This window comes from Actinomadura sp. NTSP31 (assembly GCF_041951385.1).
Classification (GTDB): domain Bacteria; phylum Actinomycetota; class Actinomycetes; order Streptosporangiales; family Streptosporangiaceae; genus Spirillospora; species Spirillospora napierensis.
The window spans coordinates 1-115,343 of sequence record NZ_JBGNUT010000007.1; the positions used below are offsets into that span (position 1 = coordinate 1).

Sequence of the window (115,343 nt, forward strand, 5' to 3'; positions counted from 1 at the left end):
GACCCCCGGGAACGCGGCGGCGGCCGGGGCTCGCGCCCCGGCCGCCGTCCCTGCCCTGACGGGGGTCAGCCTTCGGTGATGGTGTTGAGCCGCTCGATGGACTCGACGTACTCCTCGATCAGGTCGTAGACGACCTGCGCGGCCGGCTTCACCTGGTTCATCGAGCCGACGATCTGGCCGACCGGGAAGGTCACCAGCTCGCCGTCGCCGGACCGGGCGATGCGCGGCAGCGCGTCGGCGATCAGCATGAACTGCATCGGCATCGGCAGGTAGCCGGGCGACTTCTCGCTCTCCCACGCCTCGGTCCACGCGGTCTTGAGGAAGCGCGCGGGCTTGCCGGTCCAGGCCCGGGACCGGACGGTGTCGCGGGAGGTGGCCGCGAGCAGCTTCGGCAGCGCCCGCTCGGGGGTGTCGGCCTCGTCCACGGTCAGCCAGATGGACCCGGTCCAGACGCCGTCGGCGCCGAGCGCGAGGCCGGCGGCCATCTGCCGGCCGCGGCCGATGCCGCCCGCCGCGAGGACGATGGTGTCCTCGCCGACCGCGTCCACGACCTCGGGGATGAGGACCATCGTGGAGACGTCCCCGGTGTGCCCGCCCGCCTCGGTGCCCTGCGCGATGATGATGTCGACGCCGGCCTCGACCTGCTTGCGGGCGTGCCGCGCGTTGGAGGCCAGGCCGCCGACCTTGACGCCGTGCTGGTGGGCCAGCTCGGCGACGTCGGCGGGCGGCGGGCCGAGGGCGCTGGCCAGCAGCGCGATCGGGTGCTTGAGCGCGATCTCGACCTGCGGCCGGGCCGTCTGGTCGGTCCAGCCGAGCAGCACCTTGCTCGCGCTCTCGGTGGACGGCTCGACGCCGTGCTCGGTGAGCAGTTCCTCCAGGAACTTGCGGTGCTCGGCCGGGATCATGCCCTGCAGCTTGCCGACGAGCTCGTCGGCGTCGCCGAGGTCGGCGCCCTCGTACTTGGCGGGCATCACCACGTCCACGCCGTAGGGCTTGCCGCCGACGTGCTCGTCGATCCACTTCAGCTCGAGCTCGAGCTCCTCGGGGGTGAAGTACAGGGCGCCGAGGACGCCCATGCCGCCGGCGCGGCTCACCGCCGCGACCACGTCGCGGCAGTGACTGAACGCAAAGATCGGGTACTCGATGCCGAATTGTTCGGTGACTCGTGTCCGCACGGTCTCGACCCTAGGCGGGTCCGAGCAAAACTGCAACAGGTTCTAGTTGTCGAAATCGCCGGACGGGTGCCGAACAGGAGGTCCGGGAGCCTGGGCCGCTTCTAGAACACGTATCAGCGTGCGAGGCCGTCGGGCATGGTGAAGGCCCCGCGGCACGGGCCGCGGGGCCTCGGCGAGGAGGAGGCGGGTTCAGCGCCGCCGGGACGGCAGGCGCCGCTGGCGGCCGTCGGACGGCGTCCGGCGGGCCTGCGGCTCGGCGCCCTTCTGGGGCGCCGCGGCGCCGGACGCGGCCGCGGGCTTGGCGGCGGCGGCGTCCGCGAACGAGCCGGGCGGCGCCGCGGCGGCGGACGCCGGAGCGTCGGGCTTGCCCGGCGCGGCCGGGTCGGCCTGGCTAGCGGGACCCGCAGGACCGGCGGGACCGGCCGGGCCGGCGTCGCCGAACTTGCCGTCGGCGCGGCGCGGCGCCTCGACCGGCGGCGGCGTGCGGTCGCGGCCCAGTCCGAGGACGCCGCCGGTGAGCAGCAGCGCCAGGCCGAGGAGCACCGCGCCCGCCGGAACGTAGCTGCGCACCATGTCGATCTTCAGCGCCTCGCCGTCGGCCATCTCGACCAGGCTCTTCTGGTCCTTGTCGACGGTGACCAGGTCGGCCTGCGCGACGATCATCTTGCCCTTGCCGTCCCGCGTCTGCACCCAGCTGCGGATGTTCTCGCGGTGCTTGACCGGGACGCCGGTGCGCGGATCCACCCAGGCGGTGTTGTAGGCCTCGGTGTAGCGGTCCACCTTCTGGCTCTTGCTGCCCTTACCGAGCCCCAGGAGCTCGCCGGGCATCTCGGTGTCGACCGAGGCGGTCTTGGTGAGCGGGATCTGCTGGGTGAAGCGGTAGGTCGCCAGCCCGTGGATCCGCTCGACCGCGCCGAAGCGCATCGGCACCTGCTGCTTGGTGGTCATGTCGTAGAACGGGTAATCGCGCTTCTCCACGTCCCCGATCGGGAACAGCAGCCCGTATCCCGACATGCGCACGGTGCTGTCGCCGTCCACGTTGACGCCGCAGCAGTTGACGAGAACGCCCGTCCGGCGGTCGAAGGCGATCCGGTAGTTCTGGATCTGCACGGGGTCGTCCGGCTTGGACTCGTCGAAGATATTGGTGCTGGAGTCCCAGACGGCGATCTTGTTGTTGCCGTTGTTGGCCCGCACGTCGCCGCGCACGGTGTTGTCGGCGCGCAGGGTGACACCGGTCTTGGTCTTCAGCGTCGCGGCGTCGAAATAGGTGCTGTTCGGCGATTCCAGATGGGTCAGCTGGTAGCGGTTCAGCGGCGCGAGGACGACGCGGTCGGCGACATAGAAGCGCACGAGCGGCGCGAGGGAGAGAAAGAAGGCGCCCAGACCGATGAGGATCAGCGCGGATCGCCTCATCTTCACCTCCAGGAAGCTGCCGTTACACTCGACGACCCCGGCAACGGGAACGCGGCCATCCGGCGCGACGCAACACTACACGAAGCACTTATATCGGCCCGATGACGTCAGGGGCTCCCCCGAATGGTGACCCGTCCGCCCACCCGGCACTGGCCGGCGCTCGCGGCGGTGCTCCCGGCGGCGTTCATGGACACCGTCGACGTCTCCATCGTGAACACGGCGCTGGTCCGGATCCAGCGCGATCTCGGCGCCTCCGGGGACATCGGCCAGTGGGTCGTCGCGGCCTACGCGCTGTGCTTCGCGATCACGCTCGTCGCGGGCGGGCGGCTCGGCGACCTGGTCGGACGGCGCCGGATGCTGCTGGCGGGCGTCGGCGGCTTCGTGGCCGCCTCGGCGCTCGCCGGGGCCGCGGCGACGCCGGCGATGCTGATCGCGGCCCGCGGCGCCCAGGGCCTGTTCGGCGGGATCATGGTGCCGCAGGCCATGTCGGTGATCACGACCCGGTTCCCGGCGGGGCGGCGGCGCGCCACCGCGCTCAGCCTGACCGGGCTCGTCCTCGGGGTGGCGACGGTCAGCGGGCCGCTGATCGGCGGGCTGCTGGTCTCGGCCGACGTCGGCGGGCTCGGCTGGCGCGCGATCTTCTACGTCAACGTCCCGGTGGGGCTGGCCGCGATGGTCGCGGGGTGGCGGTGGATCCCGCCGGACGGGCGGGCCGGCGACCGCCGCCCGGGCCGCCGCGACGCGCTCGGCGTGGTGCTGCTGGCCGCGGCGTCGCTGCTGCTGATCGGGCCGCTGGTGGAGGGGCGCGCGCTCGGCTGGCCGCCCTGGCTGGTCGGCGCGCTGCTGCTGAGCGCGCCCGCGCTGGCGGTGTTCGCCCGGCACGAGCGGCGCCGCGAGCGCCGCGGCGAGGTGGTCCTCGTCCCGGCGCACCTGCTGCGGCGCCGCTGCTTCTCGACCGGGACCGCGCTCACCGCCGTCGTGATGTCCGGCACCACCTGCCTGCTGCTGACGCTGACCTGGGGCCTGCAGGGCGGGCTCGGGTGGACCCCGATGCACACGGCGCTGACGACGCTGGCGCTGCCGCTCGGCATCGGCTGCACGTCCCAGCTCACCAACTGGCACGGGCACGCGGCGGGCCGCCGGTTCGTCGGGCTGGGCGCCGCGGTCATGGCCGCCGGGCTCCTCGCCCTGATGGCGGCGGTGAGCACCGCCGAGGACGCGACGCGCAGCCGGGACGTGATGCCGTGGCTGTTCGTCACCGGCGTCGGCATGGGCATGATCATCCCGCTGCTGCCGCACATCAGCATGCGGGAGGTGCCGAACGGCGACGCCGGGGCCGCGTCGGGGGTGTTCAACTCGGCCGGGCAGCTCGGCGCCGCGCTCGGCGCCGCCGTCGCCGGCCTGATCTTCTTCGCCGGGGGGCCGCACGGCCCGTCGGCCGCCATGCACGCGGTGGCGCATACCCTCGGTTACAACATCGCGGCCCTGGTGCTCGTCGCCGGGCTCGCGCGCCTGCTCCCCCCGGACGACGCGGCGCCGCGGCCGCCGGCGGGGCCCGTCCCGACGTCCCATCCCGGAGGCCGAACTGAAGCCGGAGGTCACTCTGCGGAAGGCGGATCGAGCCGGCCGGCGCGCTGACCCGGGCGGCCGTCCGCCCGGGCGGGCGGCGCGGCTGCGCGCGCGCCTGCCCGGCCCGGCCGCGCTCGCGCCCGGGCTGGTGGCGCTCGTGCTCGGGTGCCTGGCCGTCGGCCCCGGGCTCGCCCCCGGCTACGTGCTCTCCTACGACATGGTGTTCGTGCCGCACCCGGCCGCGAACGACGCCATGTTCGGCCTCGCCGGCGGGTTCCCCAGGCAGGTCCCGAGCGACGCGGTGGTCGCGGGCCTGGCCGCCGTGCTCCCGGCAGATCTCGTGCAGAAGCTCGTCCTGCTGGCGGTCTTCGCGGTGGCGGGGGCGGGCGCGGCGCGGCTCGTCCGCGAGCGGGGCACGGTGGTCCGGATCGCCGCGGCCGTCGCCTACGTGTGGAACCCGTACGTCGCCGAGCGCCTGCTGCTCGGGCATTGGGCGCTGCTGCTCGGCTACGCGGGGCTGCCGTGGGTGCTGCACGCCTCCACCGGCGTGACGGCGCGCCGGGGCTTCGCCGGGCTCGTCCGCGCGCTGGTCCCGGCGGCGGTCGGCGGGTTCGCGGCCTGGGACGTCTCGGCGCTCGTCGCGGCGGGCGGCGCCGTCGCCGTCGCCGGGCACAGTCGGCGGCATCGGGCCCGCGCCGCCCTGCTCACCGCGCTCGCCCTGGCGGGTGTGGCGCTGCCCTGGCTGGTGCCCGCCCTGCTGAGCAGCGGGCGGGCGAGCAGCGACCCGGCCGGCGTCGACCTGTTCGCCGCCCGCGCCGACACCCCGTTCGGCGCGTTCGGCAGCCTGCTGTCGCTCGGCGGCATCTGGAACGCCGAGGTCGTGCCGGCCGGGTTCGGCAGCCTGCCGACGGCCGGGGGCAGGCTCGTGCTCTCGGTGCTCGCGATCATCGGGTTCGGCGTCCTGCTGCGGCGCTCGGCCGACCCGCGGCTGCGCGGCCTCGCGGTGTCGGCCGCGGCCGGGTTCGTGATCGCGTGCGCGGGGATCACCGGGCCGGGCCGGGCCGCGCTGCGCGGGCTGGTGGGGCTGTGGCCCGGGTTCGGGGTTCTTCGGGACGCGCAGGTCTACATCGCGCCGCTCGCTCTACTGGAGGCGGTCGGGCTCGCCTTCCTCGTCGCCGAGCTGCTCCGCCGGGCGTACCCGGCGCTGGCCGCGCTGCTGGCGGTCGCGCCGGTGGCGCTGCTGCCGACGCTGGCCTGGGGCGCCGCCGGGAACCTGCGCGCCGTGCACTATCCGGCCGACTGGGCCGCCGCCCGCGCGATCATCAATGCCGACCCCGCGCCCGGACGGGTCCTGGACCTGCCCTGGGGCGGGTACCGCCGCTACGCCTGGAACCACGGCCGCACCGTGCTGGACCCGCTGCCGCGCGTCCTGGACCGGCAGGTGGTGTGGGACGACGGGCTCCGCGTCGGGAACCGGGCCCTCGCCGCGGAGGCCCCTGCGGCGCGGCGGGCGCAAGCCCTGCTGCGCGGCCGGGGAGCGCTGGCCCCGGCGCTCGCCGGATCCGGGTACCGTTACGTCGTCCTGGAACGGGTCGGCGACCCGGAGGAGAACGCGCTCGCCGGGCGGCTGGGCGGCGCCCGGATCGTGCTGTCCGGCCGGCACCTCACCGTGTTCCAGCTGGGATCATCCGCGCCGCCCCCGGGGCCCGCGAGCACGGACGTGGCACCGGTCGCCGGCGCGGATATTCTGACGCTGCTGCTCATATTGTGGTCAATGTCTATTTATGCCACTAGTCTGGGCGGCACCCCCCGCGTACCAGCCAGTAGGGAGCCCCCCGCATGCGCATCCTGATCGCTGCCGTCATCGGCGTACTGCTCGCCGGCGGGACGTCCATCGCCGTCGTGCACGTGGCCACCAAGACCCCGAACCCGCAGGTCAAGCCGCTGTACAACTACGGCACCCGCTGACCGGCGGGTTACCCGGGTGCGACCGCCGCCGGACTGCCTCTGCCGTACCGGGCAGGCGGCCGCGCACGCCCGGTGCTCGCTGCACCCGCGCCCGGCCCCGGAAAAGCCCGCGCCGAGCCTGGACCGGCTGCGGGTGGCGATGGTCAACTGGCGCGACCCCTGGCAGCGCGCCGCCGGCGGCGCCGAGGAGTACGCCTGGCAGATGAGCCGGCAGCTGCGCGACCGCGGCGCCCGCGTGCACTTCGTCACCAGCCGTGAGGCCGGCCAGGCCCGCCGCGAGGAGCGCGACGGCATCACGATCAGCCGGATGGGCGGGAAGTACTCCCGGTACCCGCTGACGATGGCGTGGCTGCTGCGGCACCGCCGCGACTTCGACGTGGTCGTCGACTGCATGAACGGCATCCCGTACCTGTCGCCGCTCGTCCTCCACCGCCGGACGCGCGTGCTCCTGCTCGTCCACCACGTCCACGGCCGCCAGTTCTTCGTCTACTTCCCCGCGCCGCTGGCCTGGCTCGGCAAGGCGCTGGAGGGGCCGGTCGCCCGGCTCGTCTACCGGCGGCACCCCGCCGTGGCCGTCTCCGTCTCGACCGCCACCGCGATGCGGGAGCGGCTCGGCTGGCGGGGCCCGATCTTCATCGTGCCGAACGGCGCCCACCCGGCGTCCCCCGGCCCGGCGCGCGGCCGCCGCACCCCGCCGGACACCGCCCCGGGGCCCGTGCTCGCCTGCGTCGGCCGGCTCGTCACCACCAAGCGGGTGGACGAGGTGATCGACGTGGCCGCACGGCTGCGCGACCGGTGGCCGGGGCTGCGGCTGCACGTCATCGGCCGCGGCCACGAGGAGCCCGCGCTGGCCGCGCAGATCGCCGCGGCCGGCCTCCAGGACACCGTGCGGCTGCACGGCTACCTGCCCGCCGCCGGCAAGGACGCGCTGCTCGCCGGCGCCGACCTGCACATCACCGCCTCCCGCTTCGAGGGCTGGGGCCTGTCGGTGCTCGAGGCGGCCTCCCTGGGCGTGCCGACGGTCGCCCACGACGTCGACGGGCTGCGCGAGGCGGTCCGGCACGGCGTCACCGGCTGGCTCGCCGGCCCGGACGAGGACCTCGCGCCGGTCGTCGAGCGCGCGTTGAAGGAGGTCTCCGACCCGGTCCGCCGCGCGGAGATCCGCGAGTCCTGCGTGCACTGGGCCGGGCTGTTCTCCTGGACGGCCACCGGGGACCGGATGGCCCGGCTGATCCTGGCCCAGCGGAGGGTGCCGGCGCGCCGCCGCCCCGGCGGCCCGGCCTACGTGGCCACATTCGGACGCCCCGGACCGGCCGGCGCCGCCGAGCGCACCGTCCTGGTGGAGAACACCGGCCCCGCCGCGCTCGCCCGCGCCGCGGCGGCGCGCGGCGAGACCGTCCTCGGGATCCGCGCCGCCACCCCGACCGAGCTGCTCACCGGCGTCCCCGGAAGAGAGCTGTGACGGCCACCGCACCGCTCCGCTGGACCGGCCCCGCAGCACCTTCCGCCGACGGCACCGGGCGGGACCCGGACGCCCGGATGCGCGACCGCATGCGCCTCCTCGTGTCGTCGCTGCTACTGCTCACCGTGGCGTTCACCATCGCGCCGAAGCGGATCCTGCCCGACACCAAGCTCGACATGGCCCTCAACCCCGGCGGGTTCCTCGCCCGGGCGCTGAACATGTGGGACGCCACGTCCTACTTCGGGCAGGTGCAGAACCAGGCGTACGGCTACCTGTTCCCGATGGGCCCGTTCTACCTGCTCGGCAAGGGGATCGGGCTGCCCCCGTGGGTCACGCAGCGGCTCTGGCTCGGGCTGGTGCTCGTCGTCGCGTTCACCGGCCTGGTGAAACTGGCCGAGGAGATGCGCATCGGGAGCCCCGGCGGGCGGCTGCTCGCCGGGTTCGCCTACGCGCTCGCGCCCCGCGCCGAACTGCTCCTCGGCGTCAACTCCTCGGAGTTCCTGCCGACCGCGATGCTGCCGTGGATCCTGATCCCGCTGGTGCGCGGCGCCCGCACGGGCGGCACCCGCCGCGCCGCCGCCCTGTCCGCCCTCGCCGTCGTGTGCTGCGGCGGCATCAACGCGGCCGCCGAGGCGGCGGTGCTGGTCGTCCCGCTCCTCTACCTGCTGACCAGGGCGCGCGGGCCGCGCAAGTGGCGGCTGCTCGGATGGTGGCTGCCCTGCACGGCGGCGGCGTCGGTCTGGTGGCTCGTCCCGGCGTACCTGATGGGCCGGCACATCTTCCCGTTCATCGACTACACCGAGAGCGCCACCACCACCACGCAGACGACGTCGCTGGCGAACACCCTGCGCGGGACGTCCTCGTGGACGGCGTTCCTGCCCGTCGACACGAACCCGTGGTGGCCGGCCGGGCACGCGGCGTCCACCGTCCCGTGGCTCGTCGCGGTCACCGGCGCGGTCGCCGCGTTCGGGCTGCTGGGGCTGGGCCGCCGGGGGCTGCCCGACCGCGGTTTCCTGGTGCTGTCGCTGCTCCTCGGCGTCGTCCTCATCGCGACCGGGCACCACGGGCCGCTCGCCCCGCCGTTCGCCGACACCCTGCGCGACCTGCTCGACACCGCGCTCGCGCCGCTCCGCAACATCCACAAGTTCGACGCCCTGGTCCGGCTGCCGCTCGTCCTCGGGCTGGCCCGGCTGGTGAGCGCTGTTCCGGCCGGTGCGCCCTGGTGGAAGCGGCCGAACGCGGGCTTCGCGGCGATCGCGGCCGTCGCGCTGGCGGCGGTGCCGATGCTGAACCCCGGCCCCACCGCGAACGCCAACATGCCCGACCCGGTCCCGGCCTACTGGCGGCAGGCCGCCGACTGGATCAACGAGCGCGGCGGCCTCAACACGACCATGGCGGTGCCCGGCGTGCCGTTCGCGGACTTCCAGTGGGGACGCGCCATGGACGACCCGCTCCAGGCCCTGCTGTCGGTGAGCTGGGCCGACCGCTCGGCCGTCCCGTACGGGTCGGCCGGCGCCGCCCGGCTCACCCGGGCGATCGACCAGCGGCTGGCGACCGGCCAGGGCTCGGACGGGCTCACCAAGGTGCTGGCGCGCATGGGGGTGCGCTTCCTGCTGGTGCGCAACGACCTGAACCGCGCCGAGCTGGAGGGGGCGTGGCCGGCCCGCGTGCACGAGGCCCTCGAACGCTCGCCCGGCATCGTGCAGCGCGCCGCGTTCGGCGGGCCGGTCGGCGACCCCGGCCCGGCCGACGCCGTCGGGTCCTTCGACCAGCCCTACCGGGCGCTGGAGGTCTACGAGGTCGCCGACGCGTTCCCCGCCGCGAGCACGGTGCCGGCCGACCGGCCGCTGCGGGTGATCGGCGGGCCCGAGGCGCTGCTGCCGCTCGCCGACGCCGGGCTGCTCGACGGCGACCGGCCGGTCGTCTTCAACGACGACCCGGGCGCGGACGCGATCCCGGCCGCCGACACCGTCGTCACCGACACGCTGCGCCGCCGCGAGGTCAACTTCTCCGACCTGCGCGACGGCGAGTCCCCCACGCTCGCCGCCGGCGAGCCCTACAAGGGGACGTCGCGGGTCAAGGACGTCCTCGCGCCGGGCTGGGACGACTACCAGGCGGTCGCCCGGTACGAGGGGATCGCGTCGGTCACCGCCTCGTCGTCCGCGTCCGACGTCACGGCGCCGTCCAACCACGACTCGCAGAGCAACCAGCCGTTCTCGGCGCTGGACGGCGACCCGGCCACCCAGTGGACGTCCTCCGGCTGGAAGGGCGCGCTCGGCGAGTGGCTCGAGGTCCGGTTCAGCCGGCCGATCCCGGTCGACCACGTCACCGCGACGTTCGGCGACGCGGACTTCCTCGGCCCCGCCGTGACGCAGGTGGCGGTCGAGACCGAGGCCGGGAGCGTCCGCGACCGCGTCGCCGTGGCGGGGCGGCCGCAGTCCCTGCCCGCGCGGGGCGGCACCACGAGCTGGGTCCGGATCCGCGTCACCGGGCTCGCCGGGCCGTCCCGGACCGGCGGGCGGGTCGCCATCGCGGACCTGGACGTGCCGGGCGTGACCGCCCGCCGCGCGATCGCCGCCCCGGCGGCCACCGGCGGCACCACCGTGCTGACCGGCACCGACGGCCACGCCGACGCCTGCATGCGCGGCCCGGCCACCTGGACGTGCAACCCGCAGCTGGCGCGGCGCGGGGAGAGCGGCTCCTTCGAGCGGATCTTCACCGCCGCCGCGTCGGGGTCGCGGACCCTCACCGGCTCCGCGGTGCTCACCGACCCGAAGATCATCGCGGCGGCGACCACCTCCGGCCGCGTCCGGGTCGCGGCGTCCTCCACCTACGTCCAGCATCCGGCGGACATGGCGCGCTCGGCGTTCGACGGCGACCCCCGCACGACCTGGATCGCCGGCCGCGACGACGCCGCCCCGCGGCTGACGATCCGCTTCGGCAGGAAGATCGACCTGTCGAAGATCACCGTCCGGCTGCCCTACGGGCAGCCGCAGAAGGTCGTCCTGACCGGGGACGACACCACCCGCGACGGGATCGTCGACCGCGCCGGCGTGTTCCGGTTCGCGCCGATGCGCACCAGCACGCTGGCCATCACCTTCCCCAACGCCCCGGGGGTCCAGGTCACCGACGTCACCGTCCCGGGCGTCCGGCCGCTCGGCGCGCCGTCGCGGCTGCCGCTCCGGACCAAGTGCGGCACGGGCCCGTCCTTCGACCTCGGCGGGCGGACGGTCCGGACCCGCCTGGTCGGGGGGACGGCCGCCGACCTCCTCGACGGCGCCCCCGTCCGCTACGCGGCGTGCGGCCGCGTCCCCGTCGGGCAGGGCGAGAACCGGCTGAGCATCTCCCCGGTGTCGCCGTACCGGATCGTCTCGGCCGTGCTGGCGTCCGGGTCCCAGGGGACCGCCGCGTCCGCCGCCGCCCCGCGGATCGAGCAGTGGAACGCCCACAGCCGGTCCATCGCCGTCGACGCCGCTGACCAGCCCGCCTACCTCGAACTCGACGAGAACCACAACGACGGCTGGGTCGCCGCGCTCGGCGGGAAGCAGCTCCGGTCCGTCCGGCTGGACGGATGGCGGCAGGCGTGGCTGGTGCCGGCCGGCGAGTCCGGCACGGTGAAGCTGACCTACGCGCCGGACCGGGGCTACCGGCTGACGCTCGTCGCGGGACTGCTGCTGGTGCTGCTGATCGCGGTGCTGGCGATCGTCCCGGGGCGGCCGTCCCCCGCGCCGCCCCTCGATGCGGGGCGGGTCGCGCGCGCCGCGGGCTGGGCGATCGCCGCGCTCGCCGGCTTCTGGGTGGGCGGCCCCGCCGGGATGGTCGCGGTCCCGGCGGCGTGCGCGCTCGGGGTGCTGCTGCGGCGGCGCCGCGACCTGCGTCCCGCCGCGATCGTCTCGGCGGTGCTGGCCGCCGCCGTGCTCCAGGGCGCGGGCACCTACCTGGACCTGCACGGCCGGACGCTGCCCTGGCGGCTGCTCACCGAGACCGCGCCCGAGGTCCTCTGCCTGGTCGCCCTCGGCCTGCTGATCTCGGTGCTGGGACCGCGCCCGGCCCCGCCGGACGAGCCGGACGCGCCCGCCGCGCCGGCCCCGCCGCCGCCCGACCGGCTGCCGGACCCGGCCGGCGGCGGCGGACTTCAGATCACCTGGCAGGCGGCGGGTCCGCCTTCCGGGCCGGGCCGGCGCGGCGCCGCCCCGGGCCCCGGTCGCGGAGCAGTTGGAAGGGCTTCTCCACCGCGAAGTAGCTGACCGTCGCCACGACGAGCGAGCCGGCCATCGTGACGGGGAACAGCACCCAGAAGTCCCGGTGCCACAGCGGCCGGCCGGTGATGTCGTACCAGGCCTGGATGATCGGCTGGTGCCAGAGGTAGATCCCGTAGGAGATCAGCCCGACCGAGCGCACGAGCCGGTTGCCGAGGACCGCGACGGTGACCCGGTTGCGGGGGGCCAGCGCGGCCGGCAGCACCACCCCGAGGGCGATCAGCGGGTAGAGCGCGCCGCTGACCATGTACTGCGGGGCGTTCTGCGGGACGTCCTGGAACGGCAGCGAGATCGGCGTCGAGGCCAGCACCAGGCAGCACAGCGCCATCAGCCACCAGGCCCCCGGCATCGACCCGAGGATGGCGGCGCGGCGCGCGACCTGCGTGCCGGGGCGCGCCTTGGCCCAGACGGACACGACCGACAGCGCCATCCCCAGGGTGAAGTAGAGCAGCGACCTCGGCAGCAGATGCTCGTAGTAGAACATCGTCTCGTACTCGACCGTGGCGCGGAGCACCATCGTGGTCAGGTAGGACAGCGCGGTCAGCGTGAGAAGGGCGATCAGCAGGCGGCGCGCCCGCTCGTCGACGCCGGCCCGCCCGCCCCGGACGGCGAACCACCGCAGCCCCACCGCCAGCAGCGGCAGCAGCAGGTAGAAGCTGACCTCCACCGACAGGCTCCACACCGGCCCGAGGCCGGGCGGCCCCACCCCGTCCCACCACGGGTTCGGGTCGTAGTGCTCGGTCAGCGTCGCCCATTCCAGCCACGCGCGCGGCGAGGCGGCGTGCCCGGGGCTGAAGGCGATCAGCCCGACCGCGAGGACGATCCAGTACGTCGGCAGGATCCGCAGCCCGCGGCGCCACAGGTAGGCGCGGGCGTCCGGGCGGGTGCCGCCCTCGATCGCGTTCCGCGCCCACGGCCGGTAGAGCAGCAGCCCGGACAGCGCGAAGAAGATCGGCACCCCGACGCCGCCGTTGTAGATCACCCGCCAGACCATCGTGTTGTCGGCGGCCATGGCCGTGGCGAAGGCGGTGTGCAGCAGGACGACGATCAGGCTCGCGACGGCGCGGATCCCGTCCAGCGCGACCAGGTGCGACGTCCCGCCGGGGCTCGACGGCGCGTCCTGGAGGGCGGGCGGGTCCGGCAGGGTCCGCAGCGTCGCCTGCGACGGCGCGGCCCCGTAGGCCGCGGCGGGCCGGTCCCCCGCGGGCGTCCGGCCGTCGATCACTGACATCTGCGCTCTCCATGGACGGCGATGCCACCCCAGTGTGCCCTGTGCCCCCTGGTGCTGGGGAGCCCGCGGCCCGGAGAAGCTTCGCCGGCGGGGCCGGTCAGCCGGAGCCGTCCCGGCGTGCGGCCGCGGGTTCGGGGTCGCGGGGCAGGCCGAGGATGCGCTCGCCGATCACGTTGAGGTTGACCTCGGTGGTGCCGCCGCCGATCGTCATCGCGCGGGACGCCAGCAGGTAGCGGGTCCAGCGCGGGCGCAGGCCGTCCTTCCAGCCGCCGGTCAGCGCGCCCTCCTCGCCGAGGAGGGTGAACCCGAACTCGGTGACCTGCTGGCCGTGCTCCATCGCGACCAGCTTCCGCACGTTCGCGGTCGCGCCCGGGTCGGTGCCCGAGAGCTGCTTGAGGGTGGCGCGCAGGCCGAGGAGGTTGAAGGCGTGCTCGTCGCAGGCGAGCCGCCCGATGCCGTCGCGGACGAGCGGGTCGCCGTCCAGGCCGAGCTCGGCGGCGAGGCCCAGCAGCTTCGGCACGTCGCCGCCGAGCTGGAACGAGCTGGTCAGCCCGACGCGCTCGTTGGCGAGGGTGTTGCGGGCGACGCGCCAGCCTTCGTTGACCGGGCCGACGACCCGGTCGTCCGGGACGAACACGCCGTCCAGGAACACCTCGTTGAACACCGCGTCGCCGGTGCACTCGCGCAGCGGCCGGACGTCGATGCCCTCGGACGCCATGTCCACGATGAAGTAGGTGATGCCGTCGTGCTTGGGCCTGTCCGGGTCGGTGCGGGCGACGCAGACGCCCCACTGCGCCTCGCGGGCCAGGGACGTCCAGATCTTCTGGCCGCTGATCCGCCAGCCGCCCTCGACCCGCTCCGCGCGGGTGCGCAGCCCGGCGAGGTCGGATCCCGCGCCCGGCTCGGAGAACAGCTGGCACCAGATGATCTCGCCGCGCAGCGTCGGCGGCAGGAACCGCTCCTGCTGCTCCGGCGTGCCGTACTGGACCAGCGACGGGACGACCCACGCCGCGATCATCAGCGGGACCGGCTTGACCTTCGCCGCTTTCAGCTCCTGCTGGACGACGATCTGCTCCAGCGGCCCGGCGTCGCGTCCCCACGGCTTCGGCAGGTGCGGCGTCACCCAGCCGCCCTCCGCCATCGCCGCGCGCTGCTCCAGCGGCTCCATCGCGGCCATCTCGGCGACGCGGGCGCGGATCTCCTCGCGGAGCGGCGCGGCCTCCTCGCCCAGCTCGATGCTCATCGGGCGGCGCACGCCGCCGATCGCGAGCTCCGCCACGTCGGCGCGGTACCCGCTCGCCCGGCCGAGCAGGGCGCGCAGGGTGAGGGCGCGCCGGTAGTAGAGGTGGGCGGCGTGCTCGTAGGTGTAGCCGATGCCGCCGTGGACCTGGATGTTGCCCTCCGCGCACATGACGGCCGCGTCGGCGGCGAGCGCGCCCGCCACCCCGACGGCGTAGGCGCGCTGCTCGGGGCCGTCGGCGAACGTGCGCGCCGCGTCCCAGACGGCGGCCCTCGCGCGCTCGACCGCGATGAGCATCCGGGCGCACTTGTGCTTGACGCCCTGGAACTGGCCGATCGGGCGCCCGAACTGCTCGCGGAGCTTGGCGTAGGAGACGGCGTCGTCGAGGGCGCGGCCCGCCACGCCGCACGCCTCGGCGCCCAGCAGGACGACCGCGAGGGCACGGGCGTCGGGCGCGTCGAGGAAGCGGCCGTCCGGGACGTCCAGGCCGTCCACCGTCACCGAGCCGACCGGGCGGGTGATGTCGAGCGACTCCAGCTCCCCGACCGTGACCTCGTCCCGTTCGGCGACCACCCAGCGGTCTCCGGCCGGGAGCAGGAACACGTCGGCGAGCGGCGCGCCCAGGACGGGCCGCACCGTGCCGGACACCGTGGTGCCGTCGGCGTCCAGGCCGCCCGACAGGGCGACGGCCGCCTTGCGGGAGCCGTCCGCGAGCCCGGCGAGCAGGCCCTCGCCGCCGGCTCCGGCTCCGGCCCCGGCGGCGTGCAGGATCGCCGAGGCCAGGACCGTCGGCGTGTACGCGCCGGGCGCGAGGGCCCGGCCGAGCTCCTCCAGCACGACGGCCTGCTCCAGCAGCCCGAACCCCTGGCCGCCGGCGTCCTCGGGCAGGTGCAGCCCGAGCAGCCCCTGCCCGGCGAGCGCCGGCCAGAACCCGGCGCCGGCCTCGCGCGCGTCGTCCGCGCGCACGTCGCCGGCGGCGCGCACGTCGCCGGCGGGCAGGGCCTGCGGCGGGACGTTCCGCTCGGCGAACCCGCGCACCGACGCCGCCAGCGCCTCGTGCTCCTCCGTCAACCCGATCGCCATGACCGCACCTCTCCGTCGGGGATCGGAGCCAGCCTATTAGAACGGCATTCGGTACTTAAGGGGGGTCAGGCCGCGACCTTCAGCCGCCCGAGGAACTCGTTGAGGTCCGGCCACAGCTTCTTGTGCGTGTTCGGCATCGACGCGAACACCGTCGCGGGCGTCTTCCGCCCCGTGTCGATCACCGCGGTCGCCACGATCTCCCCGCTCGCCCGCACCCCGGCGCGCTTGTAGGTCAGGTACGACGCGATGAGCCAGCCCTTGTGGCCGCCGACGTCGAGCGGCTGCGACGCCAGCGGCGCCGACTTGTGCGGGAACGAGTAGTACTGCTCCTCGTAGCCCTGCGCCGCGAGCGCGGTGGTCTTCTTGACGCTCTTCGGCCCCTGGTAGGCGCCGAGCAGCGTCGGCGCCAGCGTCCCGGTGAGGAGCTGGCCGTACCACATCTGCTGCCCGTGCCGCTCGGTCACCACGATCTGCTGCCCCGACCAGCCCGGCGTGCTCAGCTTGTTCTTCTTGGTCGGCAGCTGCCACGGCGCGGCGAGCCGCGGGTACGACAGCCCGGACGCCGCGTCCGTCAGCACCCCGAGGATCCGGCTCGGCTTGCCGGCGAACCGCTTGAGCCGCTTGTCCGCCGGAACCGTGACCCGCGGCTCCTCGGGCCGCTGCGCGGCGCCCGCCGGCCCCGGCTTCGCGCCGGTGTCCGCCGCGGCGTCGTCGCTCCGGTGCGTCATGTAGTAGACGCCGCCGGCCGCGAGGAGCGCCACCACCAGCAGGCCCACGCCGCCGATCAGCACCAGCCGGGACCGGCCGCCGCCCTCGTCCAGCGGGTCCCGGGACGCGCGGGGCGAGCCGCCGAGCTTGGCGTCCGCCGCGGCCTCGTCGGCCATCCAGTCCGGCATCTGCCAGTTGCCGCTGCTCGGCTTGCCGGCCTTCGCCGGGCCCGCCAGCCCGACCTGGACCGCGGGCGTCTCGTCCGCGCCGCCGCCGGGGCCGTCCTCGAACAGCGACCCCTCCCAGCCGGGCGCCTCCTGCCCGCGCTCGGGCCGCTCCTCCTGCTCCTGCGCGGGGACGGGCGCGACGCGCACGTCCTCCGCGTCCGGCAGCGAACCGCCCGCCGCGGCTTCGGGCTCGCGCCCGGACTCCGCTTCGGCCGCCCGGTCGTCACGTGCCTCGTACGCGGGCCCCGCCTCGTATCCGGACCCCGCCGGATATCCGGGCTCGGCCTGGTACGCGGGTTCGGCCTCGTATGCGGGCGCGGGCTGTTCCGCCTCGTATGCGGGCGCGGGTTCCGCCTCGTACGCGGGCCGGGACGCCTCCGCCGCGGCGCCGGACTCCGGCTCGGCCTCGTACGCCGGATCGGACTCGGGCTCCGGGGCGCCGCTCTCGACCTTGCCCCAGACGTCGTGCGGCGACTCCCCGCCGGCCTCGGAGAACTCCGTCCGGCCCTGCGGTGCGGGCATGAAAACCTCGGGCATCTTCGGCTCGGAGGAGACCACCTGCGGACCGGTCGCGCGTCGCGCGTCCGGCGCCGCCGGCCGCTCCGCCGCGTCGCTCTCGCTCATGTCGGTCCAGCGCGCACCGCGCTCCCCCTGATCGGACATGCGGAACACGGTACGCGAAGATCATTCATTTCGTTCCACAGACCGTCACGCTGAGGACACATCTTCCTATCGCCTCAGCCCTGGCCGGCGACCCCGGCGTGACCGGCTGTGACCATGGGGTCATCCGCGAGCCGCTCCCTCGCCAGCAGCGTCGCGCCCGCCACCGCCCCCGGCATCGCCAGCACCGCGCCGAGCGGGATGAGAAAGACCACAAAGGTCGCGGCGCCGAACCCGACCACGAGCGGCCGGTCGGCCTTCAGCCGCGCGAACCGCTCCCGGCGCCGCAGCCCGCGCCGCTCCAGCGCGATCGACGTCAGTTCGCCCGCCAGGAAGTAGCCCGACACCATGGCCGCGATCACCGGGACCACCGTCTGCCCGACCAGGGGCAGGAACCCGGCGGCGAAGAACACCACCGCGAACAGCACCGCGACGATCCCGAGCAGCGCCGCGTCCTTGATCGCACGGCCGATCTGCACCAGGAGCGGGACGTCCGGATCCGGCGGGGCGCCGCCCTGCGCCTCCTCCACCCGCACCGCGATCGCCTCGTAGAACGGGTCGCCGACCAGCAGCGTCACCGCGGTGAAGGTGAGCACCGCGAGGAACGCCGACGCCCCGTAGATCGCGATTCCCGCGATCACGCGGGCCGACGTCCGCACCGCCTCCGACCAGCCGTCCGCGAACGGCGTCACCCAGCCGGCCAGATCGTCCAGGTAGAACGCCAGCGTGACGAGCGCCGCGGCATAGGCGGCCAGCACGATCAGCGCCGGGATCAGCCCGAACGCCCACTGCGCCGGGTGCCGCGCGGTCCAGCCGATGCCGCGCAGCAGGTAGCCGACGCCGTTGAACAGGTCCTTGATCGCCGACGGCCTGGGCTCGGCCCGCCGCCGCGCCGGCGGCCCCGACGGCTGACCGGGCGAGTTCGGCATCGGCTGCTGCGGCCCGGGAGGCCGGTTCCACGGTGCGGGCTGGTTCGGGGGGACGGGGTTCACACGCCCACAGCCTAGCGAGAGGGCAGGCCCACGAGGCGGGCCGACTGGTCCCAGACCGCCCGGCGCAGCACCTCGTCCTTCAGCGGTCCCGCCGCCGGCACCAGCCCGGCGCCCGGCGTCGAGCTGTAGAAGCCGCCGGTGCGCCCCTCGAACTCCTCGTCCAGCGCGAGCTTCAGCGCCATCCGCGCGCCCTGCGCCGGCGTCCGCATCACCGGCGTGTGCGACAGCAGCCCGCCGATCCGCGCGTTGCCCGGCATCTCCCTGGTCAGCCCGGTCGCGACGAATCCCGGGCACATCGCGTTCACCGTGACCCCGTCGCCCTCCAGCCGCCGCGCCAGCTCTTGCGCGAACAGGATGTTCATCAGCTTCGACCGCCCGTACACCCGCAGCGACCCGGGCGCCCGGTAGCCGCCCGGCTCCGCCATCCGCCGCGGGTCCAGCCGCCCGGCGAACCGGTGCGCCTCGGACGCCACCACCACGATCCGCGACGGCGCGCCCTTCTTCAGGGGCCCGAGCAGCAGGTTCGTCAGCAGGAACGGCCCCAGATGGTTCGTCGCGACCATCCGGTCGAAGCCGTCCGCACTTTCCTTCGCCCGCATCATGTGCACGCCCGCGTTGTTGACCAGCACGTCCAGCCGGTCGAACCGCTCCACCAGCGAGGCCGCCACCCGCCGCACGTCCTGCAGCGCCGACAGGTCGGCGAAGAACGTCTCGATCCGCGCGCCCGGCACGTCGGCGGTCAGCTCGGCCACCGTCTCCCGGGCGCGCATCTCGCTGCGGCACACGATCCCGACGAGGAACCCGGCCCGCGCCAGCCCGCGCGCGATCTCCTTACCGATCCCGGACGTCCCGCCGGTCACGATCGCGATCTTGTTCCTCATCCCCCCACCGAACCACCGCCCGGAAGGGACGAGCAAGGGGGGCATGTGATTTCTTGCACAAGCCGTGATGCGGGCACCGGCCCGCCCGTTCCGCGGGATCGTCCCTGGCCTAGAACTGAAACCGGTTCTACTATCGGTCGCCATGAGGTTCACCTACGCCGAGGCGATGACCGACCCGTCGTTCTACCTGCCGCTCGCCCGCGCCGCCGAGGCGGCCGGCTACACGAGCATGTCGGTGGCCGACTCGCTCGTCTACCCGCGCGAGTCCGACTCGACCTACCCCTACACCGCCGACGGGAACCGGGAGTTCCTCGAGGACAAGGCCTTCATCGAGACGTTCACGCTGATCGCGGCCATGGGCGCGGTGACGAGCACCCTCCGGTTCACCCCGTTCGTCCTCAAGCTGGCCGTCCGGCCGCCGGTGCTGGTCGCCAAGCAGGCCACCTCGATCGCCTGCCTCACCGGCGGGCGGCTCGGCCTCGGCGTCGGCCTCAGCCCGTGGCGGGAGGACTTCCAGGTGATGGGCGTGCCGTGGGAGCGGCGCGGGAAGCGGATGGACGAGGCCGTCGACATCGTCCGCGGGCTCTCCGCCGGCGGCTACTTCGAGTACCACGGGGAGTTCTTCGACATCCCGGCGATCAAGATGACGCCGGCGCCGGCCGAGCCGATCCCGATCCTGGTCGGCGGGCACAGCGAGGGCGCGCTGCGGCGCGCCGCCGTGCGCGGCGACGGCTGGATGCACGGCGGCGGGCAGGACGACCTCGACGACCTGCTGGCCCGGCTGAACCGGATCCGCGAGGCCGAGGGCAAGGCCGGCGAGCCCTTCGAGGTGCACGTCATCTCCCCCGACGCCTACACCGCCGACGGCGTGAAGCGGCTGGAGGACAAGGGCGTCACCGACGTGATCGTCGGCTTCCGCCTGCCCTACATCAAGGGCCCCGACACCGAGCCGCTGGACAAGAAGATCGCGAGCCTGGAGCGGTTCGCCGAGTCGGTCATCGCGACGGTGAACGGCTGACCGGAAAACGAGAACACGTTACAGTTCGACCATGGACGCCCTCAGCTGGCACGCCCCCGACGCCGACCACCCCGCCCGCCGCGCCGCCCGCGCCTCCATGACCGCCGTCGGCTCCGGACGCCGGGACGCGTGGCTGGCCCTGTTCGCCCCCGACGCCCTCGTCGAGGACCCCGTCGGCCCGTCCTTCCTCGACCCCGCCGGCGCCGGCCACCGCGGCCACGACGGCATCGGCGCCTTCTGGGACTCCTTCATCGCCACCATCAGCGGCTTCCGCTTCGAGATCACCGACTCGTTCGCCAACGGCCCGTGCTGCGCCAACGTGGCCACCATCACCACCACCATGGGCGACGGCTCCACCATGACCATCGACTGCATCCTCGTCTACACCGTCGACGACGCCGGCCTCATCACCTCGCTGCGCGCCCACTGGGAACCGGACCGCGCCATGGCCACCCTCACCAAGGGCTGACCTCAGGGACCGCCCGGCGGCAGCAGCAGCCGGGCGGTCGTCCGCTCCAGCCGCCGCACCGCCATCGACTCCCCCACGAACCCCCGGACGGCCTGCAGGAACTGCTGCAGGCCCCCCGGATAGTCCAGGCACGTCCGCAGGATGGCGAACAGGTCCCCCCGGGCCTCCGGCGCCCGCGGGATCACCCCCGCGATCACCGCCGGCAGCGCCCCGACCAGCTGCTCGCGGCCCCGCTCGTTCCGCATCTGCGGGATGTCCATCAGGTCGTCCACCATCCGGAACAGCATCGGCACGGGCACCTCCACCGGCGGCGGAGGCTCGCCGGGCGGCTCCCCGCCGCCCTCCCACACCGCCGGCGCCGCCGGCCGCTCCGGCCGCGTCCCCGGCACCATGATCCACGCGTCGCCGGCGGTCTCCTTCACCCGGACGCCGACCCGGTAGTACTCGCCGGGATCGACCAGCCCCCGGCCGTGGCTCACCACGTCCTCGTACACCCGCTCGGAGACGATCACCGCGATCCCCGCCGCGGCGGCGGCCACCGCCTCCTTCAGCGGCGCCGCGTCCAGCAGCCGGAACGCGTGCGTCAGCGCCGTGCTGACGACGCCGTGCTCGTCCGACTCGGCCTGCCCCACGTTCACGGCCACCCGCAGCCGCATCAGCGCGGCCTCGCTGGCCGCCCGGTTGTGCTGCCGCACCTCGGCGCGCAGCCGCTCGACCACCGTCGTCAGCAGCAGCTCGATCCGCACGTCGGGCGGAAGGACCACCATCACCCCGTCGCCGCGGTCCTCGTGGTAGCAGTCGTCGAGCCGCACCCCGGCACCGTCCGCCAGGCTCCGGTCGAGCCCCTCGTACATCGCCCGCCGCACCCGCACCCGCACCGGATCCACCCGCGACGCCGCGCTGAACCCGGCGATGTCGCACACCAGGAACCCGCACAGACCCCCCGGCCGCCAGCCCCGCCCGGCCCCCCGCGCCACCTCCCCCATGGACCGCTCCCCCTTCCCGGGACGCCGACTCCCCACAGCGTCCTCGACCCCCGCCGCCACCGGCAACCCCACCCCGAAAAAACCCCGGCGCGTCTTCCCCCGATCACCGCCTCGCGGGGGTGCCCCGTCCCTATGATCGTCTCGTCGCCGGACTAGGCTGGTGCCCTTGAGCCCGCAGAGGAGCGCGACACCTTTTTGATTTCGCGTGACAAGAGGGGGAGACGGCCGTGCCGGGTACTCATGGCAGCACATCGAAGTCGGGCGTTCTCGCGGTCTCCCTTCCCGGTTCCCAGCCCTCGCCCACGAACCTGGAGCGCCCGCGCCCCGCGGAAGGCACCGTCCTGGAAGCGGCCGTCCGCCGTGCCCGCGACGAACTCCGCGCCGGCGAAGTGATCGTGGCCGGCTTCGACAACAAGCTGTCCGCGGACCCGCAGCCCGGCGAAGAGCCGGAAGCCGCAGCCCACGACGGGCTCGGCGCCTGAGGGGCGCCGAGCCGGCGAGCGACCCGCCGACAACGCCAGAGTCGGCTTCCACCCCTGGTTCCGGTCAAGTGGCCGCACCTCGCGGCGTCGCGCGGCCGGCCGGTCCCACCTAGGCTCGTGCCACGCCGTCCCCCGGCACCGCCCCCCTATTCGAAACGACACGAGTTCCGTGCAGTTCGCCATAGCGCGTCTTTTTCCGCTGCGTCATTCAAGGGCCGATCTCTGAGATAGTCGCACGCAGCCGGCCTCACGGCCCGAGCCAATAGAGGTGCAGTACTTCTCGGCTGAGAGAGGAGGCCCGTCATGCAGGTCGCCCAAGGAGGCACGGCGGAATCCGGCGAGTGGCCGTTGGTCGGGCTCGACGTCCGGGCTCTGGTGGCCGGCGGTTGGCGTCCCGTTCCCTTCTCCGAGGTCGTGGTCAAGATCCATGGCCGCTGCAACCTCGCCTGCGACTACTGCTACGTCTACGAGGGCGCCGACCAGACGTGGCGGACGCGGCCGGCCGCGATGCCGGCGGAGGTCGTCGCCGCCACCGCCGCGAGGCTGGGCGAGCACGCCCGCGACCATGCGCTCGCCAAGGTGTCGGTCGTCCTGCATGGAGGGGAGCCGCTGCTCGCGGGCCGCACGGCGATCGCCGAGGCCGTCGGCCGGTTCCGCGCCGCCGTGCCCGCCTCCTGCGCCGTCGAGGTGACGACCCAGACCAACGGCGTGCTCCTCACCGACGCGATGCTCTCGACGCTCGAGGCGCACGACGTGGGCGTGGCCGTCAGCCTGGACGGCGACCGCGAGGGGCACGACCGCCACCGGCTCCGCGCCAACGGACGGGGAAGCCACGCCGACGTCATGCGCGGGCTGAAGCGGCTCGCCGGCTCGCATCGGCGGCTCTACCGGGGGCTGCTCTGCACGGTGGACCTCGACAACGACCCGGTCGGGACGTACGAGGCCCTCCTGGAGACAGAGCCGCCGCGCATCGACTTCCTGCTCCCGCACGGGACCTGGACCGCCCCGCCGCCCCGCCGCCCCGCCGGCGGTTCCGACGCGCCCTACGCCGAGTGGCTCATCAGGGTGTTCGACCGCTGGTACCACGCGCCCCGCAAGGAGACCGGCGTCCGGCTGTTCGAGGAGATCCTCAATCTGCTGCTCGGGGCGCAGAGCCGCAGCGAGAACATCGGCCTGTCCCCGGTCGCGATGGTCGTTGTCGACACCGACGGGACGCTCCAGCAGGTCGACACGCTGAAGACCTCCTACGCGGGGGCGCCCGAGACCGGCCTCACGGTCTTCGGCGGCAGCCTCGACGACGCGCTGCGGCATCCCGGCGTGGTCGCCCGCCAGATCGGCGCGGACGCGTTGTCGGACACGTGCAAGGCCTGCGCGATACGCGACATCTGCGGCGGTGGAGCCTACGCGCACCGCTACCGGGAAGGGCGCGGCTACCTCAACCCGTCGGTGTACTGCCCCGACCTGATGGCGCTGATCAGCCACATCGGCCGGACCGTCCAGCACGATCTGGCGCTCGCGGAGGCCGCGCCGGAGGGCTGACCCGGGACGGTTCACAGGGCGGGCGGCTCGATGTCGCATTCGAGCAGCTCGCCCCGCCGGGCCGCCAGCACGTCCGGGTGCTCCCCGCCGAGCACCTGCGCCAACGCCGCCGGAGCCGGGGCCGGTCCGCCGCCCTGCCCGCCGCCCAGCGCGGCACGGGCCCGGTCCAGGTTCAGCTCCACGGCCAGCGAGTAGGGGTGCCGCTCGCCCAGCGACTCGGTCATCTTCCCCCGCGCCTCGGACAGCAGCCGGACCGCGGACTCCAGCTCGCCTAGCAGGTAGTAGTCGTTGGCCAGCCCCACCGTCGCGCACAGCGTGTAGTAGTGGTTGCGGCCGAGCGTCCCGCCCTCCAGATCCGCCAGGGCGGCCTGGTCGGTCTCCTGCGCCGCGTAGGCCTCCGCCAGCCGCCGCAGGACGACCGCCCTGTCGACGGCGCAGACGTGCACGAACGGATGCCCCTCCCCCATCACCCGGCGGTAGCCCTCCATCGCCCGGTCGATCAGCGGCAGCGCCTCGTCGGGCCGTCCGATCGCGCTGGTCGCGAGCGCCAGGCAGACCCTGCTCGCCAGAGTGTTCGGATGCTCCTCGCCGAACCGGCGGACATGGGCGGCGAACGTCTCGGTCGCCAGGCGGTGCGCCTCCTCGAAGCGCCCGAGCTTGCGCAGCGTCCCCGCGTGGCTCATCTTCGCCTGGAGGACCAGCGCGTGGCCGGGGCCGAGCACCGGCCGCAGATTGGCCAGGCTCTCCACCTGCATCACGCACGCCTCCTCGTACCTCCCCAGGAAGTGCAGGTCCCGGGCGAGGTTGTGGGTGGCGCGGAAACGCTGGCGGTAGGACTGCCCCTCCCTGTGCCACACCTCGAGGTCGATCTCGTGCGCCTCCCGGAAGTTCCCCAGGATGCGCAGGTCGACGGCGAGGTTGCCGGCGGCGAGATGGGTGTCGGGCTCGTCCCCGTGCACCTGGCGGATACGCCGCCAGGCATCGAGATCGACCGCGTGGGCTTCGCGGAACTCGCCGCGGAAACGCAGGTCGGCGCCGTACCCGTTGGCGGCGAAGAGGGTCTGGAGATGGTCGGCGCCGTACTTGCGGCGCGTCCGCTCGAGGTTGTCCTTGCTGAGGTCGGCCGCCGCCCGGTTGTCGCCGAGCCCGCGCAGGGCGTTCGCGAGCACGCGGGAGACGGCGAGGACCGCGTCGTCGTCCGGGCCGTAGCGCTCCAGCCATCCGTCCAGCGCGATCTCCGCCAGCCGCCGGCTGCCCTCGTACTCTCCCGACTGGTACAGGAACTGGGCCTGGTCGATGCCGACCCGGCGGATGTCCGGCTCGTCGGCCTCGAACACGCCGGACGGGACCACATGGGGCGTGATCTCCGAGCGCCGTTCCCAGGTGGACTCCACCTCCGGCTCCTCCTGCGGCGTCGCCGCGGCGAGGATCGCGTGGACGTGCGCCCGGACGCGCCGCCGCCCCCGCGCGCCGAGCCGGTCGTCGAGGATCGCCCGGACCAGCCGGTGGACCTGCAGGCTGCCCGGCTCCTCGTCGAAGCGGGCGAGAGAGAACCGGGAGATGTCGCGCATCGCCGCGAGCAGCCGGTCCCGGTCGGCCAGGAGCGCCGTCAGTTCGGCGGGCAGCGGCGCCGACCGGCCCGCGGACAGCAGCCCGCACGACACCGGTTCGGGGTCGAACACCGCCCACAGCTCCAGCAGGAGGCCCGCGACCGGGTCCTCCTCGCGGAGCAGGTCGAGGTTGAGGCTCACCCCGGCCGCCAGCGGCCCCGGCAGCTCCTCGGCACCGGCACCGGCACCGGCACCGGAGGCGAACTCGGTGAGGCGCCGGTCGAACAGCCGCAGGTACTCCTCGGCGGTGCCTCCGGTGACGACCTGCCATGCGGCCGCCTGGCCGACCGCCAGCGGGAGGTCGCCCATCCGCTCCGACAGCAGGTCGGCCTCCGCCTCCGACAGGCGCGGCACCAGCCGCCGGAGCAGCGCGATGCTCTCCGGCCGCTCGAAGACGTCGACGTCCACCACGGCCGCGTGCCGTTCCCAGCCGCGGTCGCGGGACGTCACGAGGACGTGGCGCCCGGGGCCGGGGCCCGGGCCGGCCCCGTCGACCGACAGCGGCGTCAGCGGGACGACCTGGTCCGGGTCCTGCGCGTTGTCGTAGATGAGCAGCCAGCGGCGGTAGGGCCGCCCGTCGCGCAACGTCCGCAGGACGCCGTCCACGGTGTCCTTGATGTCGTCGCTCAGCGGCAGGCCGAGCCGCCGTGCCAGCAGGGCCAGCGCGGCCCGCGCCGAGGTCGTCTGCTCGGCCGGGATCCACCACACCAGGTCGTAGTCGCCGGCATGGCGGTAGGCGTACTCCACCGCGAGGTTCGACTTGCCTTCTCCCCCGATGCCGAACTCCGACCGCGGCAGGAGCGCCGCCATGCCGCCGCCCAGCGCCTCCCGGACCGCCGCGAGGAGCCGGTCGCGTCCGGTGAAGTCGGGGTTGCGGGCCGGCAGCCCGCTGACCGGCACGGGCTCCTGCTCGGCGCCCTGGACCGCGGCGGGCGCCCGCACCGCGTCCAGCGTGGCCGTGCCGGCGTCCTCGGACGCCCCGGGCGCCGGAACGTCCCTGGTCAGCCGGCGCGCCATCTCGCGGTACGGGCCGCCGAGGCCGACCAGCGCCTGCGCCGCCACCTGCGCGAACGGCAGGTCCGGCGGAAGCCGCACCTCGCCCCGGCTCACCGCCGCGAGCAGCGCCGGGAAGTCCAGCGACGAGCCGATGCGGTCGCGGACGACGTCCCACACCGCGCGCAGCACCTGGTACACCTCGCGTCTGCGCAGCCCCTGCAGCAGGATCTCCCGGACGCCGTCGTGGAACTCGTAGGCGACCTCCTCGTGGCCGCCGCCGGCCGGCCGGCCGACCATCCGCAGCAGGCCGCTGAGGAAGACCTCGGCGAGGTCGGCGGACGTGGAGGCCGGGAGCATCGCCCGCTGGACCAGGCGCATGACGGGCAGCCGCAACGGCGCCGCCGCGAGGTAGGTGGCGAGCTTGAACGCCGCCGGCGACGAGGACGCCCGGAACTGCTTGACCCGCATCTCCGCGGACACCGCGTCGGCGGCGGGATCGGCGGGCGGGTGCGCCACCGGCCGTCCGGTGAACAGGGCGGCCCCGTTGACGTCCCTGCCGCCGTGGGCGACCATGCGGGCCCATGCGCGCATCCAGCGCTCGTTCAGCTCGACGACCGGTATCGGGATGCCGGGCGGGCCGCCCTCGCGGGACCCGAGCGGTGCGCGCGCCACGACGAGCCGCTCGTTGGCGACCGCCGGCCCGGGCGCCGTGAACCGCACCGGCTCGACGGCCGCGGCGGTCCGCCACCACAACCGCTGCGGGAGCGGCTGCGCGATCGCGACCGTCCCGGCCCGGCCCCACCTGTCGAGCAGCGCCGCGGCCCGGCCGTCCTGCCACGCCGCGCCGATGCAGTCGCTGACGACCAGGATGACGCGCCGCCCGGTCGGGTCGACGAGCTCGTCGGGGTCGCGGTCCGCGCCGACCCCGAACGCCGACCCGGTGCGCAACGACAACCGCTCGCCGCCGGTGTCCAGGTACCAGTTCCGCAGGTCGCGGAAGGCGCCGAGCTGCTGCAGCAGTGCCTGCAGCTCCTCGATGGTCTGCCGCCACACCACCATGGACGGGCTGACGTCCGCGATCAGGGCCAGGTCGTGCCGGCGTTCCCGCGCCGGGACCATGACGGGCTCGCAGACGCCCGTCTCGGCGATGCGCTGGGCGGTCGCCGCCTCGTCGAGGAGCTTGCGGGTCAGCGAGGGAACGGTCGCGCGCAGCGGGCGCAGCGCGCGGGCCAGCGGCAGCGTCCGGGAGATGGCCGGCATCGCGGGCATGCGGACCGGGAACGAGGTGGCCGGCACCTCCTGCCCGGCCGTGTAGAGCCCCGCCTCGACCGGCGGCGGTGGCGCGGGGTCGCGCTCGGGCGCCGCGGGCGGCTCGGCCGGACGGGGCGCGGGCGGCGGCTCGGCGGACCCGCCGCCGACGGACCCGGCGGCGTCGCTCGCGGCGCGGTGGGCCGGGCCCTCGTGCGTGCGGAACCAGTCGGCGAGCCAGAGCGCGTCGGCGATCTCGTCCGCCGTCGGCTGCGGGTCGAGCGCCTGCAGGGCCTCGACGAGCCGGGCGATCATCCCGCGCCGGGCATCTCGATCGGGCGGAGCACCGTGTCGAGGATCTCGCTCAGCTTGGCCTCCGGGGGCCGGCTCCCCGACGTCGCCAGGTACACGGCGTTGAGGAGCTGGTCGGTGGCGAGCGCGCCGTCGGCCCGGCGGGCGAGGAACTCCTGGATGAGCCCTTCGCTCGCGGCCCGGGCGTCCGCGCCGAGATGCGCCTCGATGATCTCCGCGAGCCGTTCCCGGCCGGGCGGCTCGATCACCAGCCGCACGCACCGGCGCAGGAACGCGGGCGGGAACTCCCGCTCGCCGTTGCTGGTGATGATCACGGTGGGGAAGTTCGCGCACCGCACCTCGCCGTGCTCGACCGGCACCCGCGGCCCGCCGTCCTCGGTCATCACGTGGATCCGCGCCTGCTCCTCGGGCAGCCGCTGCAGCTCCGGGATGGTGAACCGGCCCTCCTCGAACACGTAGAGCAGGTCGTTCGGCAGGTCGATGTTGCTCTTGTCCAGCTCATCGATGAGCAGGACGCGGGGCCGGTCGCCGGGCAGCAGCGCGGTGCCGAGCGGACCGAGCCGGATGTAGCGCCCGATGTCCGGCGGATCGGCCGTGTCCGCGCGGCCGCCCACGCCGCGCAGGCTCGTCTCGTGGAGCCGGCCGATCGCGTCGTAGTGGTACAGCCCGGACTCAAGCGTGGTGTTGCTGGTGATCGACCAGTACAGCACCGCGCCGAGCCCGAGTTCGTAGGCGACGTTGTAGGCGAGGGTGGACTTGCCCGATCCGGGCTTGCCCGTGACCAGCAGCGGGCGCCGCAGCAGGATCGCCGCGTTCACCTTGTCGACCACCGATTCGTCGGGACGGTAGGAGATCGCCTGCTGGTCCCGCCGCCCGCGTCCCTGGGCGGCGTCCTCCGGGCTGAACCGGCGCCACGGCGGGGGCGGCGGCAGGTGCCGCACGCGGTCGTGCGGCAGGCCGTCGCCCCGGTAGATGCGCCAGTCGCCGGCCGGGCCACTGGATTGCGGTTCAGTCGTCATGGAGGGAGGGCCTTCCGGTGCTATGCGGGGGGTCGGAGCCGGACGTACGGCTCGGGGATGCGGTCCGCGTCGTCGAACAGCAGCGTCAGATGCCGGCCGAGGTGGCCGGCCCCGGCGCCCTCCCCGGACAGCGCCCGCCGGCGCAGTTCCATGGTCCGCCGGGGCAGCTTCATCAGGTCGGCGGTCAGCAGGTCCTCGACCTCTCTGGCGAACATCGCCGGGTCGCGGCCGTCCCGGCACCAGGCGATCACGGGGGTCCCGGCGACGAGCCCGACCCAGTGCTCGTCCGATTCCCCGCTCCCGGCGCCCCACGGCGGGAACGCCAGCGCGAGCACCCCCGGGGAGGTCTCCGACAGCTTGGCGAACAGCACTTCCATGTCGTATTCGCCGCGCTGCGTCACCAGGCAGAAGGGGGCGCCGACGGAGTTGCCGCGCAGCCGGGTCCACTTGTGCCGCCAGTCGAGGTGGATGGCGGCGTCGCGCATCCGGTCCAGGCTCCGCACGACCACCGGATACTTGATGCCGATGCGGTGCTCCAGCCCGGCGAACCTGATCTTGACCTCCTCGACGGGACGGCCGAGCAGCGCGCGGGGCAGGATGAACTCGATGGTGAGGTCGGGAGTGCGGCGGCCGACCACCGAGCTCTCCGCGGTGAGCAGCCGCTCCAGCAGTTCGGGGATCCGGCCGAACGGCACCGCCTCGTCGCTGCACTGCAGGGTGCTGCCCGGTTCCTGGTCCACCTGGAGCCACGCGGTCACCAGGTACCGGTCCGGTTCCAGCGCGTCGGGCGTGCACGCGATGATCAGGTAGGTCTCGGACGGCTCGGCGGGGGCTCCGGCCTCCATCCGCGCCGGTGCCCGCCGGACGGGCGCCCTGGGCAGCCCCTGCGCCGCCGCCTGCCGGGCCACCCAGTCCCGCAGCGGCGGCGCCGTCGTCCGGTCGACGTACTCGGCCATGTCGCCGACGAAGACCAGCAGCGGCGGCAGGCCGTCCGGACCGTCGGGCATCTCCTCCAGGAGCGCGACGACGTCGTGCAGGCTGCGGATCTCCCGGTCCACGAGCGGCCAGGCCGGTCCGACCGCCCGCCGGTAGAGCATCGGGAACCGGCTGAGATGCGACAGGTCCGGATCCAGCCGCTCCAGCGCGGTGATCAGCTGGTGCAGCTCCCGCCGCGCGGCCTGCCCGAGCCACGGTTCGGGGAGCAGCTCCCGTACGAGGTCCCGGAGGGCCGCCACGGAAAGGCTGTTCTTGTAGAACCGCTCAAGGTTCCGCACCAGCGCCTGCGCGGCCCCCGGATAGTTGAGCAGGACGTCGACCAGGGCCCACACATCGAGCTTGTCCTGGTCGTGGTGCTCCAGGGGCAGCCGATGCCCCAGGTCGCGCTCCAGGGCCGCCAGATGCACCTCACGCCCGCGCCGAACGCTCATCCCCTCGATCCGCAGGATCGCCTCGACGAGCCGATGCTGGTCGTCGACATCCAGCGACGTCATCACTGCGCCGTGCCTCCACCCCGGCCCACGCACGCGGCGGTCGTCCCGCCTGCCGCGGCCAATCCCTGTGCGCCCGAGAATCAACCGACACACTATGACGTAACGGAGCCGCCGGAAACCGCGTCACCTGACACACTTCGGACAAGATCTGCAATCGGCACCGATCGTCTCGGATCCTCGGCGGTCACCTTGGGGTCGCGCGCGCCGACGAGGCCGACCGTGCGCCGCTCGTGGTCTCCCAGTTCGACGCGGAGACGGGATTGGACGGCGGCCTCGATTTGGCCGGGCGTCGGCCGCGGCCAGTCCTCGACGGCCCTCGGCGGTTCGGGGGACTTCCTGGCATCTACATACTGAGGCGATTCACCCAGATCCCCCCTTTCAGGGGAATCCTCCGGTTCGGAATTTCGGGATGGATCGCATTGATCAGCGGTCGGGCTCGAATCATCTGGTGCGACCTCGCGTGGCCGGGGCCCCGGGATCGCGCCACGAAGGACGAAGGACCCGGCGGCATGCACGGCCCTCTTGATCGATGCCAGAACGAGGAGGGCCTCGTCGTGGAGCATCTGCAGGACCACCAGCGCGATGACGACGAAGACGGCGTCGGCGACGATCGCGGTCAAGCCCGGCCCCAGCAGATGGATGATCCATCCGCCGCTGAGCGCGCCCAGCGCCACCGCCCCCACGCTGAGAAGGCGAGTGATACCGGTGATGAGGCCCAGCGACTCGGCCGGGACCTCATTCGCTTGATGGGTCTTCAACGCTATGGTTATGGGCGTTCCCACGGCACTGCACAATCCCCATCCGAGCAATCCGATGGCGGGGTTCACCAGAGCGGTGGACATCCAGACCAGAGGAACCCAAGCCAGGACGGAGAGCAGCACCGACACCGACGGGGAAAGGCGACGGAGAATGAACGGCGATATGATCGCTCCGACAAACCCACCTATCCCGGAAAAAGACAGGAGCAACCCGACGACATAACTGGGCATACCCGCACGCTCGGCCAGCAGGATCTGCAGGAGCACGATCACCTGGAAAAAGAAGTTCGCCAGGAAGCAGGCGGCGAGCACCGCACAGGAGAACGCGTCATTGACGACCAGGCCGAACGCATGGCGGAGCGCCCCGCGGTCACCCGCCCCCCCTTGGCCTTCTCCGTCCTCCCTCTCTGCCACTTCGACTCGCGGTGGCCCCGGCTCGCCCCGTCCGCGCCGCCGCGGACCGGCGGGGCGCCTTTCCGACTCGCCCGGACGCCGCAATACGGCAAGGGTGACAACCGGGAAAAGCGAGGTACAGGCCCCGATGAAGTAGGGCATCACCGGATTCACCGCCAGCAGCGCACCTCCCATCGGGCGCCCCAGGAGCATCGACGCATTCAGTTTCGCCTCGTTGCTGCCGATCGCCATGGACAACGACTCTTTCGAGACCAGTTCCGGCACGGCGGCGCTCTCCGCGACCTCGTAGAGGATGGCGCACGAGCCGTCCACCACCGCGGCCGCGGCCAGGAGAGGCACGGAGAAGGACATCGACAGCAGGCAGAAGCATGTGACCAGTGCGGAGACGATGCGTACCAACTGGCTGGCCCACATCACCGTGCGGCGGTCGAACCGGTCGGCCAGCGCGCCCGCCGGCACATGCAGGATGAAGCTCGGCAGGACGCTCGCGGCGGTGACATAGCCCGCCGAGACGGGGGATCCGGTCTCGGAGAGCACGAGCAGCGGGCCGGCCGCGGCCACGCTCATGGAGCCGAATTGCGATACCGCCGAACCGGCGGACAGGGCGGCGAAATAGCGGCGACTATATGACAAGCTCAGAAAAGAGCGATAAGCTTCCAGGGTAAAATGGCGCAGCAAGCCAGGGAACTTACGAGAACGCGGAACATCGGACAACCAATTGCCTTTCCTAGCGTTCACGGCAATCGGTCACCGGACGACGCTACACAGACACCAGGCCGTTATCCTGGATAAACGGTATCAAACTGGACAAACGATTACATAGGCGCATAAGAGAGAAGGTAACGCTTTCCAAGTGTGCTGGCGTCGCATGAAAATACATGCTAGCAAGGACTTTTCCCGGGCCAAGTAGAGGTAGCCACATCGTTTACCCGAAGCGCCCCAAGGGCGGCGGCATTGGCCGGTAAAACAAGGAGCGCGGGCGTCAGGCCGCCACCATGACACGATAAGTGATCGCCCAGCACTCCAACGTAGCCGCGCTCATCGAACGCCTGTTCCCTTTTCCCATGGAAGAGTGCTCGGCTCGAGCCGCCGCGCCATGCCATTCCGCTCTCGACCGGCCGCACCGCTGAACGCTTCGTATGTCGCGGAAGGCCACTGCCCGGCGCAGCGCCGGGTCAGGCGATTCCGGACAAGGCGCGCTTGGCGATGAGCGCCTCACGGTTCCGGCTGTCGTGGCCGAGGACGTCATCGAAGACGGCGCGGGCGGCGCGGGTCCGGCCGGACCGCCACAGCGCCTGGCCGAGCGCGGTCTGGATCGACAGCTCGTGCGGCAGCCGGCTCGCCGCCCCCTGGAGCTGCCGTACGGCCTCGCCGGGATCGCCGACGCCCCCCGACAGCAGGATCCGGCCGATTCCGGCGAGCAGCCAACCGACCGCGGCGTTGTCCGGAACCGCCTCACAGATCCGCGCCGCCTCCCGGTAGCGCAGCACGGCCGTCGGGGTGTCCCCCTGCTCGTAGGCGACGTCGCCGAGGAAGGTGGTCGCGTCGGCGAGGACCTTGAGGTCGCCTTCGCCGCAGGCGCGGACGGCCGCTTCCGCATGGCGCCGCGCGAGTTCCGGATCACCGCCCGCCATGGCGCGGTGCGCCTGGCCGAGGCGGGTCGAGGGACCGGGCCGGCTGGGAACCGCCCCGCCGTCGAGCTGCCCGATCGGTTCGATCAGCCGGGGGTGTTGCAGCTCGAAGTGCCGTTCCTTGCCGTTGAGCCGCGCCCTGATGAGGTGCCGGTCCTGGATCGCGTCGACCACGGCCCTCGGCACGTCGTCGTGCAACCGCGACTCGGGGATCCCGGCGCGTCCCTGCGGCCCGCCGAACATGCCGCGGAACCAGGACACGAGCTTGCCCGCGGGGAGGCTCTGGTCCGCCGCGACGGTGGCGAGGTTGCGGGCGCACGACTCCCTCAGCGCGCGGTTCACCTCGTCGCGCAGCCGCTCACCGGAAATGTCAGACTCGCTGGGCAAGTCCTCCCAGAGGCGTTCGCACACGAGCTGCAACAGAGCGGGTTCGACACGGGACGTCGTCTGGACGGCCCCCGCCGCCCGGACCGTCCGGAGTTCCCGCACCACCGCCTCGGCGACCGCTTCGTCCGGACTGCCGACATGGCGCAGCGGTTCCGCGACCGCCTCGTACGCCGCCTCGGGCGTCAGCGGATCGAGCGAGCACGTCGCAGGTGCCGCCTGACCGAGCCGGTCGGCGAGGTACATCGCGTCCTCGAGCGCGTCGTCCCGCACGACCAGGAGAAGATGCAGGTCCGGTGCCTCGTCCATCGCGCTCGCCAGGTCGTCGACGAACTCCCGGCGGTGCCGCTCAAGGCGGGCCGACGTCCGCAACAGCGCTTCGGCGCCGTCGATGGCCGCGAGCGTGGGCAGCTGGCGGCCGAACCGGTCCATGCGGCGGTGCTTGCGCAGGAACGTCCGGAGGGGCAGTTCGCAGATCCGGGCCGGGGAGGCGCGGGTGTACCAGGAGGTCAGCACGGCGAGCCGGAAGTGGTTGTGCTCGGGCAGCGCGGCGACCGGGAACGGAGGGCGGTGGGCCAGCCGGGCGGCCGGCAGCACGTCGGCGTCCTCACCACGCAGAAACGGGATGACACCGGCGCACAGCAGGGACGTCTTCCCGACGCCCGCCCGACCGTGCAGCAGGGTGAGCCGCCGCGCCTTCCACGTCTCGGCGACGTGTCGCTTCTCCTGCCCTCTGCCGTGGAACAACGGCGCGTCCCCGTCATCGAAGGCGCGCACGCCCACGTAAGGATGCGGTGCGTCCGGAGGAGCTAGCGCGGTCATCATCCGTCCCCATGAGCGGCTATCCGCTGGAGAGCTTTCAGCGACATCGAATTCAGGATGCCCAGGGTTCCCTGAGAATAACGTACCGCCGACCCCCGCGGCGCCGAATCCGGCGGACACCCGGCACCGGTCCGCCGGCTCGATCACCCAGAGGCGTTCCTCCGCCGGATTTAACGGCTGCCGGAGCGGCGCAGAGACGAATGCTCATCGACGAGCGCCGCCCTGTTGTCGAATCCGCGGCCGCTGGGGTTCAGTCGCGACACTTCCGCCCTGGCCCGCCGCAGCCCAGGGCCGGCAAGGGTGTCGGTCGCGTCGTTGAGAAGGTCGCTCGAAAGGCGGAAGGAACGTTCCTGCATCTGTGTCTCCTCCAACGTCGACGCCGCAGAGCCACATCCACGCCGCTCTTGCACGCTGCGGCAAGGCGATCGTGACCATGTTCTCAGAAAGCCGCGTCCAATGCCATAGGCCGGGAGAGGCGGCAGCGCAATTCGGATGACACGTGCAGGAAGATAAGGACGTCCAAAAATCGGTTCGCGATCAATGTGTCACGTGACACAGGCTGGAACGCGCAGGCTCAATACACTATCTTCATTGACGGAATTACTTGACCACGACGTGATGCGGCCTGTCCGGTGGGGGCGCCGGCATGGCGCAGGGGGATCGAGTGACCAACGCAACGCCGGAATCATCGTTCGCCACAGGGCGGGTACCCCAGATCTGGGGCAAGGTCCCTCCGCGGAACAAGAATTTCACCGGCCGACTGGAACTGCTCGAGCGGCTGCGCGGCGGGCTCGCCAACCAGGTCACGGCGGTCGTCCCGCACGCGCTGCACGGACTCGGCGGGGTGGGCAAGACCCAGATGGCGGTCGAGTACGCCTACCGCTACAGATCCGACTACGACCTCGTGTGGTGGATCCCCGCGGACCAGCCGGTGCTCGTGCGCTCCTCGCTGGCGAGCCTGGCGCAGCCCCTCGGCCTCCCCTCCGCCTCGGTCAGCGGCGTCGAAGACGCCGCCAACGCCGTGCTGGACGCGCTGCGGCGAGGCGAGCCCTACACCAACTGGCTGCTGATCTTCGACAACGCCGACGAGCCCGAGGAGCTGACCGAAACCCTCCCGCAGGGGCCCGGGCACGTGCTGATCACCTCGCGGAACCACCGCTGGGCGGGCGTCGTCGACGCGGTGCCCATCGATGTCTTCACCCGCAGGGAGAGCATCGAGTTCCTCAGCCGGCGGGTTCCGCGCGGCATCGACGCGAAGGACGCCGACCGGCTCGCGGAGGAACTGGGCGACCTCCCGCTCGCCTTGGAGCAGGCCGGCGCCCTCCATGCGGAGACCGGTATCGCGGTGGCGGACTACCTGCGCCTTCTGGAAGAGCGCGCCAGCCAATTGCTCTCCCAGGGCAAGCCGACCGAGTACCCGGTGTCGATGACGGCCGCCTGGGCGCTTTCGGTCGCCAGCCTCGAGGAGAAGATGCCCGAGGCCCTGGATCTCCTGCGCTACTGCGCGTTCTTCGGCCCCGAGCCGATTCCGCGGGACTCTTTCAGCAAGGGCGTGCCCGGCCTCAGCAGGCAACTCTCGGACCTGATCAGGGACCCGATCCGGCTGAGCCGGGCCATCGGCGAGCTGGGCCGGTTCGCACTCGCCCGGCTCGACATTCCCGCCCGGACCATTCAGGTCCACCGGCTGATCCAGGCCCTCGTCCGCGACGAACTGCCGGAGAAGGAGCAGCAGCGACTCCGCCATGAGGTCCATCTGCTGCTGGCCGGCTACGCGCCCCGGGACCCGAACGACTCGGCGAACTGGACCAAGTTCGTGAACGTCCTCGGGCATTTCGAACCGGCCGGGGTCGCCCAGTGCCCGGAGCCGGCGGTGCGCCACCTGTCGCTCAATATGATCACCTATCTGTACTCCTCGGGCGACTATCCCTCCGCCCAGTTGTTCGCGGAGTCGTTCCGCGAGGAGTGGACGGCTTCGTCCGGCGTCGACCACGAGGACGTCCTCAGGCTGCGCGTGGAAATGTGCAACCTCTTCCGCGAACTGGGCCAGTACACCGAGGCCGCCGCGCTGGGTGCGCAGACGCTCGCCGCGGCCGAGAAGGCGCTCGGTCCCGACCACGACACGACGCTGCGCGCGCTGCGGGGTCGGGCGGCCGATCTGAGGGCCAGTGGCGACTTCGAGCAGGCGCACGAGATCGACGAGGACGTGCTCCGCCGGTTCGGAACCCAGTTCCCGGAGACCGACTGGAGCATCTGGCGCGCCAAGAACAGCGTGGCGCTCGACCACGGCCTCAAGAGCGACTACTCGAGCGCGCGGTCTCTTCTCGAGCAGGTCTTCCGCCAAGTGCTCACGGAAGGCGGCCAGGCGGGCGACCCGAGCGGATACATCAACATCTACACCGGCCTCGCACGGGCGGTGCGGCTCGGCGGAGACTTCTCGGAGGCCTGCGATCTCGGCGAGGACGCCTACGCGTTCGGAATCGAGGAGCTGGGCCCCGACCATCCCTGGACGTTGCGCACGGGCAAGGACCTGTCCATCGCCCGGCGCCGGGCGGGTGACTACGACCGCTCGCTGGAGATCGCCGAGGACATCCACCAGCGTTACGTGCGCGCCTTCGGCATCGACCACCCCGACACGCTGGCCGCCGCGACGTGCCTGGCGAACATCCGCCGCACCGTCGGCGAGTTCCAGGACGCCCTGCTCCTGGCGGAGGACACCGTCCGCCGCTATCCGCGCCTGTACGGTGCCGAGCACCCGTACAACCACGCCTGCGCGGGGAACCTCGCGATCCTGCGGCGGGTCACCGGTGACCCGCAGGTGGCCCGGAAGGTCAACGAGGACGCGCTGGCCGGCCTGGAGGCCAAGCTGGGCCGCGACCACCACTATCCCCTCACCGTCGCGCTCAACCTGGCCAGCGACCTGGCCGCGCTCGGCGACAGCGAGTCGGCGTACCGGCTCTGCTCCGGCACGCTGCGCCGGCTGCGCACGCTGGTTGGCGAGAACCACCCGGTGACGCTGTCGGCGGCCGCGAACGCCATCGCCGACCTGCGCGCCCTCGGCCGGGACGAGGAGGCCGAGGCGCTGTTCGCCGACACGGAGGAGCGCTACCGCCGCACCCTCACGCTCGATCACCCCGACGCCCAGGTGTTCCTGGACGGGCGCCGGCTGGACGCCGACTTCGACCCGCCGCCGATCTAAGCGACGGTGGCGGCCGGCCGCGCGGCCAGGTCGGCGCTGAGGACGTCGCGGATGTGGGCGATGAGTTTGAACAGGTCGCGGCAGTAGACCGACGGGTTCCGGAAGCCGGTGCCCGAGCGGTACCGGTGCGGGTACAGGCCGCCGCCGCAGACCTCGTGCGCCTCGCAGGCCAGGCACTGCTCCGACAGCGCCCGGCGGCCGATCTGCCGCGCGACGACGGACGGCAGCGACAGCACGGTGTCGAACGGGTCGCGGGACACGTGCAGCCGGGTGCCGGCCGCCCCGTCGTAGGCCGACTTCAGCGAGTCGACCTGCTCGATCTCGCCGTTGGTCTCCACCACGGCCACGGCCACCGGGGACAGCCCGACGGCCTCGCTGCCGGACATGCGGCCGAACAGCAGCCGGATGATCTCGCTGAACAGCCGGACGCGGACGTCGCCGGCCTCCGCCGCGTACCAGCGGTCGAAGATGGCGATGAGCCAGTCCCCGTAGGGCGCCGACTCGTCGGCCGGACGGCCGGGCGGCGGCGCGTCCCAGTTCCCGTGCGGGAGCAGGAAGTCCATTTCGGGCGGCCGGAACTCGAGCAGCGCCTCGTACGTCGCGATCGGGTCGCTGCGCAGCTCGATGGCGCTCAGCAGCCCGCCGAACAGGTGCCGGTACCGCGGTCCCGTGAGCCGCTCCAGGCCCGTCCGGACGTCCTGGTAGCTGCCGCGCCCGTTCGCGCGCCGCCGGTGCAGGTCGTGCCCCTCCTCGTCGCCGTCGAGGCTCACGCCCACGCTGACGCCGTGCTCGGCGAACAGGTCGAGGAACAGCTCGTCGAGCAGGACGCCGTTGGTCTGCACGCTGAAGCCCACGTGCACGTCGGGTTCGGCGGCGGCGCGGATGGCCTCGATCGCGTACCGCAGGTGATCGGCGCCCGCCAGCAGGGGCTCGCCGCCGTGCAGGACGACCTCCACCTCGGGGAGCAGGTTCGCCCGGGCGTGCTCGGCGATCCGCTGCGCCGCCCATGCGACGACCTGCCGCGACATCCGCCGCGGCTGCCGCCGCCAGCCCTGGTCGGCCATCTCGTACATGTAGCAGTAGTCGCACGCGAGGTTGCACCTGCTGTGGACCTTGAGGATGAAGTCGCGGATCGGGGTCGGCCGCCAGCCGCCCTCCAGCAGGGCGCGCACGTCCAGAGCGCCCGGCCACTCCGTCTCGTGACCGGGTTCGTCTCTGCGGACGCCCACGCTTGCGACCTCCTAGGTGAGACCGAGACGCGGCGCTGCGCTGAATTTTTACTGGTATATCGGTCTTACATGATCAATAAACGCGATCAGACCTCGTTCGTCAAGGCCCACCGCTCATGATCCCGCCACGTTCCGTCGATCTTGATGTACGCGGGCGAGAACCCCTCCCGGCGGAACCCGAGCCGCTCCACCAGCCGCACGGACGCGGTGTTCCCCGGCTGGATGTCGGCCTCGACCCGGTGCAGCCCGAGCCGGTCGAAGGCGTACCGGACCGCGAGCGCGACCCCCTCGGACATGTAGCCCCGCCCCGCGTGCGGCAGGAACGCCGCGTACCCGAGCACGCCGCGCTGGTACGACCCGCGGACGATCTCGTTGATGTTGACCATCCCCGCCATGTCCCCGCCCTCGCGCAGGCAGACGACCATTCCCACGGCGCCGACCTGGTCGAACCGTGCCAGATACGCCGCGAACTCCGCGGCCGACCGGGGCAGCGCGACCCACGGCCGGTGCAGCTCCGAACTCGCCTCCGCCAGTTCGAGGAACCGGCCCTCGTCCTCGGCCCGGACCCGCCGCAACAGAACCCGCGTCCCCACCGTCAGATCCACGCTCACCCGCGAAATCTACGCCAGCCCGCCCCCGGACGGGCCAGGCGTCCAACTGTTCGCAGGTGTCCCCACCAAAGTCAGTGGGTCAACGCGCGTGTGTGGAGGGCGGTGACGGCCTGGCGGGCGGAGAGGATGGCGCCGTGCTGCCAGGCGTCCATGTAGGAGAGCCAGTCACCCGCGTAGAGAACGCGTCCGGTGGGCGCGGTCAGCGGTTTGAGGACGGGGGCGTCGGGGGTCCAGTCGGGAAGGTTGTGCCAGGCGCCTTCGAGGTGCGGGATGTAGCGCCAGGACTGGGAGAAGGACGAGGCGAGTTCGGTCCGGTACTTGGGGCCGTAGATGCGTTCGCCGAGGGCGACGGCGCGCTCCTCGCGCTGCCGCGGGGTCATCTTGCCGTACTTGTCGGCGGTCTCGCCGTAGTTGTAGTAGCCGACGATGACGCCCCGCCTGCCGTGGAAGCCGTGCGACGGGTGCCATACGTGGGCGAGGTCGAGGTCGGTCTCGGTGATGCCGCCGTAGATGCGGTGGTCGGTCTCCCACCAGCGGCTGCGGTACTCGAGTCCGATCTTGCTGGCGGAGGCGGGGGTGATGGCCCGCAGGGCCGCCTGGGCGTCGCCGCCGAGGTTGTGCGGGAGCCCGGCCAGCAGGTGCGGGGGCATCGCGGCGATGCAGTAGTCGGCGTCCAGGGCCTTCTGGCGGCCCGCGGCGTCGGTGTAGTGGACGGTCACGCCGTCCGGCCGTTGCGTGAGCCGGGTGGCGACGCAGCCCAGCTTGACCTTGCCGGGGCCGATGGCGCGCGTCAGGGCCCTCGGGATCTGGTCCATGCCGCCGACCGGCTGGAACATCAGCATCGCCTGGTCGTACTCGAACTCGAAGGAGAAGTAGCGGCCGACCGCGGAGGCGAACACGTCGGAGACGTCGGGGACGGCTCCGAGCGGTGTGCCGGGCTGCCCCGCCGCGCCGGGGTAGGCGGCGTAGCCGCGGTTGGCGCCGCCCTTGTAGGCGAAGCCGTCGGACTTGCCGCCGATCTGGCCCCAGTCCTCCAGGAAGGACAGGAGCGCGGCGCGGTCGTCGCCGGTCAGGTCGGCGTCCAGGGCGCCGCGGCCGGCGGCCTTGGCGAGCAGTTCGCTCACGTACCCGTAGACGTCGGCCTTGGCCGTCCGGTACCGCATGGGGTGCCCGGGTTTCATGCCGGCGGACTCGTTGTAGATGTAGGCGTCGGCGTTGGTGTTGGTGAACACCTCGATCGGGACGCCGAGTTCCCTGCAGTAGTCGAGCGTGACCATCCATTGGGCGAGCCGCGCGGGGCCGGCATTGAGGTACTGGCCTTCGCCGAAGCGGGCGACCTGCTTGTTGCCGAACAGGTCGGTCTGCTCGGTGCCGCCGCGCACCGTGAAGTTGCGGCCGCCCGTCCGGTCGCGCGGTTCGAGGATCGTGCAGCGGTACCCGGCCTTGCCGAGTTCGTAGGCCGAGACGAGGCCGGCGATGCCGCCGCCGAGGATGACGACGCTGGCGGCGCTGCGGCCGGTGAGGTGGAAGTCGGCGGGGCTGGGGGGCTGGAAGGCGGGTGCGGCCGCGGTGGCCTCGGCCGGTGCGAGCCCGAGCGCTCCCATGGCCGCGAACATCGTGCCCGCGCCGCCCGTCACCCCCACCGCCCGCAGGAAGCTCCTGCGCGACTGCCCGCTCTGCGTCCGCTGGATCGGTGCCAAGGCGCGTCTCCCCACAAGAAGATCGTTCTGTAGATGCGCCGACGATCTTCATTTTGGGATGTTTCGGGCAGAGTGCTCCGCTGTGAACTTCGCGTGTCCGGCGGCCCGCGGACGCGGACGGCCCGCGGCCCGGGCCCGCGAGCCCGGCGACCGCACGCATACCTGCGCATACGACAGAACGGCCCGACCGGGGTACCGGTCGGGCCGTTCCGTCATCACGGGTGGAGGTGGCGGGAATCGAACCCGCGTCCTTCGGTGAAGGGCCAGGGCTTCTCCGGGTGCAGCCTGCTTGGCGTTTTCTCAGTCCCGGCGCTCGCGCAGGCGCGTCGCCGACGGACTCAGTCGCTGTTTGTTTTCCCTACCAGCCCCGCGACCGGGTCGGTAGGTGGAGTCTCCTTACGATGCCAGACCCCGGTTCGGAGACGCTACCGGGCTGACAGAGTTCGCTCCTCGCTCAGGCGGCGAGGGCGAACTCGGACTGCTTCTTGTTGGCAGTTATTGGTTTGCTGTCACAGGATTTACGAGGTCACGACAGCAACCCTCGACCCGCTTCCCCTGGCTCGAACGACCGAAGTCGAAGCCGGTCACCCCCATGTTGAGTTGTCAAAGCGGTAGTCCGGGGACGTCCCGCACCATGACGTTACAAGGATAACGCCCGCGGGGGCAACGTCATTCCCGGACGGGACGGGGCCCGTACACGCAGGAACCCCGGTGGCGCGAGTGTGTCGCGCCACCGGGGTCGACCGGCAGGGTCAGGCCGGTCCGGACGGCAGAGCCTCCCCCGAGACGAGGCTCTGGTCTCATCACTGCGACCGAGAGCCGCAACCCCCCAAGCGGTTTCTCAGTCACCCTGGAAGACGCAGTCCGGTGCCGGGTTGGTTGCGTCCCTCCGGTAAAGGCCTCTCAAAGTCCCTGCGGGGGCGGTCAGCCTGCGGTAGAGGCTCACGTCTTGCCGCTCGTGGGCGTGCTCCTCAGGAACCTGGCGGCCACCTTGGACGCGGAGACGGGCCCCTCGATGGCGATGGCGAACGCCAGGTCGCCGCGGGCGCCGACGAACCAGGAGACCGTCTTGTTGCGGCCGCCCTCGGTGTACTGGGCGTAGGCGGCGGTGCCGTTGACCTCGCTGGTGACGTGGGCGTCCTGGGCGACGCCCTTGGAGACGGTGCGGGTCAGCACGTTCCTCAGGTCGGCGATGGCCTCCGACTGCGGGTTCTGCGGCGGGATGTCGGCGGGCTTGGCCGGGTCCTTCAGCACGTACGGGGAGCGCCAGGTGCCGGTCTGGGCGGTCCCCGCCACCAGGGCCATGGCGAGGGGGCTCACCTGGACGCCGTCGCCGACCATCGCGGCGGCCTTGGCCCCCTCGCTGTTCATCGGCGGCAGGGAACCGGTGAACGCGGGGGCGGAGGCGCCCCAGCCGCGGCCGATCCCGAGCTGCGCCGCCTCGGCCTGGAGGGCGCGCGCGTCGAGCCTGGTGCTCAGCTGGGCGAGCGCGGTCTTGCAGCCGAGGGCGAAGTGGCTGGCGAAGGACGCGTCCGCGTGCGGCTTGCTGGTGAAGGTCTTCCCGCCGACGGTCACGCTGGCGGGGCACTTGGTCTTGGTGGCGCTGTTCATGCCCGCACGGGCGAACAGCGCCTCGGCGCTCACGATCCCGAACGTCATGCCGGCCGGGTAGTGCGCCTCGAAGGCGCGGTTCTCGCCGCCGGTGCCGTGGTTGGAGACCGCGGCGACCTGCCCGGAGCTCGGGTGCAGCGCCACCAGCGACGCGGGGTAGGGCAGCCCCTTGAGCGCGCCGTCGGCCTTGCGCTGGACGCCGGGGTCCAGCGTGGTGGAGACCTCCTGCGGCGGCAGCCCGTCCCACGTCTTCAGCACCTGCGTGGACTTGCCGGCGGAGTCCTGGGCGACCACCTTCACGGTCGGCGTCCCGGCGAGCCGGCGCTGCTGCAGGAGCTGCAGGCCGCTGACGCCGATGGTGTCGCCCGGCTGGTAGGGGGCGCCGACCTGCTGCAGCAGGTCCGCGGTGGCCGGGCCGAGGCCGCCGACCAGTTCCGGCGCGTAGTTCGGCGCGCTCGAGGTCTCGATCGGATGGTTCAGCACGCCCGGGATCTGGATGAGCCGGTTGGCCAGCTGCCTCTGCTGCGGGTACCGCAGGGTCAGCAGCGACACGAACTTCTGCGGCGGGGCGGAGTGCACCCGGCCGAGCAGCCGCTCGGAGTCCAGCCGCCGGCCGCCGTCGAACTTGGCGGCCTTGGTGAGCTGCTCGACGGTGCGCTGCGGGTCGGCGAGGCGGCCGGGGACGACGCCGATGTTGTAGGTGGGCACCTCGTGCAGCATGCTGCGGCCCGTGGTGTCCTTGATCATGGCGCGCTGCGGAACCTCGGACACCACCGCGAGGCGCTGCCCGGGGCCGAGCTCCGGATTGATGATCGAGGGGTTCCAGACGACCTTCCACTTGCCGCCGATCCGGCGCAGGTGCATGTGGCCGAGGTACTCCCAGGGCTGCCCGTTCTCCCCGAGGTCGATCTTGACCGAGAAGCGCGCGTCGGCGTCGTCGCCCCTCTTGGCGATCGACTTGACCCGGGCGTCGTCCACCCGGCCCCGCCCGTCGGAGACGCCGAGCGACAGCCGCAGCGACGCCGCGTCCAGCTGGGCGCGGACGGCGCCGAGCGCGGAGGCGACCGCCTTCCGGTCGGTGCCGGTGGTCTTCTTCGCGGCGGCCGGGTAGTTGCCGACCTGCCAGGCGATCAGGAAGTCGCGGACGGCGGGCATCGCGGACGGCTCCGCCCAGCAGCCCGTCGTCATCGTCCCGACGAGGGCGCCGCAGACCGCCAGCGAGACGGCGCGGCGCCGGACCGTGCGGCTCCCGCGCGGGAGCCGCCGCGGCGCGCGGGCGGATCGGCCTCGGTTGCTCTTCGACACCCTCACCGTCTCCTGAACCGGGCGGCCGCCGCCTTCTGCATCTCCCGGTCGGCTTCCCGCTTGGCGATGGCCTGGCGCTTGTCGTAGGCCTTCTTACCACGGGCCAGGCCGATCTCGACCTTGGCCTTGCCGTCCTTGAAGTACAGCGACAGCGGGATGAGCGTCCAGCCGGGCTCGGACGACTTGGCGATGATCTTCTGGATCTCGCGCCGGTTCAGCAGCAGCTTGCGGCGGCGGCGCGGCGCGTGGTTGGTCCAGGTGCCCTGCGTGTACTCGGGGATGTGCACGTTCTCCAGCCACACCTCGCCGTCCATCACGTGGGCGTAGCCGTCGGCGAGGGAGGCGCGGCCGGCGCGCAGCGCCTTGACCTCGGTGCCCATCAGCACCATGCCCGCCTCCCACGTGTCGTCGATGTGGTAGTCGTAGCGGGCACGCTTGTTCTGGGCGATGAGCTTGCGCCCTGTGTCGCGTGGCACTGTGATCAGTCCTTGTCCGGCGTCGTCGCGAGCAGGCCGCGCAGCACGCTCCGGCCGCGCTGCTCGGCCACTGAGGGAGGGCGGTCGGCGGAGACCGCCACGTCGGGCTCGATCCCGACCCCGTCGAGGTTACGGCCGCCCGGGGTGCGGTAGCGACCCACGGTCAGCTCGATCGCCGACCCGTCGGAGAGCCGGACGGACTCCTGCACCGAGCCCTTCCCGTACGTACGCGATCCTATGATCACCGCGCGGTCCCGGTCGCGCAGGGACCCGGCGACCACCTCGGCGGCGCTGGCGGTCCCGGCGTCGACCAGCACGACGAGCGGGGTCCGCGCGTCGCCCGGCGCGGTCACCGTGCGCCGCTGGGCGGGCCGGCCGCGCGGTTCGTAGGTCACGACGAGCCCGCCGGGCAGGAACGCCGACGCCGTCTCGACCGCCTCGTCGAGCAGGCCGCCGGGGTCGCCGCGCAGGTCGAGCATGATCCCGCCGGACGGGGCGCCGGACGGCGACCGCCCGGCCACCGCGTCGCGGACCTGCCGCCCGGTGCCGCGGGTGAACGCGCCGACCCGGATCAGCCGGACGTGCCCTGGCAGATCGGTCACGGTGACGTCGCCTCCGGAGACGGGGGTGCGAACGAGATGGAACTCCTCTGTCCGACGCCCGCGCAGCACGGTGAGTTCGACCGCCGCGCCAGGACGCCCGCGCAGCGCCCGGCCGACGCGGGTCACGTCCCAGCCGGCCGCGGGGCTCCCGCCGACGCGGGCGACCACGTCGCCGGCCAGGACCCCGGCGCGGGCGGCGGGGGTGCCCGGCTGGACGCTCGCGACCCGCACCCGGGGGTCGCCGTCGGCGCTGCCGAGCCACAGCCCGACGCCGCTGTAGCGGCCGTTCAGCCGGCCCTCCATGTCGTCGTAGCCGGCGGCCGGGTAGTAGCGGGCCCACCGGTCGCCGAGGCCGCGGAGCATACCCTCGATGGCGGCGCGGTCGAGGTCGCCGCGGCCGACCGGATGCGCGGCCCGGCCGCCGATCTTCGCGGCGGCCTCGTCCAGCACCGACCCGCCCGCGGCGGCCCGGCGGTCCGGGCGGCCCTCGCCGCTCAGCACCCCGAGCCCGTAGGCGCACAGGATCGCGGCGGCGACGGCGGCGCCGCGCAGCAGGCGGCCTGGGGCGGACATGTCGGCCAGTGTAAAACCGCGGACGCCCGGTCCCGCCGGACTTGCGGCGGTCCGCTAGATCTTCAGGTATCTGCGCAGCGTCAGGAACGAGGACGCGGCACAGAGCAGCACGCCGAAGCAGATCGACACGATGATCACCATGATCACCTGGAACCAGCCGAGCTGGCTGACGAGCTGCACCGTCCCGGCCAGCCGGTCGATCAGCAGTTTCTTGCTGACCACCAGCAGCACCGAGGCGAACAGCCCGCCGATCAGGCCCGCGATCGCGCCCTCCAGGATGAAGGGCAGCTGGATATAGGTGTTCGACGCGCCGACCAGCCGCATGATCCCGGTCTCCCGGCGCCGGTTGAACGCCGACAGCCGGACCGTGTTCCCGACCAGCAGCACCGAGGCGATCACCTGGATCAGCGCGATGCCCAGCGCCGCCGCCTGCAGGCCGTTCAGGATCTTGAAGAACTTCTTCAGGATCTGCTGCTCGTTGATCACCGTGTCGACGCCGGGTCTCGCCAGCATCGCCTGCGCGACCGGTTTGTACTCCTCGGGGTTCTTCAGCTTCACCCGGAACGAGTCCGGGATGTCGCCCTCACGGGTGCTCTGCACGAACCCGGGCGAGCCGGAGAAGCGGTCCTTGAACCGGGAGTACGCCTGCTGCTTGGTCTCGTACTGGACGTCGGAGACGTTCGCCATCTTCTGCAGCTGCTGCTTGATCGACGCGCGCTGCGCGTCGGTGACGTCCTGCTTCTGGCAGTTGGCGTTGGAACTGGTCTTCGCGCACAGGAAGATCGAGACCTCGATCTTGTCGTACCAGTAGTCCTTGGACGCGGCCACCTGCTGGCGCAGCAGCAGTCCGGTGCCGAAGAGCGCCATGGCGATGGCGACGGTGATGACCAGTGAGATCGTCATCGTCAGGTTCCGGCGGAGACCGATCCAGATCTCCTGCATAACGAACTGTACGCGCATGCCTCGCTGTCCTTGATCGCCTGTGACCCGCCGCCGGCACGGGCGCCGCGGTGCGGACCCGGACGGGCGTTTCCCTGCCTCTGCCCGAGTCGTACGCCCGGTGGGCTTCGTCGGTTCAAATGGCCGCCGCTGGAGGGGCCCGCGGCGGTGGCCCTTCGGGCCGTGGTCGGTGGGGGCTCGTGCCGGCCGGTCCGTCCGGACCGGGTCAGTACAGCCGGGGAGGAGCGGCCTCCCTCACCCCCGGGGCCGGCTTCGCCGGAATCAATACGCCTGCCCGTACACGCCGCGGGACTGGTCGCGGACGACCCGCCCGTCCTCCAGTTCGACGACGCGCTTGCGGAACGCGTCGACGATGGCGGCGTCGTGCGTGGCCATGACGACGGTGGTGCCGGTCCGGTTGATCCGGTCCAGCACCTTCATGATGCCGATCGAGGTCGCGGGGTCGATGTTCCCCGTCGGCTCGTCGGCCAGCAGGATCATCGGCCGGTTGACGAACGCCCGCGCGATCGCGACGCGCTGCTGCTCGCCGCCGGACAGCTCGTCCGGCATCCGGTGGGCCTTGCCCTCCAGGCCGACCAGGTCGATGACCTCGGGGACGACCTTGCCGATGAACCGCCGCGGCTTGCCGATCACCTCGAGGGCGAACGCGACGTTCTCGAAGACGTTCTTGTTGGGGAGCAGCCGGAAGTCCTGGAAGACGCAGCCGATCCTGCGGCGCAGGTGCGGCACCTTCCAGTTGCTCAGCCTGCTCAGGTCCTTGCCCGCCACGTGCACGTGACCCTGGGACGGGCGCTCCTCCTTGAGGATGAGGCGCAGGAAGGTCGACTTCCCGGACCCGGACGGGCCCACCAGGAACAGGAACTCGCCCTTCTCGATGCCGACGTTCACATGCTGAAGGGCGGGCCTGTTCTGGCTCGGGTAGACCTTGGTGACGTTGTCGAAATTGATCACGGCTGCATCACGGCGGTTCAGTCTAGGGGTTGGGGAGCGGCCCGGCCGGTGACCGCGGACCGGCCGTCCGCGCTCGGTGGCTCGTGCCGCCCGGCTCCGCGACCAGGGGGGCCGTGGAACCTTCGAGCAGTGTAGAGGGGACAGTCAACTACCTCGTCCCGCTCCGTGGGGTGGGAACGCCCGGGGCCCGCCGCGTTCAACGGCGTGTCGCGCGCGGACGGGACGACGGCGCGGGCGGTGCCGCGCGGGGCCCCGACCTGTCCGTGCTGTGTCATGTACCGTCTCCCGACGTCCGGCCGTTTCATGCCGTCAAGCTCCCGGACTTGCCGGAACGACCATACAGTCCGGCTACGCTGGATGATGGCGAAAGATACCTAATAGGTCGACGATCGACGTTATCCCCGCACGGAGCCGCGTACCGTTCGCGGGGACGTGCCGTTCACGGAGATTGGGGCCCACGACATGAGCTGCGAACATCTCATCTGCGCTCAGTGCTCGAATCCGGTGGTCGAGGGACGCTGCCCCACCTGCCGCGCCGCGCGCGCCGAACTTCACGAGCACGGCCCCTCGGTGCCGCCCGCGGTCGTGCTGGCCGTCCTCGTGGGCCTGCTGTTCGCGGCCCTGGTCCTGCAGCGCGTCTACGGCTGACAGAGGAATTCGCCCGAGCGAGGCGCGTCAGGGCTTCTTGATCGGCGGGGTGGCGGCCTTGGAGATCGCGCCGTCGTCCGCCACGAGCCCGGCCTTCGGCTGCGGCTTGCCCTTCTTGGCGCGCGGCGGGTCGTAGGCCGCGAACTGGAGCGTCGCCGTGGTGTCGATCTCCTGGCCCTCGACGGTGCCGTCCAGCAGGTGCTCGGCCTCCTTGGGGATCTCCGGCTTCACCGACGGCGCCTGGCCCACGAGGGCCTCGTTGCGGAACAGCGAGTACAGGACCAGCCCGCCGCCGTTCTTCGTCCGCAGCCCGAAGTAGGGATAAGGCGTGGCGGTGTAGACGACGGTGAGGGTGAGGTCGTCGTCCTTGGCCTTCTTCTTGGCGCGCTTGGTCTGCTGGTAGTAGCCGGACGTGAGCGGACCGGTCTCCATCACCTTGGCGGCCACGCTGCCGGCGCCCTCGGCGGCCATGGTCGCCTGGATCCCGCCGACGTCGCGCGGGCGGATCAGCACCTTCGAGTCGTCCGAACTCAGCGCCTCGGCGTAGCCGTCCGGATCCAGCTGGATCTTCGGCAACTCGGCCTTGGGCGCGAGCATCGTCGCCAGCGTCAGATGCCAGCCGTCGGCCGGGCCGCGCAGGATGAACCCCATGAGCGCGGTCTCCTTGCTCTTCTTCTCGCCCGGCACCGACCGGTCCACCGACGCGACGAACCACTGCGGGTACGCGTCGGCCTTCAGCTTCGGCACGTACAGCTTCGGCTTGCCGTAGGAGAAGCGGCGGACCGGGTCGCCGTCGAAGGCCGCCTTGCGGAACTCGGCGGCGGTGAGCAGGGACTGCCCGTCGGACGTCCAGGTCAGCGCCAGCCGCTCGTCGGCGGCGGCGCGCGCCACGTCCTCGTCGGTGATGTAGGTCTGGAACGCCTTGCGCGCGACGTCCGGGGTCAGCGCCACCGGCTGCGGCGGGGTCGTCGTGGGCACCGTCGGGGTGGGGCGGGCTTCGGGTTTGCCCTTGCCGTCGGCGCAGCCCGCGGCCGTGAGCGGCGGCACCAGCAGCATGGCGGCCGCCACCACCCGCGCGATCTTCCGCAACGACCCGCTCCCCCGGCACCGATGTCCGCCGGTCGTGCGCGACCGGCCTTCCGGCCCGTGATTCTGCCATCCGCGGCCCGGCGCCGGGCGTCCGGGCACTGCCTGCGCGGCGATAAGCTCGGTACGTGGCAGGCATCGAACCGGAAGAGCAGCTCAAGGAGCTCGGCTCGACCCTCGCGGGCATCGAGCAGGTCCTGGACCTCGACGGCATGCGGCGTGACATCGCCGAGCTGCGCGAGCAGTCGGCCGACCCCGGTCTGTGGGACGACCAGGAGCGCGCCCAGTCGGTGACGCGCCGCCTGTCGTACCTGGAGAGCGAGCTCGGCCGGGTCGAGGGGCTGCGGCAGCGGCTGGACGACGCCGCCACCCTGTACGAGATGGCGCAGGAGATGGACGACGCCGACACCCGTACGGAGGCCGACGACGAGCTGGCGGCGCTGCACAAGGCGATCCAGCAGCTCGAGGTCCGCACCCTGATGTCGGGCGAGTACGACGCCCGGGAGGCGCTGGTCACCATCAACGCCCAGGCCGGCGGCGTGGACGCGGCCGACTGGGCGCAGCAGCTCCAGCGGATGTACCTGCGCTGGGCGGAGCGGCACGGCTACCCCACGGAGATCTACGAGACGTCCTTCGCCGAAGAGGCGGGGATCAAGTCGACGACGTTCACCGTGAAGGCGCCCTACGCCTACGGGACGCTGCGCGGCGAGCACGGCACGCACCGGCTGGTGCGGATCTCCCCGTTCGACAACGCGGCCCGCCGGCAGACCTCGTTCGCGGGCCTGGACGTCGTGCCGGTGGTGGAGCAGAGCGACCACGTCGACATCGACGAGAGCGAACTGCGGGTGGACGTGTACCGCTCGTCCGGCCCCGGCGGCCAGGGCGTCAACACCACCGACTCGGCGGTGCGGATCACCCACATCCCGACCGGGATCGTGGTGTCCTGCCAGAACGAGCGCAGCCAGCTGCAGAACAAGGCCACGGCGATGAACGTGCTGCAGGCCAAGCTGCTGGAGCGCAAGCGGCAGGAGGAGGCGGACAAGATGTCCGCGCTGCGCGGTGAGGGCACCAGCAGCTGGGGCACGCAGATCCGCAACTACGTGCTGCACCCGTACCAGATCGTCAAGGACCTGCGCACCGGCGTGGAGGTCGGCAACCCGACCGCGGTGCTGGACGGCGACATCGACGAGTTCATCGAGGCCGAGATCCGCTGGATGCGCCAGCAGGAGACCTCCGCCTCCTGACCGGTCTCCCGGGGCGCACCTGGCCTCGGGGTGAGGTCGCCGTGCGACTTTCCGCATTCGGGGAGTGACTGCTCGGTCACTCTGCGAGTATCTCCCGTGGACCGGATCACCGACTCCACCACGGGGGGCTGCATGCCCGCACGCATCGTCACGTCCACGGCCCTGTCGGCCGCCCTGTCGGCCTGCCTGCTGGCCGGCGCCGCGCTGGCCGCGGCCGGGTGCGACGACAACACCTCGTCGGCCGGCGTGGGCCCGCCGGCGCTGACCAAGCAGCAGGCCGGGCAGGTGCTGGCCGCCTACGCCACCGCGGTGAACCGCGCGGGGAGGCGGCTGGACGGCAAGGCGCTGCCCGGCATCGAGGGCGATCCGCAGCTGTCCATGGACGATGCCGCCCTGAAGCTGCGGCGCGTCATCCGGCAGCGGCCGCCGGCGATGAAGTTCACGCACACGACGTTCTACGTCCCGCGGCTGCACGGGTACCCGCACTGGTTCGCCGCCGACTCGATCACCGGCAAGGGGAAGCAGACGCTGCGGCACGCGCTGCTGTTCACGCAGGCCAAGGCGGGGGCGCCGTGGCTGCTGGCCGCCGACCCCTACCCGACGGACGCGGCGCTGAGCAGGGTGGCGCTCGACCCGGACGGGTACGCGACGCCGGTGGACGCCGGCGACAAGGGCCTGCCCGTCGCGCCCGGCAAGCTGCCCGCCGCGCACGCCGCGCTGCTGACCGGCGGCCCGTCCGCGCCGGGGGCGTCCGCGCTCGCGAAGGGGCCGAAGACCACCGAGACCTACGCCGCGCTGAAGCAGGGCGAGCAGGCGCTGGCGAAGCGGGGCGTCACGCTGACCTCGAAGTTCTCGGCGGCACCGTACGCGGTGTACGCGCTGCGCACCAAGGACCGCGGCGCGCTGGTCTGGTACGTCGTGAAGCAGAACGAGGCGTATTCCGCCGCGAAACGGGGCACGCTGGCAGTGAGCGGTGATCTCACCGGGCTCGCCCCGGCGGCGTCCGCCAGGACGCACATGGACACGACCGTCCTGGTGCAGTACCTGGCCACCGTTCCGCCCAAGGGCCGCGCGGCGGTCACCGGCATGTACCGCAAGGCGATCTCCGCCCACGGTTCCTGATCTCCGTCGGGTGCCGGGCCGTCCCGCTCTTCTCGACCGCTGCAGTGGGACGGACCCGGCATCCGACGGGCCTTCTCCGGTCTCGGCGGGCACCCTCGCCGGAGCACCGCGTTCTTCTACACTGGCGCGACATATTCGCCATTTCGTCCGCCGAGGTGGGAAGTGCGCCGAGCGCCCCGCATGGCCCTGGCCGTGGTCCTGGCCGGCTCCGCCGTCCTCGCCTCGGCCTGCTCCGGCGGCGACGCGGCCGGCGGGACGGCCCCGAGAACGCCGGCCGGGTCACCGGCGGTCGGCGCCGACGAGTCGCTGACGGTGCTGCGCGACTGGACGGACCGGCACAACAAGGCCATCACGTCCGGCGACGAGAAGCTCTGGCGCGACACCGTGACCGGCGCCCTCGCCGCGCCGGTGACGGCCCGCGTCCACACCTACGGCCGGCTGCCGGAGTCCGCGACGATCTCCCTGGCGAACCCGGTGCTGTACGTGCCGCGCCGGCCGGACTACCCGAAATGGTTCGGGATGGCCGCGCTGGAACGCTCGGACGGCAAGGACCAGCAGGTCCTCGGCGTGTTCGTGAAGACCGGCGCGAAGGACGGCTGGCGCGCCGCGCACTGGCTCACCTTCCAGGGCGGCGCCCCCGACCTCGCCCACGACGCCGAGGGCTACGCGATCCCCGCCCCCGACCGGGGCCTGCCCGCCGCGCACGCGAACTATCTGGCCAAGGGCGACACCGGCGGGCTGGTCCCGGACACCTTCTCGGCGAACGCCCGCACGGGCGAGCAGGGCGACTGGAAGGTGGAGCCGGGCGGGTTCAGGCCCGGTCCCGGCCCGTCCTACGCCCTGCGCACCAGCGACGGCGGCTCCCTCGTCTGGTACGGGCTGACGCAGGACGCGACGCTCACCGGCGGCACGGAGCGGGGCCTGCCCGCCGAGGTCCGCGATTTCCTCGCCAAGGACGACCGGAAGCCCGGCGGGACCGTCCACGTGTCATGGCAGTGGCTCGCCATCGGCTACGCCCCGCCGTCCGGCAAGGGCCGCGTCCTCGGCGAGTCCGTCTCCCTGACCACCGCCCGCTGACCACGGCCCGCTGACCACCGCCCGCTGACCTGCGGCGTGTCGCCTGAGGACGGCACGCCGCAAGGCGAACACCCTTCGGTCAGGCCTCGGTGGAGGGGAGGGAGCTGGCGGTGACCAGGGTGCGGATCGAGCCGAGGGCCACCGACAGCGTCGCGAGGTCGAAGCTGTCGCTCTCCCAGATCTCGCTGAGCGTCTGCTGGGCGCGCTGCACCGCGGTCTTGTTCTTCTCCGCCCAGTGCGCCATCCGCGCCTCGGGCTGCCCGCCGGGCTCGCTCGTCACCAGGACGTCGCGGGTGAGGGCGGCGTGCGCGGCGTACAGGTCGTCGCGGAGCGCGGAGCGGGCCATGGACCGCCACCGGTCGTCGCGCGGCAGCGCCACGACCCGGTCGCGCAGCCGGGCCAGCTGCAGCCGGTCGGCGAGGTCGAAGTACACCTCGGCGACCTCCTCCACCGGACGTCCCGACTCGTGCGCGATGCCGACCAGGTCGAACGTCGAGTACGCGGTGACCAGCATCGCGCACTGCTCGGCCAGCTCGTCGGGCACGCCGCGCTCGGCGAAGCCGTCCCGGCGCTGCTCGAACGCCTGCAGGTCCAGGCCGACCAGCAGCTTCGGCAGCTGCGCGGTGAGCGTGGCGGCGCCGGCGGCGAAGAAGTCGATCGTCTCGCGGATGTCGAACGGGGGCCGCCGGTTGTGCAGCAGCCAGCGGGCGCCGCGCTCGGTCAGCTTGCGCGCCTCCAGCAGCATCGCGACCTGCGTGGACTCCGCCACCTGGTGCGACAGCCGCTCCACCGACCGCCAGAACCGCGGCATCGCGAACACCTCGCGGGCCACCAGGTAGGCGCGGGCGATGTCCGACGACGACGCCCCGGTCTCCTCGTTCAGCCGGAACACGAACGTGGTGCCGCTGTTGTTGACCAGGTCGTTCACCACCCCGGTGGTGATGATCTCGCGGCGCAGCGGGTGCCGGTCCATGTAGGTCCGGAACCGCTCGCGCAGCGGCGTCGGGAAGTAGTCGACCAGCCAGGACGCCAGGTAGGGGTCGTCGGGCAGGTCGGAGGCGACGATCTCGTGGTCCAGGGTGAGCTTGGAGTAGGCGAGCAGCACCGAGAACTCGGGGCTGGTGAGCCCGAGCCCGGACTGCCGCCGCTCGGCGATGGCCTTGTCGTCCGGCAGGAACTCCAGGCGCCGCTTCAGCCGCCCGTCGCGCTCCAGCTTGCGCATGTACCGGGCGTGGACGTGCAGCATCGCGGGCGCCTGCGCGCGGGACGCGGCGAGCACCACGTTCTGCGCGTAGTTGTCGGGCAGCACCAGCCGCGCGACCTCGTCGGTCATCTCGTAGAGCAGGGTGTCGCGCTGCTTGCGGGTCAGCTCGCCGTCCCGCACGACCTGGTCGAGCAGGATCTTGATGTTGACCTCGTGGTCGGAGGTGTCGACGCCGGCGGAGTTGTCGATGAAGTCGGTGTTCACCAGCCCGCCGGTGCGCGCGTACTCGATCCGGCCGAGCTGGGTCATGCCGAGGTTGCCGCCCTCGCCGATGACCTTGCAGCGCAGCTCCTCGCCGTTCACCCGCACCAGGTCGTTGGCCTTGTCGCCGACGTCGGCGTTGTTCTCCGCCGACGCCTTGACGTAGGTGCCGATGCCGCCGTTCCACAGCAGGTCGACCGGCGCCTTCAGCGCCGCGTTGATCAGCTCGTACGGCGCCATGGCCTTCACCGAGGCGTCGAGGCCGAGCGCCGCCCGCACCTGCGGGGTGATCCGGATCGACTTGGCGGTGCGCGGGTGCACGCCGCCGCCCCTGGAGATCAGCGAGGTGTCGTAGTCGGCCCAGGTGCTGCGCGGCAGCTCGAACATCCGGCGCCGCTCGGCGAACGAGGCCGCCGGGTCGGGGTCGGGGTCGAGGAAGATGTGCCGGTGGTCGAACGCGCAGACCAGCTTGATGTGCTCCGACAGCAGCATCCCGTTGCCGAACACGTCGCCGGACATGTCGCCGACGCCGACGACGGTGAAGTCCTCCCGCTGGACGTCCTTGCCGAGGGAGCGGAAGTGGTATTTCACCGACTCCCACGCACCGCGCGCGGTGATGCCCATCGCCTTGTGGTCGTAGCCGACGGACCCGCCGGACGCGAACGCGTCGCCGAGCCAGAACCCGTACTCGGCGGCGACGCCGTTGGCGATGTCGGAGAACGTCGCGGTGCCCTTGTCGGCCGCGACGACCAGGTAGGTGTCGTCGCCGTCGTGGCGGACCACGTTCGGCGGCGGGACGACCTTGCCGTCCACCAGGTTGTCGGTGACGTCGAGGAGCCCGGAGATGAAGTCCTTGTAGCAGGCGATGCCGGCCTGCAGCCACGCCTCGCGGTCGACGGCCGGGTCGGGCAGCTGCTTGCCGACGAACCCGCCCTTCGCGCCCGCCGGGACGATCACGGTGTTCTTCACCGCCTGCGCCTTGACCAGGCCGAGGATCTCGGTGCGGAAGTCCTCGCGCCGGTCCGACCAGCGCAGCCCGCCGCGCGCGACGGACCCGAACCGCAGGTGCACGCCCTCGACCTTCGGCGAGTACACGAAGATCTCGTAGGTGGGGCGCGGCTGCGGCAGGTCCGGGATGCCCTCCGGGTCGAACTTCATCGACAGGTACGGCTTGTGCTGGTAGTGGTTCGTCCGCAGCGTCGCCTGGACGAGCGCGAGGTAGGCGCGCAGGATGCGGTCCTCGTCGAGGCTGGCGACCTCGTCGAGCATCCCGTGCAGTTCCTCGATGATGGCGAGGCTGCGCTCCTCCTCGCCGCCCGCCAGCGCCGGGTCGAGGCGGCTCTCCCACAGCCGCACCAGCAGCCGGGTGATGGCGGAGTTGCGCAGCAGCACCTGCTCGATGTACCGCTTGGAGAACGTCGTGCCCGTCTGCCGCAGGTACAGGGCGTAGGCGCGCAGGATCATCGCCTGCCACCAGTTCAGCCCCACGTGCAGGACGAGCGCGTTGAACCCGTCGTTCTCGATCCGGCCCTCCCACAGCGCGGTGAAGGCGTCCTGGAACAGGCCCTTGATGGCCTCCTCGGGGACGTCTCCCGGCGGCGCGTACCGCAGCCCCAGGTCGTAGACCCAGTACCGCTGCCCGTCGGAGGTGTTGACCTCGTACGGGCGCTCGTCGACGACCTCGACGCCCATGTTCGTCATCAGCGGCAGCACCCGCGACAGCGAGATCGGCTCGCCGAGCCGGTAGATCTTCAGCCGCCGCTCGCCGGGCCCGGCGCTGAACGGCTCGTACAGGTTGATCGAGGTGTCGTTGTCATCGGTGAGGTCGTCGAGGAAGCGCAGGTCGGCGACCGCGGTGCGGGCGGGGAAGTCGGCCTTGTAGCCGTCGGGGAAGGCGTCGCCGTAGCGGCGGGCGAGCGTCCCGGACCGCTCCTCGCCGCACTGCTCCACGATCGCGTCGGCCAGGTCGTCCTCCCAGGAGCGGGTCGCCGCGGCGAGCCGTCCCTCCAGGCCGTCCACGTCCACGTCGGGCAGCGGGCGGCCCCGCTCGCCGCGCACCACCACGTGCAGGCGCGCCAGCAGCGACTCCGTCACGTTCGCGCTGTAGTCGACGCTGACGCCCTCGAACGCCCGGCGCAGGATCTCCTGGATGCGCAGCCGGATCTTGGTGGTGTAGCGGTCGCGGGGCAGGTACACCATGCACGACATGAACCGGCCGTACAGGTCCTTGCGCAGGAACAGCTTCAGCTGGCGGCGCTCGCGCAGCCGCAGCACGCCGAGCGAGATCCTCAGCAGGTCGTCGACGGAGATCTGGAACAGCTCGTCGCGCGGGTAGCTCTCCAGGATCTCGATGAGGTCCTGGCCGTCGTAGCTGTCCGGGGTGAATCCGGCGCGCTCCAGCACCTCGTCGAGCTTGCGCTTCAGGACGGGCACGTGCGAGATGGACTCGCTGTAGGCGACGTGCGTGAACAGGCCGAGGAAGCGGCGCTCGCCGACGACCTCCCCGCGCTCGTCGAACTTCTTGACGCCGATGTAGTCCAGGTACAGGCCGCGGTGGACGGTGGAACGCGAGTTCGCCTTCGTCAGGATCAGCAGCCGCCTCTCGGTGGCCTTCTCGCGCACCTCCGGCGGCAGCGCCGCGAAGCTGTCGGACTCGCGCTTGTCGTTGCGCAGGATGCCGAGGCCGGTGCCGGGTTCGGGGCGCAGGCCGAGGTTGCTCCGGTCCTCCACGTCGTCGGCGGCGGTCGGGCCGTCCTCCACCAGCGTGTAGTCGCGGTAGCCGAGGAAGGTGAAGTGGCCGTCGGCCAGCCACTCGAGCAGCTCGACGCCCTCGGCGAGCTCCTTTTCCGGCAGCGGCGGCGCCGCGTCCCGGATGGCCGCGGCGATCTCCACCGCCCGCGCCCGCATCTTCGGCTCGTCCTCGACCGCGACCCGCACGTCGTGCAGCACGCGGATCAGGTCCTTCTCCAGCCGCTCCAGCATCGCCCGGTCGCTGGTACGGTCCACCTCGATGTGGATCCACGACTCGTCGATGTCGGACGGGCTGTCGTGCTTGCCGCGGAACGCCCGCAGATGTCCAGCGACGTCGCGGTCGACCCCGAGCAGCGGGTGCACGATCAGGTGGGTGGCGAGCTGGTGCCGGGTCAGCTCCATCGTGACCGAGTCGACCAGGAACGGCATGTCGTCGGTGACGACCTGCACGACCGTGTGGCCGGGGTCCCAGCCGTACTCCTCGAGCGTCGGGGTGAACACCCGGACCTTCGCGCGCCCCTGCGGCCGCTCCTCGCCGAGCGCCCGGTGCGCCATGGCGGGGCCGCAGATGTCGGCGGGATCGCGGGCGAGCAGGTCCTCCGGCGCGACGTGGCGGTAGTAGAGCCGGAGGTAGGCGGCGGACTCCTCGACGTCCCCCGCCGAACGCGCCCCCGGCCGCTGGGCGCATGTCTCCGCCGCCCTCCGGAGCAGATCGTCCTTCGCCTGATCGAGCTTGCCGCCCATCACCAACAACTCTCCCCTAGAGACACTTCGCCACCTCGTTGTGGCGCCGCTCACTTGCGCCAGCGTAGACCAGGAAATCCCCCAAAGCCGACCTGCCAGTCCGCCAGGTCAGCGTGGCTTTGCCCACCTTGCCAGGCGGTGCGAGGCCTTCGCCCGGTGATCGCCGAAGTCCGCGCGGGACCGGTCGCCCCGGACGCGCGACGGTGGCCGGCGCGCCCGGCGGACGCCGGTTCCGGCGCCGGTGCGGGCGGTCCGTCGGCGATTCCGGCGGTGCGTCCGGGGTTCCGGCGGCGCGGGTCGCGGATCACCGGCGCGGCGGCGGTTCCGGCGGTGTGCCCGCGGGTCAGCCGCTCGGCGTCGCCGACGGGGTCGGGGGCGGTTCCTCGGTGGGGGTGGGCGGGGTCGGGTCGGGGCTCTCGGTGGTGTGGGTGGGCTCCGGGCCGTCCGGGGTCGACGGCGTCACCGACGGCGTGTCGGTCGGGGCCGGGCTGTCGGTCGCCGTCTCGCCCGTCGTGGGCGACGGGCTGTAGGACGGCTCGGTCGCCTGCCGGGTCGGCTCCTGCGAGGTCGGCACCGACAAGCTGGGCACCGTGTCGGACGGCTGCGGCGCCCGGCTCGGGTCGCCGACCTTCTCCCCCGCCTTGCCCTTGTGGCCGGAGCCCAGCGCGAGCACCGCGGACATCACGACGATCGCCACGAACAGCGCGGCGGCGCCCGCCAGCACGGCCGACCGGCTCGACCCGGTGAGCGAGCGGCGCAGCGCGGCGATGCCTCCTCCGCCCGCGCCCGCGCCGACGCCCGGGGCGCGGTCGGGCGGCAGGGTGTCGGCCGCGTTCTCCGCGGCCCACTCGGCGGGCGTCGGCAGCAGCCGGGGCTCGGTACCGGACGGGTCGGCCGCGTGACGGCCTCCGGGCGCCGCCCCCGCGTCCGACTCGTAGGCGGCGGGCTCGTAGGCGGCGGGCTCGTAGACGTCGTCGGCCTGCGCGGGCGCGAAGTCCTCGTCGCCGATCTCGGCGGCCAGCACCGAGCCGGCCTCGAGCATGGCGGTCTCGTCGGTGTTGCCGATCGGAGCCGCCTCGACGGGCGCCTCCTCGTGTCCCAGCAGGCGCATCAGCACCTGGCGGGCCGGCGGGCGGCGCGCCGCGTCCTTCTCCAGGCAGTCGGCCACCAGGGCGCGCAGCGGGCCGCTCAGGTCGCCGAGGTCGGGTTCCTCGTGCAGGATCCGGTTGATGACGGCGGGGATGGTGTCCTGGCCGAACGGCGGCTCGCCGGTCGCCGCGAACACCAGCGTGGCGGCCCAGCAGAACACGTCCGCCGCGGTGCCCACGTCGTCGCCGCTGATCTGCTCGGGCGCCATGTACGAGGGCGTGCCGATCACGCGGCTGGTCAGCGTGGTGCCGCCGCTGATCGCCCGGGCCACGCCGAAGTCGATCACGCGCGGGCCGTCCGGGCCGATCAGCACGTTGTGCGGCTTGAAGTCGCGGTGGATGATCTTGGCCTGGTGGATCGCGGACAGCGCGGTCGCGGTGCCCACCGCGAGCCGGTCCAGCGCGGCGCCGCGCACCGGCCCGTCCTGCGTGACGAGCTGGTTCAGCGACGGGCCCGGCACGTACTCGCTGACGATGTAGGGCAGGTCGCCGTCGACGTCGGCGTCCAGCACCTGCGCCGTGCAGAACGGCGCGACCCGCTTGGCCACCTCCAGCTCGCGCAGGAAGCGCGCGCGGGCCTTGTCGTCGGAGGTCAGCTCGGCGTGCAGCAGCTTGACGGCGACCTGCCGGCCGTCCTCGTCGGCACCGAGGAACACCGCGCCCTGCCCGCCCTCGCCCACCCGGCCGACCAGGGCGTAGCGGCCAAGCCGCTCCGGGTCCCCGGACCGCAGCGCCCCAACCTCCATGCGTGGAACCGTCCCTCTCTCGTCGACGGGCCGAACGGACCACGGGCCGAATTCTCGCAGACCAGCGCTCCGATAGTGGGACGCGCGAGGCCGTTGGGAAGTTCACCCGGCCATGCGACCTTACGGCGCGATCTGACCCGCTGCTTCCGATCAGACGCATTTGGGCCGAGCGACCACCCTAATGCTCACGCGCCCCGGGCGACACCGGGTCGGCACGGTCGGCGCGGAACGTTCCGGACGCGCCCCCGTCAGGGCGTGAAGTGCGTGAGCACTTCGGGGTTGGCCATGGCGCCGCGGTTGGCCGCCTGGTCCACCGGAGTGCCCTGAAGGATCTTGCGGACGGGGACCTCCAGCTTCTTGCCCGACAGCGTGCGGGGGATGCCGGGGACGGCGGTGATCTCGTCCGGGACGTGCCGCGGCGACAGCGCCGAGCGGATCTCGCGCTTGAGCCGGCCCGCGAGGTCGTCGGTCAGCGACGCGCCCTCGGCGAGCTGCACGTACAGCAGCAGGCGGCCCTCCTGGCCGAGCCGTCCGGTGTCGATGACGAGGCTGTCGGTGATCTCGTCGAACGCCTCGACGACGCGGTAGAAGTCGGACGTTCCCATCCGGACCCCGCCGCGGTTGAGGGTGGAGTCGGAACGGCCGTAGATGACGCAGCCGCCGTCCGACTGGATTTTGATCCAGTCGCCGTGCCGCCACACGCCCGGATACATGTCGAAGTACGACTCGCGGTAGCGCTCGCCGTCCTCGTCGTGCCAGAAGAACACCGGCATGGACGGCATCGGCTCGGTGATGACCAGCTCGCCGACCTCGTCCACGACCGGCTTGCCGTCGTCCCCGAAGGCCTCGACCTTGGCGCCGAGCCCGCGGCATTGGATGACGCCCGCGCGCAGCGGCAGCAGCGGCGACGGCCCGACGAACCCGGTGCACAGGTCGGTGCCGCCGGAGAAGGACCCCAGCAGGAGGTCCTTGCCGACCTCCTCGTAGACCCACGCGAACCCTTCGGGCGGCAGCGGGGAACCGGTGGAACCGATGCCGCGCAGTGCCGACAGGTCGAATTCGCGTCCGGGGTGGCGTCCGTCCTTCGCGGACGCGGTGATGTAAGGCGCGCCCACACCCATGTAGGTGACGCCGCTTTCGGCGGCGAGCTTCCACAGGTCGAGCGGTGCGCCGTCGTACATGACGATGGTGGCGCCCACCTGAAGGCCGCCGATGAGGTAGTTCCACATCATCCAGCCGGTGGTGGTGAACCAGAAGAAGACGTCCCCCGGGCCGACGTCCTGATGGAACGACAGGGCCTTGAGATGCTCCAGCACCACTCCGCCGTGCCCGTGCACGATCGGCTTGGGCAGCCCGGTGGTGCCCGACGAGTAGACCACCCACAGCGGATGGTCGAACGGGACGTCCTCGAACTCGATGGTGTCGTGGTCGGTGCGCGGGAGGTCGCCGTAGTGCATGCCGACGCGCAGACCTTCCGGCGTGGCCGCCGGGTCGAGGTACGGGATCAGCACCGTGGCCGCCAGCGTCGGCAGCGCCGCCTCGATCTCGCCGACGATCTCCCGCCGGTCGAACGTCCTGCCGTTGTAGGCGTAGCCGTCCACCGCGATCAGGACCTTCGGTTCGATCTGCGCGAACCGGTCGATCACCGAGGAGGATCCGAAGTCCGGCGAGCACGACGACCAGATGGCGCCCAGCGACGCCGTGGCCAGGAAGCAGATCAGCGCCTCGGGAATGTTCGGGATGTACGCCACGACCCGGTCGCCCTTGCCGACGCCCAGGTCGGCCAGGCCCGCCCGCACCTCCGCGACGTGCAGGAAGAGCTCGCGGTAGGACAGCACCCGGTGCCCGCCGGCCTCCGACCGGAACACCACCGCGGTCTCGTCCGGCGTCTCCTCGGCGCGGCGCAGCGCGTTCGCGGCGTAGTTCAGGGTCGCGCCGGGGAACCAGCGCAGGCCGTCGACCGGCGTGGGCCCGCCCTCGCGGACCGGGCCGTCCCCGCGCTCCCCCACCACGTCGAAGTACGACCAGATCGCGTCCCAGAAGGCGTCCACCTCGGTGACGGACCAGCGCCAAAGGTCGTCATAGGACTCGACGCGCACGCCCCTGTCCCACAGCCAGTGGATGAAGCGGGTCACCCGCGCGTTCGCGACGACCTCCTCCGACGGCTCCCACAGCGCCGCTCCCTCGGAGACCTCGTGATCACGCGACATCGCTCTCCCTCCCCGCCGCGCTGGTGCGCGACCCTCCCAATATTCGGCCTCACCGACCGGCCCGCGCAACTTCCGCCGACCCTGCGCGCGCTGCCCCGGCACCGGCGTCCCATCGCAGGTCACAGGCGTTAGGACGCGGCAATCCGCGACCACCACACATCAGGACGCCCGGCCATCCCCATGCCCCACACACCGGCGTGTCCCGGGCCGTGCGTGGGCTCCGGGTACCTCCGCCGGCGCGCCCGCCGGGGGCAGCGTCATGTCGGCAGGAAGATGGCGGTGGCCTCGTCGGCGAGTACGGCGGAGTGCGGGGCGTCCGGGTCGGTCTGCGCCAGGTGCAGCAGCCCGAGGATGGCCGCGTAGGCGACCCGTGCCCGGGACTGCGCCCGGTCCGGCGGCAGGCCGAGTTCGCGGTAGGTGCGGGCGAGGAGGTCCAGCCGGGCCCGGTTCACCTGGCCGACCGCGTCCCTGACGCGGGGGTCGTTGCGGTCGCCGAGCAGGCTCAGGTGCACCGACGGCGCCAGCGGCTGGACGGCCTGCACGACGACGGTCAGCAGCTCGCGCAGCCGCCGGGCCGGATCGGCGATCGCGGCGAATTCGGCGAGCCCCTCGTCGCCGTGGCTTCGCGCCCACTCCTCGAGCGCCGCCGTGATCAGCTCGTCCCGGTTGCGGTAGTGCGCGTAGAAGCTGCCCTTGGTCACGCCGAGTGTCCGCGCCAGCGGTTCGACCGCCACCGCGGCCAGCCCGCCGTTAGCGATCGCCTTCAGGGCGGCCTGCGCCCAGTCCCGGGCGGACAGCCGGGTCGACTCGTTCACCACGCGGCACAGGATACGCCGGCGTATTGACGGCGGCCCGAGACGGAACATACGGTGGCGTATCAATACGCCACCGTATCAAGGAGGGGTCGGATGGAGCGTACGAAGATCCGCCGGGTGGTCACCGGCCATGACGCCGACGGCAGATCCCGCGTGGTCGACGACCGCGACGTCGAGCCCATCACTTCCGAGCTGATGCCCGGCTGCGCGTTCTTCCGCCTGTGGGGCCGGGACGAGCGCCCCGCGTTCCCCGACGACGGCTCGCCGCGCCGCGCCGAGGACTGGTATCCGCCGCGGGACGGAACACGCTTCATGATCAACACGGTTCCGCCGGGTGAGCCGCTCCCGCCTCCGGCGCTGGACACGGCCGCCGCCCTGGAAGAGCTGGAGCGGCGGATGCCGGGCGCGATGGCCGCGAACGAGCCCGGCGCCCCCGGCATGCACACCACCGACACCCTCGACTACGTCCTGGTCGTCGCGGGCGAGGCCACGCTGGAGCTCGACGACGGCGAGCAGACGGTCCTGCGGGCGGGAGACGTGGTCGTCCAGAACGGCACCCGGCACGCCTGGCACAACCACGGCACCGAACCCTGCACGATCGTCGGCGTCGCCATCGGCGCCGACCGCATCCCACCCGCCTAGGAACTGGGGCGAGGTCAGATGCGGGTCAGCTCGGCGACGGCGTCCACCACGGTGTCGGTGTCGGCGAGGGTCGCGAGGACGCGGTCAGCGCCGGCCGACCGCAGCTCGGCCTCGGTCGCGCTGCCGGTGGCGACGGCGATGATCGGTGAGCCCGCGATGTGAGCGGCCTGCACGTCGCGGGGCGAGTCGGCGATGTAGACGGTGGCCGACTCGGGGTAACGGGCGCCGTGCCGTTCGCCCGCACGGGCGCGGGCGACCTCCAGCAGCGCGGCCTTGCTGTAGACGCCGTTCTCGTAGCCGCCGGCGCCGAGGTCGAGACGGTCGGCGAGGCCCAGCTCGGTCACCTTGAGCACGGCGTTCGGCTGGATCGACCCGGTGAGCACCGACTGCACCACCCCGGGCACATGGGCCAAGGCCTCGACGGCCTCCCGGGCCCCGGCCAGCACCCGGCCGTGCGCCCGCAGGTCGGCACGGCGGCTCGCGAACGCCTCGGTGAGCGCGGAAACGAAGGAGGGCAGATGGTCGTCGGTGGTGACGACGTCGTTGAACGCCAGCGTCTCGAAGATGATCTCCGACTCGGTGCGCCCGGGGGTGGGGGCGAGCCGCAGGAGCGGCCGCCCGACCGTCCGCTGGAACGCCTCCGCGTAGGCGTCCCGGGTGACCCGCCCGACGTCGACCAGGGTGTGATCGATGTTCCACAGCACCAGACGGTTCAACGTCGACATCCCGTTCCCATGCACGGCTCGTAAGGGGTCGGCGGGCGCCCTCCCGGCGCCGGCCGCCCCGCCGTCCGGCGGGGCGGACCAATCGTCGGCCCTCCCGGCCACCGTCCGCAACCGCGCCCGCCCTCCCCTTCCGCCACGCGGCCGCCGGTGCCGAGAACCACTTGCCGGGGATCGGCGCGGCAGCGGGTGGCGGGCCGGCCGTCAGGGGCCCATGTGGGGGTAGCGGTGGTCGGTAGGCGGGACGAAGGTCTCCTTGATGGCGCGGACGTTCGTCCAGCGGATGAGGTTGAACACCGAGCCGGCCTTGTCGTTGGTGCCGGACGCGCGGGCGCCGCCGAAGGGCTGCTGGCCGACCACGGCGCCGGTCGGCTTGTCGTTGACGTAGAAGTTGCCCGCGGCGAAGCGGAGCTTCTCGGTCGCGGCGGCGATGGCGGCGCGGTCGCGCGCGACGATCGCGCCGGTCAGCCCGTACTCGGAGACGCTCTCCATCTGGGTGAGGACGGAGTCGTAGTCATGGTCGTCGTAGACGTGGACGCCGAGGATCGGCCCGAAGTACTCGGTGGTGAAGATCTCGTCGGTCGGGTCCGACGACTCCAGCACCGTGGGCCGGACGAAGTAGCCCACCGAGTCGTCCAGCTCGCCGCCCACGAGCAGCCGCATGCCGTCGATGCCGCGCGCGCGTTCGATCGCGCGGCGGTGCTTGGCGAAGGCGCGGTCGTCGATCACGGCGCCCATGAAGGCCGACAGGTCGTCCGCCACGTTGCCCATGGTGAGGCCCTCGACTTCGGCGCAGAAGTCGTCGCGCATGCCGTCCCAGATGGAACGCGGGATGTAGGCGCGCGACGCCGCCGAGCACTTCTGTCCCTGGTACTCGAACGCGCCGCGCACGAGCACGGTCTTCAGCACCGCCGGGTCCGCGGACGGGTGCGCCACCACGAAGTCCTTGCCGCCGGTCTCGCCGACGATCCGCGGGTAGCCGTGGTAACGGGCGATGTTCTCCCCGATCGTCCGCCACAGCGCCTGGAACGTGGGCGGCGAACCGGTGAAGTGCAGCCCCGCCAGCTCCGGACTGGCCAGCGCGACGTTCGACACGGCCTGCCCGTCTCCGGTGACCAGGTTGATCACGCCGGGCGGCAGCCCGGCGGCCTCCAGGAGACGCATGGTGTGGTGCGCGGCGAGCTGCTGGGTCGGGGACGGCTTCCAGACCACGACGTTGCCCATCAGCGCGGGCGAGGTCGGTAGGTTCCCGGCGATCGCGCTGAAGTTGAACGGGGTGATGGCGAGGACGAACCCTTCCAGCGGCCGGTACTCCATCCGGTTCCACACGCCCGGCGAGGAGTTCGGCTGCATCTCGCGGATCTGCCGCGCGTACGCGACGTTGAACCGCAGGAAGTCGATCAGCTCGCACGCGGAGTCGATCTCCGCCTGCTGCACGGACTTGGACTGGCCGAGGATCGTCGCCGCGTTCAGCGTGGACCGCCACGGCCCCGCCAGCAGCTCGGCGGCCCGCAGGAAGATCGCGGCCCGGTCGTCCGGCGCCATGGCCCGCCACCCCGGCGCGGCCTCCCGCGCCGCCGCGATCGCCTCCGCGACGTCGGCGTCGGTGGCGTCGCCCATCCGCCCGAGCACGTGCCCGTGGTTGTGCGGCTCGACCACGTCGATCGGAACGCCGGCGCCCATCCGGCGCTCGCCGCCGATCGTCATCGTCAGCTCGGTCTCCGCGCCGCCGAGCTCCTTGATCTTCGCCTCCAGCGCCGCCCGCTCAGCGCTGCCCGGTGCATACCCCTTGACCGGCTCGTTCACCGGTACCGGCACGTTGGTGACGGCGTCCATGTGGCCACTCCTCGCGAGTCCGCTGCCGACAAGCCGCCCCTACCCGCGCCCACCGCCCGCACTCCAGCGAACGAAAGACACCGAACGACCAAGGCGCGCCAAGGGCGTGCCTGGCGGTCACCGTCAGACGGCATCTACTGCCGGGAGAGTCCAGCCGGATCGATTGCCATGGGGAACGGGGCGTCCAGATGGGTGGTCGCGCCCGCGAGTGCGGTCGTTCGCTCCACGTACCGGCCGCCGTCCAGTTCGTAAACGACGAGCATGGGGGCCGGGTCGAACTCCAGGCGCCAGAAGTGCGGGACGGCGGCCTCCGCGTACAGCATTGGCTTGACCTTGCGGTCCATGGTGCGGTTGCCGGGGGAGACGAGTTCTACGACAAGCTGGACCGCGTCGATATCGACCTTGACGGGGTCGTCGGCGGTCGCGCCGGCGTCGGCCACGACCAGATCGGGGACCACCAGCCCGGACGGCAGGACGACGTTGACGCCTTCCAGGATCTCCATCGGTGCGCCGACGGCTCGGGCGGCCGCGTCAAGGGCAACGTGGAGGCGAAACGAGGCCCGCTGGTGACGGACGCCGGGCGCGGGCGACATCACAAGGGACTCCCCCAGCAGCTCGTAGCGGGTCGTGCGGTCTTCGGGCAAGGCCAGGACGTCGGCGACGGTCCAGGGTCCGGTGTGATCGGTGGCAATGCTCATTCCTCTCACCTCCTCGTCCGACCAGCAGTCTCGGTGTTACCACGACGGTGGTACACGGCCAGCATACGGGCGCTCCCACCTGCTGACACGAGGTTTCGCCACTGGGCCCCATCGGAGCCAGGGCTCAGTCCTGCATGGGGGGCTTCAGCGCTTGAGGGCCGCTACCAGGGCCGCGAACTCGTCACGACCCACGACAAGCTTCGGGCCGTCCGGGTCCTTGCTGTCACGGACGCCGACCACCGCACCGAGATCGGCGAGCTCAACGCAGTTGCCGCCGTTGCTCGAGCTGCGCGACGACTTCCGCCAGGTCGTCTGACTCACAACCATGATCGTCTCCTCTGAAGCGGCGGATCAGCTCCACCGACTGCTTCAGTGCTTAAGTGCCGCCATCAGGGCCGCGAACTCGTCACGACCCACGATCAGCTTCGGGCCGTCTGGGTCCTTCGAGTCACGGACGCCCACCCCCTCCGGGAGTACGGCCAGCTCTACGCACTCTCCGCCATTGGAGGCGCTGCGAGACGCCTTGCGCCAGCGAAGATCGTTCAAGTCCATCTGTCCTTCACCGTTCTTGAAATCAGGTCGGCCGACTGGCCGACGGGTAGTGCCAGAGAGCGTATCTCCCGAAGCGCGCGGCGTACCTCAAAGATGTCCTCTACCTCGCCCATCGTGAAGCCGCGCGCCACGGTCTCCACGTACGCCACCTCCGTGAGGTCTTCCAACGTTGCGCACGTAAATGATCCGACGTTGCCGATGTGCTCACCATGGGACGGGACCACCTGAATCGTGACCCGGCTCGAGGGCGGATTCAGCAAGTGTTCCAGTTGATCTCTCATCACCTCCGGCCCGCCGACCTCGCGATACAGGACGCCTTCATCCATCAGGAAAGTACAGTCAGGCGGATCCTCACCGGCAAGAATCTCCTGGCGCTTCAGCCGAGCCGCAATGGCTTCCGCGTTTCCGTGCAGCACGGCGGTCGCGTACGCCGGTGTCTGCAACAAGCCATGGACGAGCATGGTCTGCCAGCTCTCCAGCGCGCCCGCCGACTCTTCGATGCTCACCCAGTCGAACCACACCGGGAAGGCGGCATCCTTCACCAGGTCTTCCCAGAGCGTGATCAGCTCGCCGTTCGCCTCAAGGATCTTGTCCATCTCCCTGGCGAACTCCAGCGTGCAGCGAGTCCGGCCGGTCTCGACCGCACCGATGTACTGGGGAGTGACCCCCTCTCCGTCGCGTGCCCGTGCGGCCAGGTTCTCCTGACTCCAGCCCTTGGCGTCCCGGAACCGCCGCAACCGCCGGCCGAACGGAAGCAGCGCCGGGCTGACCTTGGCCTTGAAGCGACGTGGCGTCATGCCGTAATCGTCCCTCAACCGAGGGTCAAGTCGCCAGCAAGTTGAGGGAACTCGCCGCTGGTCACTTACCCAGCTCCACCTGCACTTCGTCGCGCTCCGCGTGCACTTGATGACTAACTGGTGGCCCGTCAGCCGAATCCCTTCGAAGGTCGTGTCAGATGTCCGCAGCCGCGCAGTCACCGGAAGTCCCGACGATCGTCCTCGATCCTGTCGCCGACGCTCCTCGTCTCGCTCGTGAGTTCCTCGGCAAGTGCTTTGCCGAGTGGGGCATTCCCGACGACTACCTGGGCCGGCTCATCGTCTGCGAGCTGGTCACCAACGCCTACCGGCACGGTGAAGGGCCCATCGTCGTCCGGCTGCCGCGTGACAGCGACGGGCAGCCCGTGATCGAGGTGTGGGACTCGGGCGAGGGCCGTCCTGTGGTGAAACCGCAGAACTACGCCGCCGTCTCGGGACGGGGTCTTCAGCTCGTTGCCGAGTTCGTCCGGGACTGCTGGGGCGTCCGTCCGCTTAGCGAAGGCGGCAAGGCCGTCTGGGCGAAGCTGCCGACCACCTGACCTGGCGAGGCGTCGAGACGGTTGAGGAGATGCGCGATGGACGAGTCTGTGACGCTGCTGCTTCTGCGGCACTTGTTCCCGCACTGGTCGATCACGTTGGACGGTGGCGTCTGGAGAGCCAGTGGGCGGGTTCTGATCTCTTCGAGCCACCTTGAGGGGCTGCTCGATCTGCTCCATGTGGCCGATCCCGCCGGTGTGGGACGGGCCGCTGATCTGCTGGAAGAGCGGTGACCGAGGCCATGCGGGGTCAGGGCAGGAGGTCGGGGAGTTCCTGGGTGGCGTACCAGAGGAGTTCGTGGCCTTCGGCGCCGTCGACGGTGAACAGGGCGTCGTCGTCGCCGGCGTCGGCGGCGGAGAGGGCCTCGACGGCGGCGGTGACGTCGGCGATGGCACCGGTGTCGTCGACGTGGCCGGAGGCGATGCGCTTCCACGGGACGGGCGCGGTGATCTCGACGAGGGAACGGTCGTCACCGTCGATGGACGCGTCGCCGCGCGCCCAGGAGACCGCCTGGTCGGGGATCTCGGCGGCCAGCACGACGCGGCGGCGGGGCGCGGACGGGTCGGCGGCGAGCAGGCGCAGCGAGGCGCGGGCGGCCGCGGTCAGCGCGGCGTACTCCAGCTCCTCCTGGTCGCCCTCCGCGTACCACTCGCGCAGCGCGGGCGTGACCGCGTGGCCGGCGAGCGGCGCGGGTCCGGCCTCGCGGGCGGTGTGGACGGCGGCGAGGAGGGTGAGCGTGGACGGAAGATAGACGCGCATGACGGTTCGTCAGTCTGTCATGGGAGGAGGCCCAGCTCGCGCAGTTCGGCGATCGTGGCGTCGGCGGATGTGTGGTGGATACCGCGGATGCCGAGGGATTCGGCGGCTCGGATGTTGTGCTCGATGTCGTCGATGAAGACGCATTCGGCGGCGTCGAGGCCGAGCAGGCCGAGCGCGTGCCGGAAGATCCGCTCGTCCGGCTTGCGCATGCCGACCTCGCAGGAGATGACGACGGCGTCGAAGAGGTCGGCGAACAGGTCGCGCGGGTAGTCGTTGCCCCAGGAGTTGGAGAGCAGGGCGGTGCGGGTCCCGGCGGCGCGGGCCGCGCGGAGCGCCTCGTACATCGGCTCGACCGGGGCGAACGCGCCGAACATGCGGGAGATGAGGCCGGGGGCGGCGACCGGGCCGCCGTCGACGGTGAGCAGCTCGGCGGCCAGGAGGCGCTCGAACTCCGCGGGAGCGAGGGAGCCGTCCTCGAGTCCGTGGATGGGGTTGGAGCCGGCGCCGTCGTAGGCCTGCTTCACCCAGGCGCGCATCACCGTGCGGTAGCGGTCGGCGTCGATGCGGTCGGCGGCCAGCCAGGTGCCGACGGCGTCGTTCAGGGGGGAGGTGAGGACGCCGCCCCAGTCGGTGATGACGGCTTTGACGGTCTTCGGCTGTTCTGCGGGCACGGGCCGATGGTAGGCGATCCCGCCCGCATTGACCGAATCCCGTTCTGCCAGACTGGCCGGCATGGACTTCGAACTCAGCCCGAAGGCGCTGGACTACCGGGAACGACTCCAGGAGTTCATGGACGGGCACGTGTACCCGGCGGAGCCGGTGTACACGGCCTGGCGCGCGGAGAACGACCCGCACGCGCTGCCGCCGATCGTCCAGGAGCTGAAGGCGGAGGCGCGCGAGCGGGGCCTGTGGAACCTGTTCCTGCCGGACGTGTCGGGCCTGTCGAACCTGGAGTACGCGACGCTGGCCGAGCTGACGGGCCGTTCCCCCGACCTGGCGCCGGAGGCGGTCAACTGCGCCGCGCCGGACACCGGGAACATGGAGGTCCTGCACATGTTCGGGACCCCGGAGCAGAAGGAGCGGTGGCTGAGGCCGCTGCTGGACGGGGAGATCCGCAGCGCGTTCGCGATGACGGAGCCGGAGGTCGCCTCCTCCGACGCCACCAACATCACCACCTCGATCGTCCGGGACGGCGACGAGTACGTGGTCAACGGCCGCAAGTGGTTCATCACCGGCGCGGCGGACGAGCGCTGCAAGATCTTCATCGTGATGGGCAAGACCGACCCGGACGGGCCCGCGCACCGGCAGCAGTCGCAGATCCTGGTACCGCGCGACACCCCGGGCGTGACGGTCGTCCGGCACCTTCCGGTGTTCGGCTACCAGGACCAGCACGGCCACTCGGAGATCCTGTTCGAGGACGTCCGGGTGCCGGCGTCGAACCTGATCGCGGACGAGGGCGACGGGTTCATGATCGCGCAGGCGCGGCTCGGGCCCGGCCGCATCCACCACTGCATGCGCGCGCTCGGCATGGCGGAGCGGGCGCTGGAGCTGATGTGCCGCCGCGCCGTGGACCGGGTCGCGTTCGGCGGGCCGCTCGCCAAGCAGGGCGTGGTGCGCCAGCAGATCGCCGAGTCGCGGATGGCGATCGAGCAGGCGCGGCTGCTCACCCTGAAGACCGCGTGGCTGATCGACAGGCACGGGTCCAAGGGCGCCCGGTCGGAGATCGCCGCGATCAAGGTGGTCGTGCCGCGGATCACCCACGAGGTGCTCGACCGGGCGATCCAGCTCCACGGCGGCGCCGGCGTGTCCGACGACACCCCGCTGGCCGCGATGTACGCCTGGGTCCGCGCGATGCGGATCTTCGACGGCCCGGACGAGGTGCACGTGCGCACCGTCGCCCGCCAGGAGCTCCGCCGCTACGAGCACTGACGCGCGCGTCACCGGAAGAACGCCGTGGCCTCCGTGGTCATGCGATCGGTGCGGGGGCGATCGCATGACCACGGCTGCCCCGGCGAGCCGGCGGGGGCCGCCGCCGGGCTCCGGCAGGGTCCGTCCCGGCCGAGCTCAGCCGGCCGGCGGGGTGGCCGGGATCAGGCTGATCTGAGGCGTTGCAGCGCCTCCCTGACGCCGCCGTCGGTCTCCTCGAGGACCACCGTGGCGCGCGCCGCCGGGACCTCGCCGAGCAGCGAGACGAGCGCGACGCGGGTGTTGCCGCCCGCCTCGTTGAGCGCGTTCTCGCAGGTGCGGGCGTCCATGCCGGTGGCCTCGGTGAGGATGCGCACCAGCCGGGCGCGCAGCTTGGAGTTCAGCGCGTTCACGCTGACCATCAGGTTGGAGTAGGTGCGCCCCATCCTGATCATCAGGGTGGTGGAGAAGGAGTTGAGCACCAGCTTGGTCGCGGTGCCCGCCTTCATCCGGGTGGACCCGCTGATCACCTCGGGTCCGGTGGCCAGGCCGATGTGCACCTCCACTTCCTCGCCGTACGGCGTGTGCGGGTTGCAGCTGATCAGCGCGGTGCGGGCGCCGATCGCGGTGGCGGCGCGCAGCGCGCCGATCACGTAGGGGGTGCGGCCGCTCGCGGCGATGCCGATGGCGACGTCCCCGGGCTGGACCTCGCGGGCGTCGCGCATGCCGAGCTCCATGTCGTCCTCGACGTCGGAGATCGCCTGGGACAGCGCGCCGGGGCCGCCGGCGTGGTGCGCGACGACGCGCCCCCAGATGCCGAACGTCGGCGGCAGCTCCGCGGCGTCGATGACCGCGAGGCGGCCGGACGTGCCGGCGCCGAAGTAGTGCACGCGGCCGCCCGCGCGCAGCGAGTCGACGGCGAGGTCGACCAGCCGGGCGACCTCGGGCAGGACGCCCGCCACCACCATCGGGACGGTGGCGTCCTCGGTGTTGATCAGGTGCAGCACCTCCAGGGTCGGCAGCGTGTCGACGTCGAGGGTGCGGGGGTTCCGGCCCTCGGTCGGGAGCTCGCAATCGATCACCGACGCCTCCGGTCGGGTCGCACGGTCCGGCCGCGGACCGCCGAGAACGTGGCTTCCAGGGCCTTGCGGGTCGGCCCGTAGGTGCGCTGCGCCACTCCGACGAAGACGCAGTCGACCACCGTGAGCTGCGCCAGCCGGCTGGCGGTGGCGCCGGAGCGGAAGGTCGTCTCCCGCGCCGCGGTCGTGAGGATCAGGTCGGCCACCTCCGCTATGGGGGATTTCGGGAAGTTGGTCAGTGCCACGGTCGTGGCGCCGTTGCTCTTGGCGACCTCCAGGGCGTCGATGGTCTCGACGGTCGCGCCGGTGTGCGAGATGCCGAGCGCCACGCTGGTCGGGCCCAGCACGGCGGCGCTGGTGAGCATGATGTGCGCGTCGGCCCAGGCCGAGCAGACGCGCCCGATGCGGTGCAGCTTCTGCTGGAAGTCCATCGCGACGAAGGCGCTGGCGCCGACCCCGTAGACGTCGACGCGGTCGGCGGCGACGACGGCGTCGACGACCTGTTCCAGCATCTTGATGTCGAGCTGGTTGGCGGTCTCCTCGACGGCCCTGGCATCGGCGAAGGTCACCTTCTCCACGATCTGCTCGAGTGAGTCGTCGGGACTGATGTCGCTGCCGATGACCCGCCCGCCGCTGGCGCTCTGGGCCCGTCCCGCCTCGGTGGCGAGGGTCAGTCGGAGCTCTGGATAACCATGGAACCCGATCGCGCGGCAGAACCTGATGACGGTGGTCTCGGAGGTGCCACAGGTCTGGGCGAGTTCGGTGATGGTGGAGTTGGCGACCCCTTCGGGGTCGTCGATGACGCGTTGGGCGACTCGTCGCTCGGCGGGGGGCAGCGAGGGCAGCAGCGAGCGGACCCGCACCACGGTGCTCAGCGGCGTCGCGTCCTTGCGCGGCGCCTCGCCTCCTGCCGCTCCGGGCTCCCCCGCGCTCCCCGGCTCGGGGCGGATGGGTTTCCTCATGGAAGAAAGTTTCTTACTGGCTGGATGTCACGTCAACGGTAGAAAAGGCTACGGTCGCCCTGTGTTGACCCATTTGGCCGGTCCTTACGTGGTCGGCATAGACGCGGGTGGCACGAAGACCCGCTGTGTCGTGCTGACGCTCGGGGGCGCCCTGGCCGGTTCCGGCACCGGCCCCGGGGCCAACCCCAACTCCGGGGGCGACACCGCAGGGGCGCTGACCACGGCCCTGCGGGAGGCCCTCGGAGACCTCGACCGCACCCACATCCTCACCGGCGTGTTCGGCATCGCCGGAGCCGGCTCGGCCGGCCGGCCCGCCGCCGTCTCCGCCGCGCGCCGGGCCTGGCAGGCCGTCGGGTTGCGCGGCTCGCCCGCCGTCGTGACCGACATCGCCGTGGCGTTCGCCGCCGGCACCACCGAGCCCAAGGGCATCGTGGTGTTCTCCGGCACGGGCGCCGGCGCCGCCGTCATCAGCGACGGGGCGATCGTGCAGCGCGCCGACGGCTACGGCTGGCTGGTGGGGGACGAGGGGTCGGCGGTCTGGCTCGGCAAGGAGGCGGTCCGGGCGGCGCTGGCCGCCTACGACGGCCGCGGCTCGCCGACGCTGCTGACCGATTCGGTCCCGCGGGCGCTGCTGGGCCCCACCGTGGTGGCCGAGATCGACTCCGCGCGGCGAAGACCCCGGCACCGGACGCTGGCGATGGCGGGGGCGTCCCCGCCGCCCGGCGGTCCGGGCGCGCCGGCCGCCGCCCTCTCCCAGGCGGCCGCGCTGTCCCCGGCGGGGCTGCCGCAGGGCGGCGCGGGCGGGACGGGCACCGCCGTGCTGATCGCCGAGGCCCCCGGCCCGCAGCCCGGCGTCGGCCCGCCCGGAGCGCCCGGTCCACCCGGACCGCTGGGCACGCCGACCGGGCCGGCCGGGCACCCGGAGCTGCCGGGCACGGCGCCGAACCCGCAGCTCGCCCAGGCCATCATCAAGGAGGTGTACGGCCGTCCTCCCGCGGCCCTGGGCAGGCTCGGCCCGGTGGTCGCCGCCGCGGCCGCCGCCGGAGACCCGGTGGCCCGGCGCATCACCGACGAGGCCGCGGAGTGGCTGCTCCGCGACGTCGACGCGGTGCGCCCCGCCCTGTCCGACCCCTGCGCGCCGGTCGTCATGCACGGCTCCGTCCTGCGCGAGGGACCCGTCGCCGACGCCGTCCGCACCGGGTTGCGCGACCGGTTCGCCGAGGCGCCGCGCAGCGCGGGCGACGGCGCCGTCGGCGCCGCCGGGCTGGCCCTGCGCCGGCTCGGCCATCCCCTGCCCGGCTGAACCGCCCGGCCGAGCGGGCGCCGCCGGTGGCCGACCCCGCCGGACGCCCCGCCGAATGGCCGGAAAGGACGGCGCCGCCGCCGTCCGGCTCGTCACGATGGACCCCACCGTATTCCCCATCCGCTTGCGGACACGGGGTCCATCGTGATTAGGCTGTGACCACGGTGGCACAAGATCCGCCGGTGCGGTGCCGTTGGCACCGTGACCGGGGGGACCACCGGCCACAGATGTGGCTCCTACCGATTCGGCTGCGTCCATCCGCAGCGTCGTCCGCGCAGGCTCCCCTGCCGCGCACATCCCGCGCGCCTTGGCGCGCCATGCCCGCCGCCGCGCGCCCTCGCGCGCGCCCGGGCCATGGCGCCGGCCGATGCCCGGACGACGGCCGACTCCGTATCCCACATCGAACGAGGTCGCATGCTCCCCGCATCCGAGGGCCGCCGTATCCGCGCCGCCCGCGTCCGCCTGTCCAGCACCGCCCGCCGGCTGGTCCGCGCCGGCCAGCGCTCGCTGCGGCGCGGCTCCGGCGGACACCACCGGACCCGACGCCGGCGCCCGGCCCGTCTCCGCCGGATCCTGCGCGGCTGGCGCTGGGCCCTGGCGTCACTCCTCGCGCTGGTGGTCCTGGCGGCCACTGCCGTGGTGATCGCCTACGTCCGGACGCCCGTCCCGACGCAGCCGCAGGACGGCGTCACCGACGAGGGCTCCACGGTCTACTACGCCGACGGCCGGACACCGCTGGCACGGCTGGGCGCCAACCGGCAGAGCGTCCGGCACGGCCAGATCCCCGACCGGCTGCGGTGGGCCGTGCTCGCGGCCGAGGACCGCGGCTTCTACCGCAACCAGGGCGTCTCGGTCTCCGGGACGTTCCGCGCGCTGCTGAAGGACGCGTCCGGGGGCGACACGCAGGGCGGGTCGACGATCACCCAGCAGCTGGCCCGCAACTACTTCAAGGGGCTCAGCCGGGACCGGACTGCCGGCCGCAAGGTCAAGGAGATCCTCGTGGCGCTGAAGCTGGACCGGCACCGCGCCAAGGACGAGATCCTCGACCTCTACCTGAACACCGTCTACTTCGGGCGGCAGACGTCCGGGGTGGAGGCGGCGGCGCGCGCCTACTTCGACAAGGACGTCTGGCAACTGGACGTCGCCGAATGCGCGCTGCTCGCCGCGATGATCCAGCGCCCCGGATACTTCCGGACGCAGGGCGGCGGCGACGCGGCGAAGGCGCTGCGGGCCCGCTGGAGCTACGTGCTCGACGGCATGGTGTCGATGGGGAAACTGAACCGGGCGGACGCCGGCTGGCTGCGGTTCCCCCGCACGCGCGGCGAGTGGCGCGGCGTCAGCCTGTCCGGCCAGGACGTGCTGGCGAGGCAGCGCGTCCTGGACGAGCTGGAAAGCGCAGGCATCCCCGCGGACGCCGTCGTGAACGGCCGGCTGCGGATCTACACCGCGCTCGACCGGCGGTGGATGGCGTACGCGGAGCAGGCCATGCGGAAGGTGCGCGAACCGGAATGGCCGAAGGACGTGCGGACGGGCCTCGTCGCGGTCGACGCGGCGAGCGGCGCGGTCAAGGCGTTCTACGCGGGCGACCCGGGGCGCGGCCGGTACGACTCGGTGTTCGAGCCGGTGGCGCAGGCCGCCTCGACGTTCAAGCCGTACGTGCTCGCCGCCGCGCTGCGCCGCGGGTTCGGCGTCCGGACGAAGGTGCCGGGCAGGTCGCCGCTGCGGTTCGCGCCGGACGGCAGCGTGACGCCGATGACCGCGCCCGGCTACAAGGTCTCCAACGACGCGGAGATCGGCTCGCTCGGGACGGTCGACCTGGTGAAGGCGACGGCGCTGTCGGTCAACACCGGGTTCGTGAAGGCCGCGCTGAAGACCGGGGTCGCGAACGTGGCGGAGACGGCGCGGCGGTTCGGCGTGCCGGATTCGGCGCTGCGGCCCTACCAGGGGCAGGCGGGGCTCGCGCTCGGGATCGCGAACGTCTCGGCGGCCGTCCAGGCGGGCGGGTACGCGGCGTTCGCCAACGGCGGCACCGCGGTGACGCCGCACCTGGTCACCAAGGTCGTCGACGCGCACGGCAGGCGGGTGCCGCTGCCGTGGGACCGTCCGGGCCGCCGCGTGCTGACCGCCGAGCAGGCGGCGCAGGCGACGTACGCGATGCGCGCGGTCGTCACCGGCGGGACGGGGCGGCGCGCCGCGCTCGCGGACCGCGACGTGGCGGGCAAGACGGGCACGTCCGACGGCAACCACGCGGCCTGGTTCGTCGGATATGTCCCGCAGCTGTCGGCGTCGGTGGTGATGACCCGGGCGGGCGCCGGGCCGCTGAAGGGGTTGCCCGGACATCCCGGGAAGGTCGCCGGGGAGAACCTCCCGTCGCAGGTCTGGCACGCGTTCATGGCGGACGTCACGCGCGGCATGCCGGCCGAGCCGTTCCCGGAGCCCGCGTTCAGCGGAACCGCCGCCGACTGGGACGACACGGTCAAGAAGAGCGACACGGTCAAGAAGAACGCCTCCGGCGGCTCGGGAGGGCGTCCGGAGGCCGGGCGCGGGACGCCCTCGGCCGGCGCGACGCCGGCGCCGTCCCGCGAACCGCGCGAGGACGGCACGTCAGGGCCGCCCGCCGACGCGCGGAGCCGCGAGAAGTGGTGCGCGACGCCCGGCAACGAGGACGCGGCGGTCTGCGCCCAGCGGTGACCCGGGCCGCGTCCCGCCCGGCGGCGCGGGTCGACAGGGCGGCGGCGAGCGGTTAACGTCGCGACGTCCGATGCGAGCAGACGACCACGTCGGGGGGCCTGGTCAGGTGCGTGCCATTGATGTCCGCGGATAGCCGTTCGCGATCGGCCGGTCCCGCCCGGCGGCGGCCCCGGCGGCGGGACGCTGCGCCCGGCCGGCCCCTGCTCGGACGCCCGCTGCTCGGACGGCTGCCGCTCGCGGCGGCGGTCGCGCTGGTGCTGCCGCTGGCCGGCTGCGGGGGCGGCGGTGACGGCGGCGGGACGGGCTCGTCCGCGCACCCCGGCTCACCCGGCACGTCCGGCTCGTCCGGAAGGAAGGCGCCCGTGACGAAGGCCCCGGACGCGTGGGTCCCCGGATATGTCGCGAAGATGAGCCTGCGGGAGAAGGTCGGCCAGCTGTTCGTGCCGACGTTCTCCAGCCGCGCGAGCGCACTGGCGATCGTCCGCAAGTACCACGTCGGCGGGTTCATCTACTTCCCGGAGAACTTCAGCTCGCCCGCCGGGACCGCCGAGCAGTCGAACGCGCTGCAGAAGGCGTCCAAGGTGCCGCTGCTGCTCGGCGTGGACGAGGAGCAGGGCATCGTGTCGCGGACGCCGTTCATCACCCGCTTCCCCGGCAACATGGCGCTGGGCGCGACGCAGAGCACCGCCGACGCGCGCGCCGCCGCGCAGGTCACCGCGACCGAGCTGCGCGCCGTCGGGATCAACCTGGACTACGCGCCGGACGCCGACGTCAACGTCAACCCGCGCAACCCGGTGATCGGGCTGCGCTCGTTCGGTTCCGACCCGGCGCGGGTGTCGCCGCTGCTGTCCGCGGCGATCGCCGGCTACCAGGACACCGGGGTCGCCGCGACCGCCAAGCACTTCCCCGGGCACGGCGACACCGCGACCGACAGCCACACCGGCCTGCCGGTGATCACGCATTCGGCGGCGCAGTGGCGCAAGCTGGACGCGCCGCCGTTCCGGGCCGCGATCGACGCCGGCGTCGACATGATCATGACCGCGCACATCGTGGTGCCGGGGCTCGACAAGTCGGGCGATCCCTCCACGCTGTCGAAGACCGTCCTGACCGGGCTGCTGCGCGGCGAGCTCGGCTACAAGGGCGTGATCACCACGGACTCGCTGCAGATGGCGGGCGTCCGGGAGAAGTACGGCGACGCGGCCGTGCCCGTCCGGGCGATCAACGCGGGCGCCGACCAGCTGCTGATGCCGCCGAGCCTGTCCAAGGCCTACAACGCGGTGCTGAAGGCCGTCCAGTCCGGGAAGATCACGCAGCGGCGGCTGGACGAGTCCGTCACCCGCATCCTCGACCTCAAGCAGAAGCGCGGGCTGTTCAAGGCACCGCCCGCCGACCCGGCCAAGGCGTCCGCCCAGATCGGCACGCCGCAGCAGAAGGCGACCGCCCGGCGGGTCGCCGAGCACGCCGTCACGCTCGTCCGCAACGAACACGGCCTGCTGCCGCTGAAGGGCAGGAAGGTCAGCGTCACCGGCCCGGACAGCGCCGCGCTCGGCGCCGCGCTGCGCGAGCAGGGCGTCGCGACGGCCGCGCCGGGCGCCGCCGACGTCCACGTCCTGACCACGGTGAACGCCGGCACGGCCACCGCCGCGCGGGTCGGCGCGCTGGCGTCCAAGCCGGTCGTCGTCGCGGCGCTCGGCCGCCCCTACGACCTCGACCACGCCGCCGGCGCCGCCGCGACCCTCGCCACCTACTCCTCCGGATCGACCTCGGTCGCGGCGCTGGCGCGGGTCCTGTCCGGCGCGGTGAAGCCGGCGGGGAAGCTGCCCGTGCCGGCGGGCGGGCAACCCGTTGGTCACGGCTTGTCGTATTGATGGACGCGGGGGCCCGCGAGCTGGGAAGATCGGCCCGCCTTCGCACCCCCGGGAGGTCCCCGTGCGCGTTCGTCCGCTCCTGTCCGCTCTGCCCCTGCTGTCCGCGCTGGTCCTCGGCCTCGGCGGCTGCGGCGGGAAGGACGAGGTGGGGCTGCCGCCGCTGACGCCCGAGCCGGGCGACTCGCGGCTCGCCGACCTGACCGCCCCGGACAAGGACAGCTACCCGGCGCGGCTCGTCCTCTACAGGTTCCTGCGCGGCGTCGCCGCCGGGAACGTCAAGGCGTGCGCGCTGCTGGCACCGGCCTACGACCGGGCGGCGTTCGGCCGTCCGGGCGGCTGCCGGTCCGGGGGCCTCGCCGCCGCCCGCCGCACGCTGCGCCCCGCCGACCTGGCGGCGCTGCGCGGCGTGACCGTCCCGACCTGCGAGGACGGCCCGGGCGAGGGCGAGTACACGGTCGCGTTCGCCGACCTGAAATGGAAGGGCGACCCGGCGCGCCCCGGCGGCGTCCTCGCCGCGAAGTACACCCTCCACAAGACCGGGGCCCGCTGGCTCATCGCCGGGTGACGGACGCTCGCGGCGGGCCGCCCACCCCGACGACCCACCGCGAGCGTGCTCAGATGCCCAGGTCCGCCAGGCCCGGGAGGTGGGAGCGGGCCGCCTCGCGGGCACCGGCCGCGGAGCGGGCGGCGCGGGCCGCTCCGGCGGCGCGGCGGCACTCGTCCAGCGTGTGCCGGGCGAGGGCGGCCCGGACCAGCGGGAGGGACGGGGCGCTCATCGACAGCGACGTCACGCCGAGCCCCACCAGGACGCAGGCGAGCGCCGGGTCGCCGGCGGCCTCGCCGCAGACCCCGCACGGGACGCCCGCGGCGGCCGCGGGGGCGACCAGGTCGAGCACGGCGGGCTGCCACGGGTCCTGCAGGTGCGCGAGGCCGCCGACCTGCCGGTCGGCCGCGCACGCGTACTGGGTGAGGTCGTTGGTGCCGATGCTGAAGAACTCGACCTCCGGCGCCAGGTCGCGGGCGCGCAGCGCGGCGGCCGGCACCTCGACCATGACGCCGGGATGCTCGATGCCGGCCTCCCGGCACGCGCCGGCGAAGAACGCCGCCTCCGCCGCGTCCGTCACCATCGGGGCCATGACCTGCAGCTTCACGCTGAGGCCGGTGGCGGCGCGGGCGAGGGCGGCGAGCTGGGCGGCCAGTACCTCGGGGTGCCGCCGCGCCATCCGCAGGCCGCGCTCGCCGAGCGCCGGGTTGGGCTCCTCACCGGGGGGCGGGAGGAAGGCGAGGGGCTTGTCGGCGCCGGCGTCGAGCGTCCGGACGACCACGCGGCCCTCCGGGAACGCCTCCAGCACCCTGCGGTAGGCGTCCTCCTGCTCGTCGCCGGACGGCGGCACCGAGCGGTCGAGGAACAGGAACTCCGTGCGGTACAGGCCGACGCCCTCCGCGCCGTGCGCCAGCGCGGCGTCCAGGTCCTTCGGGCCGCCGATGTTCGCCAGCAGCGGGACGGCGTGCCCGTCCTTCGTCGCGCCCGGTCCCGACACCTCCGCGAGCGCGGAGTCGCGGGCGGCGCCGGCGGCCAGCGCGGCGCCGACCTCGGCGTCGGTCGGGTCGGTCCGGACGGTCCCGGCGGACCCGTCGACGAGGACGCGGGTGCCGTCGGCGAGGCCGGTCGCGCCCGGCAGCGCCACCACGGCCGGCACGCCCATCGTGCGGGCGAGGATCGCGGTGTGGCTGGTCGGGCCGCCCTCCTCGGTGACGAACGCGACGACCTGCGCCGGGTCGAGCACGGCGGTGTCGGCGGGCGCGAGGTCCCGCGCGACCAGCACGAACGGCTCGTCCGACTCCGGCACGCCCGGCATCGGCAGGTCGAGGAGGCGGGCGATCGCGCGGTCCCGGATGTCGTCGAGGTCGCTGACCCGGGCGGCCATGTACTCCCCCGCCCCGGCGAGCATCTCCCGGTACACCCCGAACGCCTCGAACACGGCGCGGGCCGCGCCGGTGCCCTCGCCGATCTTGGCGGCGACGCCGTCGGCGAGGCCCGGGTCGCGGGCCATCAGCGCCTGCGCGTTCAGCACGTCCCGGCCGTCGGTGTTGCCGGCGGCCGCCGCGCGCGCGCCGCGCTCCTCCAGGTCGGCGGCGACGGCTTCGAGCGCGGCGAGCGCGCCGTCGCGCTCGGCCGCCGCGTCACCGCCGTGCCGGGAACCGGCCTCCGGCTCCGGGATGTCGCCGGCGATGCGGCGCACCGGGCCGGCGCCCACGCCGGGGCTGACGCCCGCGCCGGCCAGGACCTCAGGCACCTTCCGGCTCCGGCGTGGACAGCAGCGCCTCCAGGCTGTCCAGCAGCTCGTCGGCGCCGTCGCCGTCGGCGGACAGCACGACCTCCTCGCCGTGCCGGGCGTCCAGGCCGAGCACCGCGAGGATGCTCTTGGCGTTCACGGGCGAGCCCCCGCGCTTGGCCACGGTCACGTCCATCGGCGCCTTGGCCGCGGTCTGGACGAACAGCGCGGCCGGCCGCGCGTGCAGCCCCACCCTGGACTCGATCTTGACGTTGCGCTCGCTCACGACCATCTCCCTACAGCCCGCCGCGCACCCGCAGCGCGGGGCCCGGCTCGACAATGACTTCCTTCAGATCCGCGACCACGTGGTCGGCGGCGGTGAGCGCCGCCACCGGCTGGGTGGTGGCGACGCCGACGCAGGTCATCCCGGCCGCCTTCACGGCCGCGACGCCCGCGGGCGCGTCCTCGAACCCGACCGCCTCCCCCGGCGGGACGTCCAGGTCGCGCGCGGCGGCCAGGTACCCCTCCGGATGCGGCTTGCCGGTGACGACGTCGCCGGCGGTGACGACGATGTCCAACAGGTCGCGGACGCCCAGCGCGTCCAGCAGCCGCTCGGCGTACGGCCGCTGCCCGGACGTGACGACGGCCAGCGGCACGCCGGCGTCCGCCAGCGACCGCACCAGCTCGACGGCCCCGGCGACGGGGACGTCCTCCGGGACGCCGGCCGCGGTCTCGTACGACACCGCCTGCTCGAACAGCTCCTCGGCGGTCCGGCCGGGGAACAGGTGCGCCAGGTCCTCCAGCACCTCGATGCCGCGGCGCCCCGCGAACGACGCGATCAGCGCGTCGTCGTGCGGCACGCCGTGCGCCTCGAACAGCCGCCCCCACATCACCCGGTTGCGCGGCTCGGTGTCCATCAGCGTGCCGTCGAGGTCGAACACCGCCGCGCGCAGGCCGATCAGCGCCATCCGGTCAGCTCCATGTGAACAGCTCGGCCCCCTTGACGACCTCGCCCGCCTCCACGACCGCCGACAGCGCGTCGGCGCCGGCGTCCAGCGCCACCACGGCGCAGATGGGCGAGCGGCCGCCGGCCTCGATGACCGCCGGGTCCCAGGCGACGACGCGCTGGCCGGCGGTGACCTGGTCGCCCTCGGCGACCAGCAGCTCGAAGCCCTGGCCCTTCAGCTTCACGGTGTCGATGCCGAGGTGCACGAGGACGCCGTGCTCCTCCTCGTCCACCACCACGTAGGCGTGCGGGTGCAGCTTGACGATCTTGCCGGTGACGGGGGCGATGGCGTGGCCGGGGCCGCGCTCGGGATCGACGGCGGTGCCCGGGCCGACCATGGCCTGGGCGAACACCGGGTCCGGGACACCGGCGAGGCCGACCACCCGGCCGGCCACCGGGGACAGTACTCGGGTCATGAGCGGGGGTTTCCTTCGGGTCAGTCGAGGAGGTCCTCGATGTCGCTGGCGATGGTGTCGGCCTCCGGGCCCACGACGACCTGCACGACGGTGCCGCTGCGCATGACGCCGAACGCGCCCGCCCTCTTCAGCGCCGCCTCGTCGACCTTGCCGCCGTCGGAGACCTCCGTGCGCAGCCGGGTGGCGCAGGGCTCGATGTCCACGATGTTGTCGGCGCCGCCCAGGGCGGCGACGATCGCCTCGGCCTTGTCCATGTCGTTCTCTTCTCTCGGGACGTCCGGTCAGTCCGTCTGGGTGACCTTGTTGAGGCCGCGCGGGACGTCGGGATCGATCCCGAGCCGGCGGGCCAGGTTCTCGACCATGATCTGGCCGGGCACGATGAGGCCCAGCGGCGCCACCCACTCGGGCAGGCCGGGGCCGGGCAGCGCGGCGGTGCAGGCCTTCGCCAGGCCGTCGCCGCCGCCGACGCCGAACGCCTTCGCGCCAGCGCTCCGCACGCGGCGGGCCAGCGCGACGGTGCCGGGCAGCGTCGGGCCGGAGTCGGCCGCGACCAGCAGCGCGGGGGTCTGCGCGTCGACCACGGCGATCGGGCCGTGCAGCAGGTCGGCGTAGGACAGGCCCATGGCGTGCAGGTAGCACGCCTCCTTGATCTTGAGGGCGAGCTCCAGCGCGGTGCCGAACGCGATGCCGCGCCCGGACACGACCGTGCCGGGGACCTGCGCGAGCTCCTCGACGATCTCGGGCAGCGCCGGGGACGCCTCGGTCTCCGCGATCATCCGCGCGACCTCGTCGGGCACGCGGCGCAGGTCGTCGGCCGCGACGTCGGCGCCGAGCCCGAGGCCGAGCACCGACAGCGCGGCGAGCTGGGTGGTGTAGGTCTTGGTGGCCGGGACGGCGATCTCCTCGCCGGCGTCGGTGACCAGCGCGACCTCGGCGGCCTCCGCCAGCGGCGACCCGGCGCCGTTGGTGACGGCCACGGTGCGGGCGCCGCAGTCCTTCGCCCAGTCGAGGGTCTCGACGATCTCCTCGGTCTTGCCGGACTGGCTGATCGCCACCGCCAGCACGCCGGACAGGTCGAGGCGCCGCTTGTAGGTCGTCGCGATGGACGGGGCCGCGAGGGTGGCCAGCCGCCCGGCGTGCGACTCCACCAGGTAGCGGCCGTACACGGCGGCGTTGTCGGAGGAGCCGCGCGCGATGAACAGCACCTGCCGCGTCTCCCGGGCCAGCGCCCCGATGTCGGGCGTGCGCGGCAGCAGCGCGTCGATCGTCCGGCGCAGCGCGTCCGGCTGCTCACCGATCTCGGCGCGCATCTGACTGGTCATGATCCCCCTCCGGAGAGTTCCTGCCCGTTGATCCAGGTCGTACGCGCCCGATGGTCCGGCCCGAGCCAGACGAGGTCGGCGGCGGCACCGGGCGCGATGCGGCCGAGGTCGTGGCGGCCGATCAGGTCGGCCGGGACGCGGGTCGCGGCGTCCACCGCCGCGGCCGGGTCGACGCCGAGGCCGATCGCGTTGCCGACCGCCTCGTCCAGCCGCAGGCCGGATCCGGCGATGGTGCCGTCGGCGCGCAGCGGCGGGCCCTGCTCGGGCATGGTGATCGGCTCCCCGCCCAGCTCGTAGGTGCCGGGCGGCATCCCGGCGGCGGACGCGGCGTCGGTGACGAGCACGACGCGTCCGGCGGCGGCGCGGAACACCAGCCGCGCGACCTCGGGCCCGACGTGGTGCAGGTCGAGGATGAGGCCGGGGTGCAGCCGGTCGTCGATGAGCGCCTGGACGGCGACGCCGGGTTCGCGGTGGTGGACGCCGCTCTGCGCGTTGAAGATGTGGGTGACCTTGCGGGCGCCGGCGTCGGCCGCGGCGGCGGTCTGCGCGGCGGTCGCGTCGCTGTGCCCGACGCTGACGAGCACCCCGGCCTCGGTGAGGCGGCGGATCGCCTCCAGCGCGCCGTTCCGCTCGGGCGCGAGGGTGACGAGCTTGACGAGCCCGGTCTCCAGGAGCGTCTCGACCGCTTCGGGCGTCGGGTCGGTGAGGTGTGCGGCGTTGTGCGCGCCCTTGCGCTTCTCGGAGAGGAACGGCCCCTCCAGGTGGACGCCGAGCACGCGGGTGCCGGGCGGCAGCCCGGGCAGCAGGTCGCGGGTGCGGCGCAGCGCCTCGGCGTGCGTCTCGACGGGCGCGGTGATGAAGGTCGGCAGGAACGAGGTCACGCCGGTCTCGGGCAGGCGCGTGACGACCTCGCGCCACCCGGCCTCGCCGGCGTCCGCCATGTCGTGGCCGAAGAACCCGTTGACCTGGAGGTCGACCAGGCCGGGGGCGAGCAGCCCGTCCGGGAGGTGCACGTCGGCGCCGGGCGGCGCGCCCTCGCCGGCCGCGGTGATGACACCGTCCTCGACGCGGACGAATCCCGGGGAGACGACGCGGGTAGGACCGTCCGCGGGGGTCATGATCACGCGCTCCGCGGTGATCAGCAGTGATGCCATGGGGGTGCACTCTCCGTGATGCGACCGGCCGCCGCCTGCGCGGCGTACTGGTCTAGTCCGGACTAGACCAGTACGCACCATACTCCACGAATCGGATGGAGCTAAAGATGTCGGCCCGAACTCATCCGGGATCGGTGCGGGACGCCTGGTCGTCGGCGTTCGCGGTGCTGCAGCGGATCGGCCGCAGCCTCATGCTGCCGATCGCCGTGCTGCCCGCCGCCGGGATCCTGCTGCGGCTCGGCCAGCCCGACCTGCTCGGCGCGGACGGCCTCGGCTGGGACCGGGTCGCCGAGGTGTTCGCCGCGGCCGGCGGCGCGCTGCTGGACAACCTCGCCCTGCTGTTCGCGGTCGGCGTCGCCATCGGGTTCGCCAAGAAGTCCGACGGCTCCACCGCGCTCGCCGCCGTCGCCGCCTACCTCGTCTTCGACCGCGTCTCCAAGACGATGTTCGCGCACAGCTCGGCGCTGAAGGACAGCGTCGTCCAGCTCGTCCGGCAGGAGGACGGCTCGCTCAAGGAGACGATCGGCTACGGGCTCACCAACCCGACGCAGGTCATCGGCGGGATCGCGGTCGGGCTCATGGTCGCGCTGCTCTACCAGCGCTTCTACCGGATCAAGCTGCCGTCCTGGCTGGCGTTCTTCGGCGGCCGCCGGTTCGTCCCGATCGTCAGCGCCGCCGCCGCGCTCGTCCTCGGCGTCGTCGTCGGGCTCGTCTGGCCGACGCTCGGCGGCTGGATCAACGACTTCGGCGACTGGATCACCGGCGCGGGCGCGGCCGGCGCCGGCGTGTACGGGGTGGCGAACCGGCTGCTGCTGCCGTTCGGCCTGCACCACATCCTCAACTCGCTGATCTGGTTCGTGTTCGGGTCGTACCAGGGCCCGGACGGCGTCGTGCACGGCGAGATCAACCGGTACCTCGCGGGCGACCCGCACGCCGGGACGTTCCTCGCCGGGTTCTTCCCCGTGCTGATGTTCGGGCTGCCGGGCGCCGCCCTGGCGATCTGGCGGTGCGCCGAGCCGGACCGGCGCGGCGCCGTCGGCGGCCTGATGGTCTCCGCGGCGCTGACCGCGTTCGTCTGCGGGGTGACCGAGCCGATCGAGTTCTCGTTCATGTTCGTCGCGCCGCTGCTCTACGGGATCCACGTCGTGCTGACCGGCGTCTCGATGTACCTGCTCGCGGCGGCGCACGCGCAGCTCGGGTTCAGCTTCTCCGCCGGGCTGATCGACCTGCTGCTCAACGCGACCAAGAGCAACACCCGCCATCTGTGGTACGTGGTCGGGCTCGGCGTGGTCTACTTCTTCGTCTACTACCTGGTCTTCAGCTTCGTGATCAAGAAGTTCGGGCTGGCCACGCCGGGCCGCGAGCCGGCCGGGGAGGCGCCGCCCGAGAGCCGGCCGGACGCTCCGCCGGAGCCCGCCACATGAGCCCTGACCTGCACGTTCACCTGATCTTGCGGCCGCCGGCGGGTGACCCGGCCGTTACGGTTTCGTGCATTGACACGACTTTCTATCATGTGGTCTAGTCCGGCCTAGACCAGTACGAACACGTCGATTCACACGTCACCCCACCAATACTGTCAATCCCCGTCGATACGGCCGCAGAGGCCATCGAGGACACCCCCAGTGACGACCATCGATCCGCACAGCCCCGTACCCAAGTACTTCCAGCTGCGCGCCATCCTGCTCGACCTCATCGAGAGCGCCGAGCTGCCCGTCGACGCCCCGATCCCCTCGGAGCGCGAGCTGTGCGTGCGGTACGGGCTGTCCCGCATGACCGTCCGCCAGGGCGTCGACCACCTCGTGTCGGAGGGGCGGCTGTACCGGGTCCCGGGCAAGGGCACCTTCGTCGCCCGCCCCAAGATCGAGATGCCGCTGCGGCTCGTCTCGTTCACCGAGGACATGCTCGCCCGGGGGCTGCGGCCCGGCGCCGTCGACCTGGACCGCCGCACCGTCCCCGCGGACGCCCGGCTCGCCCGCGTCTTCGAGGTCGAGCCCGGCACGCAGATCCACGTCATCGAACGGCTGCGCACCGCCGACGGCGAACCCATGGCACTCGAACGCGCGCATATCCTTGCCTCGCTCGCGCCCGACCTGCTGGACCGCCGGCTCGCCGACCGCTCCCTGTACGGCGTGCTCGAAGCGGTCTACGGGCTGGTCTTCGACGCCGGCGACCAGACCATCGACGCCAGCCTGGCGGACACGGCCGACGCCCGGCACCTCCAGATCCCCAAGGGCAGCGCCGTGCTGCTCCTGCAGCGCCGCTCCTACACCGGAGGCGTCTGCGCCGAACTGGGCGTGTCGACCTACCGGGCCGACCGCTACCAGATCCACACCGCACTCGGAAATCCCCCGCCGCACTCCTGACACACCCCCTGAGGAGGGACCTCCCGATGACTTCGACCACCGTGGACGCCGCGCCGCGGCGGGGGTCGCGCGCCCTCGCGGTGCTGCAGCGGATCGGCCGCAGCCTCATGCTGCCGATCGCCGTGCTGCCCGCCGCGGCCCTGCTGCTGCGCTTCGGCCAGCCGGACATGCTCGGCCAGGACGGCCTCGGCTGGATCCGCGTCGCCGAGGTCGTCGGCGGCGCCGGCCAGGCCCTGTTCGACAACCTCCCGCTGCTGTTCGCGGTCGGCGTCGCGATCGGCTTCGCCAAGAAGTCCGACGGCTCCACCGCGCTCGCCGCCGTGGTCGGGTACCTGGTCTTCGACCACGTCACCAAGATCATGTTCTCGCACAGCGACGACCTCAAGGGCTCGGTCGTCCAGATGGTCCACCAGGACGACGGCTCCCTCAAGGAGACCATCGAGTTCGGGCTGAAGAACCCGACGGACGTGCTCGGCGGCATCCTCATCGGCGTCGTCGCCGCACTGCTCTACCAGCGCTTCCACCGCGTCAAGCTGCCCACCTACCTGGCGTTCTTCGGCGGCCGCCGGTTCGTCCCGATCGTCACCGCGCTCGCCGCGCTGGTGCTCGGCGTGCTGATCGGCTTCATCTGGCCGGTGTTCGGCGGCTGGCTGACCGACTTCGGCGACTGGATCACCGGCGCGGGCGCCGCGGGCGCCGGCATCTACGGCGTCGTCAACCGGCTGCTGCTGCCCTTCGGCCTGCACCACATCCCGAACTCGCTCATCTGGTTCGTGTTCGGCTCCTACAACGGCCCGGACGGCGTCGTGCACGGCGAGATCAACCGCTACCTCGCCGGCGACCCGCACTCGGGCGGCTTCCTGGCCGGGTTCTTCCCCGTGCTGATGTTCGGCCTGCCCGGCGCGGCCCTCGCGATCTGGCGCGCCGCTCCCCCGCACCGCCGCTCCGCGGTCGGCGGCATCATGATCTCCGCCGCGCTGACCGCGTTCGTCACCGGCGTCACCGAGCCGATCGAGTTCGCGTTCATGTTCGTCGCGCCCGTCCTGTACGCGGTGCACGTCGTCCTCACCGGCATCTCGATGGCGATCCTCAACGCGGCCGGCGCCCAGCTCGGCTTCGGTTTCTCGGCGGGCGGCATCGACATGCTGCTCAACGCGTCGAAGGACAACACCAAGGGCCTGCCGCTCATCATCGGCATGGGGATCCTCTACTTCGTCATCTACTACTTCCTCTTCAAGTTCCTGATCGTGAAGTTCGACTTCGCGACCCCGGGCCGGGAACCGGAGGACGTGGAGTCGGTCGCCGCCGACCCGGGCTCCAACCCGGAACTGGCCGGCGGGGAGAAGAAGTCCCGCCGCCGCAAGCCGGCCGCCGAACCCGCCGACTCGCCCACCACGACCTGACCTTCCCTCACCCCGCGCACGGCGGCGGGACGCCCACCCGGCGTCCCGCCGCCGTCCGCTTTCCAGCACCCACCCCGCACCGAAAAGACGGTCGGGTCCATGGAAAGTGGCCGCACGTGGCCAGGGATGTATTTATTCGCGGCCCCGCGACTCCTGTTCGAAAACGAGTCGGGAGGTTCCCATGGGTCGACGGCCGGTCAAGCGCTCCGCAGTCCGCATCGTCCGGTACCGCGCGGTGCCATCGCAGCGGACGGACGGCGCGCTGGCGCTCAGCCCCGTCAAGGCCGCGCCACTCCAGGCGCCCGCCCGACAAGCAGCGGTAATGCCGTCCGCAGGGCACAGGACGGCGGCGCCACCGGGCGGCACTTTGCCCCAGGACGCCGGCGTTCGTGAGGCTGCGCGGCGGGGCGCCGCAGGAAATCGGAACGGGGTGTCGCCCGGAAGGCTGCGGGTGGTGCGGCCCGGCGACGGGGTGGACGGGGAGGTCCGGGCCGTCGCGGACGCGACGCTGCGGATCGTCGTCGAGGTGCTGGCCGGGACGCGCCCGCCGCACCAGCTGTCCCTGGTCGCGGCGCCGGCGGTGTGCCGCGGCCTGGCGCCGCATCGCCGGGCCGTTCCGGGCGGGCGGCGGATCGTCCCGCCGCAGGTGCTGTCCAGCCGCGTCCAGCGGCCCTCGCCCACCATCGCGGAGGCGTCCGCCGTCGTGCTCGTGGCAGGACGCGCCCACGCCGTCGCCCTCCGCCTGGAGCACAGGCGCGGACGATGGCGCTGCACGGCGGTGGAGACCACGGCACCCTGACACTGGCACCCTGACACGCGCGCCCTGAACACGGGCGTCCCGAGCACGCGCGCCGTCGAAAACGGCGCGAGGCGGCCTCCCGGAAGCCGGGAGGCCGCCTCGCGGCCGCGGTGACCTACTTCTTGCTGCGCGGGTCGCCGTGGCAGCGCTTGAACTTCTTGCCGGAACCGCAGGGGCACGGGTCGTTGCGGGACACGCCCGCGTACTCGTCGTCCGACTCCTCGCTGTGGTGCTCCACACCGCCCTCGCCGTCGACGGTCGGGGCCGAGTAGTCCAGCTTCTTCGGACGCTTCGGCTCGTCGAGGCCCTTGGCGTGGATGACCGGCTCCTCGTCGGCCTCCGCCGGCACGTCGTCCACCGGCTCCGCCTCCGCCCCGTCGGACGGGGCGGACTTGGCGACCGACACCGGCTTCGCGCCGACCTGCGGGGCCTCCGGCTGCTCCTCCACCTCGACCTCGAGGTTGAACAGGTAGCCGACCGACTCCTCCTTGATGCCGTCGAGCATCGCGTTGAACATGTCGTAGCCCTCGCGCTGGTACTCGACCAGCGGGTCGCGCTGCGCCATGGCCCGCAGGCCGATGCCCTCCTGGAGGTAGTCCATCTCGTAGAGGTGCTCGCGCCACTTGCGGTCCAGCACCGACAGGACGACCCGGCGCTCCAGCTCCCGCATCACCTCGGAGCCGAGCTCCTCCTCACGCTTGTCGTAGGCCGCCTGCGCGTCGTCGCGGATCTTCTCGGCGAGGGTCTCGGCGTCCAGGCCGGAGATGTCGCCGCCCGCCTCGTCCTCGACCAGCTCGTCGACGGTGAACCCGATCGGGTACAGCTGCTGGAACGCCTTCCACAGCTTCTCGAGGTCCCAGTCCTCGGCGAAGCCCTCGTTGGTCGCGCCCGCGACGTAGCCCGCGACGACCTCGTCGATCATCCGGCGGACCTGCTCGTGCAGGTCGGCGCCCTCCAGCACCTTGCGGCGCTCGGCGTAGATGACCTTGCGCTGCCGGTTGAGCACCTCGTCGTACTTCAGGACGTTCTTGCGCATCTCGAAGTTCTGCTGCTCGACCTGGCTCTGCGCCGACCGGATCGCGTTCGAGACGATCTTGGACTCGATCGGCACGTCGTCCGGGATGTTCAGCCGCGTCATGATCGCCTCGACGCGGGCCGAGTTGAACAGCCGCATCAGGTCGTCCTCCAGCGACAGGTAGAACCGGGACTCGCCCGGGTCGCCCTGCCGGCCGGACCGGCCGCGCAGCTGGTTGTCGATGCGCCGCGACTCGTGCCGCTCGGTGGCCAGCACGTACAGGCCGCCGGCGTCGACGACCTCCTCGTGCTCGCCCTTCACGGCCTCCTTGGCCTTGTCCAGCGCCTCCGGCCAGGCCGCCTCGTACTCCTCCGGGGTCTCCAGCGGAGACAGCCCGCGCTGGTGCAGCTCCAGGTCGGCGCGGAAGTCGGGGTTGCCGCCCAGCATGATGTCGGTGCCGCGGCCCGCCATGTTCGTCGCGACGGTGACGCCGCCCTTGCGGCCCGCCTCCGCGACGATCGCCGACTCCTGCTCGTGGTGCTTGGCGTTCAGCACCTGGTGCGGGATGCCGCGCCGCTTGAGCATCTTGCTCAGCTTCTCGGACTTCTCCACCGACGTCGTGCCGACCAGGACCGGCTGGCCCTTCTCGTGCCGCTCGGCGATGTCGTCGACCACGGCCTCGAACTTGGCCTGCTCGGTCTTGTAGACGACGTCCGCCACGTCGTCGCGGACCATCGGCTTGTTCGTCGGGATCGGCACCACGCCGATCTTGTAGGTCTTGTTGAACTCCGCCGCCTCGGTCTCGGCGGTGCCGGTCATGCCGGACAGCTTGCCGTAGAGGCGAAAGTAGTTCTGCAGGGTGATCGTGGCGAGCGTCTGGTTCTCGTCCTTGATCGCCACGCCCTCTTTGGCCTCGATGGCCTGGTGCATGCCCTCGTTGTAGCGGCGGCCGTGCAGGATGCGGCCGGTGAACTCGTCGACGATCAGGACCTCGCCGTTCATCACGACGTAGTCCTTGTCGCGCTTGTACAGCTCCTTGGCCTTCAGCGCGTTGTTGAGGAAGCTCACCAGCGGCGTGTTCACCGAGTCGTAGAGGTTGTCGATGCCGAGCCAGTCCTCGACCTTCTCCACGCCGGACTCGGTGATGCCGACCGTGCGCTTCTTCTCGTTGACCTCGTAGTCGCCGGGGCCGTACTCGTCGACCTGCCCGGCGGTGCTGACGAGCTCCGCCCGCTTCAGCCGCGGCACGATCTTGGCGAACTCCGAGTACCACTTGGAGTTCTGCTCGGCCGGCCCGGAGATGATCAGCGGGGTGCGGGCCTCGTCGATGAGGATCGAGTCGACCTCGTCCACGATCGCGTAGTTGTGCCCGCGCTGGACGCACTCCTCCAGGCTCCACGCCATGTTGTCGCGCAGGTAGTCGAACCCGAACTCGTTGTTCGTCCCGTAGGTGATGTCGGCGTTGTAGGCCACACGGCGCTCGTCCGGGGTCATCTGCGGGAGGATGACGCCGACCTCGAGGCCGAGGAACTGGTGGACGCGGCCCATCCACTCGGCGTCGCGCTTGGCCAGGTAGTCGTTCACCGTGACCACGTGCACGCCCTCGCCGGACAGCGCGTTCAGGTACGCCGGGAGCACACAGGTCAGGGTCTTGCCCTCACCCGTCTTCATCTCCGCGATGTTGCCCAGGTGCAGCGCCGCCCCGCCCATGAGCTGGACGTCGTAGTGCCGCTGCCCGAGGACCCGCTTGGCGGCCTCCCGGGCGGTCGCGAACGCCTCGGGGAGCAGGTCGTCGAGGGACTCCCCCTCGGCGATGCGCTCGCGGTACTTGTCGGTCAGCTCACGCAACTCGGCGTCGGTCATGTCGACGAAGTCTTCTTCGATCGAGTTGACCTGATCCGCGAGCTTCTTGAGCTTGCGCAGGATTTTTCCCTCGCCCGCACGAAGGATCTTGTCGATGACTGGCGGCACTCTCGAAGGCTCCTTGCAGATCGTGGTTCACCGCTCCTGGCGGCACGCACACCACTCGTACGATGCCCATCGTAGGCGAGACCCAGAATGGTCTAGGTCACTCCGCAGCGCAATCCACGGCCCGGCCCGTTTGACGGACGGGGCCGGGGAGAAGATCTCATGCACCATCGGAGGGGAGGCGCCATGTCCGAACAGTCGCAGTCCACGGAGTCGCACGGGTCCCACGCCGGCCGGCCGGGGTCCTGGGTCGCCGTCACGATCATCTTCATCGGCTTCGCGGTGGGCGGTGTCGCGCTCTGCAACGGCCCCATGTGGATCATGTTCTGGGTCGGCGTCGGGATCATCGTCCTCGGCCTGCTGGCCAGCTGGGCCGTCCACCTGTTCTCCGACGTGGTGCTGGACGCCCCGCGGGTGATCCCGGAGATCGTCGACTACACCCTGTTCGGCTCGCGCTCGGCCAAGCGCCGCGGCGGCGATTCCGGCGAGATCCTCGACCGGCCCACCGCGACCGACCCCCAGCAGACCCCGCACGGCTGACCGCCCCGCCCGGGGCCCGCGCCCGAGCGGCCCGGCCCCGGCCGGACGCCCGCCGGCGGACCCGGCCCGACTGCGACGACGCGCCCGGCTCCCCGCGAGCCGGGCGCGCCCGCGTCCGCCCCCGCGGGTCAGGTGGGGTCGGTTTTGAGGGCGGCGTCGATGAGGGTGCGGTCCACGCCGTCGGGGACGATCCGCTCCACGCGGACGTCCGTGCAGCCGACCCACGCCGCGGCTCGCCACAGCGCGGTGCCCAGCGCCGCGGCGGACGCCTCGGCCCGCGCGGCGGTCCGGGTCGCCCATGGTTCGAACGTCACCTGGCGGGCGATGAGGGTCCGCCCCTCCCGCGCCGGGTCGACCCGGCCGAGCAGCCGCCCGCCGGACAGCAGCGGCATCGCGAAGTACCCGTGGACGCGCTTGGCCTTCGGGACGTACGCCTCCAGCCGGTGGTCGAACCCGAAGACCCGCGACGTGCGGGCCCGGTCCCACACCAGCGAGTCGAACGGCGACAGCAGCGTGGTCGCGTGCCGTCCTCGCGGCGGGGCGGCGAGCGCCTCCGGATCGGCCCAGGCCCGCTGCGTCCAGCCGGCCACCCGCACGGGCACGAGTCCCGCGGCCTCGACGACCGCGGCCACCTGGTCCTGCTTGAGGCGGTAGTAGTCCGCGAGATCCCCGCGCGTCGCCACGCCGAGCGCCCGTCCGGCCCGCGCGACGAGCGCCGTGAGGCAGGCCTCGTCGTCCGGGTCCCGCGCGAGCAGCTCCGCCGGGACGGCCCGCTCCGCCAGGTCGTAGACGCGCCGCCAGCCCACCCGCTCGACGCAGACGACCTCGCCGACGTCCAGCAGCCACTCGATGCCGATCTTGTGCTCGCTCCAGTCCCACCACTCGGCGCTCGCCTTCGCCCCGCCGAGCTCCTTGGTGGTCAGCGGGCCGTCGGCGCGCAGCCGGGCGCGGACCTCGTCGCAGACCCCCTCGGGGACCTTGTGCCAGCGCCAGCCCCGCCGCAGGTAGGCGCGGCGGCGGAACGCGAACAGCGGCCAGTCGCGCATGGGCAGCACCGACGCGGCGTGCGCCCAGTACTCGAAGGCGCCGGGCGAGCCGTTCCCCCAGTAGGCGGCCTCGATCGCGCTCCGCTCGACCGGGCCCAGCCGTGCGTACGGCACCAGCTCGTGGGAGCGCGCCAGCACCGAGATGGTGTCGAGCTGGACGGCGCCCAGCCGTTCCAGCATGCCCGTCACTCCGCCCCTCGGCCGCGCGCCCAGGAACCCCTGGGCGCGCAGTTGGAGCCGCCGTGCCTCGTCCGCGCTGAGCTCTGCCTCGACCACGCCCGCGATGCTAGGGCACAACACCGACAAAACCACATTGCCGGTAACCGCGCCGCCCGCGGGTCAGGTGATCTCGAGGAGCTTCTCGCGGACGGCGTAGACGACGGCCTCCATGCGCGAATGGAGCTGGAGCTTCTCCAGGATGTTGCGGACGTGGTTCTTCACCGTGTTCTCGGAGATGAACAGCTCGCGCGCGATCTCCCGGTTGCCGAGGCCGCGCGCGACGAGCCGCAGCACCTCCATCTCCCGTTCGGTGAGGCGGGGCGCGGGGACCTGCTGGGTGCGCTCCTCGCTGCGCTTGGCCAGCGACGCGAACTCGGTGATCAGCTTGGACGCCATGGACGGGCTGATCAGCGACTGCCCGCCGTGCACGGCGCGGACCGCCTGCGGGACCTCGTCGATCGAGATCTCCTTGAGCAGGTAGCCGCTCGCCCCGGCCTTGATGGCCTCGAAGAGGTCCTCCTCCTCGTCGCTGATCGTGAGCATGACGATCTTGGCGCTGGGCGCCGCGTCCTTGATCGCCGTGCACGCCTCGATGCCGCTGCGGCGGGGCATCCGGATGTCCATCAGCACCACGTCCGGCAGCAGGTCGCCGGCCATCTCGACGGCCTCGTGGCCGTCGCCGCCCTCGCCGATGACCTCGATGTCGTCCTCGGCCTGCAGCACCATCTCCAGGCCTCTGCGGAACAGCGCGTGGTCGTCCACGATGAGCACGCGGATCGGGTCGGCCGCATCGCCCGGCCGCGCGGCCCGCCGCTCGGCGGGGGTGGCGGCGCCGCCCTGCCGGGGCACCGTCACGGCTTCGCGAGCCTCGGGATTCTCGCTCACCTGAGTCGCGGCGTGGAGCAGACGCCGCTTCCCCCCTTCACTGTCAGTGATCTGAAACTACCGGAGGGTCGGGGCCGCCCCGGCGCGATCCCGGCCGCGACGACGCCCTCAGCCCCTACGTTACGGGGTCTTCCGCCGTTTTCCGCGCCTCGCGGGGCCGACGTCCGCCGACAATTCCGAGAACGCCGGCCGGCCCGGACGTCCCCGCCAGGGGACGGCGCCCGCCGGGCCGGCCGGCGCCGCGCCGATCCCGGTGCGTTCGTCACTCCTCGACGAGCCTGATCACTCCGTAGTCCCAGCCCCTTCTGCGGTAGACGACCGAGGGATGCCCGGTGGCCTTGTCGCGGTACAGGAAGAAGTCGTGCCCCACGAGCTCCATCTCGAGGAGCGCCTGCTCGATGCCCATCGGCTCGGCCTTGTGGTACTTCTCGCGGACGACGACGGGTCCGTCGCCCTCCATCGGGATGGGGATGATGCTCTCGTCCACCGGCGCGTGCACGGCCGCGGTCTCCTCCTCGGCGACCGCCGTGGCCGTGCGCTCCGCCGCACGGGACGTGCTCGCGGGCACCGCCGGCGGCACCGGTTCGGGGAGCGGTTCCATCGTGGCGGGCTTCGAGCGGCCCTTGCCGCCGTGGGCCTTGCGGCGCCCGCCGTCGCGGCGCAGCCGCGACTCCAGCTTGTCGAGCGCCAGGTCGAGGGCTCCGTAGCGGTCGTCGGCGGCGGCCTCGGCCCGGATCACCGGGCCGCGGGAACGGATCGTGAGCTCCACTCGTTCGCGCTGGTCGGCGAGCCGCGGGTTGCGTTCCTCGGACACCTCCACATCCACGCGGATGACCTTCTGGTCGAGCCGCTCGATCTTGGCGAGTTTGCTGTCGACGTGCCGACGGAACCTGTCGTTGACCTCGGTGTGCCGGCCCCTCACGATGATGTCCACGCGGGACCCCCCTTCTCCCGGTTGCGATTCACGCCCGGTCCGGGACCCCTGATGGTCCCGGACGGGCACCACAGCACGGTGGGTCGCACCCGCCCGGCCGACCTGGTCTTCGTCCCCACATCCGCCTGCTGAGGGGCTCGCGGCGCTCTCGCCACTACTGCCCTTCTCCCGGTTCGAAGGATGTCGGATCCCTCGACGGGGCAGGACTTACCTCTAAGGCGCACCGTGATCGGTCGACGAGAAGTCGCCTTACGTGGGCCGTTTCGCCTGCGCCTGGCATCGGCTAGCCGGATCGACTGCCGTGCTCCTGACGAGCACTGCGATCCGACGCAACCACGGACCCGGGCGGGTGCCATGTCAGGAACGCTAACCCCTTACGCCACGAATGTCAGGGGGGTGCGGCGAGGAAAAACTCACGGACCGTCATCGAGAGCCGCCGCAGCGGTGTCGGCGGCCGGGTCCGGACCACCGGCCGAACGCCGCGAAGGCCCCTGGCACCGGGCGGTTCGCGCCGTCGCCGCGCGCAGGTCAGACCCGAGCGCCCGGCCGGCGAAGTTGGAAAAATCTCTACCGGGCCCATGCGGTGATGTGACCGAAATTACCCGGTATGTCCGTTGGCGGGCCGGTCCTCGGCCGCCGCACCGGCTACGCATGGTCACTACCTGCCCTTCTGGATCATCGACATGAAGAAAGTCACCATGCCCGGCGCAGCGGCGTGGCCGCCACGGTCGCGGCCGCCGCCACCTCCGCGCCCGCCGCCCGCAGCGCCCGCGCCGCCTCGGCCAGCGAGGCGCCCGTCGTCACGACGTCGTCGACCAGGACGACCCGCCGGCCAGCGAGGCCCGCGCGCGGCACCGCCTCCAGCGCGCCGTGCAGGTTCGCCCTGCGCGCCGTGGCGCCGAGCCCCGCCTGGTCGGCCACGCGGCGGCATTGGCGCAGCCCGTCCACCGCGACCACCGGGACCCCGCCGGCCCGTAGCCGGCGCACCGCGACCGCCACGGCCCGCCGCATCGGATCATGGCCGCGCCGCCGCGCCGCGCCCCGCCGCGACGGGACCCACACGACCGGGGTCTCCCCCCGCGGCGCCGCCGAGCCGCCCGGCGGCGGACCCGGCCCGCCCGGCGTGCCGCGTTCTCGTGCCTCCGGCACCGCCGCGTCGACCGCCCTCGCCAGAGCCTCCCCGAGGGGGACGGCGAGCGCCGTCCGGCCATGCTCCTTGTACGCCGAGAAGATCTTCTGGATCGGGCCGTCGTACGCCGCGACCGTCCACGGAGGCGGGAGGCCGGCCGGCGCCGGGCGCGCGGGCCGGGCGGGCCCGGACAGCGCGGCCGCGCATCCGCCGCACAGCAGGACGGGCTCGCCGCCGCAACCGGCGCAGCGCTCGGGGAGCAGGAAGTCGATCAGGTCGCCGAAGAAGCTCATGACCTCGACGATGCTCGGCCCGCCCGGCGGCCGGAAGCCCCTCGCCGAAATGTGGATAACTCCGCCGCGAAGTTATCCACAGGTCCGCGTCCGGCTCAGCGGGCGTAGCTCGGATCCCGTGCCGGGGTCGGGCAGATCCAGGGGCTGTAGGAGGTGATCGGCGGGCGCTGGCGGCAAACCTGGTCCTTGCCGGACGAACTGGTGCCGATCAGCACCGGGGCTCCCGGTGCGGCCGCGATGGTGCGGGGCTCGCCGAGGGCGCCTACGCCCAGGGAGGTGATGGCGCTGCCGCTCACCGGCATCAGGTACGGCAGCGTGGGGGAGTCGCGCTTGGCGCGGCCGAGCACGGCGAGCGTGTCGTAGTCGCGCCACGCCAGGTCGACGGCGATCTGCAGCTCGGACGAGACGGGCAGGAACGAGCCGACGTCCGGGCCACCGCCCGCCCCCACGGCTATCCGGCCCATCTGCACCTCGGGACGTCCGTCGATGCGGACGATGACGGCGGCGCGGACACCGTCGCGGGCCACGCGGAAGGCGAGCACCTGGCGTCCGCCCAGGCCCCAGTGGGCGGCCCGTACGGGCGCCTTGCCGGGACGCCGCACCCACAGCCAGGACGCCTTCGTCGTGCTCTCCACCGTCCACAGGCTGCCGTCGCGGCTCCATGAGGGGGGCGTGAACCGGGCTCCGCGATGGGCGTTCAGCACGACGCGGGCGGGCGGGCTTCCGGCGACGGGCCCGGTGATGACGAGCTGGTCGCCCTCGGCGCTGAGCCCGGCGAGCTCCTGGTAGTTCGGCGATACCGCGGGGTGGGACAACCGGCCGGCGGGCCCAGTCACGACGGGCTGGGCGCGGTCGCCCTGGAGGGTGCCGATGAAGCCGGACGATCCGGCGACATAGGCGGTCTGGCGGATCTGCTCGTCGGGGTCCTGCCCGTCGGGCGAGTTGCCGTCCCAGGCGTGCACCGACTGGGTGGAGTCCGTGCCGTCGGGCGTGACGGTCTCGCCGTCGATCTGCAGGCGCCAGCGTTTGATCTCCGAGAGCTGCCGCAGCGTCCAGCTGAGCTGTGCCGACATGCGCTCCACGTTGCCGCCGCGGGCCTCCTGGGTGAGGTCGACGATCGCGAGGTCCTTGTCGATGCGGACGCTGCCGCCGCGCAGCCTCGTCCCCTGGGGGAAGGCGCTCTGCACGGCCCCCTCCAGCCAGGAGGTGGGCCCGGACAGCAGGGCCTGGACGAGCTGGGTGGGCAGCGTCTCCCGGTCCACCACGGGCAGGAAGATGCCGTTGGGGACGAGGGTGTGCTGATCCGGTGCGAAGAAGTACAGGTTGACCGTGCGCATGGCGCGTTCGACGTCGTCCTTGGTGAGGAGCAGGCCTTCCTTGTCGTTGCCCGGAAGCCCGGTGATGCGCCAGACGCCCTGCTGGGTCTTGGCGAGCTGGAAGCTGACGTCGTAGCTCTTGGGGGCGGCCGTGTACTGCCCGTCGGAGGCGATGGTGCCGAGCTGGTCGCCGGTGACGTGGACGGTGGCCTGGTTCGCGGACGTCTGCTCGACGTGGGGGTCGACCAGGCGGCTGGTCAGGACGTCCACGTACGGCCTGAGGCCGGGGTCCCAGGCGTTGGGGGTGCTCAGGTACTTCTTGGCGACCTTGTGGCCGTCGTCGAAGCTCGCGGAGGCGGTCAGGAAGCCCGAGACGACCTGGGTGGGCGTCCAGTCCGGCTGCGGGCTCACGGGGATCAGGCGGACGTACGGGTCGTCCACGCGCTCGGCCTTCTCCGCCGGCTTGCCGGTGACGACCTGGCCGCCGGTGGGCACGTTGGCGCATCCGGTCATGCACAGGACCAGGACGACCGCGACGGCGACGGCGGGCCGTACCCGCCCGGCGTGGAGGCGGCGCGTTGCGCGGCGGTCGCCGGTCAATCCCCTGCCTCCAGTTCGGCGAAGAGGGGCCGTGCGTCGCCCGCCCCGGGCGGGACGAGCGGGAGCGGTGATCCCCGCAGCTCGGCTCCGGCGACGCGCGGCAGTGACAGGCGGAACTGGGAGCCGACACCGGGTTCGCCCCATGCCTGCAGCCAGCCGCCGTGGAGCTGGGCGTCCTCCCGGGAGATGGACAGCCCCAGTCCCGTGCCGCCGGTCGTGCGTGCGCGCGCGGGGTCCGCGCGCCAGAAGCGGTCGAAGACCATCTGCCCCTCCCCCGGTTTGAGCCCGACGCCGTGGTCCCGCACGGCGACGGCGACGGCGTCGCGGTCGGCGGCGACCGACACCACGATGTCCTCGCCCTCGCCGTGCTCGACGGCGTTGACGACGAGGTTGCGCAGGATCCGCTCCACCCTGCGGCGGTCCACCTCGGCCATGCACGGCTCGCCCGGCAGCTGCAGGACGACCTTGCTGCCCTTGCGCTCGGCGAGGCCCTGGATGTCGCCGACGACGCGCAGCACCAGGTCGCGCATGTCGAGCGACTCGGCGTCGAGCGTCGCGGCGCCGGCGTCGTGGCGGCTGATCTCCAGCAGGTCGGCCAGCAGCGACTCGAAGCGTTCGAGTTGGCTCTGCAGCAGTTCCGCCGAGCGGCCCACGGCGGGGTCGTCGAAGGTGTCGCGGTTCTCGTAGAGCATGTCGGCCGCGATCCTGATGGTGGTCAGCGGCGTGCGGAGCTCATGGGAGACGTCGGAGACGAACTGGCGCTGCAACTGGGACAGGTCCTCCAGTTCGCCGATCTTCTCCTGGAGGTTGGCGGCCATGTCGTTGAAGGACCGGGCCAAGCGCGCCAGGTCGTCCTCCCCGCGCACACGCATGCGCTCTTCCAGCCGCCCTGCGGCGAGCCTCTGCGCCCCCTGCGCGGCCAGCCGCACCGGGATGACGACCTGGCGCGTCACCAGGGAGGCGATGGCGGCCAGGAGCAGCACCAGGACGACGCCCACGCCGACCATTGAGCGGCTCACGTTGGTGAGGGTCCTCTGCTCCTGCTCCAGTGGGAACAGGTAGTACAGCTCGAACTGCCCGGCCTTGCCGCCCACGATGAGGCCGCGCTCGGACGGATGGCCCCCGACATAGGTGAGCTTGCCGTAGGTGTAGGCGCGCGCGCCGGCGGGGGCGTGCTTGAGCTCGTCCCGGAGACGCTGCGGGACGCTCTCCTTACGGAGTTCGTTGGTGGCGTACCCGTCGAAGTACTCGGCGGTGGTGTCCCGGATGTACACCTCGTACAGGCCGGACGGGCCACTGCGCGCCTTCAGCCGGTTCACCACCGCGTTGAGGCGGCTGCCGTCCTCGGTGGCGGCGGACGTGTTGCCCAGGTCCCGCTGTACCTGCGCCAGACCCTCGTCCAGCTGGAGACGGGCAGCCTTGACCTTCCCGTCCATGAGGGCGGACGAGACCTGCTGCATCAGGAACGCGCCCAGGATGGCCACCACGATCGCCGAGATGAACAGCGTCGAGGTGACCACGCGCACCTGGATGGAGCGGCGCCAGCGCACGGAGCCGCGGCGCGCCGTCCCGCGCAGGACGCGCCGCAGCGCCACCAGGCCGCGCCGCGCCAGGCGCTTGGCCCCCGTCGTGGCGACCCTCACGACGGGTCCTGGCGGCGTGGTGTGCTCTCGGTCATCGGCGTGCCGTTCCGGCTGTCACGAGGGGTGCGGGACCGCGAGGTCAGGCGGGACCGGCCTTGTAGCCGACGCCGCGCACGGTGACGACGATCTCGGGCCGCTCGGGATCCTTCTCGATCTTGGCGCGGAGCCGCTGCACGTGCACGTTCACCAGGCGGGTGTCGGCGGCGTGCCGGTAGCCCCAGACCTGCTCCAGCAGGACCTCGCGGGTGAAGACCTGGCGCGGTTTGCGGGCGAGGGCGACGAGCAGGTCGAACTCCAGCGGGGTGAGGGGGATGTGGCGGTCGGCGCGCTTCACCGAGTGCCCGGCCACGTCGATGGTGATGTCCCCTATCTGCAGGGTCTCGGGAGCGGGCTCGTCGGTGCGGCGCAGGCGCGCACGCACACGAGCGACCAGCTCCTTGGGCTTGAACGGCTTGACGATGTAGTCGTCGGCGCCTGATTCCAGGCCGAGGACCACGTCGACGGTGTCGCTCTTGGCGGTCAGCATGACGATCGGCACGCCGGACTCGGCGCGGATCTGCCGGCAGACGTCGATGCCGTCGGCGCCCGGCAGCATCAGGTCCAGCAGCACCAGGTCGGGCCGGGTCTCCCGGAACGCCTCGAGCGCCTTGTCGCCGTCGTGCACGAACGACGGCTCGAAGCCCTCGCCCCTCAGCACGATGCCGAGCATCTCGGCGAGTGCGAGATCGTCGTCGACGACCAGTACACGTCCTCTCATGGCCCTCATCGTCACAAAGTCGGGGTTCGGTGGAGTGGGGTGAGACGCTCCGGCCCCACCTCGCCAGGGAGAGATATGCCTTGGCGTGCAAGGTTACCTGCGTTTGCCTCGTACATGACTCCTCCAGGCGTCCGGTGGGCGGCCCCTTGGCATGCGCCAGGGCGCGACATGGCAGGCGGGTGGCCTTATACGCGCCTTATACGACACCCCACACAAGGGCGGGATTGTAAACGGGACTCCCGAAACCCATGCCAGGTTGACCGAGATCGGCAGCATTCGTCCGGTACGGGGGCCCGTCAGGGCACAGATCGCCATCGACCGGTCCGGTGACGGCATTTGCGGCGGCTCGCCCGTGACAGGATGACCTGACCGGCGGCCACGGCCACCATGGGCCGTCCACGCCGGGACACCCCCGCCGAACACCGCAGGGAGCCGACATGCCGGGACCGGACGGCTGGGACGACGACGCGGACGCCGACGTCCCGTTCCGCCCCATGTCCATCTCGGAGATGCTCGACGGCGCCATCGCCGGGATCCGGCGCCGTCCGCGTACGTCGCTGGGCATCGCCCTGGCGTTCAGCACCGTCATTCAGGTGGCGAGCTCGGTGGCGGCGTACTTCTTCATCGGCAACGAGGCGCGCGACGAGGTCACGCCAGGGGTGCTCATCCGCTCCTTCGGGGCGCAGTTGACCCTCGCGCTCATGGGGCTGGTGCTGTCGGCCTACGGGATCCTCGTCCTGTCGGGGCTGCTCGCGCCGATCTTGGGCCGGGAGCTGGTGGGCCTGCCGATCGCACCGCGCCAGGCCTGGCGCGATTCCCGGCCACGGCTGGGCCGCCTCGCCGCCACGGCGGCGGTGGTGCTGCTGGTACCGCTCCTGGCGATGACGGCGCCGATCCTCCCGTTCATCCTCCTGGTGGCCTCGGGCGCGCATCCGGCACTGGGGGCGCTGGCGGCGGTCGTCGGCTTTCCCATCGGCATAGGGCTGATGGTGTGGTCATACGTCCTGCTCGTTCAGGCCGTACCGGCCGTGGTGCTGGAGCGTACGACGGTCGGGGGCGCGCTGGGCCGGGCGTGGGTGCTTTCCAAGGGCCGGTGGCTCCGCACGTGCGGGACGCTGCTGCTGGCGATCCTCATCACGGTGTTCATGGGGTTCTTCGCCCTGCGGATCCCGTTCCTGGTCATCCAGCTGCTCTTCTTCGGCATCGGCTCCGACGGCGGGTCGACGATGGGCGCACTCACGGTCGACACGGTGGGGCGCATCATCAGCTGGTCGGTGGTGCTGCCGTTCGACGCCGGCGTCATCGCGCTGCTCTACATGGACCGACGGATGCGCCGCGAGGGACTGGACTTGGACCTGCGCACGCGAGGACGTTCCGCCGCCGCGGTGGCGGCCGGTTCCGGCCGTGACGGCCCCACCCCCACCGCCGGTCCCGGCGATACGGGCGACCAAGGCGACGACGTCGATGGGGAAGGCTTCATCGACCTGTGGCGGCCGCGCCCGGTGGGCGCCTGGAGGGGAACCGGTCCGGAAGCGGGGGCGCGTCCGTGATGCTCGATCCGATCGGCCGCGACGAGGCCCGCGACATGGCCCGCCGGGAGCTGGACAAGCAGATCTACCAGCGCGACAAGCCGTCCTGGCTGGAGCGCGTGTGGGACCGCTTCACCGACTGGCTCCACGACCTGTTCAGTCACGCCGCCCAGCCGAACGCGCACGGCAACGGCGGCGGGTGGCTCTCGATAGCGGTCATCGTGGTGATCGCTCTGGTGGCGGTGGCGCTCGTCGTGTGGCTGATGTGGGACCGCCGCAACCCGCGTTCCAGGAAGGACCCGCTCCTGGACGACAAGCCCTCGACGGCCCTCGACCATCGCGAGGCGGCGGAACGGCTCGCCGCGCAGGGGCAGTGGGCGGAGGCCATCCGGGAGAGGCTCCGCGCCATCGCCCGCGACCTGGAGGAGCGCGCGGTACTGGCGCCCCGTCCCGGCCGCACGGCGGACGAGCTGGCGGCGGAGGCCGGTGAGGCGGTGCCGGACCTCGCGGACGCGCTGCGCGCCGGCGTGCGGATCTTCGATGACGTCTGGTATGGCGACCGCCCCGGGACCGCCGAGGGATACGGGCAGGTCAAGGAGCTGGACGAGCGGTTGCGCGCGGCGCGTCCGAAGCCGCTGGAGTCCGACGGGCTCGTCCCGGCGGCGGTCGGCGCCGACGACCCGGACGGGGGCCCGCGATGGTGATCGAGTCGCCGGCCCAGGGGCGGCGCACGCAGGGCGGCGAGCCGTCCGCCCGCCAGGTCGCCGGGCGCCGCTGGCGGTCGGCGCGCGGTGTCGTGGCGGCGCTGTTCGCCATGGTCGTGATCGCGGTGATCCTTGCCGCGCTGCGCCCGTCCGACTCCCCGGAGCGGCTGGATCCGGCCTCGCCGAAGACGGACGGCTCGCGCGCGCTCGCGGAGATCCTCAAGCAGCACGGGACGCCGGTGACGGTGGCGAGGCACGCCGAGGATGCCGTCGACCGCTCCGGCGCCGGCACCGTCATGGTGGTGACCCACAGCGAGCGGCTCACCCAGAACGACATCGACCGGATGCGGGGCGCGCAAGGCGCCCTGCTGCTCGTCGAACCCACGTCGCCCGTGCTGGAGGCGCTGGCGCCCGGCGTGGAGATGAACGGCACCAGCTTCGCCAATGCGGCCGAACCCGGGTGCTCCCTTCAGGCCGCCACGCTCGCGGGCACGGTGGCGTTCGACCAGTCGCAGACCTATGAGGCGTCCGGCAACGCCGCCGTCTGCTACCGGGCGGACGATCAGGCGCGGCTGGTCCAGGTCCAGGACGGTCCCCGGACCGTCACGGTGCTGGGCTCCAGCGCGCCGCTGACCAACCGGCATCTCGCGGAAGAGGGCAACGCCGCGCTGCTGATGAACCTCGCGGGGGCGCGCCAGTCCGTGGTGTGGCTGGCCCCCGACATGCCCACGGAAGGCGCCGGCGCGGGACAGGAGTCGCTGACCGACCTGCTCCCCTTCGGCGTCAAGCTGTTCTTCCTGGAGCTGGTCGTCGCGGTCGTCCTGGTGGCGCTGTGGCGGAGCCGGCGCCTCGGCCCCGTCGTGGCGGAGGCGCTCCCCGTGGTCGTCCGGTCCGCCGAGACGGTCGAGGGGCGCGCGCGCCTGTACCGGGCCGCCCGTGCCCGGGACCGGGCCGCGGGCGCGCTGCGCTCGGGCGCCCGCGAGCGCCTCGTCCCGCTCCTCGGCCTGCCGCGCAGCAGCGCGCAGGACCCCGCGGCCGCGCAGGAGATCGTCACGGCCGTGGCCCGCCGGACCGCCCACGACGAGGCGTACGTCGGCGCGGCCCTGTACGGTCCCGACCCCCAGGACGACGCCGGGCTGATCGCCCTCACCGCCGTCCTCGATGACCTTGAAAGGCAGGTACGCCAGTCGTGAACCACCCTGTTGACCTCGGGAAGGACGACGGGCCCGGACTGTCCCCCGGCGGTGGCGCGCCGAGTGACACCCCGCCCGGAGCCGAGGGCATGTCGGAGGAGGCCCGGCGGCAGGCCGAGACCGCCCGCGCGGCGCTCGCGGCGCTGCGCGGCGAGGTCGCCAAGACGGTCGTCGGCCAGGACTCGGTGGTGACCGGGCTCGTCATCGCGCTCCTGTGCCGCGGCCATGTGCTGCTGGAGGGCGTCCCCGGCACCGCGAAGACACTGCTCATCAAGACGCTGTCGCGGGCCCTCGACCTCGGTTTCAAGCGCGTGCAGTTCACCCCCGACCTGATGCCGGGCGATGTGACCGGGTCGCTGGTGTACGACAACAGGACCGCGGAGTTCGAGTTCCGCGAGGGCCCGGTCTTCACCAACCTGCTGCTCGCCGACGAGATCAACCGGACTCCGCCGAAGACGCAGGCGTCCCTGCTGGAGGCCATGGAGGAGCGGCAGGTCTCGGTGGAGGGCGACGCGCGCGCCCTGCCCGACCCGTTCGTGGTGTGCGCGACGCAGAACCCGATCGAGTACGAGGGCACCTACCCCCTGCCCGAGGCGCAGCTCGACCGGTTCCTGGTGAAGCTCACCGTCCCCGTCCCCACGCGGGACGAGGAGATCATGGTGCTGCAGCGGCACGCCGCCGGGTTCGATCCACGCGACCTGTCGGCGGTGAAGCCCGTGGCGGGCGCCGCCGAGCTGGCGGCCGGGCGCGCCGCCGTCCGGACGGTGCACCTGGATCCCAAGGTCGCCGCCTATGTCGTGGACCTGTGCCGCGCGACGCGCCAGTCCCCGTCGCTCCAGCTGGGCGTCTCCCCGCGCGGCGCCACGGCGCTGCTCGCCACCGCGCGCGCGTGGGCGTGGCTGTCCGGCCGCGACTACGTGACGCCGGACGACGTGAAGGCGCTGGCGCGGCCGACGCTCCGCCACCGCGTTCAGCTGCGTCCCGAGGCCGAACTGGAGGGCGCGACCGCAGACGGGGTGCTGGAGGGCATCCTCGCTCACGTCCCCGCCCCGCGCTGATGGCGCTCACCGGACGCCTGGGGCTGCTGGCGCTGCTCGGCGCGCTCGTGCCGATCCTGCTGCCGAGCTGGTGGACGCTGCTCGCGATCTGGGGCGTCCTGCTGCTCGGCGTCGTGGCGGACCTCGCGCTGGCCGGCAACGTGCGGGCGCTGCGGTTCCACCGGTCGGGCGCCACCTCCGTCCGCCTCGGTGAGACGGCGCAGGTGACGCTCGTCGTGGAGAACCTCGGCCGGCGCAGGCTCAAGGCGCGGCTGAGGGACGTGTGGCCGCCCAGCGCCGCCGCCGCGCCCCGGATGGTGCGCGTGGACGTTCCGGCCGGGGAGCGCCGCCGCGTCGACATGGCGCTGACGCCGACCCGGCGCGGCGACCGGCGCGCCGTGACCGTCGTGGTCCGCTCGGTGGGCCCGCTGGGGCTGGCCGCCAGGCAGCTGTCGCGGTCCGCGCCCTGGACCGTCCGGGCGCTGCCCGCGTTCCCCTCGCGCCGCCACCTGCCCGCGAAGCTGGCGCGCCTGCGGGAGCTGACCGGCGCGCACGTCGCGCTCATCCGCGGCCAGGGCACCGAGTTCGACTCGCTGCGCGAGTACGTCGACGGCGACGACGTCCGCTCCATCGACTGGCGGGCCACCGCCCGGCGCGGGGACGTGGTGGTCCGGACGTGGCGTCCCGAACGCGACCGGAGGATCTACCTGGTGCTCGACACCGGCCGCACGTCGGCGGGCCGTGTCGGGGACATCCCGCGGCTGGACTGCTCCATGGACGCGGCGCTCCTGCTGGGCGCGCTGGCGTCCCGGGCCGGCGACCGGGTCGACCTCCTCGCCTACGACCGGCGCGTTCGTACGCGCGTCGAGGGCGCGTCCCGCACGGACCTGCTCCCGGCGATGGTGCACGCGATGGCCCCGCTGGAGCCGGAGCTGCTGGAGTTCGACGCGGCGGGGATGGTGTCGACGCTCATGGCGCGGGTCCGGCAGCGGTGCCTGGTCGTGCTGCTGACCGAGCTGAACACCGCCGCGATCGAGGAGGGCCTGCTGCCGCTGCTGCCGCGGCTGACGGCCCGCCACCTCGTCATGATCGCCGCCGTCGCCGACCCGCGGGTCGGCGAGATGGCCGACGGACGCGGCGATCTCGCGGCGGTGTATGACGCGGCCGCCGCCGAGCGGGCTCGGGCCGAGCGCCGCCGGCTCACCGCCGAGCTCCGCACGCACGGGGTCGAGGTCGTGGACGCGCCGCCTCAGGAAATCGCTCCCGCCCTCGCGGACGCCTACCTCGCGCTCAAGGCCGCCGGGCGCCTCTGAACGGCTCAGCGTCGCCCTCAGCGGCGCCTGGGCCGCCGCCAGTCGCGCCGACGCGACGACTCCGGACGGCCCGGTTGCCGGTTGATGGGGGTTCGCCGGGATTGGCGTCCCGGCGCCGGGCCCGGTGAGGGCTCTCGCGCCGGGCTCTCGCGCCGGGCTCAGCCGGCGACCGGGACGAGGTCCGGACGGAGCTCGGCGTCGCCCGTCTCCCCCTGGCGGGTGGCGCGGCGCCCGAGCACGATCACGTAGCTGAGGAACGCCGCCTCGGCGACCACGCCGATCGCGATGCGCAGCCAGGTGATGTGCACCCAGCCGGTGACGAAGCCCTCGATGAGGCCGGACACCAGGAGCACGGCGACGAGCCCGATGGCGATGCTGATCGCGGCGCGCCCCTCCTCCGCGAGCGCCTGGCCGCGGCGGCGGCGCCCGGGGTCCACGACCGTCCAGCCGAGCTTCAGGCCACCCGCGCACGCGAGGTACACCGCGGTCAGCTCCAGCAGGCCGTGCGGCAGGATCAGCCCGAAGAACACGTCGCCCTTGCCGTAGGCGAACATCAGCCCGCCCGTGACACCGAGGTTGAGCTGGTTCATCAGCAGCACGTAGACGGTCGGGATGCCCAGCAGGATGCCGAAGATGAGCGCCACCGCCGACACCCACGCGTTGTTCGTCCACACCTGGAACGCGAACGACGCCGCCGAATGCTCGGTGTAGTAGTTCGCGAAGTCGTGCTCGACGAGGTCCCGCACCTCGTTCGGCGTGCCGATGGTCGACTGCACGTGCGGGCTGTGCACGACCCAGATCGCCAAGGCCAGCGACAGCAGGTTGCCGAGCACCGCGTTGCCGAGCCACCACCAGCGCATCCTGTAGGCGGCGGCGGGGAACGACACCGTCGCGAACCTGGTCACGTCGCGCCACATCGGCGCCTGCGCGCCCGCCACCGCGGCCCGGGCCCGTGCCACGAGCGACGACAGCCGCCCCACGAGGTCCGGGTCCGGTGAGCTCGACCGGACGACCGACAGATGCGTGGCCGTCCGCTGGTACAGCTCGACCAGCTCGTCGGCCTCCGCCCCGGTCAGCCTGCGGCCGCGGTTGATGAGATGCTCCAGCCGTTGCCAGTCGGCGTTGTGCGCGGCCACATAGGCGTCGACGTCCACCCGGGGAGACTAACGCCTCGACCGGCGAAGGCGGCAAAATGGACCGGCCCCGCATGGGAGGATCAGGACATGGCCGAACTCGTCACCGGCGAGGCCGTCGCGCTCGACATCCGCGTCGCGCGCCTGGCCAGCCGGGGCTGTGCCCTGCTGCTGGATCTGCTGCTCCAGCTCATCCTGCTGAACGTCACCCTCTACGTGGCGGGCCTGACGGCCCTCGTGGCGGACGAGGCGTGGACGATAGGGCTGTCCCTGATCGCCGTCGTCGCGGTGGTGGTCGGCTACCCGTGCGTTTTCGAGACGCTGTCGCGCGGGCGGACGCTGGGCAAGATGGCCGTCGGGATCCGGGTCGTGGCCGACGACGGAGGACCGATCAGGTTCCGGCAGGCGCTCGTGCGCGCGCTGGCCGGCTTCCTGGAGTTCTGGACCCTCTACGGGGCGCCCGCCCTGATCACCTCGTTCTGCAACCGGCGCGGGAAGCGGCTCGGCGACCTGTTCGCCGGGACGATCGTCATCCAGGAGCGGATCCCCGCGTCCGGCCGCCTCGGCCCCGTCGCCGTCATGCCCCCGCAGCTCGCCTGGTGGGGGCCGTCGCTCGAGCTGTCGATGCTGTCGGACGAGCTGGCGATGACGGCCCGCCAGTACCTGGCGCGCTTCTGGGAGCTGCTGCCCGAGGTGCGCGATTCGCTGGGGCAGCGCATCGCGGCGCAGGTCGTGGAGGTCATCAGCCCACCGCCGCCGCCGGGCGTCCGCCCCGAGATCCTGCTGTCCGCCGTGCTCGCCGAGCGCCGCCGCCGCGAGGAATGGCGGCTCGCCGAGCGCCGCGCCCGCCGGCTGCGCCGCACCGGGCAGGCGCACTGGGCCGAGGCCCCCGCTCCCGTGCCGGCGATGGCCATGGCCGGAACAGGCCAGGCACCGCCGCCTCCCGGATGGCAGGGACCGCCCCCAGGGCCGTCCCAGCCGGGCCCTTACGCACCGGGCCCTTACGCACCGGGCCCTTACGCACCGGGCCCGCGCCCGACAGGCGGTTACCCGGCTGCGGGCTACCCGGCAGGCCCGTACCCCAGCGGCCCGTACGCACCCGGCCCGTACGCACCCGGCCCGCAAGCACCCGCTCCGTCGTACGCGCCCGGCCCGTACGCACCCGGCCCGTACGCGCCCGGTCCGTATCCGGCGCAGGGCATGCCTCCCGGCCGGTACCCGGACGGCGGCGTACCGCCGGGCCGGTAGGCGGCGCGGCAGCGCCGGGCCGTTCCCGAGCGCCGTCCGACCAGCGGCGGGATCGCCGCTTTGTCATCAACAGCCGTAACCCGGCACGGTTGTTGTGCATTTCTCCGACTTCCCCGGGCCCGGTCCGCCTCCTAATATCCGAACAAATTTCACGTTCAGGAGGCGGGATGCGCGTCCGCACTGCGCTCGGCCGGATCACCCTCACCACCGCGCTCGCCCTCGGCGGGGCGGCGGGGACCGCGGCGGCCGGCGCCCCCGCGCACGCGGACCCCGCGCCGCTCCCCACGATCACCGACGACCAGGGCCGGACGCTCATCCTGCACGGCCTCAACACCGCGAGCAGCGCGAAGGGAACCAGCGGGCTGCCCTGGATCGGCCGGGACGACGTCGTCCGCGAAGCCCGGGAGATGGGCACCGACTCCGTCCGGTACCTGATCCAGTGGAAGAACGTCGAGCCCGAGCCCGGCCGTTACGACGACGCCTATCTCGACGGCGTCGCGGAACGCGTGGCCTGGTACCGGGAGCAGGGCATGCACGTCATCCTGGACATGCACCAGGACATCTACGGACCCGCCGCGTGCACCGGTGCCGGCAACGGCGCCCCCGCCTGGGCCACCTTCACCGATGGCCTGCCCTGCACACCGCAGGACCCGTGGGTGCTCACCTACCTCCAGCCCGCCGTACTGCGCGCGTACGACAACTTCTGGAACAACACCGGGAAACACCCGGAGTTGATGGAGCGGTACGCGGCGATGTGGCAGCACGTGGCACGGCGCTTCGCCGAGGACCCCGCCGTACTGGGCTACGACCTGATGAACGAGCCGTTCGGCGGGACCAGGCAATTCGGGTTCTTCGAAGGCCCCATCCTCACCCCCTTCTACCAGCGCGTCGTCAACGCCATCCGGAAGGTCGACAAGGACAACTGGGTGTTCGTGGAACCCCAGGCCCTCGGGTCCAACGAGGGCGCCGAGTCGTCCATCGGCGTCGTCGAGGACCCGCGGCCCGGCACGCCCCACATCGTGCTGGCCCCGCACTTCTATCCGGGTGGCGTGGACCTCGGCGGCTCCTATGACGGCGCCACGAAACTGCTCGTCCAGGCACAGTTCGCCTTGTGGAAGCGCAACATGCCCGCTGCGGCGCGCCGCCTGAACGCCCCGATGTGGCTGGGAGAAGTGGGCGGGATGGGACAGGACGCTTCAGGAGCGTCGGACTTCACCGGCGACTGGCTCTCGATGGCGGACGACCTCGGCATCGGCTGGGCGTACTGGTCCAACGACCCCGGTTCCTCCGGCGTGACCGACGGCAAGGGGAATCCGACGCTGTTCGCCAAACTCCTGGCGCGCCCCTATGCCCGGGCCATAGCGGGCACCCCTGTGAAGACGTCGTACTCCTCGAACACCCTCACGGTCTCGTGGCGCAACAAGTCCGGCGTATCGGGACCGACGGAGATCTGGTTCCCGTCCACCCCGAAGGTCGCCTCGACCGATCCGGACGGCAAGTGGAGGACGGCCTGGGACGCCGACCGCAACGTCCTGTCCGTTTGGGCCGACCCGAACACCGCCGCCCACACCGTCACCGTCAAGCCATAGTCGCTACTACACGGCCTTACGCGGCGCTGCTCCAGGCACGGCGCGCCACAGGCGGCAGGACACGACCGAAGACGTGACCCGCGAAGTGGCCGCCGGCCAGCAGCGTCCACTCGTCCTCCAGTTCGGTGAGCAGCGCCTCCCGGGTCGCCGCCGCCTCCGCAGGGGCGTCGTCGAAGAGGAACCCCCAGTCGCTCTCGGCGACCTGGACCTGGCAGTGCATCACGTCGCCGAGGATGACCAGGCGGCGGTCGTCGCCCGGCCCGGTGACGACGAGGCTCTGGTGGCCGGGCGTGTGGCCGGGAGTCGCGCGGACACAGATTCCGGGCGCGATGTCCTGCCCGTCCTCGACGAACTCGACACGGCCCGCCAGGGGCCCCTGCACGGCGAGGGGGTCAGGGCCGATGGCCTCCGCCGTTCCCATCCAGTGCTTCCACTCGGCCTCGGCGACGAGGTGGCGAGCGTTGGGGAACGTCAGGCCGCTGGGGGCGCTCGCTTCGGGGAGCGTGGGGCCGGGGGCCACGTCAGTGGTCCAGCCCACGTGGTCGTGGTGCAGATGGGTGTAGACGACCGTGTCGACGTCCTCCGTGGTGAGTCCTTCCGCAGCGAGGCTGCGCAGCAGCGTTCCGCCCTTGAACGACGCGAGGTCGGGGACCTCGAAGTCCACCTCGCCCAGGCCAAGGTCCACCAGGATGACGCGGTCGCCAGTGCGGACGAGGAACGAGCCGATGCTGATGGGGAGCCGCCCATCGGCATCCAGGAACTCGTGGTGCGTCGCCCAGCCGGTGGGGGCGCTCGCAGGGAACACCGCTGTGGGGACGACCCTGGCGTAACCGTCGGGCAGGAAGGTGACGGTGGTGCCGCCAAGGCGGACCTGTGCGCGGGAAGCCGGATGAACCATGACCATCCTCTCGTGGGCGGCCTCCGGCGGAGACCGTTGCACCCACTATCGGAGAGTCACTAACTACTGGGAAGTACGCACTTGCAAGTGCGCGTCCCCACCGGAGTCGAACTCCAGCCGCGCCCGCTCCACCTCGTTGATGTGCTTCTCCGCCCAGCTCCGGACGGCGGCCAGCGGTTCCTCGAGCGTCCGGCCGAGGTCGGTCAGCCGGTACTCGACCTTCGGCGGCACCGTCGGGTGGACGCGCCGGGTCACCAGCCCGTCGCGCTCCATGCTGCGGAGCGTCTGGGTGAGCATCTTGTCGCTGATGCCGTCGATCTCCGCGCGGAGTTCGGAGAAGCGCCGCGTCCCCTCGAACAAGGCGCCGACTATCAGCGCGGTCCATTTGTCGGCGATCCGGTCCAGTGCCGCACGCGACGGGCATGGCGCGCTGTACACGTCGGCCGGCTTCCCGTCGGGCAGCCAGGCCAGGGGCGAGCGTCCCGGCGTGCCCGGACGCGGCCTGCGGGTGCGCGGTGCTCTCGGCATGCCACCACACTAACCATCGGTTAGTACACAGTCAGCGGCCGGCGTGGTGCGGTGCCGGACTCCGGCTGGATTCCGGCTCGTGCGGGGCCGGACGGCGCCGTTCGAGCCGGAGCAGGGCCACCAGCGCGGCCAGCGCGAGCGCGGCGACGGCCGCGGTGAACGCCACGGCGGCACCGCGCAGCCCGAAGGCACTGGCGGCGACACCGACCAGGACCACCGGCAAGGAGATGCCGGCGTAGGCGGCGAGGAAGAAACTCGAAACCGTCTGGGAGCGCTGGGCGGCCGGCGTGCTGGCGGTGACGGCGGCCAGACCGGCCCGGAAACCGAGGCTCTGCCCTAGGCCGACCACGATGGGGCCGGTAACGAGCAGGGGAAGCGACTCGGCCAGGAGCGCCCCGGCAATGGCGGCGAGTCCGACGACGAGCACCGCGCACCCCGCCGGCAAGGCGATCCGTTCCGGGACCTTGGCGAAAATGACCTGTCCGGCCGTGGAGGCGCCGAACATGGCGAACACGACCAGCCCCGCAAGGGCCCGGTCCGGCCGGTGCAGCACTCCGACCAGGATCCCCGGCACCACGGCCGTGACGAGGCCGAAGACCGCGAACGCCGCGAACGCCGCAATGGCCGCTGGGACGAACACCGGCCGCACCTCGACGGGGACGGCGGGACGCTGTGCACGCGGCCATACGGTCCGGCGGTCCCGCACGGTCTCCGGTGCCGCCAGAACGGCGACGAACGCAAGCGCCAGCAACACGAGGTCCACCACGAACGGAACGGCCAGTGGATGGGGCGCGTATTCGGCGAGCAGCCCCGCGAGCAGCGGACCGCAGCCGAGCCCGAACATGTTGACGGCCGCCGCCAGCAATGCCGCCCCGCCGCGCCGCTCGGGCCGGACCAGTTCGACCAGCGTCACCGTCCCGGTCGCCGTGACTACGCCGGCCGACAGGCCCGACAGCACCCGTGCCGCCAGCAGGACGGGCACGTCCCCCGCCACCAGGTACACCACCGCCGCGACCATCGACACGGCGACGCCCGCGAGCATCACCCGGCGGCGCCCGAGCGCGTCGGACGACCGGCCGAACAGCAGCGCGAGGATCACTCCGGCCGCGTAGACGGCGAAGACGACGGTCGTGACCAGGCTCCCGAAGCCGAACCGCTGCTGGTAGATCGGATACAGCGGCGTCGCGAGGGTCGTGCCGAGCATGACGGCCCAGAAGGCGTACGCCATGCACACCGGGCCGATGCCGGCCCGCACGTTCCGCTCCGGCCGCGTCCCCCGAGCCTCCATGAATCCTCCCTTTCCACTCAAACCACCCTTCCCAGGGTGGCGGAGGCAGCCATCATCAGTCCAACGCATGAATCCGATGCTCATCATCGCTACTGTCGATTCATGGAGCTGCGCCAGCTCGAGCACTTCGTCGCGGTCGCCGAGGAACTGCACTTCACCCGCGCCGCCGCCCGCGTCCACGTCGTCCAGTCCAGCCTGTCCAGCTCGATCGGCGCCCTCGAACGGGAACTCGGCGCCCGGCTGTTCACCCGCACCAACCGCCGCGTCGCGCTGACCGAGGCGGGCCGCGCCCTGCTGCCGTCCGCCCGCCGCGCGCTGGCCGCCGCCGAGAGCGGCCGCGACGCCGTCGCCGGGGTGCGCGGCCTCGTGCGCGGCCGGCTGACGATCGGCGCGATCCAGACCCTCGGCGTCCTCGACCTGCCCGCAGTGCTCGCCCGCTACCACCGGCGCCATCCCGGCGTCACCGTCCGGCTGCGGCACGCGGGCGCCGCCGCCCTCGCCCGCGAGACCGCCGCCGGGACGCTCGACCTGGCGTTCGTCGACCGGGCGACCGGCGAGCCCGGCCTCACCGAGCATCCGCTCGGCGGCGACCGGCTCGTCCTCGCCGTTTCCCGCGACGACCCGCTGGCCTCGCGCGGCGCGATCCGCCTCGCCGATCCCGCGCTGGCCGGCCGCGACTTCGTCGAATACCGCGCCGACTCCGCGCTGCGCGCCCAGATCGATGCCGCCTGCGCCGACGCCGGCCTCGACCGGCGGATCGTCGCCGAGGTCGACACCATCCAGTACCTGGTGGAACTCGTCGGCCACGGGCTCGGCGCGGCCCTGCTCCCGCCTCAGGCCCTCCGCAACGCCGCGGACCGCGTCGCCGCCGTCCCGACCGATCCCCCGCTGCACCGCACCCTCGTCGCCGTCACTCCCACCACCCGCCCCCTGCCCCCCGCGGTAGAAGCCCTACTGGCGCTCCTTCCGCGCCCCTAGCCGGCAGCGAACCGCGCCGGCCGACCGGCTCCAGTAATCCCGAATCTCCGAGCCACTGGCTCAGGGCGATCCGCCCGAGATCGGCGGCTACCGCCTCATCGCCCGGCTCGGCGCCGGCGGAATGGGGAGGGTATTC

At 72.7% G+C, this 115,343-nt stretch carries 92 protein-coding genes and 1 other RNA gene (1 of these 93 running past the window's edge); 36 read left to right on the forward strand and 57 right to left on the reverse strand.

Annotated elements, in window-relative coordinates; translation table 11 throughout:
- Positions 1–65 precede the first annotated feature (65 nt).
- Together ACA514_RS13820 and ACA514_RS13825 are read right to left on the reverse strand one after the other, a co-directional pair.
- Positions 66–1,175: an NAD(P)H-dependent flavin oxidoreductase gene (locus tag ACA514_RS13820; RefSeq protein ID WP_375041500.1), complete on the reverse strand. Its 1,110-nt coding sequence runs from the start codon at positions 1,173–1,175 to the stop codon at positions 66–68.
- 189 nt (positions 1,176–1,364) lie between these two features.
- Positions 1,365–2,588, reverse strand: a complete 1,224-nt coding sequence (locus ACA514_RS13825) for a DUF3068 domain-containing protein (protein ID WP_375041501.1) — start codon at positions 2,586–2,588, stop codon at positions 1,365–1,367.
- A 123-nt stretch (positions 2,589–2,711) separates the two neighbouring features.
- Here ACA514_RS13825 and ACA514_RS13830 point away from each other — a divergent pair, with 123 nt between their 5' ends.
- From ACA514_RS13830 to ACA514_RS13850, 5 genes are all read left to right on the forward strand, one after another.
- Positions 2,712–4,226 carry an MFS transporter gene (locus ACA514_RS13830; RefSeq protein WP_375041502.1) on the forward strand — a complete coding sequence of 505 codons (1,515 nt, stop codon included), beginning with the start codon at positions 2,712–2,714 and terminating at the stop codon, positions 4,224–4,226.
- A gap of 88 nt (positions 4,227–4,314) precedes the next feature.
- Positions 4,315–6,009 (forward strand): hypothetical protein, encoded by a 1,695-nt coding sequence (locus ACA514_RS13835; RefSeq protein ID WP_375041503.1) that lies wholly within the window; start codon positions 4,315–4,317, stop codon positions 6,007–6,009.
- A complete protein-coding gene (locus ACA514_RS13840; RefSeq protein ID WP_375041504.1) occupies positions 5,997–6,125 on the forward strand; it encodes a hypothetical protein in 129 nt (42 codons plus the stop codon). Before ACA514_RS13835 ends, ACA514_RS13840 begins: the two co-directional genes overlap by 13 nt.
- 16 nt (positions 6,126–6,141) lie before the next feature.
- Positions 6,142–7,587 (forward strand): glycosyltransferase family 4 protein, encoded by a 1,446-nt coding sequence (locus tag ACA514_RS13845; RefSeq protein ID WP_375041505.1) that lies wholly within the window; start codon positions 6,142–6,144, stop codon positions 7,585–7,587.
- Positions 7,584–11,834 (forward strand): alpha-(1->3)-arabinofuranosyltransferase family protein, encoded by a 4,251-nt coding sequence (locus ACA514_RS13850; RefSeq protein WP_375041506.1) that lies wholly within the window; start codon positions 7,584–7,586, stop codon positions 11,832–11,834. The genes ACA514_RS13845 and ACA514_RS13850 overlap by 4 nt, the downstream gene beginning before the upstream one ends.
- Here ACA514_RS13850 and ACA514_RS13855 read toward each other — a convergent pair.
- The 5 genes from ACA514_RS13855 to ACA514_RS13875 all read right to left on the reverse strand — a co-directional run bounded on the left by ACA514_RS13855 (position 11,728) and on the right by ACA514_RS13875 (position 18,868).
- Positions 11,728–13,077, reverse strand: a complete 1,350-nt coding sequence (locus ACA514_RS13855) for an acyltransferase family protein (protein WP_375041507.1) — start codon at positions 13,075–13,077, stop codon at positions 11,728–11,730. The two genes, ACA514_RS13850 and ACA514_RS13855, sit on opposite strands and share 107 nt — an antisense overlap.
- A 97-nt stretch (positions 13,078–13,174) precedes the next feature.
- Positions 13,175–15,400 carry an acyl-CoA dehydrogenase gene (locus ACA514_RS13860; RefSeq protein ID WP_375041508.1) on the reverse strand — a complete coding sequence of 742 codons (2,226 nt, stop codon included), beginning with the start codon at positions 15,398–15,400 and terminating at the stop codon, positions 13,175–13,177.
- Between the two features lie 65 nt (positions 15,401–15,465).
- The gene (locus ACA514_RS13865; protein ID WP_375041509.1) at positions 15,466–16,998 is read right to left on the reverse strand and encodes a hypothetical protein; all 1,533 of its coding nucleotides are present in this window, start codon (positions 16,996–16,998) and stop codon (positions 15,466–15,468) included.
- A 74-nt stretch (positions 16,999–17,072) separates the two neighbouring features.
- Positions 17,073–17,987 (reverse strand): EI24 domain-containing protein, encoded by a 915-nt coding sequence (locus tag ACA514_RS13870; protein ID WP_375041510.1) that lies wholly within the window; start codon positions 17,985–17,987, stop codon positions 17,073–17,075.
- 11 nt (positions 17,988–17,998) lie between these two features.
- Complete coding sequence (locus ACA514_RS13875) at positions 17,999–18,868, reverse strand: SDR family NAD(P)-dependent oxidoreductase (protein WP_375041511.1); 870 nt, start codon at positions 18,866–18,868, stop codon at positions 17,999–18,001.
- Between the two features lie 142 nt (positions 18,869–19,010).
- Between ACA514_RS13875 and ACA514_RS13880 the strand changes: the two genes are divergently transcribed.
- Positions 19,011–19,886: a TIGR03619 family F420-dependent LLM class oxidoreductase gene (locus ACA514_RS13880; protein ID WP_375041512.1), complete on the forward strand. Its 876-nt coding sequence runs from the start codon at positions 19,011–19,013 to the stop codon at positions 19,884–19,886.
- 31 nt (positions 19,887–19,917) lie between these two features.
- Positions 19,918–20,355 carry a nuclear transport factor 2 family protein gene (locus ACA514_RS13885; protein WP_375041513.1) on the forward strand — a complete coding sequence of 146 codons (438 nt, stop codon included), beginning with the start codon at positions 19,918–19,920 and terminating at the stop codon, positions 20,353–20,355.
- Positions 20,356–20,357: 2 nt separating this feature from the next.
- On the opposite strand, the gene ACA514_RS13890 is transcribed toward ACA514_RS13885, so the two are convergent.
- A complete protein-coding gene (locus ACA514_RS13890) occupies positions 20,358–21,341 on the reverse strand; it encodes a hypothetical protein (RefSeq protein ID WP_375041514.1) in 984 nt (327 codons plus the stop codon).
- 227 nt (positions 21,342–21,568) lie between these two features.
- On the opposite strand from ACA514_RS13890, the gene ACA514_RS13895 reads away from it, so the two are divergent.
- Positions 21,569–21,823, forward strand: a complete 255-nt coding sequence (locus ACA514_RS13895) for a hypothetical protein (protein WP_375041515.1) — start codon at positions 21,569–21,571, stop codon at positions 21,821–21,823.
- 303 nt (positions 21,824–22,126) lie between these two features.
- Positions 22,127–23,362, forward strand: coding sequence for an FxsB family cyclophane-forming radical SAM/SPASM peptide maturase (locus ACA514_RS13900; RefSeq protein ID WP_375041516.1), 1,236 nt, complete (start codon positions 22,127–22,129; stop codon positions 23,360–23,362).
- Positions 23,363–23,373: 11 nt separating this feature from the next.
- Here the strand turns inward: ACA514_RS13900 and fxsT (ACA514_RS13905) are convergent, their stop codons facing one another.
- The 6 genes from fxsT (ACA514_RS13905) to ACA514_RS13930 form a co-directional block, all read right to left on the reverse strand.
- The gene (fxsT, locus tag ACA514_RS13905; RefSeq protein WP_375041517.1) at positions 23,374–27,531 is read right to left on the reverse strand and encodes an FxSxx-COOH system tetratricopeptide repeat protein; all 4,158 of its coding nucleotides are present in this window, start codon (positions 27,529–27,531) and stop codon (positions 23,374–23,376) included.
- The gene (locus ACA514_RS13910; RefSeq protein ID WP_375041518.1) at positions 27,528–28,547 is read right to left on the reverse strand and encodes an AAA family ATPase; all 1,020 of its coding nucleotides are present in this window, start codon (positions 28,545–28,547) and stop codon (positions 27,528–27,530) included. Before ACA514_RS13910 ends, fxsT (ACA514_RS13905) begins: the two co-directional genes overlap by 4 nt.
- 20 nt (positions 28,548–28,567) lie before the next feature.
- Positions 28,568–30,037, reverse strand: coding sequence for a hypothetical protein (locus tag ACA514_RS13915; RefSeq protein WP_375041519.1), 1,470 nt, complete (start codon positions 30,035–30,037; stop codon positions 28,568–28,570).
- Positions 30,038–30,129: 92 nt separating this feature from the next.
- On the reverse strand, positions 30,130–31,887 hold the full coding sequence (locus ACA514_RS13920) for an MFS transporter (RefSeq protein ID WP_375041520.1): 1,758 nt from the start codon (positions 31,885–31,887) through the stop codon (positions 30,130–30,132).
- Between the two features lie 497 nt (positions 31,888–32,384).
- Positions 32,385–34,001 carry a tetratricopeptide repeat protein gene (locus ACA514_RS13925; protein WP_375041521.1) on the reverse strand — a complete coding sequence of 539 codons (1,617 nt, stop codon included), beginning with the start codon at positions 33,999–34,001 and terminating at the stop codon, positions 32,385–32,387.
- Positions 34,002–34,216: 215 nt separating this feature from the next.
- Entirely contained in the window at positions 34,217–34,402 is a 186-nt protein-coding gene (locus ACA514_RS13930) for a hypothetical protein (protein WP_375041522.1), read from the reverse strand.
- A 308-nt stretch (positions 34,403–34,710) separates the two neighbouring features.
- On the opposite strand from ACA514_RS13930, the gene fxsT (ACA514_RS13935) reads away from it, so the two are divergent.
- On the forward strand, positions 34,711–37,242 hold the full coding sequence (gene fxsT / locus ACA514_RS13935) for an FxSxx-COOH system tetratricopeptide repeat protein (RefSeq protein ID WP_375041523.1): 2,532 nt from the start codon (positions 34,711–34,713) through the stop codon (positions 37,240–37,242).
- On the opposite strand, the gene ACA514_RS13940 is transcribed toward fxsT (ACA514_RS13935), so the two are convergent.
- The 9 genes from ACA514_RS13940 to ftsE form a co-directional block, all read right to left on the reverse strand.
- Positions 37,239–38,471, reverse strand: coding sequence for an FxsB family cyclophane-forming radical SAM/SPASM peptide maturase (locus tag ACA514_RS13940; protein WP_375041524.1), 1,233 nt, complete (start codon positions 38,469–38,471; stop codon positions 37,239–37,241). The two genes, fxsT (ACA514_RS13935) and ACA514_RS13940, sit on opposite strands and share 4 nt — an antisense overlap.
- 86 nt (positions 38,472–38,557) lie before the next feature.
- Positions 38,558–39,082, reverse strand: coding sequence for a GNAT family N-acetyltransferase (locus tag ACA514_RS13945; RefSeq protein ID WP_375041525.1), 525 nt, complete (start codon positions 39,080–39,082; stop codon positions 38,558–38,560).
- A 71-nt stretch (positions 39,083–39,153) separates the two neighbouring features.
- Complete coding sequence (locus tag ACA514_RS13950) at positions 39,154–40,782, reverse strand: flavin monoamine oxidase family protein (protein ID WP_375041526.1); 1,629 nt, start codon at positions 40,780–40,782, stop codon at positions 39,154–39,156.
- A 219-nt stretch (positions 40,783–41,001) separates the two neighbouring features.
- Positions 41,002–41,374: a transfer-messenger RNA gene (gene ssrA, locus ACA514_RS13955) on the reverse strand.
- 350 nt (positions 41,375–41,724) lie between these two features.
- On the reverse strand, positions 41,725–43,698 hold the full coding sequence (locus tag ACA514_RS13960; protein ID WP_375041527.1) for a penicillin-binding transpeptidase domain-containing protein: 1,974 nt from the start codon (positions 43,696–43,698) through the stop codon (positions 41,725–41,727).
- A 2-nt stretch (positions 43,699–43,700) separates the two neighbouring features.
- Positions 43,701–44,174 (reverse strand): SsrA-binding protein SmpB, encoded by a 474-nt coding sequence (smpB, locus tag ACA514_RS13965; protein ID WP_375041528.1) that lies wholly within the window; start codon positions 44,172–44,174, stop codon positions 43,701–43,703.
- A gap of 5 nt (positions 44,175–44,179) precedes the next feature.
- Entirely contained in the window at positions 44,180–45,349 is a 1,170-nt protein-coding gene (locus tag ACA514_RS13970; protein WP_375041529.1) for a S41 family peptidase, read from the reverse strand.
- 54 nt (positions 45,350–45,403) lie between these two features.
- Positions 45,404–46,309 carry a permease-like cell division protein FtsX gene (gene ftsX, locus ACA514_RS13975; protein WP_375041530.1) on the reverse strand — a complete coding sequence of 302 codons (906 nt, stop codon included), beginning with the start codon at positions 46,307–46,309 and terminating at the stop codon, positions 45,404–45,406.
- Between the two features lie 261 nt (positions 46,310–46,570).
- Positions 46,571–47,260, reverse strand: a complete 690-nt coding sequence (ftsE, locus tag ACA514_RS13980) for a cell division ATP-binding protein FtsE (RefSeq protein WP_151541270.1) — start codon at positions 47,258–47,260, stop codon at positions 46,571–46,573.
- A 462-nt stretch (positions 47,261–47,722) separates the two neighbouring features.
- Between ftsE and ACA514_RS13985 the strand changes: the two genes are divergently transcribed.
- Entirely contained in the window at positions 47,723–47,908 is a 186-nt protein-coding gene (locus ACA514_RS13985; RefSeq protein ID WP_375041531.1) for a hypothetical protein, read from the forward strand.
- A 27-nt stretch (positions 47,909–47,935) separates the two neighbouring features.
- Here ACA514_RS13985 and ACA514_RS13990 read toward each other — a convergent pair whose 3' ends face one another.
- Complete coding sequence (locus ACA514_RS13990) at positions 47,936–48,997, reverse strand: hypothetical protein (protein WP_375041532.1); 1,062 nt, start codon at positions 48,995–48,997, stop codon at positions 47,936–47,938.
- 125 nt (positions 48,998–49,122) lie between these two features.
- Here ACA514_RS13990 and prfB point away from each other — a divergent pair, with 125 nt between their 5' ends.
- The 3 genes from prfB (at position 49,123) to ACA514_RS14005 (ending at position 52,437) form a co-directional block, all read left to right on the forward strand.
- Positions 49,123–50,238, forward strand: coding sequence for a peptide chain release factor 2 (prfB, locus tag ACA514_RS13995; protein WP_375041533.1), 1,116 nt, complete (start codon positions 49,123–49,125; stop codon positions 50,236–50,238).
- A gap of 132 nt (positions 50,239–50,370) precedes the next feature.
- Complete coding sequence (locus ACA514_RS14000) at positions 50,371–51,360, forward strand: hypothetical protein (protein WP_375041534.1); 990 nt, start codon at positions 50,371–50,373, stop codon at positions 51,358–51,360.
- A gap of 162 nt (positions 51,361–51,522) precedes the next feature.
- The gene (locus ACA514_RS14005) at positions 51,523–52,437 is read left to right on the forward strand and encodes a hypothetical protein (RefSeq protein WP_375041535.1); all 915 of its coding nucleotides are present in this window, start codon (positions 51,523–51,525) and stop codon (positions 52,435–52,437) included.
- A 79-nt stretch (positions 52,438–52,516) separates the two neighbouring features.
- Here the strand turns inward: ACA514_RS14005 and ACA514_RS14010 are convergent, their stop codons facing one another.
- The 4 genes from ACA514_RS14010 to ACA514_RS14025 all read right to left on the reverse strand — a co-directional run bounded on the left by ACA514_RS14010 (position 52,517) and on the right by ACA514_RS14025 (position 62,319).
- Positions 52,517–57,397, reverse strand: a complete 4,881-nt coding sequence (locus ACA514_RS14010) for an NAD-glutamate dehydrogenase (RefSeq protein WP_375041536.1) — start codon at positions 57,395–57,397, stop codon at positions 52,517–52,519.
- A gap of 343 nt (positions 57,398–57,740) precedes the next feature.
- Positions 57,741–59,291 (reverse strand): serine/threonine-protein kinase, encoded by a 1,551-nt coding sequence (locus tag ACA514_RS14015; RefSeq protein ID WP_375041537.1) that lies wholly within the window; start codon positions 59,289–59,291, stop codon positions 57,741–57,743.
- Positions 59,292–59,539: 248 nt separating this feature from the next.
- The gene (locus tag ACA514_RS14020; RefSeq protein ID WP_375041538.1) at positions 59,540–61,501 is read right to left on the reverse strand and encodes an acetoacetate--CoA ligase; all 1,962 of its coding nucleotides are present in this window, start codon (positions 61,499–61,501) and stop codon (positions 59,540–59,542) included.
- Positions 61,502–61,758: 257 nt separating this feature from the next.
- Positions 61,759–62,319, reverse strand: a complete 561-nt coding sequence (locus tag ACA514_RS14025) for a TetR/AcrR family transcriptional regulator (RefSeq protein ID WP_375041539.1) — start codon at positions 62,317–62,319, stop codon at positions 61,759–61,761.
- A gap of 90 nt (positions 62,320–62,409) precedes the next feature.
- Between ACA514_RS14025 and ACA514_RS14030 the strand changes: the two genes are divergently transcribed.
- Positions 62,410–62,958, forward strand: coding sequence for a cupin domain-containing protein (locus ACA514_RS14030; RefSeq protein ID WP_375041540.1), 549 nt, complete (start codon positions 62,410–62,412; stop codon positions 62,956–62,958).
- 14 nt (positions 62,959–62,972) lie between these two features.
- On the opposite strand, the gene ACA514_RS14035 is transcribed toward ACA514_RS14030, so the two are convergent.
- The 6 genes from ACA514_RS14035 to ACA514_RS14060 all read right to left on the reverse strand — a co-directional run bounded on the left by ACA514_RS14035 (position 62,973) and on the right by ACA514_RS14060 (position 67,563).
- Positions 62,973–63,683 (reverse strand): HAD family hydrolase, encoded by a 711-nt coding sequence (locus ACA514_RS14035; RefSeq protein ID WP_375041541.1) that lies wholly within the window; start codon positions 63,681–63,683, stop codon positions 62,973–62,975.
- Between the two features lie 201 nt (positions 63,684–63,884).
- Complete coding sequence (gene pruA / locus ACA514_RS14040) at positions 63,885–65,516, reverse strand: L-glutamate gamma-semialdehyde dehydrogenase (protein WP_375041542.1); 1,632 nt, start codon at positions 65,514–65,516, stop codon at positions 63,885–63,887.
- Positions 65,517–65,650: 134 nt separating this feature from the next.
- A complete protein-coding gene (locus tag ACA514_RS14045; protein WP_375041543.1) occupies positions 65,651–66,214 on the reverse strand; it encodes a Uma2 family endonuclease in 564 nt (187 codons plus the stop codon).
- Positions 66,215–66,358: 144 nt separating this feature from the next.
- Positions 66,359–66,541: a DUF397 domain-containing protein gene (locus ACA514_RS14050; RefSeq protein ID WP_375041544.1), complete on the reverse strand. Its 183-nt coding sequence runs from the start codon at positions 66,539–66,541 to the stop codon at positions 66,359–66,361.
- 42 nt (positions 66,542–66,583) lie between these two features.
- Positions 66,584–66,766 carry a DUF397 domain-containing protein gene (locus tag ACA514_RS14055; protein ID WP_375041545.1) on the reverse strand — a complete coding sequence of 61 codons (183 nt, stop codon included), beginning with the start codon at positions 66,764–66,766 and terminating at the stop codon, positions 66,584–66,586.
- Complete coding sequence (locus ACA514_RS14060) at positions 66,757–67,563, reverse strand: Scr1 family TA system antitoxin-like transcriptional regulator (RefSeq protein ID WP_375041546.1); 807 nt, start codon at positions 67,561–67,563, stop codon at positions 66,757–66,759. Before ACA514_RS14060 ends, ACA514_RS14055 begins: the two co-directional genes overlap by 10 nt.
- A gap of 158 nt (positions 67,564–67,721) precedes the next feature.
- Here ACA514_RS14060 and ACA514_RS14065 point away from each other — a divergent pair, with 158 nt between their 5' ends.
- The gene (locus ACA514_RS14065; RefSeq protein ID WP_375041547.1) at positions 67,722–68,120 is read left to right on the forward strand and encodes an ATP-binding protein; all 399 of its coding nucleotides are present in this window, start codon (positions 67,722–67,724) and stop codon (positions 68,118–68,120) included.
- A 36-nt stretch (positions 68,121–68,156) separates the two neighbouring features.
- Positions 68,157–68,351: a hypothetical protein gene (locus ACA514_RS14070; protein WP_375041548.1), complete on the forward strand. Its 195-nt coding sequence runs from the start codon at positions 68,157–68,159 to the stop codon at positions 68,349–68,351.
- 16 nt (positions 68,352–68,367) lie between these two features.
- Here ACA514_RS14070 and ACA514_RS14075 read toward each other — a convergent pair whose 3' ends face one another.
- Positions 68,368–68,877 carry a hypothetical protein gene (locus ACA514_RS14075; protein ID WP_375041549.1) on the reverse strand — a complete coding sequence of 170 codons (510 nt, stop codon included), beginning with the start codon at positions 68,875–68,877 and terminating at the stop codon, positions 68,368–68,370.
- Positions 68,878–68,894: 17 nt separating this feature from the next.
- Entirely contained in the window at positions 68,895–69,548 is a 654-nt protein-coding gene (locus ACA514_RS14080) for an HAD family hydrolase (protein ID WP_375041550.1), read from the reverse strand.
- A gap of 61 nt (positions 69,549–69,609) precedes the next feature.
- Here ACA514_RS14080 and ACA514_RS14085 point away from each other — a divergent pair, with 61 nt between their 5' ends.
- Positions 69,610–70,806: an acyl-CoA dehydrogenase family protein gene (locus tag ACA514_RS14085; RefSeq protein WP_375041551.1), complete on the forward strand. Its 1,197-nt coding sequence runs from the start codon at positions 69,610–69,612 to the stop codon at positions 70,804–70,806.
- Between the two features lie 161 nt (positions 70,807–70,967).
- Here the strand turns inward: ACA514_RS14085 and ACA514_RS14090 are convergent, their stop codons facing one another.
- Positions 70,968–71,864 carry an N-acetylmuramic acid 6-phosphate etherase gene (locus ACA514_RS14090; RefSeq protein ID WP_375041552.1) on the reverse strand — a complete coding sequence of 299 codons (897 nt, stop codon included), beginning with the start codon at positions 71,862–71,864 and terminating at the stop codon, positions 70,968–70,970.
- Positions 71,861–72,823: a MurR/RpiR family transcriptional regulator gene (locus tag ACA514_RS14095; RefSeq protein ID WP_375041553.1), complete on the reverse strand. Its 963-nt coding sequence runs from the start codon at positions 72,821–72,823 to the stop codon at positions 71,861–71,863. Before ACA514_RS14095 ends, ACA514_RS14090 begins: the two co-directional genes overlap by 4 nt.
- An 88-nt stretch (positions 72,824–72,911) precedes the next feature.
- Between ACA514_RS14095 and ACA514_RS14100 the strand changes: the two genes are divergently transcribed.
- From ACA514_RS14100 to ACA514_RS14115, 4 genes are all read left to right on the forward strand, one after another.
- Positions 72,912–74,126: an N-acetylglucosamine kinase gene (locus ACA514_RS14100; protein WP_375041762.1), complete on the forward strand. Its 1,215-nt coding sequence runs from the start codon at positions 72,912–72,914 to the stop codon at positions 74,124–74,126.
- 414 nt (positions 74,127–74,540) lie between these two features.
- Positions 74,541–76,817 (forward strand): transglycosylase domain-containing protein, encoded by a 2,277-nt coding sequence (locus ACA514_RS14105; protein ID WP_375041554.1) that lies wholly within the window; start codon positions 74,541–74,543, stop codon positions 76,815–76,817.
- Between the two features lie 119 nt (positions 76,818–76,936).
- A complete protein-coding gene (locus ACA514_RS14110) occupies positions 76,937–78,685 on the forward strand; it encodes a glycoside hydrolase family 3 protein (RefSeq protein ID WP_375041555.1) in 1,749 nt (582 codons plus the stop codon).
- Positions 78,686–78,746: 61 nt separating this feature from the next.
- Positions 78,747–79,250: a hypothetical protein gene (locus tag ACA514_RS14115; protein ID WP_375041556.1), complete on the forward strand. Its 504-nt coding sequence runs from the start codon at positions 78,747–78,749 to the stop codon at positions 79,248–79,250.
- Between the two features lie 49 nt (positions 79,251–79,299).
- Here the strand turns inward: ACA514_RS14115 and ptsP are convergent, their stop codons facing one another.
- From ptsP to nagA, 7 genes are read right to left on the reverse strand one after another with little or no spacing between them, the layout of a single operon-like run.
- Positions 79,300–80,982, reverse strand: a complete 1,683-nt coding sequence (gene ptsP, locus ACA514_RS14120; RefSeq protein ID WP_375041557.1) for a phosphoenolpyruvate--protein phosphotransferase — start codon at positions 80,980–80,982, stop codon at positions 79,300–79,302.
- On the reverse strand, positions 80,975–81,247 hold the full coding sequence (locus ACA514_RS14125) for an HPr family phosphocarrier protein (RefSeq protein WP_375041558.1): 273 nt from the start codon (positions 81,245–81,247) through the stop codon (positions 80,975–80,977). The genes ptsP and ACA514_RS14125 overlap by 8 nt, the downstream gene beginning before the upstream one ends.
- A 10-nt stretch (positions 81,248–81,257) precedes the next feature.
- A complete protein-coding gene (locus tag ACA514_RS14130) occupies positions 81,258–81,929 on the reverse strand; it encodes an HAD family hydrolase (protein WP_375041559.1) in 672 nt (223 codons plus the stop codon).
- A gap of 4 nt (positions 81,930–81,933) precedes the next feature.
- Complete coding sequence (locus ACA514_RS14135; protein ID WP_375041560.1) at positions 81,934–82,383, reverse strand: PTS glucose transporter subunit IIA; 450 nt, start codon at positions 82,381–82,383, stop codon at positions 81,934–81,936.
- Positions 82,384–82,403: 20 nt separating this feature from the next.
- A complete protein-coding gene (locus tag ACA514_RS14140; RefSeq protein WP_375041561.1) occupies positions 82,404–82,637 on the reverse strand; it encodes a glucose PTS transporter subunit EIIB in 234 nt (77 codons plus the stop codon).
- A 27-nt stretch (positions 82,638–82,664) separates the two neighbouring features.
- Positions 82,665–83,705, reverse strand: a complete 1,041-nt coding sequence (locus ACA514_RS14145) for an SIS domain-containing protein (RefSeq protein ID WP_375041562.1) — start codon at positions 83,703–83,705, stop codon at positions 82,665–82,667.
- Positions 83,702–84,859 carry an N-acetylglucosamine-6-phosphate deacetylase gene (gene nagA / locus ACA514_RS14150; RefSeq protein WP_375041563.1) on the reverse strand — a complete coding sequence of 386 codons (1,158 nt, stop codon included), beginning with the start codon at positions 84,857–84,859 and terminating at the stop codon, positions 83,702–83,704. Before nagA ends, ACA514_RS14145 begins: the two co-directional genes overlap by 4 nt.
- A 107-nt stretch (positions 84,860–84,966) precedes the next feature.
- Here nagA and ACA514_RS14155 point away from each other — a divergent pair, with 107 nt between their 5' ends.
- The 4 genes from ACA514_RS14155 (at position 84,967) to ACA514_RS14170 (ending at position 89,424) form a co-directional block, all read left to right on the forward strand.
- Positions 84,967–86,283, forward strand: coding sequence for a PTS transporter subunit EIIC (locus ACA514_RS14155; protein WP_375041564.1), 1,317 nt, complete (start codon positions 84,967–84,969; stop codon positions 86,281–86,283).
- Between the two features lie 198 nt (positions 86,284–86,481).
- The gene (locus tag ACA514_RS14160; protein WP_375041565.1) at positions 86,482–87,222 is read left to right on the forward strand and encodes a GntR family transcriptional regulator; all 741 of its coding nucleotides are present in this window, start codon (positions 86,482–86,484) and stop codon (positions 87,220–87,222) included.
- 26 nt (positions 87,223–87,248) lie between these two features.
- Complete coding sequence (locus tag ACA514_RS14165) at positions 87,249–88,625, forward strand: PTS transporter subunit EIIC (protein ID WP_375041566.1); 1,377 nt, start codon at positions 87,249–87,251, stop codon at positions 88,623–88,625.
- Positions 88,626–89,055: 430 nt separating this feature from the next.
- On the forward strand, positions 89,056–89,424 hold the full coding sequence (locus ACA514_RS14170) for an Rv3235 family protein (RefSeq protein WP_375041567.1): 369 nt from the start codon (positions 89,056–89,058) through the stop codon (positions 89,422–89,424).
- 115 nt (positions 89,425–89,539) lie between these two features.
- Here ACA514_RS14170 and secA read toward each other — a convergent pair whose 3' ends face one another.
- Entirely contained in the window at positions 89,540–92,410 is a 2,871-nt protein-coding gene (gene secA, locus ACA514_RS14175; protein ID WP_375041568.1) for a preprotein translocase subunit SecA, read from the reverse strand.
- A 183-nt stretch (positions 92,411–92,593) separates the two neighbouring features.
- Between secA and ACA514_RS14180 the strand changes: the two genes are divergently transcribed.
- A complete protein-coding gene (locus ACA514_RS14180; protein WP_375041569.1) occupies positions 92,594–92,947 on the forward strand; it encodes an HGxxPAAW family protein in 354 nt (117 codons plus the stop codon).
- A 128-nt stretch (positions 92,948–93,075) separates the two neighbouring features.
- Here ACA514_RS14180 and ACA514_RS14185 read toward each other — a convergent pair whose 3' ends face one another.
- The 7 genes from ACA514_RS14185 to mtrA form a co-directional block, all read right to left on the reverse strand.
- Positions 93,076–94,269: a winged helix-turn-helix domain-containing protein gene (locus ACA514_RS14185; RefSeq protein WP_375041570.1), complete on the reverse strand. Its 1,194-nt coding sequence runs from the start codon at positions 94,267–94,269 to the stop codon at positions 93,076–93,078.
- Between the two features lie 63 nt (positions 94,270–94,332).
- Positions 94,333–95,061 carry a response regulator gene (locus ACA514_RS14190; RefSeq protein ID WP_375041763.1) on the reverse strand — a complete coding sequence of 243 codons (729 nt, stop codon included), beginning with the start codon at positions 95,059–95,061 and terminating at the stop codon, positions 94,333–94,335.
- A gap of 298 nt (positions 95,062–95,359) precedes the next feature.
- On the reverse strand, positions 95,360–96,031 hold the full coding sequence (gene hpf / locus ACA514_RS14195) for a ribosome hibernation-promoting factor, HPF/YfiA family (RefSeq protein WP_375041571.1): 672 nt from the start codon (positions 96,029–96,031) through the stop codon (positions 95,360–95,362).
- A gap of 693 nt (positions 96,032–96,724) precedes the next feature.
- On the reverse strand, positions 96,725–97,453 hold the full coding sequence (locus ACA514_RS14200; RefSeq protein ID WP_375041572.1) for a ComF family protein: 729 nt from the start codon (positions 97,451–97,453) through the stop codon (positions 96,725–96,727).
- A gap of 95 nt (positions 97,454–97,548) precedes the next feature.
- Positions 97,549–99,369 (reverse strand): LpqB family beta-propeller domain-containing protein, encoded by a 1,821-nt coding sequence (locus ACA514_RS14205; RefSeq protein WP_375041573.1) that lies wholly within the window; start codon positions 99,367–99,369, stop codon positions 97,549–97,551.
- Positions 99,366–101,012 carry an MtrAB system histidine kinase MtrB gene (gene mtrB, locus ACA514_RS14210; protein WP_375041574.1) on the reverse strand — a complete coding sequence of 549 codons (1,647 nt, stop codon included), beginning with the start codon at positions 101,010–101,012 and terminating at the stop codon, positions 99,366–99,368. The genes ACA514_RS14205 and mtrB overlap by 4 nt, the downstream gene beginning before the upstream one ends.
- A 79-nt stretch (positions 101,013–101,091) precedes the next feature.
- Positions 101,092–101,769, reverse strand: a complete 678-nt coding sequence (gene mtrA / locus ACA514_RS14215) for an MtrAB system response regulator MtrA (protein WP_151538627.1) — start codon at positions 101,767–101,769, stop codon at positions 101,092–101,094.
- A gap of 437 nt (positions 101,770–102,206) precedes the next feature.
- Here mtrA and ACA514_RS14220 point away from each other — a divergent pair, with 437 nt between their 5' ends.
- From ACA514_RS14220 to ACA514_RS14240, 5 genes are all read left to right on the forward strand, one after another.
- Positions 102,207–103,319, forward strand: a complete 1,113-nt coding sequence (locus tag ACA514_RS14220; RefSeq protein WP_375041575.1) for a hypothetical protein — start codon at positions 102,207–102,209, stop codon at positions 103,317–103,319.
- Positions 103,319–104,002, forward strand: coding sequence for a DUF4129 domain-containing protein (locus ACA514_RS14225; protein WP_375041576.1), 684 nt, complete (start codon positions 103,319–103,321; stop codon positions 104,000–104,002). The genes ACA514_RS14220 and ACA514_RS14225 overlap by 1 nt, the downstream gene beginning before the upstream one ends.
- The gene (locus tag ACA514_RS14230) at positions 103,996–105,195 is read left to right on the forward strand and encodes a DUF4350 domain-containing protein (protein ID WP_375041577.1); all 1,200 of its coding nucleotides are present in this window, start codon (positions 103,996–103,998) and stop codon (positions 105,193–105,195) included. Before ACA514_RS14225 ends, ACA514_RS14230 begins: the two co-directional genes overlap by 7 nt.
- An 89-nt stretch (positions 105,196–105,284) precedes the next feature.
- A complete protein-coding gene (locus ACA514_RS14235; RefSeq protein ID WP_375041764.1) occupies positions 105,285–106,253 on the forward strand; it encodes an AAA family ATPase in 969 nt (322 codons plus the stop codon).
- The gene (locus ACA514_RS14240) at positions 106,253–107,545 is read left to right on the forward strand and encodes a DUF58 domain-containing protein (protein WP_375041578.1); all 1,293 of its coding nucleotides are present in this window, start codon (positions 106,253–106,255) and stop codon (positions 107,543–107,545) included. Before ACA514_RS14235 ends, ACA514_RS14240 begins: the two co-directional genes overlap by 1 nt.
- Before the next feature lie 158 nt (positions 107,546–107,703).
- On the opposite strand, the gene ACA514_RS14245 is transcribed toward ACA514_RS14240, so the two are convergent.
- A complete protein-coding gene (locus ACA514_RS14245) occupies positions 107,704–108,699 on the reverse strand; it encodes a stage II sporulation protein M (protein WP_375041579.1) in 996 nt (331 codons plus the stop codon).
- Positions 108,700–108,768: 69 nt separating this feature from the next.
- Here ACA514_RS14245 and ACA514_RS14250 point away from each other — a divergent pair, with 69 nt between their 5' ends.
- The gene (locus ACA514_RS14250; RefSeq protein ID WP_375041580.1) at positions 108,769–109,926 is read left to right on the forward strand and encodes an RDD family protein; all 1,158 of its coding nucleotides are present in this window, start codon (positions 108,769–108,771) and stop codon (positions 109,924–109,926) included.
- A gap of 167 nt (positions 109,927–110,093) precedes the next feature.
- Positions 110,094–111,515, forward strand: a complete 1,422-nt coding sequence (locus ACA514_RS14255) for a cellulase family glycosylhydrolase (RefSeq protein ID WP_375041581.1) — start codon at positions 110,094–110,096, stop codon at positions 111,513–111,515.
- A gap of 16 nt (positions 111,516–111,531) precedes the next feature.
- Here the strand turns inward: ACA514_RS14255 and ACA514_RS14260 are convergent, their stop codons facing one another.
- From ACA514_RS14260 to ACA514_RS14270, 3 genes are all read right to left on the reverse strand, one after another.
- The gene (locus ACA514_RS14260) at positions 111,532–112,413 is read right to left on the reverse strand and encodes an MBL fold metallo-hydrolase (protein ID WP_375041582.1); all 882 of its coding nucleotides are present in this window, start codon (positions 112,411–112,413) and stop codon (positions 111,532–111,534) included.
- Positions 112,414–112,476: 63 nt separating this feature from the next.
- Positions 112,477–112,941 (reverse strand): winged helix-turn-helix transcriptional regulator, encoded by a 465-nt coding sequence (locus ACA514_RS14265; RefSeq protein ID WP_375041583.1) that lies wholly within the window; start codon positions 112,939–112,941, stop codon positions 112,477–112,479.
- A 31-nt stretch (positions 112,942–112,972) separates the two neighbouring features.
- Positions 112,973–114,229: an MFS transporter gene (locus ACA514_RS14270; RefSeq protein ID WP_375041584.1), complete on the reverse strand. Its 1,257-nt coding sequence runs from the start codon at positions 114,227–114,229 to the stop codon at positions 112,973–112,975.
- A 102-nt stretch (positions 114,230–114,331) separates the two neighbouring features.
- On the opposite strand from ACA514_RS14270, the gene ACA514_RS14275 reads away from it, so the two are divergent.
- Complete coding sequence (locus ACA514_RS14275; protein WP_375041585.1) at positions 114,332–115,207, forward strand: LysR family transcriptional regulator; 876 nt, start codon at positions 114,332–114,334, stop codon at positions 115,205–115,207.
- A gap of 97 nt (positions 115,208–115,304) precedes the next feature.
- On the forward strand, positions 115,305–115,343 hold the beginning of the coding sequence (locus ACA514_RS14280) for a serine/threonine-protein kinase (protein ID WP_375041765.1). Its footprint extends 1,278 nt past the window's final position; only the first 39 of its 1,317 coding nucleotides appear in the window; it begins with the start codon at positions 115,305–115,307; its stop codon lies off the right edge, out of view.

Coding starts and splice junctions, on each gene's coding strand:
- ACA514_RS13825 (WP_375041501.1), bottom strand. CDS start 2,588: ATGAGGCGATCCGCGCTGATCCTCATCGGTCTGGGCGCCTTCTTTCTC.
- ACA514_RS13830 (WP_375041502.1), top strand. CDS start 2,712: ATGGTGACCCGTCCGCCCACCCGGCACTGGCCGGCGCTCGCGGCGGTG.
- ACA514_RS13840 (WP_375041504.1), top strand. CDS start 5,997: ATGCGCATCCTGATCGCTGCCGTCATCGGCGTACTGCTCGCCGGCGGG.
- ACA514_RS13855 (WP_375041507.1), bottom strand. CDS start 13,077: ATGTCAGTGATCGACGGCCGGACGCCCGCGGGGGACCGGCCCGCCGCG.
- ACA514_RS13860 (WP_375041508.1), bottom strand. CDS start 15,400: ATGGCGATCGGGTTGACGGAGGAGCACGAGGCGCTGGCGGCGTCGGTG.
- ACA514_RS13865 (WP_375041509.1), bottom strand. CDS start 16,998: ATGTCCGATCAGGGGGAGCGCGGTGCGCGCTGGACCGACATGAGCGAG.
- ACA514_RS13875 (WP_375041511.1), bottom strand. CDS start 18,868: ATGAGGAACAAGATCGCGATCGTGACCGGCGGGACGTCCGGGATCGGT.
- ACA514_RS13880 (WP_375041512.1), top strand. CDS start 19,011: ATGAGGTTCACCTACGCCGAGGCGATGACCGACCCGTCGTTCTACCTG.
- ACA514_RS13885 (WP_375041513.1), top strand. CDS start 19,918: ATGGACGCCCTCAGCTGGCACGCCCCCGACGCCGACCACCCCGCCCGC.
- ACA514_RS13890 (WP_375041514.1), bottom strand. CDS start 21,341: ATGGGGGAGGTGGCGCGGGGGGCCGGGCGGGGCTGGCGGCCGGGGGGT.
- ACA514_RS13900 (WP_375041516.1), top strand. CDS start 22,127: ATGCAGGTCGCCCAAGGAGGCACGGCGGAATCCGGCGAGTGGCCGTTG.
- fxsT (WP_375041517.1), bottom strand. CDS start 27,531: ATGATCGCCCGGCTCGTCGAGGCCCTGCAGGCGCTCGACCCGCAGCCG.
- ACA514_RS13910 (WP_375041518.1), bottom strand. CDS start 28,547: ATGACGACTGAACCGCAATCCAGTGGCCCGGCCGGCGACTGGCGCATC.
- ACA514_RS13915 (WP_375041519.1), bottom strand. CDS start 30,037: ATGACGTCGCTGGATGTCGACGACCAGCATCGGCTCGTCGAGGCGATC.
- ACA514_RS13930 (WP_375041522.1), bottom strand. CDS start 34,402: ATGCAGGAACGTTCCTTCCGCCTTTCGAGCGACCTTCTCAACGACGCG.
- ACA514_RS13970 (WP_375041529.1), bottom strand. CDS start 45,349: ATGTCCGCCCCAGGCCGCCTGCTGCGCGGCGCCGCCGTCGCCGCCGCG.
- ftsX (WP_375041530.1), bottom strand. CDS start 46,309: ATGCGCGTACAGTTCGTTATGCAGGAGATCTGGATCGGTCTCCGCCGG.
- ACA514_RS13985 (WP_375041531.1), top strand. CDS start 47,723: ATGAGCTGCGAACATCTCATCTGCGCTCAGTGCTCGAATCCGGTGGTC.
- ACA514_RS14000 (WP_375041534.1), top strand. CDS start 50,371: ATGCCCGCACGCATCGTCACGTCCACGGCCCTGTCGGCCGCCCTGTCG.
- ACA514_RS14010 (WP_375041536.1), bottom strand. CDS start 57,397: ATGGGCGGCAAGCTCGATCAGGCGAAGGACGATCTGCTCCGGAGGGCG.
- ACA514_RS14015 (WP_375041537.1), bottom strand. CDS start 59,291: ATGGAGGTTGGGGCGCTGCGGTCCGGGGACCCGGAGCGGCTTGGCCGC.
- ACA514_RS14020 (WP_375041538.1), bottom strand. CDS start 61,501: ATGTCGCGTGATCACGAGGTCTCCGAGGGAGCGGCGCTGTGGGAGCCG.
- ACA514_RS14030 (WP_375041540.1), top strand. CDS start 62,410: ATGGAGCGTACGAAGATCCGCCGGGTGGTCACCGGCCATGACGCCGAC.
- ACA514_RS14035 (WP_375041541.1), bottom strand. CDS start 63,683: ATGTCGACGTTGAACCGTCTGGTGCTGTGGAACATCGATCACACCCTG.
- pruA (WP_375041542.1), bottom strand. CDS start 65,516: ATGGACGCCGTCACCAACGTGCCGGTACCGGTGAACGAGCCGGTCAAG.
- ACA514_RS14045 (WP_375041543.1), bottom strand. CDS start 66,214: ATGAGCATTGCCACCGATCACACCGGACCCTGGACCGTCGCCGACGTC.
- ACA514_RS14050 (WP_375041544.1), bottom strand. CDS start 66,541: ATGGTTGTGAGTCAGACGACCTGGCGGAAGTCGTCGCGCAGCTCGAGC.
- ACA514_RS14055 (WP_375041545.1), bottom strand. CDS start 66,766: ATGGACTTGAACGATCTTCGCTGGCGCAAGGCGTCTCGCAGCGCCTCC.
- ACA514_RS14060 (WP_375041546.1), bottom strand. CDS start 67,563: ATGACGCCACGTCGCTTCAAGGCCAAGGTCAGCCCGGCGCTGCTTCCG.
- ACA514_RS14065 (WP_375041547.1), top strand. CDS start 67,722: ATGTCCGCAGCCGCGCAGTCACCGGAAGTCCCGACGATCGTCCTCGAT.
- ACA514_RS14070 (WP_375041548.1), top strand. CDS start 68,157: ATGGACGAGTCTGTGACGCTGCTGCTTCTGCGGCACTTGTTCCCGCAC.
- ACA514_RS14075 (WP_375041549.1), bottom strand. CDS start 68,877: ATGCGCGTCTATCTTCCGTCCACGCTCACCCTCCTCGCCGCCGTCCAC.
- ACA514_RS14085 (WP_375041551.1), top strand. CDS start 69,610: ATGGACTTCGAACTCAGCCCGAAGGCGCTGGACTACCGGGAACGACTC.
- ACA514_RS14095 (WP_375041553.1), bottom strand. CDS start 72,823: ATGAGGAAACCCATCCGCCCCGAGCCGGGGAGCGCGGGGGAGCCCGGA.
- ACA514_RS14105 (WP_375041554.1), top strand. CDS start 74,541: ATGCTCCCCGCATCCGAGGGCCGCCGTATCCGCGCCGCCCGCGTCCGC.
- ACA514_RS14110 (WP_375041555.1), top strand. CDS start 76,937: ATGTCCGCGGATAGCCGTTCGCGATCGGCCGGTCCCGCCCGGCGGCGG.
- ACA514_RS14130 (WP_375041559.1), bottom strand. CDS start 81,929: ATGGCGCTGATCGGCCTGCGCGCGGCGGTGTTCGACCTCGACGGCACG.
- ACA514_RS14135 (WP_375041560.1), bottom strand. CDS start 82,383: ATGACCCGAGTACTGTCCCCGGTGGCCGGCCGGGTGGTCGGCCTCGCC.
- ACA514_RS14140 (WP_375041561.1), bottom strand. CDS start 82,637: ATGGACAAGGCCGAGGCGATCGTCGCCGCCCTGGGCGGCGCCGACAAC.
- ACA514_RS14145 (WP_375041562.1), bottom strand. CDS start 83,705: ATGACCAGTCAGATGCGCGCCGAGATCGGTGAGCAGCCGGACGCGCTG.
- nagA (WP_375041563.1), bottom strand. CDS start 84,859: ATGGCATCACTGCTGATCACCGCGGAGCGCGTGATCATGACCCCCGCG.
- ACA514_RS14155 (WP_375041564.1), top strand. CDS start 84,967: ATGTCGGCCCGAACTCATCCGGGATCGGTGCGGGACGCCTGGTCGTCG.
- ACA514_RS14165 (WP_375041566.1), top strand. CDS start 87,249: ATGACTTCGACCACCGTGGACGCCGCGCCGCGGCGGGGGTCGCGCGCC.
- ACA514_RS14180 (WP_375041569.1), top strand. CDS start 92,594: ATGTCCGAACAGTCGCAGTCCACGGAGTCGCACGGGTCCCACGCCGGC.
- ACA514_RS14200 (WP_375041572.1), bottom strand. CDS start 97,453: ATGAGCTTCTTCGGCGACCTGATCGACTTCCTGCTCCCCGAGCGCTGC.
- mtrA (WP_151538627.1), bottom strand. CDS start 101,769: ATGAGAGGACGTGTACTGGTCGTCGACGACGATCTCGCACTCGCCGAG.
- ACA514_RS14220 (WP_375041575.1), top strand. CDS start 102,207: ATGCCGGGACCGGACGGCTGGGACGACGACGCGGACGCCGACGTCCCG.
- ACA514_RS14225 (WP_375041576.1), top strand. CDS start 103,319: ATGCTCGATCCGATCGGCCGCGACGAGGCCCGCGACATGGCCCGCCGG.
- ACA514_RS14230 (WP_375041577.1), top strand. CDS start 103,996: ATGGTGATCGAGTCGCCGGCCCAGGGGCGGCGCACGCAGGGCGGCGAG.
- ACA514_RS14235 (WP_375041764.1), top strand. CDS start 105,285: ATGTCGGAGGAGGCCCGGCGGCAGGCCGAGACCGCCCGCGCGGCGCTC.
- ACA514_RS14240 (WP_375041578.1), top strand. CDS start 106,253: ATGGCGCTCACCGGACGCCTGGGGCTGCTGGCGCTGCTCGGCGCGCTC.
- ACA514_RS14250 (WP_375041580.1), top strand. CDS start 108,769: ATGGCCGAACTCGTCACCGGCGAGGCCGTCGCGCTCGACATCCGCGTC.
- ACA514_RS14255 (WP_375041581.1), top strand. CDS start 110,094: ATGCGCGTCCGCACTGCGCTCGGCCGGATCACCCTCACCACCGCGCTC.
- ACA514_RS14260 (WP_375041582.1), bottom strand. CDS start 112,413: ATGGTTCATCCGGCTTCCCGCGCACAGGTCCGCCTTGGCGGCACCACC.
- ACA514_RS14265 (WP_375041583.1), bottom strand. CDS start 112,941: ATGCCGAGAGCACCGCGCACCCGCAGGCCGCGTCCGGGCACGCCGGGA.
- ACA514_RS14270 (WP_375041584.1), bottom strand. CDS start 114,229: ATGGAGGCTCGGGGGACGCGGCCGGAGCGGAACGTGCGGGCCGGCATC.
- ACA514_RS14275 (WP_375041585.1), top strand. CDS start 114,332: ATGGAGCTGCGCCAGCTCGAGCACTTCGTCGCGGTCGCCGAGGAACTG.